General features: G+C 71.8%; 95 protein-coding genes and 1 pseudogene (2 of these 96 only partly in view). 53 read left to right on the top strand and 43 right to left on the bottom strand.

Features of this window, described 5'->3' with window-relative positions; all coding sequences use genetic code 11:
* On the bottom strand, window positions 1–66 hold the 5' portion of the coding sequence (locus F6W97_RS27590) for a hypothetical protein (RefSeq protein ID WP_155373423.1). Its footprint begins 1,101 nt before the window's first position; only the first 66 of its 1,167 coding nucleotides appear in the window; the start codon lies at window positions 64–66; the stop codon falls past the left edge of the window.
* 130 nt (window positions 67–196) lie between these two features.
* On the opposite strand from F6W97_RS27590, the gene F6W97_RS27585 reads away from it, so the two are divergent.
* The 4 genes from F6W97_RS27585 (at window position 197) to F6W97_RS27570 (ending at window position 3,599) form a co-directional block, all read left to right on the top strand.
* The gene (locus tag F6W97_RS27585) at window positions 197–721 is read left to right on the top strand and encodes a GNAT family N-acetyltransferase (protein WP_155373422.1); all 525 of its coding nucleotides are present in this window, start codon (window positions 197–199) and stop codon (window positions 719–721) included.
* A gap of 190 nt (window positions 722–911) precedes the next feature.
* Window positions 912–2,222 carry a histidinol dehydrogenase gene (hisD, locus tag F6W97_RS27580; RefSeq protein WP_155373421.1) on the top strand — a complete coding sequence of 437 codons (1,311 nt, stop codon included), beginning with the start codon at window positions 912–914 and terminating at the stop codon, window positions 2,220–2,222.
* Window positions 2,219–2,998, top strand: a complete 780-nt coding sequence (locus tag F6W97_RS27575) for an SDR family NAD(P)-dependent oxidoreductase (RefSeq protein ID WP_155373420.1) — start codon at window positions 2,219–2,221, stop codon at window positions 2,996–2,998. The genes hisD and F6W97_RS27575 overlap by 4 nt, the downstream gene beginning before the upstream one ends.
* A gap of 76 nt (window positions 2,999–3,074) precedes the next feature.
* Window positions 3,075–3,599: a hypothetical protein gene (locus tag F6W97_RS27570; RefSeq protein ID WP_155373419.1), complete on the top strand. Its 525-nt coding sequence runs from the start codon at window positions 3,075–3,077 to the stop codon at window positions 3,597–3,599.
* Window positions 3,600–3,659: 60 nt separating this feature from the next.
* Here the strand turns inward: F6W97_RS27570 and F6W97_RS27565 are convergent, their stop codons facing one another.
* From F6W97_RS27565 to F6W97_RS27555, 3 genes are all read right to left on the bottom strand, one after another.
* Window positions 3,660–4,430 carry a SigB/SigF/SigG family RNA polymerase sigma factor gene (locus tag F6W97_RS27565; RefSeq protein ID WP_196279353.1) on the bottom strand — a complete coding sequence of 257 codons (771 nt, stop codon included), beginning with the start codon at window positions 4,428–4,430 and terminating at the stop codon, window positions 3,660–3,662.
* Window positions 4,431–4,640: 210 nt separating this feature from the next.
* Window positions 4,641–5,294, bottom strand: a complete 654-nt coding sequence (locus F6W97_RS27560) for a DoxX family protein (RefSeq protein WP_155373537.1) — start codon at window positions 5,292–5,294, stop codon at window positions 4,641–4,643.
* 317 nt (window positions 5,295–5,611) lie between these two features.
* On the bottom strand, window positions 5,612–6,334 hold the full coding sequence (locus F6W97_RS27555; RefSeq protein WP_155373417.1) for a TetR/AcrR family transcriptional regulator C-terminal domain-containing protein: 723 nt from the start codon (window positions 6,332–6,334) through the stop codon (window positions 5,612–5,614).
* Window positions 6,335–6,424: 90 nt separating this feature from the next.
* Here F6W97_RS27555 and F6W97_RS27550 point away from each other — a divergent pair, with 90 nt between their 5' ends.
* Window positions 6,425–7,900 (top strand): MFS transporter, encoded by a 1,476-nt coding sequence (locus tag F6W97_RS27550; protein ID WP_230687023.1) that lies wholly within the window; start codon window positions 6,425–6,427, stop codon window positions 7,898–7,900.
* A gap of 682 nt (window positions 7,901–8,582) precedes the next feature.
* Here the strand turns inward: F6W97_RS27550 and F6W97_RS27545 are convergent.
* Window positions 8,583–9,671: a hypothetical protein gene (locus tag F6W97_RS27545; protein WP_155373416.1), complete on the bottom strand. Its 1,089-nt coding sequence runs from the start codon at window positions 9,669–9,671 to the stop codon at window positions 8,583–8,585.
* A gap of 179 nt (window positions 9,672–9,850) precedes the next feature.
* Here F6W97_RS27545 and F6W97_RS27540 point away from each other — a divergent pair, with 179 nt between their 5' ends.
* Window positions 9,851–11,866, top strand: coding sequence for a cellulose binding domain-containing protein (locus tag F6W97_RS27540; protein WP_155373415.1), 2,016 nt, complete (start codon window positions 9,851–9,853; stop codon window positions 11,864–11,866).
* 235 nt (window positions 11,867–12,101) lie between these two features.
* On the opposite strand, the gene F6W97_RS27535 is transcribed toward F6W97_RS27540, so the two are convergent.
* Window positions 12,102–12,830, bottom strand: coding sequence for a class I SAM-dependent methyltransferase (locus F6W97_RS27535; protein WP_155373414.1), 729 nt, complete (start codon window positions 12,828–12,830; stop codon window positions 12,102–12,104).
* A gap of 153 nt (window positions 12,831–12,983) precedes the next feature.
* Between F6W97_RS27535 and F6W97_RS27530 the strand changes: the two genes are divergently transcribed.
* Window positions 12,984–13,547 (top strand): YdeI/OmpD-associated family protein, encoded by a 564-nt coding sequence (locus F6W97_RS27530; protein WP_155373413.1) that lies wholly within the window; start codon window positions 12,984–12,986, stop codon window positions 13,545–13,547.
* Window positions 13,548–13,737: 190 nt separating this feature from the next.
* On the opposite strand, the gene F6W97_RS27525 is transcribed toward F6W97_RS27530, so the two are convergent.
* Window positions 13,738–14,832, bottom strand: coding sequence for a DUF2855 family protein (locus F6W97_RS27525; RefSeq protein WP_155373412.1), 1,095 nt, complete (start codon window positions 14,830–14,832; stop codon window positions 13,738–13,740).
* A 92-nt stretch (window positions 14,833–14,924) separates the two neighbouring features.
* On the opposite strand from F6W97_RS27525, the gene F6W97_RS27520 reads away from it, so the two are divergent.
* Window positions 14,925–15,431, top strand: coding sequence for a GNAT family N-acetyltransferase (locus F6W97_RS27520; protein WP_155373411.1), 507 nt, complete (start codon window positions 14,925–14,927; stop codon window positions 15,429–15,431).
* Between the two features lie 4 nt (window positions 15,432–15,435).
* Here F6W97_RS27520 and F6W97_RS27515 read toward each other — a convergent pair whose 3' ends face one another.
* A complete protein-coding gene (locus F6W97_RS27515) occupies window positions 15,436–16,464 on the bottom strand; it encodes a LacI family DNA-binding transcriptional regulator (RefSeq protein ID WP_155373410.1) in 1,029 nt (342 codons plus the stop codon).
* A gap of 279 nt (window positions 16,465–16,743) precedes the next feature.
* Here F6W97_RS27515 and F6W97_RS27510 point away from each other — a divergent pair, with 279 nt between their 5' ends.
* Window positions 16,744–19,488 carry a beta-L-arabinofuranosidase domain-containing protein gene (locus tag F6W97_RS27510; protein WP_155373409.1) on the top strand — a complete coding sequence of 915 codons (2,745 nt, stop codon included), beginning with the start codon at window positions 16,744–16,746 and terminating at the stop codon, window positions 19,486–19,488.
* Between the two features lie 102 nt (window positions 19,489–19,590).
* Here the strand turns inward: F6W97_RS27510 and F6W97_RS27505 are convergent.
* The 9 genes and pseudogenes from F6W97_RS27505 to F6W97_RS27465 form a co-directional block, all read right to left on the bottom strand.
* Window positions 19,591–20,517: pseudogene (locus tag F6W97_RS27505) on the bottom strand (LacI family DNA-binding transcriptional regulator); the annotation flags it as partial.
* A gap of 163 nt (window positions 20,518–20,680) precedes the next feature.
* Window positions 20,681–22,183, bottom strand: coding sequence for an L-arabinose isomerase (gene araA, locus F6W97_RS27500; protein ID WP_155373408.1), 1,503 nt, complete (start codon window positions 22,181–22,183; stop codon window positions 20,681–20,683).
* Window positions 22,184–22,211: 28 nt separating this feature from the next.
* Entirely contained in the window at window positions 22,212–23,201 is a 990-nt protein-coding gene (gene yjfF / locus F6W97_RS27495) for a galactofuranose ABC transporter, permease protein YjfF (RefSeq protein WP_155373407.1), read from the bottom strand.
* Window positions 23,198–24,268: an ABC transporter permease gene (locus tag F6W97_RS27490; protein WP_155373406.1), complete on the bottom strand. Its 1,071-nt coding sequence runs from the start codon at window positions 24,266–24,268 to the stop codon at window positions 23,198–23,200. Before F6W97_RS27490 ends, yjfF begins: the two co-directional genes overlap by 4 nt.
* Window positions 24,265–25,806, bottom strand: a complete 1,542-nt coding sequence (locus F6W97_RS27485; RefSeq protein WP_155373405.1) for a sugar ABC transporter ATP-binding protein — start codon at window positions 25,804–25,806, stop codon at window positions 24,265–24,267. The genes F6W97_RS27490 and F6W97_RS27485 overlap by 4 nt, the downstream gene beginning before the upstream one ends.
* A 185-nt stretch (window positions 25,807–25,991) precedes the next feature.
* Window positions 25,992–26,993, bottom strand: a complete 1,002-nt coding sequence (locus F6W97_RS27480) for an ABC transporter substrate-binding protein (RefSeq protein WP_196279352.1) — start codon at window positions 26,991–26,993, stop codon at window positions 25,992–25,994.
* 145 nt (window positions 26,994–27,138) lie between these two features.
* Complete coding sequence (locus F6W97_RS27475; RefSeq protein ID WP_155373404.1) at window positions 27,139–27,804, bottom strand: L-ribulose-5-phosphate 4-epimerase; 666 nt, start codon at window positions 27,802–27,804, stop codon at window positions 27,139–27,141.
* Window positions 27,801–29,468, bottom strand: a complete 1,668-nt coding sequence (araB, locus tag F6W97_RS27470; RefSeq protein WP_155373403.1) for a ribulokinase — start codon at window positions 29,466–29,468, stop codon at window positions 27,801–27,803. Before araB ends, F6W97_RS27475 begins: the two co-directional genes overlap by 4 nt.
* A 425-nt stretch (window positions 29,469–29,893) precedes the next feature.
* Window positions 29,894–31,180, bottom strand: coding sequence for a L,D-transpeptidase (locus tag F6W97_RS27465; RefSeq protein ID WP_155373402.1), 1,287 nt, complete (start codon window positions 31,178–31,180; stop codon window positions 29,894–29,896).
* 289 nt (window positions 31,181–31,469) lie between these two features.
* Between F6W97_RS27465 and F6W97_RS27460 the strand changes: the two genes are divergently transcribed.
* Window positions 31,470–32,024, top strand: coding sequence for an RICIN domain-containing protein (locus F6W97_RS27460; protein ID WP_155373401.1), 555 nt, complete (start codon window positions 31,470–31,472; stop codon window positions 32,022–32,024).
* 27 nt (window positions 32,025–32,051) lie between these two features.
* Here F6W97_RS27460 and F6W97_RS27455 read toward each other — a convergent pair whose 3' ends face one another.
* Together F6W97_RS27455 and F6W97_RS27450 are read right to left on the bottom strand one after the other, a co-directional pair.
* A complete protein-coding gene (locus F6W97_RS27455; RefSeq protein ID WP_155373400.1) occupies window positions 32,052–34,382 on the bottom strand; it encodes an ATP-binding protein in 2,331 nt (776 codons plus the stop codon).
* 199 nt (window positions 34,383–34,581) lie between these two features.
* Entirely contained in the window at window positions 34,582–34,953 is a 372-nt protein-coding gene (locus F6W97_RS27450; RefSeq protein ID WP_155373399.1) for a hypothetical protein, read from the bottom strand.
* Window positions 34,954–35,057: 104 nt separating this feature from the next.
* Here F6W97_RS27450 and F6W97_RS27445 point away from each other — a divergent pair, with 104 nt between their 5' ends.
* Window positions 35,058–36,023 carry a squalene cyclase gene (locus F6W97_RS27445; protein ID WP_155373398.1) on the top strand — a complete coding sequence of 322 codons (966 nt, stop codon included), beginning with the start codon at window positions 35,058–35,060 and terminating at the stop codon, window positions 36,021–36,023.
* Between the two features lie 71 nt (window positions 36,024–36,094).
* On the opposite strand, the gene F6W97_RS27440 is transcribed toward F6W97_RS27445, so the two are convergent.
* Entirely contained in the window at window positions 36,095–38,773 is a 2,679-nt protein-coding gene (locus F6W97_RS27440; protein ID WP_196279351.1) for a choice-of-anchor A family protein, read from the bottom strand.
* Between the two features lie 218 nt (window positions 38,774–38,991).
* Here F6W97_RS27440 and F6W97_RS27435 point away from each other — a divergent pair, with 218 nt between their 5' ends.
* The 10 genes from F6W97_RS27435 (at window position 38,992) to F6W97_RS27385 (ending at window position 54,680) form a co-directional block, all read left to right on the top strand.
* Complete coding sequence (locus tag F6W97_RS27435) at window positions 38,992–39,345, top strand: VOC family protein (protein WP_155373396.1); 354 nt, start codon at window positions 38,992–38,994, stop codon at window positions 39,343–39,345.
* A 218-nt stretch (window positions 39,346–39,563) separates the two neighbouring features.
* The gene (locus F6W97_RS27430) at window positions 39,564–42,221 is read left to right on the top strand and encodes a ricin-type beta-trefoil lectin domain protein (protein WP_155373395.1); all 2,658 of its coding nucleotides are present in this window, start codon (window positions 39,564–39,566) and stop codon (window positions 42,219–42,221) included.
* A gap of 640 nt (window positions 42,222–42,861) precedes the next feature.
* The gene (locus F6W97_RS27420; RefSeq protein ID WP_155373394.1) at window positions 42,862–44,220 is read left to right on the top strand and encodes an ABC transporter substrate-binding protein; all 1,359 of its coding nucleotides are present in this window, start codon (window positions 42,862–42,864) and stop codon (window positions 44,218–44,220) included.
* Window positions 44,221–44,337: 117 nt separating this feature from the next.
* Entirely contained in the window at window positions 44,338–45,300 is a 963-nt protein-coding gene (locus tag F6W97_RS27415) for a carbohydrate ABC transporter permease (RefSeq protein ID WP_155373393.1), read from the top strand.
* Between the two features lie 11 nt (window positions 45,301–45,311).
* Window positions 45,312–46,199 (top strand): carbohydrate ABC transporter permease, encoded by an 888-nt coding sequence (locus F6W97_RS27410; protein ID WP_155373392.1) that lies wholly within the window; start codon window positions 45,312–45,314, stop codon window positions 46,197–46,199.
* Between the two features lie 193 nt (window positions 46,200–46,392).
* Window positions 46,393–49,356 (top strand): CBM35 domain-containing protein, encoded by a 2,964-nt coding sequence (locus tag F6W97_RS27405; RefSeq protein WP_155373391.1) that lies wholly within the window; start codon window positions 46,393–46,395, stop codon window positions 49,354–49,356.
* 35 nt (window positions 49,357–49,391) lie between these two features.
* Window positions 49,392–51,011 carry a glycoside hydrolase family 13 protein gene (locus F6W97_RS27400; RefSeq protein WP_155373390.1) on the top strand — a complete coding sequence of 540 codons (1,620 nt, stop codon included), beginning with the start codon at window positions 49,392–49,394 and terminating at the stop codon, window positions 51,009–51,011.
* A gap of 223 nt (window positions 51,012–51,234) precedes the next feature.
* The gene (locus F6W97_RS27395) at window positions 51,235–52,992 is read left to right on the top strand and encodes a right-handed parallel beta-helix repeat-containing protein (protein WP_155373389.1); all 1,758 of its coding nucleotides are present in this window, start codon (window positions 51,235–51,237) and stop codon (window positions 52,990–52,992) included.
* Window positions 52,993–53,237: 245 nt separating this feature from the next.
* On the top strand, window positions 53,238–54,233 hold the full coding sequence (locus F6W97_RS27390) for a LacI family DNA-binding transcriptional regulator (RefSeq protein ID WP_155373388.1): 996 nt from the start codon (window positions 53,238–53,240) through the stop codon (window positions 54,231–54,233).
* A gap of 99 nt (window positions 54,234–54,332) precedes the next feature.
* A complete protein-coding gene (locus F6W97_RS27385) occupies window positions 54,333–54,680 on the top strand; it encodes an ADP-ribosylation/crystallin J1 (RefSeq protein WP_155373387.1) in 348 nt (115 codons plus the stop codon).
* A gap of 51 nt (window positions 54,681–54,731) precedes the next feature.
* Here the strand turns inward: F6W97_RS27385 and F6W97_RS27380 are convergent, their stop codons facing one another.
* Both F6W97_RS27380 and F6W97_RS27375 read right to left on the bottom strand, forming a co-directional pair.
* Window positions 54,732–55,229, bottom strand: a complete 498-nt coding sequence (locus F6W97_RS27380) for a hypothetical protein (protein ID WP_155373386.1) — start codon at window positions 55,227–55,229, stop codon at window positions 54,732–54,734.
* Window positions 55,230–55,276: 47 nt separating this feature from the next.
* On the bottom strand, window positions 55,277–56,866 hold the full coding sequence (locus F6W97_RS27375; protein ID WP_155373385.1) for an MFS transporter: 1,590 nt from the start codon (window positions 56,864–56,866) through the stop codon (window positions 55,277–55,279).
* A 180-nt stretch (window positions 56,867–57,046) separates the two neighbouring features.
* On the opposite strand from F6W97_RS27375, the gene F6W97_RS27370 reads away from it, so the two are divergent.
* Window positions 57,047–57,571 carry a GrpB family protein gene (locus F6W97_RS27370; RefSeq protein WP_230687022.1) on the top strand — a complete coding sequence of 175 codons (525 nt, stop codon included), beginning with the start codon at window positions 57,047–57,049 and terminating at the stop codon, window positions 57,569–57,571.
* A 51-nt stretch (window positions 57,572–57,622) separates the two neighbouring features.
* Window positions 57,623–58,531, top strand: coding sequence for an ADP-ribosylglycohydrolase family protein (locus F6W97_RS27365; protein ID WP_155373384.1), 909 nt, complete (start codon window positions 57,623–57,625; stop codon window positions 58,529–58,531).
* Between the two features lie 167 nt (window positions 58,532–58,698).
* On the opposite strand, the gene F6W97_RS27360 is transcribed toward F6W97_RS27365, so the two are convergent.
* From F6W97_RS27360 to F6W97_RS27350, 3 genes are read right to left on the bottom strand one after another with little or no spacing between them, the layout of a single operon-like run.
* On the bottom strand, window positions 58,699–59,631 hold the full coding sequence (locus F6W97_RS27360) for an LLM class F420-dependent oxidoreductase (protein WP_155373383.1): 933 nt from the start codon (window positions 59,629–59,631) through the stop codon (window positions 58,699–58,701).
* Window positions 59,632–59,640: 9 nt separating this feature from the next.
* Window positions 59,641–60,870, bottom strand: coding sequence for an MFS transporter (locus F6W97_RS27355; RefSeq protein WP_155373382.1), 1,230 nt, complete (start codon window positions 60,868–60,870; stop codon window positions 59,641–59,643).
* A gap of 1 nt (window position 60,871) precedes the next feature.
* Window positions 60,872–61,801 carry an MBL fold metallo-hydrolase gene (locus tag F6W97_RS27350; protein ID WP_155373381.1) on the bottom strand — a complete coding sequence of 310 codons (930 nt, stop codon included), beginning with the start codon at window positions 61,799–61,801 and terminating at the stop codon, window positions 60,872–60,874.
* Between the two features lie 124 nt (window positions 61,802–61,925).
* Here F6W97_RS27350 and F6W97_RS27345 point away from each other — a divergent pair, with 124 nt between their 5' ends.
* From F6W97_RS27345 to F6W97_RS27335, 3 genes are all read left to right on the top strand, one after another.
* The gene (locus tag F6W97_RS27345; RefSeq protein WP_155373380.1) at window positions 61,926–62,246 is read left to right on the top strand and encodes a hypothetical protein; all 321 of its coding nucleotides are present in this window, start codon (window positions 61,926–61,928) and stop codon (window positions 62,244–62,246) included.
* Between the two features lie 272 nt (window positions 62,247–62,518).
* Window positions 62,519–63,259: a hypothetical protein gene (locus tag F6W97_RS27340; RefSeq protein WP_155373379.1), complete on the top strand. Its 741-nt coding sequence runs from the start codon at window positions 62,519–62,521 to the stop codon at window positions 63,257–63,259.
* A gap of 155 nt (window positions 63,260–63,414) precedes the next feature.
* A complete protein-coding gene (locus F6W97_RS27335; RefSeq protein WP_155373378.1) occupies window positions 63,415–63,900 on the top strand; it encodes a GNAT family N-acetyltransferase in 486 nt (161 codons plus the stop codon).
* 436 nt (window positions 63,901–64,336) lie between these two features.
* On the opposite strand, the gene F6W97_RS27330 is transcribed toward F6W97_RS27335, so the two are convergent.
* Both F6W97_RS27330 and F6W97_RS27325 read right to left on the bottom strand, forming a co-directional pair.
* Complete coding sequence (locus F6W97_RS27330; RefSeq protein WP_155373377.1) at window positions 64,337–64,888, bottom strand: orotate phosphoribosyltransferase; 552 nt, start codon at window positions 64,886–64,888, stop codon at window positions 64,337–64,339.
* Window positions 64,889–64,926: 38 nt separating this feature from the next.
* On the bottom strand, window positions 64,927–65,619 hold the full coding sequence (locus tag F6W97_RS27325; RefSeq protein WP_196279350.1) for an alpha/beta fold hydrolase: 693 nt from the start codon (window positions 65,617–65,619) through the stop codon (window positions 64,927–64,929).
* Between the two features lie 124 nt (window positions 65,620–65,743).
* Between F6W97_RS27325 and F6W97_RS27320 the strand changes: the two genes are divergently transcribed.
* Window positions 65,744–66,202, top strand: a complete 459-nt coding sequence (locus tag F6W97_RS27320) for a T6SS immunity protein Tdi1 domain-containing protein (protein ID WP_196279349.1) — start codon at window positions 65,744–65,746, stop codon at window positions 66,200–66,202.
* Window positions 66,203–66,212: 10 nt separating this feature from the next.
* Here F6W97_RS27320 and F6W97_RS27315 read toward each other — a convergent pair whose 3' ends face one another.
* The gene (locus F6W97_RS27315; protein ID WP_155373374.1) at window positions 66,213–66,707 is read right to left on the bottom strand and encodes a DUF309 domain-containing protein; all 495 of its coding nucleotides are present in this window, start codon (window positions 66,705–66,707) and stop codon (window positions 66,213–66,215) included.
* An 87-nt stretch (window positions 66,708–66,794) separates the two neighbouring features.
* On the opposite strand from F6W97_RS27315, the gene F6W97_RS27310 reads away from it, so the two are divergent.
* Window positions 66,795–67,799 (top strand): peptidylprolyl isomerase, encoded by a 1,005-nt coding sequence (locus F6W97_RS27310; RefSeq protein ID WP_155373373.1) that lies wholly within the window; start codon window positions 66,795–66,797, stop codon window positions 67,797–67,799.
* Window positions 67,800–67,832: 33 nt separating this feature from the next.
* Here the strand turns inward: F6W97_RS27310 and F6W97_RS27305 are convergent, their stop codons facing one another.
* The gene (locus F6W97_RS27305) at window positions 67,833–69,083 is read right to left on the bottom strand and encodes an aminotransferase class I/II-fold pyridoxal phosphate-dependent enzyme (RefSeq protein WP_230687021.1); all 1,251 of its coding nucleotides are present in this window, start codon (window positions 69,081–69,083) and stop codon (window positions 67,833–67,835) included.
* A gap of 22 nt (window positions 69,084–69,105) precedes the next feature.
* Window positions 69,106–72,153: a putative bifunctional diguanylate cyclase/phosphodiesterase gene (locus tag F6W97_RS27300; protein WP_155373372.1), complete on the bottom strand. Its 3,048-nt coding sequence runs from the start codon at window positions 72,151–72,153 to the stop codon at window positions 69,106–69,108.
* A 258-nt stretch (window positions 72,154–72,411) separates the two neighbouring features.
* Between F6W97_RS27300 and F6W97_RS27295 the strand changes: the two genes are divergently transcribed.
* Entirely contained in the window at window positions 72,412–73,167 is a 756-nt protein-coding gene (locus F6W97_RS27295) for a hypothetical protein (protein ID WP_230687020.1), read from the top strand.
* Window positions 73,168–73,502: 335 nt separating this feature from the next.
* Here the strand turns inward: F6W97_RS27295 and F6W97_RS27290 are convergent, their stop codons facing one another.
* Both F6W97_RS27290 and F6W97_RS40940 read right to left on the bottom strand, forming a co-directional pair.
* Window positions 73,503–75,092, bottom strand: coding sequence for a sodium:solute symporter family protein (locus tag F6W97_RS27290; RefSeq protein ID WP_196279365.1), 1,590 nt, complete (start codon window positions 75,090–75,092; stop codon window positions 73,503–73,505).
* Window positions 75,093–75,145: 53 nt separating this feature from the next.
* Complete coding sequence (locus F6W97_RS40940) at window positions 75,146–75,355, bottom strand: DUF3311 domain-containing protein (RefSeq protein WP_230687019.1); 210 nt, start codon at window positions 75,353–75,355, stop codon at window positions 75,146–75,148.
* Between the two features lie 230 nt (window positions 75,356–75,585).
* Between F6W97_RS40940 and F6W97_RS27280 the strand changes: the two genes are divergently transcribed.
* The 7 genes from F6W97_RS27280 to F6W97_RS27250 all read left to right on the top strand — a co-directional run bounded on the left by F6W97_RS27280 (window position 75,586) and on the right by F6W97_RS27250 (window position 83,265).
* Complete coding sequence (locus tag F6W97_RS27280; RefSeq protein ID WP_155373369.1) at window positions 75,586–76,773, top strand: acyl-CoA dehydrogenase family protein; 1,188 nt, start codon at window positions 75,586–75,588, stop codon at window positions 76,771–76,773.
* Complete coding sequence (locus F6W97_RS27275; RefSeq protein WP_155373368.1) at window positions 76,770–77,984, top strand: acyl-CoA dehydrogenase family protein; 1,215 nt, start codon at window positions 76,770–76,772, stop codon at window positions 77,982–77,984. Before F6W97_RS27280 ends, F6W97_RS27275 begins: the two co-directional genes overlap by 4 nt.
* A gap of 327 nt (window positions 77,985–78,311) precedes the next feature.
* Complete coding sequence (locus tag F6W97_RS27270; protein WP_155373367.1) at window positions 78,312–79,148, top strand: ABC transporter ATP-binding protein; 837 nt, start codon at window positions 78,312–78,314, stop codon at window positions 79,146–79,148.
* A complete protein-coding gene (locus F6W97_RS27265; RefSeq protein WP_155373366.1) occupies window positions 79,145–79,870 on the top strand; it encodes an ABC transporter ATP-binding protein in 726 nt (241 codons plus the stop codon). The genes F6W97_RS27270 and F6W97_RS27265 overlap by 4 nt, the downstream gene beginning before the upstream one ends.
* A 34-nt stretch (window positions 79,871–79,904) precedes the next feature.
* Window positions 79,905–80,783, top strand: coding sequence for a branched-chain amino acid ABC transporter permease (locus tag F6W97_RS27260; protein ID WP_155373365.1), 879 nt, complete (start codon window positions 79,905–79,907; stop codon window positions 80,781–80,783).
* On the top strand, window positions 80,780–81,898 hold the full coding sequence (locus F6W97_RS27255) for a branched-chain amino acid ABC transporter permease (protein WP_155373364.1): 1,119 nt from the start codon (window positions 80,780–80,782) through the stop codon (window positions 81,896–81,898). Before F6W97_RS27260 ends, F6W97_RS27255 begins: the two co-directional genes overlap by 4 nt.
* An 89-nt stretch (window positions 81,899–81,987) precedes the next feature.
* On the top strand, window positions 81,988–83,265 hold the full coding sequence (locus tag F6W97_RS27250; RefSeq protein WP_155373363.1) for an ABC transporter substrate-binding protein: 1,278 nt from the start codon (window positions 81,988–81,990) through the stop codon (window positions 83,263–83,265).
* 131 nt (window positions 83,266–83,396) lie between these two features.
* Here F6W97_RS27250 and F6W97_RS27245 read toward each other — a convergent pair whose 3' ends face one another.
* The gene (locus F6W97_RS27245) at window positions 83,397–84,617 is read right to left on the bottom strand and encodes an acetyl-CoA C-acetyltransferase (protein WP_155373362.1); all 1,221 of its coding nucleotides are present in this window, start codon (window positions 84,615–84,617) and stop codon (window positions 83,397–83,399) included.
* A 181-nt stretch (window positions 84,618–84,798) separates the two neighbouring features.
* On the opposite strand from F6W97_RS27245, the gene F6W97_RS27240 reads away from it, so the two are divergent.
* The 3 genes from F6W97_RS27240 to F6W97_RS27230 all read left to right on the top strand — a co-directional run bounded on the left by F6W97_RS27240 (window position 84,799) and on the right by F6W97_RS27230 (window position 89,178).
* Window positions 84,799–85,581 (top strand): SDR family oxidoreductase, encoded by a 783-nt coding sequence (locus tag F6W97_RS27240; RefSeq protein ID WP_155373361.1) that lies wholly within the window; start codon window positions 84,799–84,801, stop codon window positions 85,579–85,581.
* 130 nt (window positions 85,582–85,711) lie between these two features.
* Window positions 85,712–86,332: a TetR/AcrR family transcriptional regulator gene (locus F6W97_RS27235; RefSeq protein ID WP_155373360.1), complete on the top strand. Its 621-nt coding sequence runs from the start codon at window positions 85,712–85,714 to the stop codon at window positions 86,330–86,332.
* Between the two features lie 71 nt (window positions 86,333–86,403).
* The gene (locus F6W97_RS27230; RefSeq protein ID WP_230687018.1) at window positions 86,404–89,178 is read left to right on the top strand and encodes a LuxR C-terminal-related transcriptional regulator; all 2,775 of its coding nucleotides are present in this window, start codon (window positions 86,404–86,406) and stop codon (window positions 89,176–89,178) included.
* A 112-nt stretch (window positions 89,179–89,290) separates the two neighbouring features.
* On the opposite strand, the gene F6W97_RS27225 is transcribed toward F6W97_RS27230, so the two are convergent.
* The 3 genes from F6W97_RS27225 to F6W97_RS27215 all read right to left on the bottom strand — a co-directional run bounded on the left by F6W97_RS27225 (window position 89,291) and on the right by F6W97_RS27215 (window position 92,695).
* Window positions 89,291–90,427 carry a Zn-dependent alcohol dehydrogenase gene (locus F6W97_RS27225; RefSeq protein WP_196279348.1) on the bottom strand — a complete coding sequence of 379 codons (1,137 nt, stop codon included), beginning with the start codon at window positions 90,425–90,427 and terminating at the stop codon, window positions 89,291–89,293.
* Window positions 90,424–91,884, bottom strand: coding sequence for an aldehyde dehydrogenase family protein (locus F6W97_RS27220; protein WP_155373358.1), 1,461 nt, complete (start codon window positions 91,882–91,884; stop codon window positions 90,424–90,426). The genes F6W97_RS27225 and F6W97_RS27220 overlap by 4 nt, the downstream gene beginning before the upstream one ends.
* 124 nt (window positions 91,885–92,008) lie before the next feature.
* A complete protein-coding gene (locus tag F6W97_RS27215) occupies window positions 92,009–92,695 on the bottom strand; it encodes a TetR/AcrR family transcriptional regulator (RefSeq protein ID WP_155373357.1) in 687 nt (228 codons plus the stop codon).
* A gap of 87 nt (window positions 92,696–92,782) precedes the next feature.
* Between F6W97_RS27215 and F6W97_RS27210 the strand changes: the two genes are divergently transcribed.
* From F6W97_RS27210 to F6W97_RS27165, 10 genes are all read left to right on the top strand, one after another.
* A complete protein-coding gene (locus F6W97_RS27210) occupies window positions 92,783–93,931 on the top strand; it encodes an acyl-CoA dehydrogenase family protein (protein WP_155373356.1) in 1,149 nt (382 codons plus the stop codon).
* A gap of 92 nt (window positions 93,932–94,023) precedes the next feature.
* On the top strand, window positions 94,024–94,788 hold the full coding sequence (gene fabG, locus F6W97_RS27205) for a 3-oxoacyl-ACP reductase FabG (RefSeq protein ID WP_155373355.1): 765 nt from the start codon (window positions 94,024–94,026) through the stop codon (window positions 94,786–94,788).
* 32 nt (window positions 94,789–94,820) lie between these two features.
* A complete protein-coding gene (locus tag F6W97_RS27200; RefSeq protein ID WP_155373354.1) occupies window positions 94,821–95,993 on the top strand; it encodes an acyl-CoA dehydrogenase family protein in 1,173 nt (390 codons plus the stop codon).
* Complete coding sequence (locus F6W97_RS27195) at window positions 95,990–96,421, top strand: MaoC family dehydratase (protein WP_155373353.1); 432 nt, start codon at window positions 95,990–95,992, stop codon at window positions 96,419–96,421. The genes F6W97_RS27200 and F6W97_RS27195 overlap by 4 nt, the downstream gene beginning before the upstream one ends.
* A complete protein-coding gene (locus F6W97_RS27190) occupies window positions 96,418–97,953 on the top strand; it encodes a long-chain-fatty-acid--CoA ligase (RefSeq protein WP_155373352.1) in 1,536 nt (511 codons plus the stop codon). Before F6W97_RS27195 ends, F6W97_RS27190 begins: the two co-directional genes overlap by 4 nt.
* Window positions 97,954–98,091: 138 nt before the next feature.
* Complete coding sequence (locus F6W97_RS27185; protein WP_155373351.1) at window positions 98,092–98,619, top strand: SigE family RNA polymerase sigma factor; 528 nt, start codon at window positions 98,092–98,094, stop codon at window positions 98,617–98,619.
* A complete protein-coding gene (locus F6W97_RS27180; protein ID WP_155373350.1) occupies window positions 98,616–99,839 on the top strand; it encodes a hypothetical protein in 1,224 nt (407 codons plus the stop codon). The genes F6W97_RS27185 and F6W97_RS27180 overlap by 4 nt, the downstream gene beginning before the upstream one ends.
* 77 nt (window positions 99,840–99,916) lie before the next feature.
* Window positions 99,917–100,606: an HAD family hydrolase gene (locus tag F6W97_RS27175; protein WP_155373349.1), complete on the top strand. Its 690-nt coding sequence runs from the start codon at window positions 99,917–99,919 to the stop codon at window positions 100,604–100,606.
* Window positions 100,607–100,700: 94 nt separating this feature from the next.
* On the top strand, window positions 100,701–101,207 hold the full coding sequence (locus F6W97_RS27170; RefSeq protein WP_155373348.1) for a DinB family protein: 507 nt from the start codon (window positions 100,701–100,703) through the stop codon (window positions 101,205–101,207).
* A 70-nt stretch (window positions 101,208–101,277) separates the two neighbouring features.
* Window positions 101,278–102,066 (top strand): oxidoreductase, encoded by a 789-nt coding sequence (locus tag F6W97_RS27165; protein WP_155373347.1) that lies wholly within the window; start codon window positions 101,278–101,280, stop codon window positions 102,064–102,066.
* Between the two features lie 181 nt (window positions 102,067–102,247).
* Here the strand turns inward: F6W97_RS27165 and F6W97_RS27160 are convergent, their stop codons facing one another.
* Window positions 102,248–103,642, bottom strand: a complete 1,395-nt coding sequence (locus F6W97_RS27160; protein WP_196279347.1) for an NAD(P)/FAD-dependent oxidoreductase — start codon at window positions 103,640–103,642, stop codon at window positions 102,248–102,250.
* A 391-nt stretch (window positions 103,643–104,033) separates the two neighbouring features.
* Between F6W97_RS27160 and F6W97_RS27155 the strand changes: the two genes are divergently transcribed.
* On the top strand, window positions 104,034–106,241 hold the full coding sequence (locus F6W97_RS27155) for a carbohydrate-binding module family 20 domain-containing protein (protein ID WP_155373346.1): 2,208 nt from the start codon (window positions 104,034–104,036) through the stop codon (window positions 106,239–106,241).
* Window positions 106,242–106,326: 85 nt separating this feature from the next.
* Here F6W97_RS27155 and F6W97_RS27150 read toward each other — a convergent pair whose 3' ends face one another.
* On the bottom strand, window positions 106,327–108,489 hold the full coding sequence (locus tag F6W97_RS27150; protein ID WP_155373345.1) for a HelD family protein: 2,163 nt from the start codon (window positions 108,487–108,489) through the stop codon (window positions 106,327–106,329).
* 117 nt (window positions 108,490–108,606) lie between these two features.
* The gene (locus tag F6W97_RS27145; RefSeq protein ID WP_230687017.1) at window positions 108,607–109,329 is read right to left on the bottom strand and encodes a DedA family protein; all 723 of its coding nucleotides are present in this window, start codon (window positions 109,327–109,329) and stop codon (window positions 108,607–108,609) included.
* A 312-nt stretch (window positions 109,330–109,641) separates the two neighbouring features.
* Here F6W97_RS27145 and F6W97_RS27140 point away from each other — a divergent pair, with 312 nt between their 5' ends.
* The gene (locus F6W97_RS27140) at window positions 109,642–110,235 is read left to right on the top strand and encodes a carbonic anhydrase (protein ID WP_155373344.1); all 594 of its coding nucleotides are present in this window, start codon (window positions 109,642–109,644) and stop codon (window positions 110,233–110,235) included.
* 230 nt (window positions 110,236–110,465) lie between these two features.
* Here the strand turns inward: F6W97_RS27140 and F6W97_RS27135 are convergent, their stop codons facing one another.
* Window positions 110,466–110,792: a hypothetical protein gene (locus F6W97_RS27135; RefSeq protein ID WP_120316310.1), complete on the bottom strand. Its 327-nt coding sequence runs from the start codon at window positions 110,790–110,792 to the stop codon at window positions 110,466–110,468.
* A gap of 235 nt (window positions 110,793–111,027) precedes the next feature.
* Between F6W97_RS27135 and F6W97_RS27130 the strand changes: the two genes are divergently transcribed.
* Both F6W97_RS27130 and F6W97_RS27125 read left to right on the top strand, forming a co-directional pair.
* Complete coding sequence (locus F6W97_RS27130; protein ID WP_155373343.1) at window positions 111,028–111,522, top strand: DUF3145 domain-containing protein; 495 nt, start codon at window positions 111,028–111,030, stop codon at window positions 111,520–111,522.
* An 89-nt stretch (window positions 111,523–111,611) separates the two neighbouring features.
* Window positions 111,612–113,309, top strand: coding sequence for a glycoside hydrolase family 3 protein (locus F6W97_RS27125; RefSeq protein ID WP_230687016.1), 1,698 nt, complete (start codon window positions 111,612–111,614; stop codon window positions 113,307–113,309).
* A 100-nt stretch (window positions 113,310–113,409) separates the two neighbouring features.
* Here F6W97_RS27125 and F6W97_RS27120 read toward each other — a convergent pair whose 3' ends face one another.
* From F6W97_RS27120 to F6W97_RS27110, 3 genes are all read right to left on the bottom strand, one after another.
* A complete protein-coding gene (locus F6W97_RS27120) occupies window positions 113,410–114,651 on the bottom strand; it encodes an RNA polymerase sigma factor (protein WP_155373342.1) in 1,242 nt (413 codons plus the stop codon).
* A complete protein-coding gene (locus F6W97_RS27115) occupies window positions 114,648–114,986 on the bottom strand; it encodes a YciI family protein (RefSeq protein WP_155373341.1) in 339 nt (112 codons plus the stop codon). Before F6W97_RS27115 ends, F6W97_RS27120 begins: the two co-directional genes overlap by 4 nt.
* Before the next feature lie 155 nt (window positions 114,987–115,141).
* Window positions 115,142–115,343, bottom strand: partial view of an XdhC family protein gene (locus F6W97_RS27110; RefSeq protein ID WP_155373340.1) — the final stretch only. It continues 329 nt past the right edge of the window; the window shows 202 of its 531 coding nt (coding positions 330–531); its start codon lies off the right edge, out of view; it ends in the stop codon at window positions 115,142–115,144.

Below are 115,343 nucleotides of genomic sequence, written 5' to 3'. Positions count from 1 at the left end.
CTCCTCGGCCGTGCCGAAGGCGTGCGTCAGCCCGCCCCAGCCGACCGTGTCGAGCTTTTCCAGCATCCTTCGATGATGCCCACTATCCCCGACATCAATCGGCCAGTTTGTGCGACCGAAGGCATCGAGGTGGGCGGCGATCATCCCAACGGGGCCGCGCAGCGCCCCGACGGCCGGCTTTGCGATCATGGAGGGCATGACCGTCAGCACCAGGCTCGTGACCCTCGCCGACGCACCGACCGTCAGCGCCCTCTACCAGGCGAACCTGGATTTCCTCCTGCCGTTCGAGCCGGTCCGGCCCGAGGGCTGGTTCTCGCCGGAGGGCCAGCTCGACGTGCTCGGCAACGCGCTGGAACGGCACGCGCGCGGCGAGTGCGTGCCGCACGTGATCCTGCTCGACGGTCGCGTCGTCGGCCGGATCACCCTCAACGACATCGTGCGCGGCCCGTTCCTGAACAGCCACCTCGGTTACTGGGTGAGCCAGGACGTCAACAGCCGCGGTGTCGCCTCGGCCGCGGTGGCGAGCATGATCCGGGTGGCGTTCGAGGAGCAGGGGCTGCACCGCATCCAGGCGGGCACGTTGGTGGACAACGTCGCCTCGCAGAAGGTGCTGGCCCGCAACGGCTTCGTCCGCTTCGGACTGGCCGAGAAGTACATCCAGATCGCCGGCGTCTGGCAGGACCACATCCTGTTCCAGCTCCTCGCCCACGACCGGCCGTGACGGCACAGAGGTTTCGAAACTGATTGATGTATCGCAGGTCCTGGACGGACGCCGGCCATTATGGAAACACCGTTTCCATAATGGCGTATCTGGGACGGCGAGACAAGCGGGACATCGGCCGATTGACCGTCCCGCGCGGCGGCCACAGACTTCGCACAGCCCACGCCGCCCGCCTGCGCAGGGAGCGCTCATGCCGGTCCATCTCAAACGCGCCGCGAAGAAGTCCGCCGGCGCGGTCGACCCCGAGGTCACCGCGACGGTCGCCGCCGTCGTCACCGACGTGCGCGCCCGCGGCGACCAGGCGGTGCGTGAATACTCCCGCCGCTTCGACGGCTGGGAGCCCGCACGCTTCCGCCTCGACCCCGAGCAGACCGCCGCGATCGTGGCGACGGTGCCCGACCAGGTCCTCGACGACATCCGCACGGTGCAGGGCAACGTGCGCGCGTTCGCGCGGCACCAGCGCGCGTCGCTGCACGACTTCGAGGTGGAGACCTCACCCGGGGTGCTGCTCGGCCAGCGCAGCATCCCGGTGGCGGCGGCCGGGGCCTACATCCCCGGCGGCCGCTACCCGCTGGTCGCGTCCGCGCACATGACGATCGTGACAGCGAAGGTCGCCGGGGTGGGCCGGGTCGCCGCCTGCACGCCCCCGATCCGCGGTCAGGTGCCCGCGGCCACCGTCGCGGCGATGCACCTGGCCGGCGCGGACGAGATCTACCTGCTCGGCGGGGTGCAGGCAGTGGCCGCGATGGCGCTGGGCACCGAGTCGATCGACGCCGTCGACATGCTGACCGGACCGGGCAACGCCTACGTCGCCGAGGCCAAGCGGCAGCTGTTCGGCGAGGTCGGCATCGACCTGCTGGCCGGGCCCACCGAGATCCTGATCGTCGCCGACGACGCCGCCGACCCGTTCATCGTCGCGGTCGACCTGCTCAGCCAGGCCGAACACGGGCCCGACTCGCCCGCCGTGCTCATCACGACGTCCGACACGCTCGCCCGCGAAGTGATCGGGCACGTCGAACACATCCTGGCCGACATGCCGACGCGTGACTTCGCGGCCCCGGCCTGGCGCGACCACGGCCAGGTCATCGTCGTCGACGACCTGGCCGAGGCGTACGCGCTGGCCGACGACTTCGCCAGCGAGCACGTGCAGGTCCTGACCCGGCGGCCGCGGGAGGCGCTGGACCGGATGCGCCACTACGGCGCGCTGTTCCTCGGCGAGGGCACCTGCGTCTCGTACGGCGACAAGGTCATCGGCACCAACCACACGCTGCCCACCCGCGGCGGCGCACGGTTCACGGGCGGGCTGTGGGTCGGCCGCTATCTCAAGACGGTCACCTACCAGGAGGTCGTCGACCCCGCTGCGAGCGCCGAACTCGGCCGGCTGTGCGGTCGGGCGAGCCGGGTGGAGCTGTTCGAGGGGCACGCCCGGTCCGGCGACGTGCGGGCGGCGAAGTACGCCGGGGACCCGCTGCCGTGGTCGCCCGCGCAGGCCGCGGCATGAGCGCGGACGACCGCGTCGCCGGGCGCACCGCGCTGGTGACCGGGGCGGGCAACGGGCTCGGCCGGGCCATCGCGCACGCGCTGTCGGGTGCCGGGGCGCGGGTGGTGCTGACCGGACGCACCCGGGCGACGCTTGACGGCGTCGCGGCCGAGCTGGCCGGGGCCGCCGCGGGGGTGCGGGTCGCGGTGTGCGACACGTCCGATCCGGACTCGGTCGCGGCGCTGCACCGCGAGCTGGCCGACGAGCACGTGTCCGTCCTGGTCAACAACGCGGGGATCGCCGGGCCGGTCGACGCGCTCGTGGACATCGAGCCCGACGACTGGGACGAGGTCTTCGCCGTCAACGTGCGGGGGGTGTACCTGATGTGCCGGGCGTTCCTGCCCGCGATGACCGCCGCCGGGCGGGGCGATGTGATCAACATCGCGTCGGTGAGCGGCAAGCGGCCGCTGGCGCGGCGCACGCCGTACACGGCGTCGAAGATGGCGGTGCTGGGGCTGACCGTGACCCTGGCGCACGAGGTCGGCACGCTGGGCGTGGCCGTCAACAGCCTGTCCCCGGGGCCGGTCGCGGGCCCGCGGATGGCCCGCAACTTCCGGCTGGAGGCGCAGCGCACCGGGGTCACCGAGGCCGAGGCCGAGCACGCGTTCGTCTCCCGGGCCGCGCTGCAGCGCATGGTCACCGAGGAGGAGGTGGGCGCGGCGGTGGTCGCCATGCTGCGGATGCCGGGCATGACCGGCGCGGACGTCGATCTGTCCGCGGGGATGATCGCCCGCTGACAAGGTCGGCGGTTGCCGATACAGTCCCTTCGCCGCCCGACGAGGACCGACCGTCGCGCGGTGAAAGGAGCCGACGATGTCCGACCCGACGACCGAGGGCTACACGGTCACCGCCGCCGAGATCGAGGGCATGGTGCGCAACCTCTGCGCGTACGCGCTGAGCGAGCCCGACCCGATGCAGCGCTACGCCGACCTCACCCACCAGCAGGTCCTGTTCGACGGCATCGTCGCGGCGATCCAGCGTGAGCGCGGCCGCGCCGTGGCCGAGCTGGTGGTCTCCGGCATGCCGCTGCCCGAGGTCGCCGCGAAGACCAACCTCGCGACCGTGCCGCGGGTCCGCAAGCTGATCAGCCTGGCCGGGGAGACCGAGCGGGTGCGCGCCGCGACCACGGCCAAGCCGCCCAAGGCGGCCCCGCCGAAGAAGGCGCAGTACGTGCCCGCGGCGGGGCCGGTGGCGCCGCCTGCGCCGCCACCGGTTCCGACACCCGACAAGCGCATGCTGACGGCGGCGGAGCGGGCCGCGCTGGGACTGCCCGCCGAGGGACCGCTCCCCCGCAGCCGGCCGCCGAAACGCCGACGCGCCGGGATCCGGTCGGCGTAGACGTGCAGCCGCCCCCACCCCGCGTCCGGCCGAAGCCGACGAGGGCGGGGGCGGTCAGGCTCATGCCATCAGCCGCAACTGTGACAGCGTGCGGGACAGCAGGCGCGAGATGTGCATCTGCGACACGCCCAGCCGTGCCGCGATCTGCGACTGGGTCAGCTCCGCGTCGAAACGCATGACGATGATGCTCCGGTCCCGCTCGGACAGGCGGGAGAGCCGGTATCGCAGCACCATCCGGTTCTCGACGGCGGCCAGGGCAGGGTCCCGCACGCCGAGCAGGTCGGCCAGCCGGCCGTCCCCGTCGCCTTCCCAGTCGCCGTCGCTGCGCGGCTGGTCCAGCGACAGCAGCCGGTAGGAGTGGGCGGCCAGACGGGCCAGGCCCACGTCCCGCTCACTGACCCCGAGCCGTTGTGCCACCAGCCCTGTGGTCGGCGAGCGCCGCAGCTCATGGGTCAGTTCCTCGGTCACCACGGCGACCTCCCGGTACAGCTCCTGAATGCGGCGCGGCACCCGGATGTCCCAGGTGGTGTCGCGGAAGTGCCGCCGGATCTCGCCGAGGACAGTGGGGAACGCGAAGCCGACGAAGGGGACGCCGCGCTCGGCGTCGTACCTGTCGATCGCCTTGATCAGCCCGATCACCGCGGCCTGGGTGATGTCGTCGAGGGGTTCGCCGTAGTTCCGGAATCGACGGGCCAGGTAGCCGGCCATGGGCAGGTACCACTCGATGGCCCTGTCGCGGGCGCCGGCCCGGGCCGGGTCCCCGACCGCCATCGCGTGCAGCGACACCAGCAGGGGATCGGTCTCGCCCGGCGTGCCCAGGTCTGCTGCCATGGCGCTGCCGCGGAACCGGGTCCGCGGCTGCCAGTGATCGGCCCTCTCCGGCGGTCGGAGGGGTATGGCGGTGACGTGCACGTTGGTGACCATCTTCGACCTTTCGACCATCGTTGAGGTGGCATGGCAGCGCATGTCGGGTGCCGCCGAGGTGGCGGCGCCCGACATGATCGGTGCGTTGTGCACGTGTTCGCGGGTGCGTCGGGGTGGCTACCGGAGCCAGGCGGCTCGCCGCACCAGTGCCGTCGCCGCCCAGCTCCGGCCGAGGCCGAAGGTGTCTCCGGCGCCGAGGACGGCCAGGACTATCAGGATCGCCGCGTAGACGAGGTGTTCGTCCAGGAGCGGGTTGTTGGCCGGGGGGAGGACCGCGGCCCACATCAGGACGGTCAGGACCGCGCCGGCTACCGCGGCCGCTCGCATGCCGATGCCCAATATCAGGGCACCGCCGATGGCGAGCAGCGCAGCCATGAACAGCAGGTCGGTCACGGGGTTGCCGGCGATCGACTGGAAGAATCCGCTGAACGGGCCCTTGGCCGAGGAGAGGAAGCCCAGGGTGGGGCTGCCGCCGCTGAGCACGGACTTCGCCGACGGGGTGCCGAATCCCCACCCGAACAGCTTGTCCAGGAACGCCCAGAGGAAGATCCAGCCGAGCGCGATCCGGATGGCGGCGAGCAGGTAACGTGCGGCAGCCGAGGGTTCCGGCAGTGCCGGCGCGACAACCGGCAGCGTGTGCCTGCCGACCGGGATCGAGTGCCTGCTGTCGGCAGCCCTGCGGGCGGCGGTGTCCGGCACCGTCGCGACCGGAGCCATGCCCGGCATCGAGGTGCCGTTCGTGCGGTCGTGATTGTCGGCGATGTCGTCCATCGCGCTCACGTTCCCTACCTTGACGGGTGGATCAGGCTCCCGGGGCGTGCGCGCACGAGGGAGGGGCTGCGGTGACGACGACTGCCGTGCCGGGCGTGCCGCCGCAGACGCGGCGTGCGAGGGGATTCCGGCCGAGGGCGGGTCGTGCATGGGCGGCGGCGAAAGACAGCCACCGGGGACCCGGGCGACGTTCCCACCCTACGCTCTTTTACCGGCAGGCGTTAGACGGGCGCGAGTGGACTGCCCGCCACGGGCGCAATGTTGGCATACGGGGTCCGTCCGATGTGCTCGGCAGCATCGTCCGGCGCACGGTGGGCTCAGTCCGCCGCGGGCAGGTAGCGGGCGAGACCGTTGATGATCAGCTCCAGCCCGAACTCGAACCGCTCCTCCCCATCCCCCTGCACCAGCACATCGGCGTATCGGGTCAGGAAGGGGAAGCGCTCCGGCGGCAGGCTGCGGTAATACTCGTGGATCTGGCCGAAGTAGTCGGCGATGAACTCGTCGATCGGCTTGCCGCTGGTCCGCTGCCGGCTCTGGTAGAGCGAGCCCTCGTAGGCGTCGGCGCTGATGTACATCGAGATCCGGTCCACCGCCCAGGCTGCCTGCTGGGGCGGCACGCCGCCGCTGATCAGCACGCCCAGCATGGCCTCGCCCATCTTGACCGCGTTGGGCCCGGTCGGCACGTTGGCGAGGCTGACCCGGGCGATGTCGCCGTGCCTGCCGAGCACCTGGTAGGACGCCCGCGCGATCTCGCGGACCTGCTCGCGCCAGCGGGCCGGGTCCGGCTCGGGCAGCTCGATCTCGCCCAGCACCCGGTCGTACGCCAGCTCCAGCAGCTCGTCCTTGTTCGCCACATGCGCGTACAGCGAGGCGGCTCCGGTGTTCAGCTCCTCGGCGACGCGCCGCATGCTCACCGCGTCCAGGCCTTCGCGGTCGAGCAGGCCCAGCGCGGCGTCCACGATCGCGTCCCGGCTGAGCGGCTTGCGGGCGGGGGCGCTGCGGCGCGGGGCACGCCAGGGCGGGGCCGGGATCTCGGACATGGCGCACATCGTACTTGACGCGAACGGCGTTCGCTGTGTAGAACGGTGTTCGTTAAACGAACACCGTTCGCTCAATCCCGGAGGCACATCGTGACCACCGTCCTGCCCGACACCGCCCCACCCGATACCCGGCCCGCGGCGTACCGCTGGCGCTGGGCAGCCCTGTTCGTCATCCTCGCCGCCGAGGTGATGGACCTGCTCGACGCGCTGGTCACCACCATCGCGGGCCCCTCGATCCAGGCCGAGCTGGGCGGCTCCGAGAGCCTGATCCAGTGGCTCGGCGCCGGCTACACCCTGGCCATGGCGGTCGGCCTGATCACCGGCGGCCGACTCGGCGACCTCTACGGCCGCAAGCGCATGTTCATGATCGGCGCGGCCGGGTTCGTCGCCGCGTCCGCGCTGTGCGCGGCGGCCACCACACCCGAGCTGCTCATCGGCGCGCGTGTGCTGCAGGGCCTGCTCGGCGCCGTGCTGCTCCCGCAGGGCCTCGGCATGATCAAGGAGATGTTCCCGCCCAAGGAGGCCGGCGCCGCCTTCGGCGCGTTCGGGCCGGTCATGGGCCTGTCCGCGGTCGGCGGCCCGATCCTGGCCGGGTGGCTGGTCGACGCCGACCTGCTCGGCACCGGCTGGCGCATGATCTTCCTCATCAACCTGCCGCTCGGCCTGCTCGCCCTGCTGGGCGCGGCCAAGTTCCTGCCGGAGTCCCGCTCCGAGCACGCGTCCCGGCTCGACCTGACCGGGGTCGCGCTGGTCAGCGCGGGCGCGCTGCTGCTGCTGTACCCCCTGGTCCAAGGTCGTGAGCTGGGCTGGCCCGCCTGGACCTTCGTCATGATGGCCGCCAGCCTGCCGGTCTTCTTCCTGTTCGGCCGCCAGCAGATCGCCCGCCGTCGGCGCGGCGGCGACCCGCTCGTCGAGCCGTCCCTGTTCCGCCGCCGTGCCTTCACCGGCGGCCTGGTCGCCGGGCTCGCCTTCTTCGCCGGCATGATCGGTTTCGGCCTGGCCTTCAGCCTGTACGTCCAGCTGGGCCTGGGTTACAGCCCGCTCAAGGCTGGTCTGGCCAGCGTGCCGCAGTCACTGGGCATCGTCGTCGGGTTCGGCATCGCGGGCGGCGCGGGCCTGACCCGCAAGCTCGGCCGCCGCCTGCTGCACCTGGGCCTGGCCGTGATGGCCGCCGCCACGATCGGCTTCGTGATCACCCTCGACCAGGCCGGGGTCGGCGTCACGCCGTGGCAGCTCGCACCCGCGCTCGGCGTCTTCGGCATCGGCATGGGCCTGGTCATGGCCCCGTTCTTCGACATCATCCTGGCCGGGGTGCAGCCGCACGAGACCGGCTCGGCGTCGGGCTCCCTCACCGCCGTGCAGCAGCTCGGCGGCGCGGTCGGCATCGCCCTGCTCGGCACGCTGTTCTTCAACACCGTCAGCTTCGGCCCGCTAGGCCCCGACCCCGCCTCCTTCGGCGACGCGATGCGCCTGGTGCTGTGGGTCGAGGTGGCGCTGCTGGCCGTCACCTTCCTGGCCGCGTTCCTGCTCCCCCGGCAGGCGCGCGAGGAGGAACCCGCCCACTGACGGCCACCTGCGGTGTCGCCGATCATGATCGTCCGACTTGCCTGGCACCTGTGCGTATCGTGGGCCTCCATTCGCCCACCTGCCAGGCAAGTCGGACGATCGAGCGGGCGGGCCCGCCGCGACCGGCGGCACCGACGTCACGCTGGTCGCATCAGGGACCACCAGGCACTGAATCCGGCGCCATCTCGCGACGCCGCCTGTCCGCAGGACCGATCTGGCCCACGATGGAGGCATGACCGATGAGCCCGGCACGACCGCCGACGAGCCTGTCGCACCACGCCCGGTCGCACCACCCCCGGCCAGGCGCGAGCCGTCCGGCAGGTTCGCTCTCGCACTGGTCGGGGCGTTCCTGGCCGGCTCGTGCCTGACCGGATGCGTGGGCGCGGCCCTGGTCGCGGCCGCCCATGGCATACGCCACGAGCGCATGGAGGACCGCTGGCACGATGACCGCGACCGGTGGCACGAGCGCCCCGAGTGGTGGGACCGCGACCGGCAGTACCCACCCGCGCCACCCGCCCCGGTGCCGCCGGCCCCGGTGCCACCCGTGACTCCGCCGCGGCCACCCGCGGTGACGCCCGCGCCACCGGCCCCGCCGGCCCCGTCCCCGTCCAGGCCCTTCCCCCGCCGGCGCTGGTCGTCCTGCCACCGGCCCCCCCGCCCCGCGCCGCACGACCGCTGGGGTTCAGATCCGCGAGCTGTAGCTGATGAAGAACTCCGGGGTCACCGGAGCGCCTGCGGCGCTCCAGCAGATGACGTTGCGGACGATCACGACGCCGCCCGAGAGCAGCCACACGTTCTGCAGGTTGCAGTAGTTCGAGCCGCTCTTGTATCCGCTGACCTGCACGTGCCCCTCCCGGAACCCGACCTTGTGGAACTCGACGTACTGCAGCCCCGGGCCCCCCGGGGTCGAAGTGTTGATCGAGCCGACCGAGTTGTAGCTGGACGGACCGGGGAATCCGGGACTCCACAGGTAGCCGAAGTACTTCGGCGGGTTGAACGCCCCGTAGACCGAGCGGGCGCGGTGGTAGGTCAGGTCGAACCAGCTGTCGGCCGGCGCGCCGGTGTGGTCGTAGCAGCGCACGACGACGTCCAGGCCGGCACCGCCGGGGATCCAGTTGTCGACCTTGCAGCGGCGCGGGCTGTTCGGGTGCTGCGCGGTCACCTGGAGGTTGCCGTCCTGCAGCCCGGTGCTGACGCCGGGGAACCAGACCTTGTAGACACCGGTCCCGATGCCGCCGTGGGTGACCGTGTTGACGCCGCCGACCGGGCTGTAGGACGTCTGGGTGCCGCCGGTGGACTTACCCTGCACGTACGCGTACGTCCCCGGGCCGGCGAGCAGGCCTGAGCTGGTCGAGTACATGACCGTGAACGCCGACCAGTCGGGGGTGATCACGGCGCCGGTGTACTTGTAGCACTGCACGTCGACGTACTGGTCGGCACCGGACGCGAAGTAGTTCCAGACCTGGCACCAGCGCGGATCACCGGCGACGGCGGTGACGTGGGCGACGCCGTTGGTGGAGGCGATGCTCGGGAACTTCACCCGGTAGCGGCCGACCACGAGCGGGCTGACCGTGCTGTTGGGGATGTTGTCGCTCTTCCACTGCCGGGTCGGGTCCATCAGGTAGGCGGCCGGCGGCACGGGGTTGTCCATGAACGCGAACGCCCAGCGATCGGGCGTGGCGGCATGCGCGGCCGGAGCCGACACGACGGCTGCGGCGCCGACCGCGGAGACGGCGGTGAGCAGCGCCACGAGGGCGCGACGGAGTTTCACGGGATACCTCCGACGAGGTGGGATAGGGTGCCGTCAATCTAGGGCACCCATCACCCGATTTCGATGCAGCGACGTTGATCTGCCAGCAGAACCGTCCGGATCGCACGGTTGACATCGATCGATGCGCGTACGACTCTTGGGAGCGCTTCCAATACCCTCTCCCGAAAGGAGGTCCGACGATGAGAAAGAGCCGCACCGCCCTGCTGGCGTTCACGCTGGCAGCGGCAACTCTCGCCGTCCCGACCCCGGCCACCGCCGATCCTGCCGTCACCGTGACCGTCAACGCCCGAGCCGGGCTGGAGACGGTCGGCGACGCCGCGATCGGCGTCAACCATGCCGTCTGGGACTCGCAGCTGGGCACCGCGCCGGTCGCGGACCTGCTGAAGAACGCCGGTGTGCAGACCATGCGCTACCCCGGCGGGTCCTACTCGGACATCTACCACTGGAAGACCAACACCGCGCCCGGCGGCTACGTCGCCCCCGACACCGACTTCGACCACTTCATGGCCGGCGTCAACCGGGCCGGCGCGCAGGCCATGGTCATCGCCAACTACGGCACCGGCACGCCGCAGGAGGCGGCCGACTGGGTGCGCTACGCCAACGTCGAGAAGAACTACGGCGTGAAGTACTGGGAGATCGGCAACGAGCTGTACGGCAACGGCCACTACGGGTCCGCCTGGGAGGCCGACGACCACGCCGACAAGAGCCCGGCCGGCTACGCCACCGTCGCCAAGCAGTACATCGAGGCGATGAAGGCCGTCGACCCCACCATCAAGATCGGCATCGTGCTCACCACACCCGGCAACTGGCCCGACGGCATCGTGGGCGGCGGCGACGCCGGCACGTGGAACCAGGTCGTGCTGTCCATCGCGGGCCCGTCCGCCGACTTCGCCATCCTGCACTGGTATCCGGGCGGCTCCTCCTCAGCCGAGGCGCTGTCCAAGACCGCCCAGGTCACCGATGCGGTCTGGCTCGCCCGCCAGCAGATCAACCGGCACGCGGGCAAGAACCTCGGCATCGCGCTGACCGAGATCAACACCGGCTACGGCCAGAACACCCAGCCCGGCGCGCTGTTCGCCGCCGACTCCTACGCGAGCCTGCTCGCCGCGGGCGTGTTCAACATCGACTGGTGGAACGTGCACAACGGCATCGGCACCGTGTCCACGGTGGGCGGGCACACCGACTACGGCGACTTCGGCCTGCTGTCCAGCGCCTCCTGCAACGCCGACGGCACCGTCTGCGAGCCACCGATGAACACGCCGTTCGCGCCGTACTTCGGCCTGGCCATGGCGTCACGCTTCGTCAAGGCCGGCGACCAGCTGATCCGGGCGGGCGCAGCCGATCCGGCTATCAAGGCGCACGCCGCCCGGCGCGCCAACGGCGATCTCGCGGTGCTGCTCGTCAACACCGACGAGGCCGCGAGCAAGCAGGTCAGCCTCAGCTACGCCGGATACTCCCCCGCCGCGACGGCACAGGTGCACACCTTCGGCAACGGTGACACCGCCATCGCGACCGCATCCGGCAGCGCCACGTCGGTGACGCTGGCCCCGAACTCGCTGACGACGCTGGTCCTGAAGCCGGCGGGCTCGACGGCCCGGCCGGCGACGCCCGCCCGGCCGGTCGCCTCCGCGGTCACGGCCAACGGCGTCACGCTGACCTGGCCCGCCGGGGCCGCCGGGCTCAAGTACGAGATCCACCGGCAGCTCGGCACGATCACCGAGCAGTGGGGCGAGACCACGGGGACGACGTTCACCGTGCACAACCTCAACCCCGGCACCCGGTACACCGCGAACATCGTCGCGCGGGACGGCTCCGGCCGGGTCTCCTGGGCCTCGCCGCCGGTGACCTTCCAGACGGGCACGCCCACCAGCGCACCCTGCGCGGTCACCCTCACCGACGCCAGCAACTGGGGCAACGGGTACGTCGGCAGCGTCGACATCACGAACACCGGCGCCAACCCGGTGGACACGTGGACGCTGGCGTTCAGCTGGCCGACGGCGTGGCAGCAGCTCGGCAGCGGCTGGAACGGCACCTGGACACAGACCGGTTCGGCGGTCACCGTGTCCAATGCCGACTTCAACAAGGTCATCGCACCGGGAGCCACCGTGAACGTCGGCTACGTCGGCAACTACCAGGGACCGAACGTGCTCCCGCCGCTGTTCAAGCTGAACGGCAACCTCTGCACGACGCGCTGATTCCTACCGTCCGGCCGGTCCGACCAGGACCGGCCGGACCATGCGTCCCCCAGCTCCTAGCCCGCACGGCAACGCTCCACACCTCGGGACAACCACACGCGACACATCAGCCCTGCGCCGAGGTGCGCGCATGCAGGACGACCCAGCACACGCCAATCCGCATCTCAGACCCGCTTCGTACGGTAAGTGGGCGCGCGTACGCCGCCGAGCCGCGGGACCGCCGGGCGTCCCGGAGTCAGCCGTCGTGGCGGAACAGGGCGGTCCACAGGAACTGCTCGCCGAACCGGGGCGAGTCGGCGGGCTCGTCGCGCATGCGGCGCAACTCGACCTCGGCCATGTCGGCGAAGATCCAGCGCAGTGCCTCCGGGGTGTAGGCGACGCCGCCCTGCAGCCCGCCCTGCCGGTAGAGCTCGGCGTCGGGCAGTTCGGAGCCCATCGCCCCCGCGGCGAAGCAGCTGAGCCCGAAGTGGCCGCCGGGGGCCAGTGCCCGGGCAAGCATTGCGCGATAGCTGACGCGCCGGTGCGGTGGCAGGTGGTGGAAGCAGCCCGAGTCGTAGATCAGGTCGTATGGCCCGGACGGGGCCGTCTCGGCGAACGCGTCGCCGCAGTGGAACGCGATGTCGAGTCCGGCCGCGGTGGCCCGATCGCGGGCCCAGGAGATCGCGGTGGGGGACAGGTCGACGGCATCGACCTGAAAGCCCGCGGCGGCCAGGTGCAGCGCGTTGCGGCCGGGGCCGCAGCCGAGGTCCAGGGCCCGGCCGGGGGTGACCAACCCTCGGTCGAGGTACGACACCAGGTTCTCATCGGGCTTGTCCGCGAAGAACGGCACGGGCCGGTCCCGGTCGGCGTAGAAGCCGTCCCACCAGTCGGCGCCGCCGCCGGGCGTCCACCGGTCGGCACCCGTCGCGAGCAGCCCGTCCAGCAGCTTCAGCACGTCCTCGATGTCGCGGATATCGCGGTTCATCCGGCCTCCTTCCCGCCGGGTCAGCCTAGCGTTACCAGCCTGGACGCGCCGCCCGCACGGATTGACCCGTGTCCCTGCGTTGCGAAGGTGGAGAGCGGGGTTCCTGACTCCGGTCCCGGCAACTTGTCGGCCACAGCGCCTAGAGTCGCCGGAGTGGAGATCCTGAGCTTCGAGCAGCCCCACCAGTGGGAGGCCTGGCTGGCCGAGCACCACGGGAGCCCCGACGGCGCGTGGCTGAAGGTCCGCAAGAAGAACTCGCGGATGCCCGCGGTCAGCGTGACCGAGGCGGCCGACGTGGCCCTGTGCTACGGCTGGATCGACAGCGTCCGCAAGTCCCTGGACGCCGACCACTTCCTGCAGCGGTATTCCCGCCGCAGGCCGAAGGGCTCCTGGTCGCGGGTGAACGTGGAGCGCATGGAGGCACTCATGGCGCAGGGGCGGGTGCGTGCGCCGGGCCTGGCCGAGGTCGAGGCGGCCAAGGCCGACGGGCGCTGGGACGCCGCGTACGTCAAGCAGAGCGAAGCGACCGTGCCCCCGGACCTGGCCGCAGCCCTGGCGGCGAATGCCGCAGCCGGGGACTTCTTCGCGCAGCTCGGCAAGACCGACCAGTACCTGGTGATGCTGCCGATCCTGAAGGCAGTCGAGGCAGAGACCCGCGCGGCCCGGCTGAGCAGGGCGATCGCCGACCTCGCCGACGGCAGGCGCCCACGCCCCTGAGGCCGTCGAGCTGCCGAGCGCGTGACCCGGCGCTTCACAGAGGAGGGGCTTGACTTCCCCTCCGGCCGCGCGCCTCCTTGGGCATCACGACGGCGAAGTTCACTGCCCTTTATCGGACGTCGGGCTGGGCTCTGGACCGGGTTGGCAGCCTCCGGAAACATGAGCCCTACTACGGCCTCACCCACGATTGTCAAGACTGTGGCCCGAGGTTTCCCACGAACCGCGCGATGATGTGGCCGACCCGTGGCGGGGTCGTGCCCGCGAGCATGCTGAGCCAGGCTTCGCGCAGCCCGTCCGGGCCGTGGCTGACCGTGATGTCGACCCAGCTCTCGGCCACTGCGGCGAAGCGGTGCCAGGACTCGGCGAGCCGCCGGTCCAGCTCTGGGCGGCCCCAGTCGACGGTGCGCTTGCGGATCTGGTCGGGGGCGAAGAACACGTCGGCCGCTTCGGTGGCCCGCTCCTGGTGGGTCAGGCCCACGGCGACGTCGTGCACGAGGCGGTCGCCGAGGTGGGCGCGCAGCGCCGTGCGAACGGCCGGGTTCGCCGACAGGTCGAGGTATGCCGTCGGGGCGGCCGGGTCGAGTTCGCCGATCCCGTCGTACGGCAGCACGGCGTCGTAGCAGCCCAGCTCGCGGGTGAAGGCCACGTTGCCGGGCGAGGTGAGGCCGATCAGGCGCGGGCCCTTGCCCTGCAGCTCGAACGCGGCGGCGTACGCGGTCTTGCTCGACGCCGAGGACAGCACCAGCGTGCCGGCGCCGTAGAAGCCGTTGTCCTGCAACCGGTCGGCGAGCATCGCCGAGGTCACGAACAGCGGACGGAACAGGATCAGCAGGTCTTCCTGATCCGCGTCGTAGGCCGGGTCGCCGGTGGTGGCCGCGTAGGCGTTGTACGGCGACGGCAGTTCCACCCGGTGCGGGCTGGTGTCGCGGAAGCCGCGCTCGTCGACCCGTCCGGGGCGGACCACGAGGTGCCCGGCGGGCGGCAGGTAGCCGTACAGACGCTGTCCGACCTGCACGCCGTCCGCCCGCGAGGCCACGACCTCGCTGAACCCCCACAGCGGTCCGAGGCCCCATCGCTCGTCGAGTCCCGCGGCGGCGGCCGGGAAGAAGTCCCAGTAGCGGTAGGCGTCGCCGAGCACGGCGTAGGTCACGTTGTTCGCGGTCATGCCGACCCGGTCCACCCGCAGCAGGGCTTCGCCGTCGGCGAGTTCGGGCACGGGGTGCCGCACCAGCTCGGTGCGGGACAGGTCGTCACGTGCGATGGCGAGGGTCCACGAATCCGTCACGGCGTCACGGTAACGGATCCGCCGATATTTCTGCACCCCCGGTGCATGAATATGGCCGAGACGACTCACCCGCCGGCGATCCGTACCCTGTGATGGTGATACGCGCTGCCACCGTCGGGGATGCCGCCGCGATAGGCCGGATCAAGGTCCGCTCGTGGAGTTCGGCGTATGCGGAGTTCATGCCCGCCACGCTGCTCGGCGCGCTCGACCCGGTCCAGGAGGCCGCGGACTGGGCCGAGTACATGGCCGCCATGCCGGGCGAGCACCGGCTGTGGGTGGCCGAAGACGACAGTGCCGTCGTCGGCTTCTGCCGCACGGGACCCGCCGACCACGATCCGGATCTCGGCGCGGGTGCCGGTGAGGTGTACGGGCTGTACGTCGATCCCGACCGCGTGGGCACCGGGTTCGGCAGGCGCCTGTTCGGCCACGCCGTGGCCGATCTGCGCGCCCGGGGCCACCGGCCCGTGTGCGTGTACGCCTACCGGCCCAATGAAAGCGCGGTGCGCTTCTATCAGCGCGCCGGGTTCTCCCTCGACGGCAAGACCCGCCTCGACGACGCGATCGCCGAGGCCGAGGTACGGCTGATCGAGCCGCGCTGAGCGGTCAGGACGCCGGCGGTGGGCCACTGCTGGCGCGTACGACCAGCGACGGCGGCACCCGCGGATGGCGCGGCACGCCGGGCGGGCGGTCGACGCCGAGCAGCTCCAGCAGTGCCGCCAGGCATCGGCGGCCGACCTCGTCGAAGTCCTGCCGCACGGTGGTCAGCGGCGGCGACAGGTATGCGGCCTCGGGGATGTCGTCGAACCCGACGATGCTCACGTCCTCGGGCACCCGCACACCGCGCTCGTGCAGCGCCCGCAGCATGCCCAGCGCCTGCTGGTCGTTGGCGCAGAACACGGCTGTCACGTCGCCGCGCTCGGCCAGTTCACGGCCCGCCTCGTAGCCCGACTTCGGGCTCCAGTCCCCGGCGAGCACGGGCGGCACGCGGCGTCCGGCCGCCTCCAGCGCGGCCCGCCAGCCGTCGACCCGGTCCCGCGCCTCCAGCCAGTCCTTGGGCCCGGACAGGTGCCACACCGTCTGGTGGCCCAGGCCGAGCAGATGCTCGACGGCCAGGCGCGCGCCCGCGACCTGGTCGACGGAGACGGTCGGCAGGTCACCGGCCAGGTCCGATTCGACCACGACGGCCGGTACGCCGGTCGGCAGACTGCCCGCCGCCGCGGCCGCCGTCAGCAGCGGCGCGATGATCACGACACCGGCCACGGACTGCTCCGCAAGCCGGTTCACCGCGTCGACGACACCGCTGCGGTCGAGGCGCTCCAGCGCCACGATGCTGATGCCGTATCCGGCATGCCGGGCGGCCCGCTCGATGCCGAGCAGGGTGGCGGCGGGGCCGTGCAGGATGGTGTCGAAGCTGACCACGCCGATGACCCGCGAGCGCCGCCCGGCCAGGCCGCGGGCCAGCGCGTTCGGGCGGTAGTTGAGCTGTTTGACGGCGAGCAGCACCCGTTCGCGGGTCTCGTCGCGCACGCTCGGGTGGTCGTTCAGCACCCGGGACACCGTCTGGTGCGACACACCCGCAAGGCGCGCGACATCCTTGATGACCGCTGCCCGGGCGGCCGGCTGCTGACTCATGGTGACCCCCTGTCGGCGCATCGTACCTCACCTACGATCTTCGCCTTCGTGCCCGAACCCTGCGCCGACCAGCAACCTCACGGAAACCTTTTCGGAACACCTTGACGCCTCGATTGTTATCGGTCACATTCATGGGGCGGGATCGAGGGCACGCGATACCTACCGTGTCAACCAGCTAGGCATGGCCCAGGGCTGCCATTTCAAGGACGCATCCTTCGGCAGTCGTGTGATCGGTAACTTCAGCCCCGTACCGCACTCACCCCCGTCCAAGGAGCTCCTATGTGGTCACCGTCCCTCAGTCGCCGGCGCCTGCTCCAGGCGGCCGGCGTCGCCACCGCGGCCACCGCGGCGCCTGTACTCGCCGCCACCGAGGCCGCCGCCGCGGCGATCCCCCCGGCCCGCGCCGACACCGGGGTCTCGGCGTACGCCTTCGACCTCGGCCAGGTGCGGCTCACCACCGGCCGCTGGCTGGACAACCAGAACCGCACTCTCAGTTATCTGCGTGACGTCAACGTCGACCGGTTGCTCTACGTGTTCCGCGCCAACCACCGGCTGTCCACCAACGGCGCCGCGGCCACCGGCGGCTGGGAGGCTCCCACCTTCCCGTTCCGCAGCCACAGCCAGGGCCACTTCCTCACCGCGTGGGCCCAGGCCTGGGCCGTGCTCGGCGACACCACGTGCCGCGACAAGGCCAACCAGATGGTCGCCGCCCTGGCCGCCTGCCAGGCCAACAACGGCGCCGCCGGGTTCACCGCCGGATACCTGTCGGGCTTCCCCGAGTCCGACTTCACCGCGCTCGAAGCGGGCAGCCTGAGCAACGGCAACGTGCCCTGGTACGCCCTGCACAAGACGCTGGCCGGACTGCTCGACGTGTGGCGTCTGATCGGCAGCACCCAGGCCCGCGACGTGCTGCTGAGCTTCGCCGGCTGGGTCGACTGGCGCACCGGCCGGCTGAGCGGCTCGCAGATGCAGTCGGTGCTGGGCACCGAGTTCGGTGGCATGAACGCCGTGCTGACCGACCTCTACCAGCAGACCGGCGACGCCCGCTGGCTGACCGCGGCCCAGCGCTTCGACCACGCGGCCGTGTTCAACCCGCTGGCGTCCAACTCCGACCAGCTCGCCGGGCTGCACGCCAACACCCAGGTGCCCAAGTGGATCGGCGCGGCCCGCGAGTACAAGGCGACCGGCACCACGCGTTACCGCGACATCGCCAGCAACGCGTGGAACATCTGCGTCAACGCCCACAGCTACGTCATCGGCGGCAACAGCCAGGCCGAGCACTTCCGCGCCCCGAACGCCGTCGCCGCGTACCTCAACACCGACACGGCCGAGGCCTGCAACACGTACAACATGCTCAAGCTGACCCGCGAGCTGTGGCTGACGAACCCCGACAACGCAGCCTACTTCGACTTCTACGAGCGCGCGCTGCTCAACCACCTGATCGGCCAGCAGAACCCGGCCGACGGCCACGGGCACTTCACCTACTTCACGCCGCTCAACCCCGGCGGCCGCCGCGGCGTCGGCCCGGCCTGGGGCGGCGGCACGTGGAGCACCGACTACACCACGTTCTGGTGCTGCCAGGGCACGGGTATCGAGACCAATACGAAGCTGGCCGACTCGATCTACTTCTACAACGGCACCACGCTGACCGTGAACCTGTACGCGCCGTCGGTGCTGACCTGGTCCTCCCGCGGGATCACGGTCACCCAGACCACGACTTACCCGGTCAGCGACACCACCACCCTCCAGGTGGCCGGCAGCGTCAGCGGATCGTGGACGATGCGGCTGCGCATTCCGTCCTGGACCACCGGGGCCACCGTCAGCGTCAACGGCGTCGCCCAGAGCATCACCACGACGCCAGGCGCCTACGCCGTCCTGACCCGGTCCTGGACCTCCGGCGACACGGTGACAGTCAAGCTGCCCATGCGAGTGGTCATGAAGGCGGCCAACGACAACGCCAACGTCTCCGCGGTCACCTACGGTCCGGTCGTGCTCGCCGGCAACTACGGCAACACGGCCCTGTCCGCGCTGCCCAGCCTCACCACGAGCACGGTGACCCGCAGCAGCACCAGCTCGCTGGCGTTCACCGCCACCGCCAACGGCGCGACGGTCAACCTCGGCCCGTTCTACGACGCGCACGGCTACAACTACACGGTCTACTGGAACGCCGCAGGCCAGGGCGGCACCACCGCGGGCGCGGTGTTCCGGCTGGCCAACGCGGCCAGCGGGCTGGTCCTCGGGGTGCAGAACATGTCCACCGCCGACGGCGGGCTCGCGGTGCAGTGGACCGACAGCGGCACCGCCGACCACAACTGGGAGCTGATCGTCGACGGCTCGGCGCTGCGGCTGCGCAACGCCAACAGCGGCAAGGTGCTCGGCGTGGAGAACATGTCCACCGCCGACAACGCCCGGGTCATGCAGTGGGCCGACAACGGCACCGCCGACCACCGCTGGACGGTCGTAGACAACGGCGACGGCTCGCACAAGCTCCGCAACGTGCACACCGGCAAGGTGCTGGCGATCCTCAACGGCTCCACCGCCAACGGCGCGCAGGCCGTGCAGGACCCCGACAACGGCACCGCCGACAACCTCTGGCGGTTCGTACCCGAAGGCGCGCGCCGCATCCAGAACGTCGCGTCCGGGCTGGTCCTCGGCGTGCAGAACATGTCCACCGCCGACGGCGGCCTGGTCCTGCAGTGGGGCGACACCGGCACCGCCGACCACCTCTGGACCGCCGTCGTCGACACCGGCGGCTACCTGCGGCTGCGCAACGGCAACAGCGCCAAGGTGCTCGGCGTGGAGAACATGTCCACCGCGACCGGCGCCCGGATCATGCAGTGGGCCGACAACGGCACCGCCGACCACCGCTGGCGCCTGCGCCACGCCGCCAACGGCGCTTTCCGCATCCAGTGCGCCAACGGCGGCAAGGTCGTCGCCGTCACCGGCGGTTCGACGGCGCAGGGCGCCCAGATCGTCACCGCCGACGACTCCACCGCCTCCGACCGCCTCTGGCGCTTCCTCTAGGCCGGCACCCCTCCGCAAACTTTTAAAGAGTCGGGGGGGGGGGGGGGGGGTGGGTGTGGGGGGGGGGGGGGGGGGTTGGGGGGGGGGGGGGCGGGGGGGGGGGGGGGGGGCGTCGGGGGCGTCGTGGGCATCGAGGAGGTCCAGCAGGGCCGCGAGGCAGCGGCGGCCGACCTCGTCGAAGTCCTGGCGGACGGTGGTCAGCGGCGGGGACAGGTATTCGGCCTCGGGGATGTCGTCGAAGCCGACGACGCTGACGTCCTCCGGCACCCGGATGCCGCGTTCGTGCAGCGCCCGCAGCATGCCCAGGGCCTGCTGGTCGTTGGCGCAGAACACGGCGGTGACGTCGGAGCCGATCCGGTGCCCGGCCTCGTAACCCGAACGCGGGCTCCAGTCGCCGACGATCGCCGCCGGGACCCGGCGGCCCGCGGCTTCGAGGGCCTGCCGCCAGCCGTCGACGCGGTCGCGCGCCTCCAGCCAGTCCCGCGGCCCGGTCAGGTGCCACACGGTCTCGTGTCCCAGCCCGAGCAGGTGCTCGACCGCGAGCCGGGCCCCGGCCACCTGGTCGACGGAGATGCTCGGCAGGTCCCCGGCGATGTCGGACTCCACGACCACGGCGGGCACCCCGGTCGGCAGGCTGTGTGCGGCCGCGGCGGCGGTCAGCAGCGGCGCGATGATGACGACGCCTGCCACGGACTGCTCAGTGAGCCGGTTGACCGCCTCGGTGACACCGGCGCGGTCGAGCTTCTCCAGGGCGACGATGCTGATGCCGTACCCCGCGTGCCGGGCGGCGCGCTCGACGCCGAGCAGGGTGGCCGCGGGGCCGTAGAGGATGGTGTCGAAGCTGACCACGCCGATCACGCGCGAGCGCCGCCCGGCCAGGCCGCGGGCCAGCGCGTTGGGGCGGTAGTTGAGCTGCTTGACGGCCACGAGCACGCGCTCTCGGGTCTCGTCGCGCACGCTCGGGTGGTTGTTGAGCACCCGGGACACCGTCTGGTGCGAGACCCCGGCGAGGCGGGCGACGTCGTTCATCACCGCCGCGCGGGCGGCCGGCTGCTGGCTCATGGTGACTCCCCTGACGGCACATCGTATCGCATGTTGATCATCTTTCGTCGCGGACGGCCGACAGGCCGACGGATGCGTGTGCCCAGGCCCCCTCGGGCACACGCATCCGTCGTCATCGGTGGAGCGGGGGTCAGAATCCGCGGGCCAGCCGGTAGTACGCCTGGTTCCAGCGGATCTCGTCGGCGAACCGGCGGGTGGTGGTGTCCGCGTCGATCACCACCAGCTCGGTGCGCGACATCTCGGCCAGGTCGTGCAGCTCCTCGACGCCCACGGCCTGGGACAGCACGGTGTGGTGCGGGGCCCCGGCGGTGATCCACGCCTCGGCGGAGCCCGCCAGCGACGGCCGGGGACGCCACACCGCGCGGGCGACCGGCAGCTTCGGCAGCGGCTGCGGCGGGGCGACGACGTCGATCTCGTTGGCCACCAGCCGGAACCGCTCGCCCATGTCGGCCAGGCCCATCACCACGGCGGGACCGGGCTGGGCGTCGAACACCAGGCGCACCGGGTCCTCCCGGCCGCCGATGCTCAGCGGGTGGATCTCCACGTTCGGGGTGTCCGCCGCGATGGTCGGGCAGACCTCCAGCATGTGCGCGCCGAGCACCAGTTCCTGGCCGGGGGTCAGGTCGTAGGTGTAGTCCTCCATGAACGAGGTGCCGCCGGTGGTGCCGACCGACATCGCCTTGAGCGTGCGCACCAGCACGGAGGTCTTCCAGTCGCCCTCGCCGCCGAAGCCGTAGCCGTCGGCCATCAGCCGCTGCACCGCGATGCCGGGCAGCTGCCGCAGGCCGCCGAGGTCCTCGAAGTTGGTGGTGAACGCGCGGAAGCCGCCCGCCTCCAGGAAGTTGCGCAGGCCCGCCTCGATGCGGGCGGCGTAGCGCAGCTCCTCGTGGCGGTCGCCGCCGGGACGCAGCTCGGCGGCCACCCGGTAGCTGTCGTCGTACACCTTGACCAGCTCGTCGATCTGCGGGGCGGCGACGGCGTCGACCGCGGCGACCAGGTCGTTGACGCCGTACGTGTTGACCGAGACGCCGAAGCGCAGCTCGGCCTCGACCTTGTCGCCCTCGGTCACCGCCACGTCGCGCATGTTGTCGCCGAAGCGGGCCAGCCGCAGCGAGCGCATCGCCGACCAGCCGATCGACGCGCGGGCCCACGCCCCGACCCGGGCGACGACGCGCGGATCGGAGACGTGGCCGGCGACGGTCTTGCGGGCGACCCCGAGCCGGGTCTGGATGTACCCGAACTCGCGGTCGCCGTGGGCCGCCTGGTTGAGATTCATGAAGTCCATGTCGATCTCGTCCCAGGGCAGCAGCACGTTCGCCTGGGTGTGCAGGTGCAGCAGCGGCGTGGTCAACGCATCCAGCCCGGAGATCCACATCTTCGCCGGGGAGAAGGTGTGCATCCAGGCGATCACCCCGACGGCGCCCTGGGCGGCAGCCTCGCGGCACACCTGCAGGATCTCGCCGCTGGAGGTGAGGACCGGCTTCCAGACCACCCGCGCCGGGATGCCCGGCGACTCGTCGAGGATGCGGGCGATCTCCCGGGACTGGCCGGCGACCTGACGCAGGGTCTCTTCGCCGTACATGCCCTGGCTGCCGGTGAGGAACCAGACCTCGGGCTGGGAATGCGTTGTCATGAGCGTGCCTTCCGCGAAACGGGTGGGGTTACTTCTTGCGGATGCCGATGAGGCGTTGGAGCAGGATGAACGCGAACAGCAACCCACCGATCACGATCTTGGTCCACCACGAGTTGAGGCTGCCGTCGAAGGTGATGAGGGTCCGGATCACGCCGAGGACGAGCACTCCGAGCACGGTGCCGAACACGTAGCCGGAGCCGCCGGTGAGCACCGTGCCGCCGATCACGACGGCCGCGATGACGTCGAGTTCCATGCCGACGGCGATCAGCGGGGCGCCGGACAGGGTGTAGAACGACAGCAGGATGCCGCCGATCGCCGAGCACAGGCCGCTGATGGCGTACACCGCGATCTTCGTCTGGCCGACGGGCAGGCCCATGAGCAGCGCCGACTGCTGGTTGCCGCCGAGCGCGTACACGTTGCGGCCCAGCCGGGTGTACGCGAGCACGAACGCGCCGATCAGCACCACCACGAAGGCGACCAGCACGCTGATCGACACGAAGTTGCCCTTCGGGTCGCCGATGCGCTCCTGGGCCATGGTGGTCCAGAACGGATCGGTGATCGGGATCGACGACTTGCTGATGAACGTGCACATGCCGCGGGCGAAGAACATCCCGGCCAGCGTCACGATGAACGGCTGGATCTCGAAGAAGTGGATGACGCAGCCCATCAGGAAGCCCAGCGTCGGGCCGACGAGCAGCGCGATAACCAGTACCGCTCCGGGATCCATGCCGCCCTGCAGCAGCGAGGCCGACATCATGGCGGTCATCGCGACGACCGAGCCGACCGACAGGTCGATGCCGCCGGTGAGGATCACGAACGTCATGCCGACCGCGACGACGAGCAGGAAGCCGTTGTCGATGAAGACGTTGAAGACGACCTGCACGTTGGAGAAGGCGCGGTACTGCGAGACGCCGACCGCGTACATGACCAGCAGCAGGGTGAGCGTGGCCAGCACCGGCACGTACCGCTGCGGGATGCGCCACCAGTCGCGGGTGGGGGTGAGTGAGGTCGTGGTCATGCCGGCACCTGCTCCTTCGGCTGGTCGGCCGCGAGCGGGGCGGCGGGGGCGGCGGGTGGCCGCCGGGCGAACCTGGCCCGGAACGCCGGCGCCTGGATGAGGCAGACCGCGATGACCACGACCGCCTTGAACAGCAGCGACGTCTGCGGCGAGATGTTCATGGCGTACACGGTGGTGGTCAGGGTCTGGATGAGCAGCGCGCCGAGGATGGTGCCGCCGAGCGAGAACCGCCCGCCGGCCAGCGACGTGCCGCCGATCACGACGGCGAGGATCGCGTCGAGCTCGATCCACAGCCCGGCCGCGTTGCCGTCGGCGCTGGACACGTTCGCCGTGATCATGAAGCCGGCGATGCCCGCGCACACCGCGCTGATGACGTACACCAGGAAGGTGATCCGTCCGGAGCGGATGCCGGCCAGGCGGCTGGCCTCGGCGTTGCCGCCCACCGACTCGATGATCATGCCGAGGGCGGTGCGCCGGGTGACCGCGGCGACCACCAGCGCCACCCCTGCCGCGATGAAGATCGCCAGGGGCAGGGTCAGCAGGTAGCCGACGCCGACGGACTTGTACGGCTCGGAGTTGATGGTGATGATCTGGCCCTCGGTGATCAGCTGGGCCAGGCCGCGGCCCGCCACCATGAGGATCAGCGTGGCGATGATGGGCTGAATGCCGATGATCGAGACCAGGGCCCCGTTCCAGGCGCCGGCCACGAGCGAGAGCCCGACGCCCAGGGCCAGCGCCACCAGCACCCCGCCGAGGGCGTTCTGGTCGGGCTGCTGGCTGATGTGCAGGCAGGCGATCGCGCCGCTGATCGCGCACACCGAGCCGACCGACAGGTCGATGCCGCCGGTCGCGATGACCAGCGTCATGCCGAGGCCGACCAGGATCAGCGGGGCGGCCAGCCGCAGGATGTCGACGAGGCTGCCGTAGAGGTGGCCGTCCTTCATCTCCACCGACAGGAAGCCCGGCCGGTAGATCGTGTTGGCCACCAGCAGCGCGATCAGCGCGACGACGGGCCAGAACAGCGCGTGACCGGTGACGGCGGCCCACCGTGCCTTCGAGGTGCTCATGCTTGAGGCCCTTCGTGGTGCGTGCCGCTGGCGATGGTCTGCATGACGCGGTCGGCGTCCACCGTGTGGTCATTGGCCAGCTCGGTGATCAGCTGCCGGTCCCGCATGACCGCGATCTTGTGGCTGAGCCGCAGCACCTCCTCCAGCTCGGCGGAGATGAACAGCACCGCCATGCCGCCGTCGGACAGCTGCACGACCAGCTTCTGGATCTCGGCTTTCGCGCCGACGTCGATGCCGCGGGTGGGCTCGTCGAGGATCAGCAGCCGCGGTTCGGTGATCAGCCAGCGGGCCAGCAGGACCTTCTGCTGGTTGCCGCCGGACAGGTTGCGCACCGGGATCTCGGGGTCGGCCGGGCGGATGCTCAGCGCCTTGACGTACTTGTCGACCAGCTCGTCCTGGCGGCGGCGCGGAATGGGGCGCAGCCAGCCGCGAGCCGCCTGCATGGCCAGGATGATGTTCTCGCGCACGCTCAGCTCCCCGACCAGGCCCTCGGTGCGCCGGTTCTCGGAGCAGAACGCGATGTCGTGGCCGATGGCGGCGATCGGGTTGCGCAGCGCCGTGGGCTTGCCGTCGACGGCGACCTTGCCGTGGTCGGCGCGGTCCGCGCCGAACAGCAGCCTGGCCACCTCGGTGCGGCCGGAGCCGAGCAGCCCGGCCAGGCCGACGACCTCGCCGGCGTGGATGGTGAGGCTGAACGGCGTCACCGAGCCCTTGCGCCCCAGCTCCTCGGCCTGCAGGAACGGCGTGTTCGCCTCGATCGCGGCCAGGTCGCGCTTGGACTGCTCTTCCAGGCTCTCCAGCACGTCGAGCTCCTTGCCGATCATCTTCTCGACCAGGGCGAGCTGCGGCAGCTCCGCGGTCGGGTACTCCCCCACCAGGCGGCCGTTGCGCAGCACGGTGATCCGGTCGGCGATGCCGTAGACCTGGTCGAGGAAGTGCGTCACGAAGATGATCGCGATGCCCTCGTCGCGCAGCTGGCGCATGATGCGGAACAGCTGCTCGACCTCGGTCGCGTCGAGGCTGGAGGTCGGCTCGTCGAGGATGAGCACCCGGGCCTGGATGTCGATGGCGCGGGCGATGGCGACCATCTGCTGGACGGCTAGGGAGTACGTGCCCAGCAGTTGCGTGACGTCGATGTGCAGGTCGAGTTTGGCCAGCAGGTCACGGGCCCGGCGGCGCATCTCGCCCCAGCGGATCGCGCCGAAGGTGCGCGGCTCGCGGCCGATGAAGATGTTCTCCGCCACCGACAGGTTGGCGCAGAGGTTGACCTCCTGGTAGACGGTGCTGACCCCGGCGGCGGCGGCCTGCATGGGGCCGGTGAACGACACCTGCTGCCCGGCCAGCTCGATGGCTCCCGCGTCGTGCGCGTACACGCCGGTCAGCACCTTGATCAGGGTGGACTTGCCGGCTCCGTTCTCGCCCATCAGGGCGTGCACCTCGCCGGGGAACAGCCGGAAGTCGACGCCGTCGAGCGCGCGTACCCCCGGGAAGGACTTGCTGATTGCGGTCATCGTCAGGACCGGTTGCCTACCCGACATCCCATCCGACCTTTCGCTGAGTTCTGGGCATGGGCCGCCGCGGCCGTCCGGCAGCGGACCAGGCTCGGCTCGGCGGCGAGGACGTCGGCCGGACGCGGCACGGGGCGCCCGCGGGTCCGGCTCCGTCTGGCGGTGAGAAGTGGAGGACGGGGCCGCCGCACGGCGTGCGGCGGCCCCGGGGTGAATCAGTACTTGCGGGTCGGCAGCGCGGCCTTGGCCTGCTCCGGCGTGAAGGTGCCCTCTTCGGTCTCGATGCGCTGGGGGATGGTCTCCCCCTTCGAGACCTTCTTGACCAGGTCCATCAGCTGGGGCCCGAGCAGCGGGCTGCACTCGGCGATGAAGTTGAACTTGCCGTCGGCCAGGGCCTGCATGCCGTCCTTGACCGCGTCGATCGTGATGATCTTGATGTCCTTGCCCGGCACCTTGCCCGCGGCGGTGATCGCCTCGAGCGCGCCCAGACCCATGTCGTCGTTGTGCGCGAACAGCACGTCGATCTTCGGGTTGGCCTTCAGGAACTGCTCCATGACGGCCTTGCCGCCGGCGCGGGTGAAGTCACCGGTCTGCGACGCGATGACCTTCAGGTTCGGGTTGGCCGCGATGGCGTCGGCGAAGCCCTTCTTGCGGTCGTTGGCCGGAGCCGAACCCGTGGTGCCCTGCAGCTCCACGATGTTCACCACGCCGGTGGCCGACTTGGTCTCGTTGACCAGCCACTCCCCGGAGAGCTTGCCCTCCTTGACGAAGTCCGAGCCGATGAACGTCTTGTACAGCGACTTGTCCGCCGAGTCCACCGAGCGGTCGGTCAGGATCACCGGGATGCCGGCGTCCTTGGCCTCCTTGAGCACGGTGTCCCAACCCGACTCCACCACCGGCGAGAAGGCGATGACGTCGACCTTCTGCTGGATGTAGTTGCGGATCGCGGTGATCTGGTTCTCCTGCTTGCCCTGCGCGTCGTCGAACTTCAGCTCGATGCCGGCCGCCGTGGCGGACTCCTTGATCGAGTTGGTGTTCGCGGTGCGCCAGCCGCTCTCGGCGCCGACCTGCGAGAAGCCGAGCGTCAGCTTGCCGTCGTCGGCCGGCGTGTCGCCGGTGTCGCTGTTGCCACACGCGGCCATACCGGTCGCGAGCAGAGTTGCGGTCAGCACCGCGACGGCGCGGCGTCGCGTGATGGCCTTGCCCATGGTGAGCATGCGATCTCCTTGGATGAGGATGGGCCTACCCCCGCGCGCCGTGTGGGACGCCGGCGCGCGGCCTGCATTGTGGTGCTGGTGGAGCGGTGGAGCTGCGGTGAGAGGATCGGGGTGGTGCCACCGCCGGCGCCGAACCGGCGGACATCTAGCGGCCGGTCTGGCCGTACACGTTCTGGTAGCGGTCGTAGAGGGAGTCCACGTCGGCCTGCGCCATCGGCAGCGGCTGCCCGAGCGCCCTGGCCAGGTGGGCGGTGCGGGCCACGTCCTCGCACATCACCGCCGCCTTGACCGCGGCGCGGGCGTCCTTGCCGATGGTGAAGACCCCGTGGTTGCGCATCAGCACCGCCGGCGAGCGGTGCCCGGACAGGGTGGCCACGATGCCCTTGCCGATGTCGTCGCCGCCGATCAGCGCGAAGGGCCCGACCGGGATCTCCCCGCCGAACTCGTCGGCCTGCGCCGTCAGGTGGCACGGGATCGCCTCGCCGCGCGCCGCCCACGCGGTGGCGTACGTGCTGTGCGTGTGCACCACCCCGCCCACCTCGGGCATGGCCCGGTAGACGTAGGCGTGGGCGGCCGTGTCGCTGGACGGCGACAGGTCGCCCTCGACGACCACGCCGTCCAGGTCACAGACGATCATGTTGGCCGGGCTCAGGTCGTCGTAGGACACCCCGCTGGGCTTGATGACCAGCAGCTCCTGCCCCGGCACCCGGGCCGACACGTTGCCCGCCGTCCAGGCCACGAGTCCATATCGCGTCAGCTCCCCGTGCAGCGACGAGACCGTCTCGCGGAGCACGGCGATGACATCGCTCATGCCGCCACCCCCAGTGCCACCGTCGGCTCGTCGACCGAGCGCAGCTGGGCGGCGTTGCGGATGGCGCGCAGGCGCGACATCACGTCGTTGGCGCCGCGTCCGAAGTGGTCGTGCAGGGTGCGGTACTCGGCGTAGAGCGCGTCGTAGGCGCGGGCGCGCGCCGGATCGGGCTGGTAGACGCCCCGCTCCACGCGGCCCATCACGTCCGACGCCTCGTGCACGTCGGCGTACGCCCCGGCGGCGACCGCGGCGTGGATCGCCGAGCCCAGGGCCGGGCCCTGTGCCGAGCCGATGATGCTCAGCGGCCGGTCGGTCACGTCGGCGTAGATCTGCATCAGCAGCCGGTTCGTGGTCAGGCCGCCCGCGACCACGAGCTCCGTGACCGGCACCCCCGCCGCCGCGAACGCCTCCATGATCATGCGGGTGCCGTACGCGGTGGACTCCAGCAGCGCCCGGTAGACGTCGGCCGGGCGGGTCGCCAGGGTCAGGCCTACGATCAGGCCGGACAGGTCATGGTTGACCAGCAGCGAGCGGTTGCCGTTCCACCAGTCCAGGGCGATCAGCCCGTGCCCGCCGACCGGCTGGGCGGCGGCCAGTTCGGACAGCCGCTCGTGCGAGTCGAAGCCCGCCGGGGCGGCGTGGTCCACGAACCAGCCGAAGATGTCGCCGACGCCGCTCTGCCCCGCCTCGTATCCCCAGGCGCCGGGGCTGATGCCGCCGTCGACGACGCCGCACATGCCGGCCACCTCGGCCGGGACCGTGCCGTTGACGACGTGGCAGGTCGAGGTGCCCATGATGGCGACCAGCCGGCCCGGGTCCAGGGCCTGCGCGGCGGCGGCGGTGACGTGCGCGTCGACGTTGCCGACCGCGACCGCGATGCCCTCCGGCAGCCCCGTCCACGCGGCCGCCTCGGCGGTCAGCGAGCCGGCCCGCGCGCCCAGCGGCAGCAGCGGACCGTCCAGCTTGGCGACGAAGCCGGCGAAGCCGGGATTCAGCGCGGCCAGGTAGTCCTTCGACGGGTAGCTGCCGTCCTGGAAGATGCCCTTGTAACCGGCGGTGCAGACGTTGCGGGTCTCGACCCCGCAGAGCTGCCAGATGATCCAGTCAGCCGCCTCGATCCAGCGCTCGGCCCGGTCGTAGACCTCCGGGTCCTCCTCCAGCAGCTGCAATCCCTTGGCGTACTGCCACTCCGCGGAGATCTTGCCGCCGTAACGGCCGATCCACGGCTCGCCGCGCTCGTGGGCCAGGGCGTTGACGCGGTCGGCGTGCGGCTGGGCGGCGTGGTGCTTCCACAGCTTCACCCAGGCGTGCGGGCGGTGCCGCAGCTCCGGCAGCTCGCACAGCGGCGTGCCGTCGGCCAGCGCCGGCAGCACCGTGCACGCGGTGAAGTCGGTGCCGATGCCGATCACGTCGGCCGGGTCGATGCCCGCCGCGGCCAGCGCCGCCGGGACCGCGTTGCGCAGCACGTCGCGGTAGTCGTCGGGGTCCTGCAGCGCCCAGTCCGGCGGCAGCGGCGCGCCGGAGGCGGCGAGCACGCCGTCCATGACGCCGTGGCGGTACTCGTGCACCGCGGTGCCGACCTCGGCGCCGTCGCTGACGCGGACCACCAGGGCCCGGCCGGACAGCGTGCCGTAGTCGACGCCCACGACGTACCGGTCGCTCATGTCTTCCTCCGCTCGGTTGCTGGCACACAGTGTTAGCGCTCACATGGAAGTGCGTCAAGACACGCGTTCGCAACAGATGCGTAACGGCGGCTTGTGCTGAACGACCCGAGAATTTGCGCAACTCTTCACGCAGGCGACGTGCGGCGGGTGCGGTCAGCCATCGGGCGTCCCTTGACGCGAACCGATGTGTGCGTTAACACTATCGCTGCAACTGAGTCCGGAGTTCGACCGGATCGAGTCCGCAGACATGCCGTGCGCCCGGCCGGCGTCGGCAGCTCGACGGCGGGCGGGGGTGGCACTTCATGCGGTGAGAGCGGCACCCCCGCCCGCTCCACGCGGCGTCCGTCCGACGTGGACGGCCGGCGCGCACGCTCGCGCCCGCGGTCCGCGGGTGCGGACCACGGGCGGAGGAGGAACGCGAAAGGTCAGGCGACCGGCGAGGGCGAGGGCGTGGGCTCCGGCGACGCTTCCGCAGCCGGGGTGTAGGGGATCGCGCTGCCCTTGACGTACTCGTCCCAGGGCTTGTCGAAGTCGGTCCAGCCGTTGCCGTACTGCAGCTTGCGCGGGGTGCCCTTGGTGATGACGGGGTCGCCGATCATCGTCAGGTTGAACAGCCACTTGGCATCCGCGGTCGACATGTTCACGCAGCCGTGCGAGACGTTGCGGACGCCCTGGTTCGACACCGACCACGGCGCGGCGTGGATGAACTCGCCACCCCAGGTCAGCCGCTGCGCATACTCGATGTTCGTGCGGTAGCGGTTGCCAGGGTTGGGATCGCTGGTCGTGTCGAACACCGTCTTGGCCAGGCGCTCGATGATGACGGTGGTGCCGCTCGACGACGGCATGCTCGGGCGGCCGAGGCTGACCCGGATCTTGCGCAGCGTGACGCCGTCGCGCACCACGGTCATCACCTTCGGCTTGGCCTTGTCGTCGATCGTCATGATCAGCGAGCGGCCGATGGAACAGGTCAGCGTCGAGTTGCGCGCGCCGAAGTAGCCGTCGCCCACGGGCAGCCCGCCCGCGCGCACGTCGACGAACACCTTCGTGCCCGACTGCCAGAACTCCTTCGGCCGCCAGTGCAGCTCGTCGGCGGTGTACCAGGTCCAGATGCCCTCCTGCGCCGGAGTCGTCCGCACCAGCAGCCGCCGCTGCAACGCCGCCCGCTGCGCCTCAGGGATCTTGCGGCTGAGCCGGAAGATCAGCGGCATGCCGACGCCGACCACCGCGCCGTCGGGCAGGAAGCTGACGACCCGGACGGTCTTGTCCGGCTGGGCCATCGTCGTGAACGTCGACGTGGCCGTGGCGGGCCTGCCGTCGTCGCCGGTCGCGGTGACCGTGACGGTGTGGGCCGTCCCGTACGCCAGCGCCTTGGCGGGCAGCCAGCCCTTGCCGTCGGGGTGCATCTCCCCGGGCAGTTCGGTCCCGGCCGCGTCCTTGAGCACTACCTGCGTGGAGACGGCGTCGGTCGCGGTGAACACGATCTCGGCGGACGCCGGGACCTCTGCCGCGGCGGCAGCCGGCTCGGTGATCAGGACCGTGGCCTTGGGCGGCGGGGCGTCCGGGCTCTGGCCGCCGCCGGGCGAGCCGGTGCCGGACGGGGACTTGCTGCCGGTGCAGGCGGCCAGGCCGATCGCGGCGCCCGTCAGACCCAGGGCGGCCAGGGCGGACCGGCGCGTCAGCGGGCCGAGGTCGGGGCGGGGGAAGGAGGGCATGCGTTCCTCACCAGCTAGTACGGGGCGGACGCCGGTCCGCCGGAGGAGCGGGCCGGGCATCGACGATCCCGGCCAACTGTACGCGGCGGTACGCGAAGGGCGCTCATGACCGCCACCGCGGCGCCCCGCGGGCCGTCCGGTCGTGTCCGGTGACCGGGGACCGGACACCCCCCGATGGCCAGGCCGTCAACCGCGAGTCTCGATCGTCCTGTCCGGACGACGACGCCTCGGCGCGACGCCGGTGACACGGTCATCCCACGACATCCGAGCCGAGCAGAAGGAGTCCCGGATGAACATGCGGCACAGGCTGGTCGCGCTGGTCCTGGCCACCGCCGTCGCGGCGGCGACGGCCTCCGCAGGGCCCGCGAACGCGGCACCGACGGGGCAGGACCACCAGACCATGGGGGTCGGGGTGTTCCAGCAGATACGCAACGAGTTCTCCCGCAAGTGCGTGATCCCGAAGGGCAACTCGAACATTCCCAACGCCCCCATCGTGCAGCGCACCTGCGAGAACCGGACCCAGCACCGCTGGGCGCTGTTCCCCACCAGCGGCGGGTACTACTGGATCGTCAACCAGGGCAGCGGACTCTGCCTCGACCTCGCGGCCAACAGCGAGGACGAGGTGGTCATCGGCACCCGGGCGCAGCAGTTCACCTGCTCGACGGCGTACACCAGCGAGGAGTGGTACCCGATCTCGTACTTCGGCACCGGCATCTACCTGTTCCAGAACAAGGTCAAGGGCCTGTGCATCGACGTGCTGGGGCGCTCGAGCAACAACGACGCCCCGCTGCAGGTCATCGAGTGCAAGCTGTACGAGACCGCGCAGCAGTTCTACTACCAGTGAGTCCGTCCGCGCCCGGCGGGCGTCGCCTCAGGCGGCGTCCAGCCGGGCGCGCACCGCGTGCGCGCTCTCGTGGCCGATGCGGTCCAGGATCTCCCACGCCTCCTGCAGCGCCGCCCGCGCAGCGTCGCGGTCGCCGGCGGCGAGCCGGCTCTCGGCGAGGTTGCGCAGCGTGGCGGCCGCGCCGAACCGGTCGCCGTCGGCGCGGAACATCGCCAGCGCGCGTTCGTAGCACGCCACGGCCGCGGGCAGATCCCCCAGATGGTGGTGCGCGTAGCCGAGGCTGTCCAGGGTGTCCGCGACGCCCTGCGGGTCGGCGAGGCGCTGCAGCCGCTCCAGCGCCCGCCGGCAGTAGGCGACCGCCTGGCGGTGGTCGCCGAGCAGCCCCAGCTGCCAGCCCACCGCATTGAGGGTGTACGCCTCGCCGGCCGTGTTGCCCGACGCGGTGAACAGCTCCAGCGCCCGCCGCGAATGCTCCAGTGCCTCGCGGTGCCGGTGCGCCCGCTCCAGCGTCTGGCCGAGGTTCAGGTGCGTCTGGGCCAGGCCGTCGTTGTCACCGAGGTCGGCGAAGTCGTCCAGCGCCTGCTTGAGCTGCCCGTGTGACTCGTCGTGGCGGCCCAGCCGGGAGCAGACCCGGGCCAGGTCGCGGTGCCCGTGCGCCTGCCCCGGCAGGTCGCCGTCCCGCTCCGCCGCCTGCAGGACGAGCTCCTGGATCTCGTGCCACCGCACCCACATCGCCCGCCGGTCGAGATAACCGGACAGGGTCCACACGAGCTGCCAGGCGTGCCTGCCGAACCCGGTGCCGCAGGCCCGGCCGATCTCCGCCAGCAGCACGGCGTGCTCGGCGTCGAACCAGGCCTGGGCCGCCTGGGCGTCGCCGAGCTCCACGGCCGTCGCGCCGTCGCTGCTCGGCGCCGGGGCGATGTCGCTGAACAGCGGATGCAGCAGGGCCGCGGCGCGGTGGGCGGTGTGCAGGTAGTGGTCGAGCAGCCGCCGCGTGGCCTGCGTGCGGTCGGCCGGACTGTCGACGTCGTGCGCCAGCTCCCGCGCGTACGCCCGCACCAGGTCGTGCATCGCATACCGCCCGGGGCGGTGCTCGCTGAGCAGCCCGGCGTCGCTCAGCTCGGCCAGCACGCGCCGGGCCGTGCCGACCGGCAGTGCCGCGAGACTCGCCGCCGCGGCGGGGGCGAGGTCGCCGCCCGAGGTCAGCCCGAGCAGCCGCAGCGTGCGGGCCGCCGCAGCGTCGAGGGTGCGATACGACCAGGAGAAGACCGCCCGCACGTCGGTGGACCCGTCGCCGGTGCGCAGCGCCTCCAGCTCCCCCGGCTCCTCCCGCAGTTCGCGCACCAGTTCCGCCAGCGACAGCGCGGGCTGCAACGCGACCCGGCACGCGGCGACGCTCAGCGCCAGTGGCAGCCGGGCGCACGCCTGCACGATCGCCTCGGCGGCGGCGCGTTCGGCCTGCACCCGCGGCTCGCCGACACGCGCGGCGAGCAGCTCCGCCGACTCCCCGGCGCTGAGCGGGTCCAGGTGCAGCACCTGCGCGGCCTGCGCCACGACCAGCCCGGCCAGGCGGCTGCGGCTGGTGACCACCGCCTGGCAGCCCGGACCGCTCGGCAGCAGCGAGAGCACCTGCTCCGCGTCGCGGGCGTTGTCGAGCACGACCAGCATCCGCCGGTCCGCGAGCAGGCTGCGGTACAGCGCGAGCTGGGCATCCGGGCTGGCCGGCAGGCGATCCGGGGCGACCCCGAGTGCTTCGAGGAAGCCGCGCGTCGCCTCGGCCGGCGTCAGCACGGCCCCGGACGGCTCGAACCCGCGCAGGTCGACGTACAGCTGGCCGTCCGGGAACCGGTCCGCGGCCCGGTGCGCCCAGTGCACGGCCAGGGACGTCTTGCCGATGCCGGGCGGGCCGGTGACGATCACCGTGCCGTCGGCGGCCGTCAGCGCGGCCAGTTCCGGCCCGCGCCCGACGAAGTGCGGGCCCCGGGGCGGCAGCCCGCGCGGGCGATCCTGCTCGGGCGCGGGCAGGTCCCGGGCGACGGGCGACTCGCTGAGCAGCTGCTCGATGGCCGCGTGACGCCGCCGCCAGTACTCCTCGACGCCGAACCTGGCCGACAGGCTCGCCGACCGGCCGTGCTGCCCTGCGTAGGCGTGGCAGCGGGCCGCCACGGCCCGGACGACACGCCAGTCCGGCAGCCGCTCGACCCGCCCGTTGAGGATCGCGCCGAGCTGGCTCTTGCCGAGCCCGACCTCGGCCGCGAGCACCCGCAGGCTCGGCCCGCCCGCCTCTTCACGCAGCAGGCGCAGGTCGTCGCAGAGCCGGCCCAGCAACTGCTGGGCGGCACCGCCCGCGACAGACATCGCACTCCCCCATATCGATGACCGTCCCAGCCTAGGCAGGCCGCCCCGCCGGGCGTATCCGTTTTCGGACCGTATCGCTATGCCGACATCGCCCACGTCGACCCGCGTCCCCCGCAAACTCGAGCCGCAACTCTTAAAGACTTGGGCCCACCGTGTACGCGGTTGGGCCCGAGTCTTTAAGAGTTGCGGCAGGTGAAGGTCAGCGGAAGCCGTCGCGGAGGCGGCGGAAGAAGCCGCCCTCCATGGGGAGGGGGGCCGCCGGTGGCGGGGCCACGGCGCGCTGGCGGGCGATCGGCTGGTCGTAGTCGGTGCGTGCGATGGCGTCGACGACCTGCTCCTCGGTGAATTCCTCCGAGCCGGTGATGTGCGGGACGAACCCGACGAGCATCCCGTCACGCAGCACCTGCGCCTCCAGGCCCGCGGTGCCGTCGGTGTCCCAGAGCGCCTCGCGGCCGTCGGGCAGGGCGATCCGGACGCCGACCTTCCGGTGTCCGCCACCCAGCGACAGGTGCGCGGGCACCCCGCGGTCCCGCAGGCGGTCCACCACGCGCCGAGCACGGTTCTCATCCATGACCCCACCGTAGCCAGCCACGCTGGGCAGACGCTGGGAACCACGCCGACCCGCCGCGCGATCCCCCCTTGGACGAACGCACCGCAGTTCCTAAGCTGTCCGGCATGACCGACACCGACCCGGTGATCGACTGGCTGCTCGACTCGGATCCCGCGATCCGATGGCAGGTGATGCGCGACCTGCTCGATGCCCCGCAGCCGCAGTGGGCGGCCGAACGCGCGCAGGTCGAGACGAGCGGCTGGGGAGCCAGGCTGCTCAGCCTGGAGGACGACGACGGGCAGTGGGCGGGCGGCGCCTTCATCCCGCGCGCGTTCGACTCACGGGAGTGGCGCGAGGTCGGTCAGCCGTGGACGGCCACCTCGTTCACCCTGTCGCAGCTGCGGGAGTTCGGTCTCGATCCCGGCTCGGCGCGGGCCGCCCGCGCCGTCGCGCTGATCGGCGCCCATGCACGCTGGGAGCACGAGGGCCAGCCCTACTGGGAGGGCGAGGTCGAGGAGTGCATCAACGGCCGGACCGTCGCCGACGGCGCCTACTTCGGCGTCGACGTCTCGCCGCTGGCCGATCGGCTCAGCGGCGAGCGCCTGGCCGACGGCGGCTGGAACTGCGAGCGGGAGCGTGGCTCGGTCCGCTCGTCATTCCACAGCACCATCAACGTGCTGGAGGGGCTCCTGGAGCAGGAGCGGGCCACCGGCGGCACGCCGCAGATCCGCCAGGCGCGCACCTCGGGCGGGGAGTATCTCCTGACGCGCGGCCTCTTCCGCCGCCTGAGCACCGGCGAACCGGCCGACGAGCAGTTCCTGAGCTTCGCGTATCCGAACCGCTGGCACTACGACGTGCTGCGGGCGCTGGACTACTTCCGTGCCGCCGCCGCCCTGACCGGCGCCGCGCCCGACCCGAGGCTGGGCGACGCGGTCGATTACCTGCGTTCCCGGCGCCTGCCGGACGGCACCTGGGCCCTCGACCGCAGACTGCCGGGCCGGGTCTGGTTCGAGATGGAGGACGGGCCGGGCAGGCCCTCGCGCTGGGTGACGCTGCGGGCGATGCGGGTGCTCAGGTGGTGGGAGCGGTAGGAGGACAGTGATGCACGCCGGCGGTGGGCCGGCGTGCATCACTTCACCTGAACGGTGCGTCAGGCTCCCGGTCAGGGCCGGGGCTTGCCGCCGTACGGCCTCTTCTTCTTGATCACGACCCGCTCGGCCGGGTCGCCGCAGCTGGTCTGCACGGCCTGGTTGCCGTCGTCGCCGCTGTAGGAGGCAACCCACTGGTAGGTGCCGGGTTCGCGGGCCCGGAACGGGTCCGAGCGGTAGTCGCCGTTGCCGGAGACGTCGACCGTGGACGTGAACACCGGCGTACGGGAACAGGTCGCGTCGCCCGGTCCGTACAGGCGGAACGTGATCGTGCCGGTCGGCGCGATCCCGCCGGCCAGGGTGGCCCGGTCGTAGATCTCCTTGCCGACGTAGGTGTCACGCGACGCGTCCGTGGTCAGCGTCGGGGTCACCGTGCCCTGGCTGACGACCACGGACTCGTTCGGGTCGTTGCACGGCCTGGTCACACCCGCGTTGACGGCGTCACCACTGTAGGAGGCGATCCACCGGTAGGTGCCTGCCAGCGTCGGCGTGAACTGCTGCGACGGATAGTTTCCGTTGCCCGTCACCGGCACCGTCGAGGTGAACACCGGAGTGCCCGTGCAGGTGGCGTTGTCCGGGCCGTACAGGCTGAAGGTGATCGTGCCGGTCGGGCTCTGGCCGCCGGCGAGCGTGGCGGTGTCGCGGATCTGGCCGCCCAGCGTGATGTCATCCGAGGCGTCCGTCGACAGAGTCGGGGTCACCGTGCCCGCGCTGACGACCACGGACTCGTTCGGGTCGTTGCACGGCCTGGTCACGCCCGCGTTCGCGGCGTCACCGCTGTAGGACGCGATCCACCGGTAGGTGCCTGCCAGCGTCGGGGCGAACGCCTGCGACAGGTAGGTGCTGTTGCCCGACACCGGCACCGTCGAGGTGAACACCGGATCGCCGGTGCACGTCGCGTTGTTCGGGCCGTACAGGCTGAAGGTGATCGTGCCGGTCGGGTTCTGCCCGCCCGCGAGCGTCGCGGTGTCGTTGATCTGGCCGCCCAGCGTGATGTTGTCCGAGGCGTCGGTCGTCAGCGTCGGCGTCACCACCGCCGGCCGGACGACCACCGACTCGTTCGGAGCGTTGCACAGCAGGGTGACTCCCGCATTGGCGGCGTCGCCGCTGTAGCTGGCGATCCATCGGTAGGTGCCGGGCTGGGTCGGCGGGAACGGCAGCGACGGGTAGATGCCGTTGTTCGACACCGGCACCGCGGTGGTGAACACCGGAGTGCCCGTGCACGTCGCGTTGTTCGGGCCGTACAGGCTGAAGGTGATCGTGCCGGTCGGGTTCTGCCCGCCCGCGAGCGTCGCGGTGTCGCTGACCTGGCCGCCGAGCGTGATGTCATCGGACGCGTCCGTCGTCAGCGTCGGCGTCACCACCGCCGGGCCGACGACCACCGACTCGTTCGCGGCGTTGCACGGCTGGGTCACGCCCGCGTTGTCGTCGTCGCCGCTGTAGCTGGCGATCCACCGGTAGACACCCGCCTGGGTCGGGGTGAAGTCGTCCGACATGTACTCCCCGTCCCCGACGACCGTCGCCACCGACGTGTCCACTGCCGTGCCCGTGCACGTCGCGTCGTTGGGGCCGTACAGGGTGAACGTGATCGTGCCCGTCGGGTTCTCGCCGCCCGCGAGGGTCGCCACGTCGTGGATCTGGCCGCCCAACGTGATGTTGCCGGACGCGTCCGTGCTGAGGTCCGGGGTGGGAGTGGCGACGCAGCTCAGCGTGGCGGCGAACGGGAAGTGGTGCATCTCGCCGCCGTTGGCGGCGGCAGTGCCGTGGATGAGGCTGGCCGCGATGACCTGGCCTTCAATGTTGGAGGAGCTCAGATCGGTCAGCGCGGCATTGGGGGCGTAAAGGGTGCCCTCCAGCGTCGCCCCGTTCGTGGCCAGGGTGATCGCAGTCGCCGTCGGGAAGTTCCAGAGCAGGTATGGCGCGTTGGCACCGCTGATGCCGGCCTGGTTGGGCACGGTCCAGTTGAAGACGTTGCCGGGACCGGTGTCGACGTTGATCAGCAGGGGTGCAGCCGCGGACGGCTGGTTCAGGAAGGTGAGGGTGGAGATGTTCGTGAGGTTGGCGGCCGTGAGATTGAGGACGTTGGTGCCGGGAGCCAGGGTGATGAAGGCGTTCGTCCCAGGGGGCAGGTTCGGCGGCAGGAGCCCGCCGTTGGCGTCCCTCAAGATGACGTTGTTGACGCAGGTGGCCAGGTCGCTCGACGAGCTGCGGAAGTCGGCGAAGGCGGTGGCGAAGTTGATGCCGGTGGCGGCCAGCACGGAGACGACCGGCTGCGTGACGCCGAGCTGCACGCGCGGCATCGAGTTGTAGGCGGCGTTCTCGGCGACGATGTGGGTGGGGCCCGGGTTGTTGCTGTCGTCGATGTCGCGGACGTCGGCTCCGGCCGGGTTGCCCAGCTTGGCGTACGCGTTGTTCTGCACCGACAGGATGGAGGCGGTGCTGCCGGGGAAGTTGATGGTGCCGCCGATGACCAGGGCGCTGGGGACGCTGTCGCCGGGGGCGATGAAGGTGCCCGACGAGTTCCCGCCGACCTGGTAGTTGCCGCCGATGGTGAGCGCGCCGCCCAGCGCGACCGGCCCTTCGGACTCGTTGCTGGTGAGGGTGGCATTGCCCGCGACGAAGACGTTGAAGCCGAGCGCCGCGGCGGTCGGCGCGGACGGGCTCACCGCATGGGCTGGATCGGCGGTGATCATGATTAGCATCGCGGCGGCAGTCGCGCTCAACGATGCGGTGGCGGCCACTATGCCGCGCATCCGGGTTAGCTGCATAGCTGAGATATATAGGCTGACAGTACCCTTATGACCGATTATCTCCATTAATGCGTGAAGGTGCTGTTACAGGGCTACTGTCTCTTTTTGATACCCGTCGGCGCGGGCAGGACAGTCGCTCGCAGCGTGTCTAGGCTGAGCCCGTGAGCCTGGAGTGGGAGCAGACCGTCGTGGACGCGCACGACCCTGCGGCACTGGGCCGCTGGTGGCGGGAGGCGCTCGGCTGGGTGGTCGTCGACGACGACCCGCGCTGGTACGAGATCCGCCCCGCCCTCGACCGGCTGCCCGGTCTCATCTTCGTGCCGGTGCCCGAAGCCAAGACCGGCAAGAACCGGTTGCACCTCGACTTCCGCCCCGACGACCGCGACGCCGAGGTGGACCGGCTGCTCGCGCTCGGCGCGACGCGCGCCGACATCGGACAGGGCGAGCAGCACTGGGTCGTGCTGGCCGACCCGGAGGGCAACGAGTTCTGCGTGCTGTCCTCGCGCCGCTCCTGATCGCAGCCGCGAGCCGCACCGCGGCTCGTTTCCGGACGATGTCCAGACCTTGACAGTCATGTATTTATACGAGTATCAATTAGCTGCAAATAACGTTATAGAGCCGTGAGCTCTGGGACGGTGATGATCCACTACGGACTGTCGCCGCCGCCTTCCCCGACCACGATGAGGCTTTCGGCGACGCCTCATCAGGCCCGGTAACGACCCTGGGAGACCCCATGCACCCAGCACGTCACCGACGGCGCCTGCTGACCGCCGTCCTGCACGGCGCCCTCGGCATCCTCACCGTCATCGGCGGCCTCGCCGCCGCCGCGGCTCCGGCCGCGGCCGCCCCCGCGCAGCCCTCCCCGCTGACCACCCCGTGGACCGGCCAGGCGCTCAACGGCACCCCGCTGCCGGAGTACCCGCGCCCGCAGATGACCCGACCCGACTGGCTCAATCTCAACGGCGAGTGGCAGCTGAGCCAGTCCACCACCAACGGCGCGCCCGTGTTCGGCCAGACTCTGCCCGAGCGGGTCAACGTGCCCTTCCCGGTCGAGTCGGCGCTGTCGGGCATCAAGCGCCCCGCCAACGACAACCGCTACTACCTGACCTACCGGCGCACCTTCACCGTCCCGGCCGGTTGGGCCGGCCGCCGCGTGCAGCTGCACTTCGGCGCGGTCGACTGGCGCACCACGGTATGGGTCAACGGCGTGCAGGTCGGCACCCACACCGGCGGCTACGACCGGTTCGAGTTCGACGTCACGGCGCAGCTCAACGGGGGCGCCAACGAGCTGATCGTGCGGGTCTTCGACCCCACCGACTCCGGCGCCGAAGGCGCCAACCCGGCCCGCGGCAAGCAGGTCCGCAACCCCGGCGGGATCTTCTACATCCCCACCTCGGGCATCTGGCAGACGGTCTGGATGGAGCCCACCCCGACCTCGTCGATCTACAGCGCCGACCTCTACGCCAACCTGAGCAACAACACCCTGCGGATCCGGGTGTTCACCCGCGGCGACGTCACCGGGCACACCGTGTACGCCGAAGCGCTCAACGGCGCCACCGTCGTCGGCGCCGCGACCGGCGGCTTCACCGAGTTCACCGTCCCGGTGCCCAGCGCCCGCCGCTGGTCGCCCGACGACCCGTTCCTCTACAACCTGCGGCTGTCCCTGCGTAACAGCTCGGGTGCGACCGTCGACCAGACCATGCACTACTTCGGCATGCGCGAGGTCGGCAAGGCCGTGCTCAACGGCAAGCTGATACCGACCCTCAACGGCCAGTTCGTCATGCACAACGGCACCCTCGACCAGGGCTTCTGGCCCGACGGCCTGTACACCGCGCCGACCGACGCGGCACTGGCCGGCGACCTCCAGAAGATCAAGGACCTCGGCTTCAACATGGTCCGCAAGCACATCAAGGTCGAGCCGCAGCGCTGGTTCTACCACGCCGACCGCCTAGGCCTGCTGGTCTGGCAGGACATGCCGAGCAAGGGCGACCCCGGCACCGCGGCCCAGCAGACGCAGTGGGAGACCGAACTGCGCGAGGTCGTCGACGAGCACCGCTCCTCCCCCGCCGTCGTCGTGTACGTGCCGTTCAACGAGGGCTGGGGCGAGTGGAACCTCGCCGACACGTCCCGGGTCGCCACGAACGTCAAGAACCAGGATCCGACCAGGCTCGTCAACCCGCACAGCGGCTACAACTGCTGCGCGTCCAAGGGCGACCCCGGCAACGGCGACATCATGGACTGGCACATGTACGTCGGCCCCGACTCCCCGACCCCGACCGCGACCCGCGTCGCGATGCTCGGCGAGTACGGCGGCATGGGCCTGCGCTCGCCCGGTCACGAGTACAGCCCGAACGGCCAGTTCGGGGCGTACGAGATGCACACCAGCACCCAGTCCATCACCGACCGCTTCGTGGGCCTGATCAACTCGTCGACCAACCTGATGTACACCCGGGGCCTGTCCGGCCTGGTCTACACGCAGCCCTTCGACGTCGAGGGCGAGGTCAACGGCTTCTGGACGTACGACCGGCAGATCCTGAAGTTCGACGCCGCCCGGGTGCGGGCCGCCAACCAGGGCATCATCGCCGCGTCCAAGGCGCTCAACACCGGCCCGCCGCCCGGCCAGCGCATCATCGGCCCCGGCGGCAAGTGCGTGGACGTTGCCGCCGACGACACCGGCGGCAACGGCTCGGCCGTCCAGCTGTGGGATTGCCAGGCGACCTCCGGTGACCAGCGCTGGACCTGGGACGGCAGCTCGCTGCGCACCCTCGGCCGCTGCATGGACGCCACCGGCAACGGCACCGCCAACGGCACCCTCATCCAGCTGTGGGACTGCAACGGCGGCGGCGCCCAGCAGTGGGTGCAGCAGGCCAACGGCTCGCTGCGCAACCCGCAGTCGAACCGCTGCCTCGACTCGCCGAGCGGCTCCACCGCCAACGGGGCCCGGCTGCAGCTCTACGACTGCAACGGCAGCGTGGCGCAGGTGTTCCGGGTCGGCGGCGGGTCCACCGCCGCCACCAACATCATCGGGCCGGGCGGCAAGTGCGTCGACGTGGCCGCCGACGACACCGGGGTCAACGGGGCGGCCGTCCAGCTGTGGGACTGCCAGTCCGCGGCCGTGGACCAGAAGTGGGCGTGGGACACCACCACCCTGCGTACCCTCGGCCGCTGCATGGACGCCACCGGCAACGGCACCGCCAACGGCACCCTCATCCAGCTGTGGGACTGCAACGCCGGTGGCGCCCAGCAGTGGATACCGCAGGCCAACGGCTCGCTGCGCAACCCGCAGTCCGGCCGCTGCCTCGACTCGCCCAACGGCTCCACCGCCAACGGCTCGCGCCTGCGGCTGTGGGACTGCAACGGCAGCGCCGCCCAGCAGTTCCTGAAGCAGTAGCGAACACGGTGGTGGGGGGGCGGGCCCCCCCGGCCACACCCCCCCCCCCCCCCCCGCCCCGGGCGGGGCCCCCCCCCCCCGCCGCCCCCCCCCCCCCCCCCCCCCCCCCCCCCCCCCCCCCCCCCCCCCCCCCCGACTCTTTAAGAGTTGCGCCTGGGGTGGGGCGCGGGCGCGGTCGCGGCCGGGGCGGGCCGCCGGGCCGCCGGGCCGCGTGTGGTCGGGCCGTGGGTCGTCGGGGTGCGGGGTGGGTGATCGCTCGACTTGCCTGGCAAGTGGGGGTATGGGCGTGCAAGATACGCACACCTGCCAGGCAAGTCGGACGATCAAGGGGTCGTGCGGGGGTGTGGGGGCGGTGGCGATCTAGGGATTGCGCTGGTCGCGCCCTTCATCGCGCGTCATATCGATGAGTCACGAACTTGCGGGACTGTGCAAGTGGATGGCAAACGAGTCATCACGTTTTTGCGTCATCCTCTGGACTTCCGGGCGCGAGCGCGCCTATCCTTCTGCTCACGCCACGGCGCTGTAACCCCCGAGCGACGCGGCCGCAATGCGCAATTAACAACCCGGAGCGCTCGCCGCTGCCGGAGCAGCCGGGCCGGCTGAGGTCCGGGGTGTGCATACAGAAGGGATCGGAGAACCGATGAACCGACGTTTGCTCGGCAAGTCGCTGGCGCTCGCGCTGGTGGCCGGCACGACGATGCTCGGCGCGGCCTGCGCCAGCGAGGAGCCGGAGACCCCCAGCGGTCCGGTGACCATCACCGTCAACGGGATGCCCCCGGCGACGGACGCGGTCAACCACCAGAACTTCAAGGACGACGTCAAGGCGTTCGAGGCCAAGTACCCGAACATCAAGATTGACGCCAAAGAGGGGTTCATGGACCCCCAGACGTTCGCCACCAAGCTGGCCGGCGGTCAGCTGGAGGACGTCTTCTACGTCTACCTGACCGACCCGGCGGCTCTGATCGCCAAGCGCCAGGTGCAGGACATCTCGGCGCAGCTGGCGGACTTCCCGTCGATCAAGGACGTCAAGCCGGACCTGATGAAGGTCTTCACCGGCTCCGACGGCAAGATCTTCGGCGTGCCGGTGGCGAACTACTCGCTGGGCCTGGTCTACAACCGGACACTGTTCACCAAGGCCGGTCTCGACCCGGCCAGCCCGCCGAAGACCTGGGAAGAGGTCCGTGAGGCGGCCAAGAAGATCGCGGCGCTGGGCAACGGCACCGTCGGCTACGGCGACTACAGCAAGAACAACACCGGCGGCTGGCACTTCACCGCGGAAATGTACTCCGTCGGCGGTGACGTCGCGGTCAAGGAAGGCGACACCTGGAGGGCCGCCTTCAACAACGACAAGGGCAAGCAGGTCCTGCAGCAGCTGAAGGACATGCGCTGGACGGACAACACGATGGGCCAGCGTCAGCTGCTCGAGTGGGCCGACCTGCTGCAGATGATGGCGTCGGGCAAGCTCGGCATGTACATCGGCTCCGCTGACAACTTCCCCGTCATCGTGAACCAGTACAAGGCCAAGTACGAGGACTTCGGTCTCGGCGGCATCCCCGGCGGCCAGGGCACCCTGGGCGGCGGCGACGGCTACATGTTCAAGGCCGGCCTCAGTCCGGAGAAGATCAAGGCCGGTCTGACCTGGCTGTCCTTCAAGGGCGGCGCGCTCGACCCGGACCGCATCGCGGCCGACAACGAGAAGGCGGCCGCCAAGGGCCAGCCCGTGGGTCTCCCGCAGCCGAACATCTGGACCGGCGCCTCGCTGGCCAAGTGGGAGGAGGCGACCAAGAAGCACGCCAACATCCCGTCGGAGAACTTCGGGCCGTTCCTCGCCACCGCCACCACCATCCCGCTGAAGCTGGAGCCGCCGCTGGCGCAGCAGATCTATGCGGTGCTGGACACGGCCATGCAGAAGGTGCTGACGGACCAGAACGCCGACATCGCCAAGCTGCTGGCGGACGCCGAGAAGCAGGTCAACCAGATCCTGTCGACCGTCAAGTGACGCGGTAGGGTCCCGGGCCGCGGGGGCGCCGGTGGCACGTCTGGAAGGACGGTCCGCCGGCGCGGGTCCGGGACCCACCTGCCCCAGGTTCAGCACAGCAGGGAAGGAAGCAAGACGATGACGGTGATCGCGCCGCAGAGCTCGGCAGCGGTGACACGGGGGACGGGGCGCGCCGATGCGCCCGGTGGGCCGGGTTCGGCCCGCGCGGCGCGGTTGCGCCGCAGAATCGGGGACAACCTCCAGGCGTACGCGTTCCTCGCGACCGGCCTGCTCTGCTTCGCCCTGTTCTCCTGGTGGCCGCTGGTCAAGGGCATCATCCTCAGCTTCCAGCAGGACAACTTCGTCACCGACCCGATCTGGGTCGGCATGGACAACTACACGGCCGTGCTCGACGATCCGCTGTTCGCCACCGCGTGGCTGAACACGCTGGAGTTCACCGGCCTGGCGCTGCTGTTCGGGTTCGCGGTGCCGTTCGTGCTGGCGCTGGTCATCAACGAGTTCCGGCACGCCAAGGGCTTCTTCCGGTTCGCGGTGTACCTGCCGGTGATGCTGCCGCCGATCGTCAGCGTGCTGCTCTGGCAGTACTTCTATGACCCCGGCAACGGCCTGTTCAACGCTGTGCTGTCCGGCGTCGGCCTGCCGACCTCCGACTGGAACCAGTCGCCGAAGATGGCGATGATCTCGCTGGTGCTGGTCTCGACCTGGTCGAACATGGGCGGCGCGACCATCATGTACCTGGCCGGCCTGGCCGGCATCCCGGGCGAGCTGTACGAGGCCGCCGAGCTCGACGGCGCGACCGTCTGGCAGCGCATCCGGCACGTGACCATCCCGCAGATGCGCTTCATCATGCTGGTCCTGCTGCTGCTGCAGATCGTCGCCACGATGCAGGTCTTCATCGAGCCGTTCCAGCTCACCGGCACCACCAACCCCGAGACGATCACGGTGATGGTGCTGATCTACCGGTACGCCTTCACCATCAACCACGACTTCGGCATGGCCGCCGCGATGAGCGTGCTCCTGTTCATCGTGCTCGGCGCGTTCTCGGCCCTCTACCTGCGGCTCACCCGCAAGGCCGACTGAGAGGATCCCCGATGAGTTCCCTGACGCGATCCCTGATCTCCGACGCCGACCTGCGCCGCGGCAACGGCCGACTGATCTACCGCCTGGTGCTGGGCACGCTGGCGGTGGCCTTCGTGCTGGCCTTCATCTTCCCGCTGTACTGGATGGTCACCGGCGCGATGAAGACGCCGATCGAGCTGGCGCAGCCGTCGCCGACGCTGTGGCCGACCGAGTGGCACCCCGAGACCTATCTTGAGGCGTGGCGGCGGCTGGAGATCGGCCGCTACCTGGCCAACACGGCGTTCTACGCGCTCGGCGGCTGGCTCATCCAGCTGATCGTCGACGTCGCGGCTGCGTACGCCCTGTCGAAGTTGCGGCCGATCCTCGGCAATGTGGTGCTGGGCGGCATGCTGGCCAGCCTGATGCTGCCCGCCGCGGCACTGCTGGTGCCCGCCTACCTGACCGTCGCCGAGGTGCCGATCTTCGGGGTCAACCTGCTCAACACCCCGTGGGCGCTGTGGCTGCCGGGCGCGGCGAACGCGTTCAACATCTACGTGCTCAAGCGCTTCTTCGACCAGATCCCGAACGACCTGCTGGACTCGGCGGGCATCGACGGCGCGGGGCGGCTGCGGCTGCTGTGGCACATCATCCTGCCGCTGTCGCGCCCGGTGCTGGCGGTCGTCTCCATCTTCGCGATCATCGGGTCCTGGAAGGACTTCCTCTGGCCGCTGCTGGTCCTGCAGGAGGCGGAGGGCCAGACCATCAGCGTGGCGCTGAGCCGCCTGGCCAGCACCGGCCGGGTCACCAACAACGAGATGTTCGCGGGCCTGGCCATCGCCAGCATCCCGATGGTCGTCATCTTCATGGTCTTCCAGCGCAGCATTCTCAACGGCCTGTCCGCGGGAGCCCTCAAGGGGTAACCCATCAAGTTTCCGGCCGCCCCGCCCGGTGGCGGCCGGATCGTAGATCCGCTCACGCACCGCCGCCCGGCTCCGCCATGCCCGGGGGCCGGTCGGTGCTGCCCGGAACACGGTCTGCTGTCGCCGCCCGGCGACGGACGGCCGGGTTCCACCGCCACGGGGGACACACCGACGCAAGTGAAGGGAGTACGCAATGACGCTGCACCATCGCACCGCTCCACGCATCCCCGCTCGCACCCTGCTGGCCGCTCTCGCCGCGGCCGTGCTCACCCTGGCCGCGGGCCTGCTCACGGCCCTGCCCGCGTCCGCCGCGACGACGACCTACCAGGCCGAGTCGGCCGCGCGGGCCGGCGGGACCGTGGTCGCCACCGACCACACCGGTTACACCGGTTCCGGGTTCGTGGGCGGCTACACCGACACGAACAAGGGCAACGCCAACCTGACGTTCACCGTGAACGTGTCCGGGACGGCCAGCCGCACGCTGACCCTGCGCTACGCCAACGGCACCACGGCGACCAAGACCCTGTCGCTGTACGTCAACGGCACGAAGCTCAAGCAGATCAGCCTCAACGCCACCGCGAACTGGGACACCTGGGGCAACCAGGTCGAGACGGTGTCGCTGCCCGGCGGCAGCAGCACCGTGTCCTACAAGTTCGACACGGCCGACTCGGGCAACGTCAACCTGGACAGCCTGACCGTCGCCGACATCGCGGCCCCGCCCGCGGGCCAGTACGAGGCCGAGTCGGCTTCGCTGTCCGGCGGCGCGACCGTGGCCACCGACCACCCGGGCTTCACCGGCTCCGGTTTCGTGGGCGGTTACACCGATGGCAACAAGGGCAATGCGAACACGTCGTTCACCGTGAGCACCGCGAGCGCGGGCACGGCCACGGTCACGGTGCGCTACGCCAACGGCACCGGCGCGAACATGACCCTGTCGCTGTACGTCAACGGCGCCAAGCTGCGCCAGATCAACCTCCCGGCGACCGCCAACTGGGACACCTGGGGCACCACGGCCGAGGGCGTCACGCTCAACGCCGGGAACAACACGGTCGCGATGAAGTTCGACAGCACCGACTCGGGCAACATCAACCTGGACAACATCAGCGTGTCCGGGACGACCCCGCCGAGCAGCCCGTCGCCGACCCCGAGCACCAGCCCGACCCCGCCGGTCACCGGTGTGGCGTACGAGCTGGAGACCGGTTTCCTCTCCGGTGGCACGTCCACCGCGACCGGCACCGGCGGTTACACCGGTAGCGGTTACGTGACCGGCCTGACCACGGCCGGCGCGCGGGTCATCCGCACCGTCAACGCCACCACGGCGGGGGCGACCACGGTGACGCTGCGCTACACCAACAGCAACGGCGCGGCCCGCACGGTGTCGGTGTACGTCAACGGCCTCAAGACCGGCCAGTTGGCGCTGCCCGCCGGTTCGGGCTGGCTCAACGCCGCGCAGAGCCTCACCCTGCGCGCCGGGCTGAACATCATCGGGTACCAGTACGACTCGGGCGACTCCGGCAACGTGCTGCTGGACAACGTCACCGTCGGCAGCGGCACGGCCCTGGCCACCCGCGGCGCGACCCTGCCGTACACCGTCTACGAGGCGGAGTCGGGCAGCAACAACGCCTCCGTCATCGGGCCGAACCGGGCCTACCTGACCGAGGCGTCGGAGGCGTCCGGCCGCCGGGCCGTGAAGCTGTCCTCGACCGGGCAGTACGTGCAGGTCACGCTGACCAAGCCGGCGAACGCGTTCGTGATCCGCTACTCGATCCCGGACAACGCGGCGGGCACCGGCAACACCAACCCGCTGGCGCTGTACGCGGGCTCGACGAAGATCCAGGACGTCAGCCTCAGCTCGGTCTACAGCTGGGTGTACGGGGCCTACCCGTACAACAACAACCCGGCGGGCGGCGAGCCGCACCGGTTCTTCGACGACGTGCGGGTGCTGCTGGGCACCACGTACCCGGCGGGCACGGTCATCAAGCTGCAGAAGGACGCGTCCTCGTCGGCGGCGTACTACACGATCGACCTGATCGAGGCCGAGGTCGCCCCGGCGGCGCTGTCCGCCCCGGCCGACTTCCTGAACCTGACCTCCTACGGGGCCGTCGCCAACGACAGCGGTGACGACACCAACGCGTTCAACAGCGCGATCTCTGCGGCGCAGAGCCAGGGCAAGGGGCTGTGGGTGCCGGCCGGCACGTTCATCGTGAACGCGCGGGTCAACATCGCCAACGTCTCCCTGCGCGGCGCGGGCGTATGGCACACCGTCATCAGGGGCACCAACGGCAAGGGCGGCTTCTTCGCGACCGGGTCGAACGTGCGGCTGGCCGACTTCACCCTGGCCGGCGACGTGCGCTACCGCGACGACAGCGCGTTCGACGCCGGCATCGAGGGCAACTTCGGCACCGGCTCGCTGGTCAGCAACGTCTGGCTGGAGCACACCAAGGTCGGCATGTGGCCGTCCACCGGCACCAACGGCCTGTACGTCGTCGGCACCCGGATGCGCAACATCTTCGCCGACGGCGTGAACGTCAACGGCGGCGCGACCAACGTGCGCGTCGACCAGAGCACGCTGCGCAACACCGGTGACGACGCGCTGGCCATGTGGTCCAACTCGGCACCGGTCACCAACGGCGCGTTCACCTTCAACACGGTGGCGCTGCCGATGCTGGCCAATGGCGCGGCGATCTACGGCGGCAACGGCAACCGCATCGAGGACAACCTGATCAGCGACTCGGTGTACGCCGGGTCCGGCATCGCCATCAGCACCTGGCACGGGGCGCTGCCGTTCAGCAACACGACCTCGGTGCAGCGCAACACGCTGACCCGCACGTCGAGCTTCGAGCGCAACTGGAACTCCTCGCTCGGCGGGCTGTGGATCTACGCGGAGGCCACCGACATCACGGCCCCGGTCCAGGTCTTGGACGTCGACATCATCGACTCCACCTACCAGGGCATCCTGCTCAGCTTCCAGCGCAACATCACCAACCTCACGCTCGACCACGTCACCGTCAACGGCGCCGGGACGTACGGGATCGAGCTCAACGCCGCGGGCAGCGCGTACGTCACGTACGTCGCCGTCTCCGGCGCCGCGAGCGGCGGATTGATCAACCGGCTGGGTTACACGCTCAACCGCGGCCCCGGCAACAGCGGTTTCTGACCGAACCCACCGCTAGACACTGAAGGCAGGTACCCGTGTTCCACAACGACACCCGCGACTGGTGGCACCACGCCGCCATCTACCAGGTCTACCCGCGCTCCTTCGCCGACGCGAACGGCGACGGCGTGGGCGACCTGGCGGGTATCCGCGCCAAGCTCGGGTACCTGCACTCCCTCGGCATCAACGCGATCTGGTTCAGCCCCTGGTACCCATCGCCGATGGCGGACGCCGGCTACGACGTGGCCGACTACCGCGACATCGACCCGTCCTTCGGCACCCTCGAAGAGGCGGAGCTGCTGATCGCGGAGGCGCACGAGCGCGACATCCGCATCATCATCGACATCGTGCCCAACCACTGCTCCGACGCCCACGCGTGGTTCCAGCGCGCGCTAGCCGAGGGGCCGGGCTCACCGGCCCGGGACCTGTTCTGGTTCCGGGCCGGTCGGGGGGAGCACGGCGAGCTGCCGCCCAACGACTGGAACTCCATCTTCAACGGACCGGCCTGGACCCGGGTCGCCGACGGCGAGTGGTACCTGCACCTGTTCGCCCCCGAGCAGCCCGACCTGAACTGGGAGAACCCCCTGGTCCGGGCCGAGTTCGAGGACATCCTGCGGTTCTGGTTCGACCGCGGCATCGACGGCATCCGCATCGACTCCGCCGCCCTGTGCGTGAAGGACCCGACGCTGGCCGACTTCGACCCGGCCGCCCCGCCCTCGCCGCACCCGTTCGAGGACCGCGACGCCATCCACGACATCTACCGGTCGTGGCGCGTCATCGCCGACTCGTACGAGCAGCCGCGGGCGCTCATCGGCGAGGTCCTGCTCGCCGACATCGACCGGTTCGCGCTGTACCTGCGGCCCGACGAGATGCACGCCGCGTTCAACTTCCACTTCCTCGGCTGCCCGTGGGACGCCAAGTCGCTGCGCCACTGCGTCGACGCGACCCTGGCCTCGCACGCCCCGGTCGGCGCACCGAGCAGCTGGGTGCTGGCCAACCACGACGTCACCCGTACGGTGACCCGCTACGGCCGCACCGACACCGGCTTCGAGCACGCCCTGCGCCAGGCCCGCCACCTCATGCCCACCGACGAGGCGCTCGGCCTGCGCCGGGCCCGCGCGGCGGCGCTGCTGACCCTGGCGCTGCCCGGCTCGGTGTACGTGTACCAGGGCGAGGAGCTGGGCCTGCCCGACGTCGAGCGGCTGCCCGACGACACCCGCCAGGACCCGATCTACCACCGCTCCGGCGGCACCGACCCGGGCCGCGACGGCTGCCGGGTGCCGCTGCCCTGGTCGTCGACCGGTTCCTCGCACGGTTTCAGCCCTTCCGGCGCCGAGCCAGCCTGGCTGCCGCAGCCGGACTGGGCGCACCTGACCGTCGAAGCGCAGCAGGCCGACCCCGGCTCGATGCTGCGCCTCTACCAGGCCGCCCTGGCCATCCGGGGCGGCGAGGCCGGGCTCGGCGACGGGCCGATGACCTGGCTGGACACCCCCGAGCAGGTCGTCGCGTTCACCCGGCCCGGCGGCTTCACCTGCGTGGTGAACCTGTCCACCGAACCGGTCGACCTGCCCGCGCACACGGCAGTGCTGCTGACCAGCATCGAGCTGACCGACGGGCGACTGCCCGCCGACGCCTCGGCCTGGCTGCGCACGGCCTGACAGACCGCCCGCGGCGGTGGTTGAGCGGACCACCGCCGCGGGTTCCTCCCCGCACCCGCCCACCCGCCACCGCGACCCGCCTTCCCTCGCGGGCCGCGTCGCTCGTCATGATCGCCGGACTTGCCTGGCAACCGGGCGAAAGCGCCTTCAAGATACGCACAGGTGCCAGGCAAGTCCGGCGATCTTGGGCCACGGCGAGCACACCTACTCCCAGGAGTCGCTGATGTCTCGCAAGGTGTTGATCCCGCTGGTCGTGGGTGTGGTCGTGGCGGCCGTCGCGCTCGCGTGGCCGGGGGAGGACGAGCCTGCGAGCGCGCCGCCGCGCCTGACCGCCGTCGGCGACATCGCCGGGCGTGGGGCGTCGCTGCCTTGGCAGGCGTACGAGGCGGAGCACGTGAGCACCGACGGGACCGTGATCGGGCCGGACCGCCGCCACGGGACGCTCGCGGGGGAGGCCTCCGGCCGGATGGCGGTGACACTCCAGCCCGGACAGCGGCTGACGGTCACCCTGGCCGCCCCGGCGAACGCGGTCAACGTCCGCTTCTCGATCCCGGACAGTGCCGACGGGAGAGGCCAGGACTCCTCGCTCGTGCTGGAGGCGGCCGGGGCGACCCTGCCGCCGCTGGCGCTGACCTCGCGCTACAGCTGGTTCTACGGCGGCTTCCCGTTCACGAACAACCCCGCCCAGGGCGGGGAGCGGCACCTGTACGACAGCGCCCGTACCCTGCTCGGCACCGACCTGCCCGCGGGCGCGACGGTCACCCTGCGCGCGGGCAGGGTGACCACCCTCGACCTGGTGGAGTTCGAACAGGTCGAAGCCCCGTTGCCGCGACCAGCCGGTGCGCTGTCGGTCGCCGATTTCGGGGCCGACCCGGGCGGCGCGAAGCCTGCGGGGGAGGCCTTCACCAAGGCGATCGAGGCGGCCCGCGCCCAGCGCAAGGTGCTCTTCGTACCGGAGGGCCGTTACGCGGTGGGGCAGCACCTGCTGCTCGACGGCGTCACCGTGCAGGGCGCGGGCCTGTGGCACACCGAACTGCGTGGCAAGGGCGTCGGCGTCTACGGCAACCCCGCCCCGAAGCCCTCCCGGCAGGTGCGGGTAACCGACCTGGCGATCATCGGCGAGGTGGACGAGCGCGACGACCACGCGGCGCTGGCCGGGGTCGGCGGCGCGCTCGGCGGCGGCTCGGTGCTCGAACGCCTGTGGATCCAGCACGTCAAGGTCGGCATGTGGCTGGACGGCCCGTTCGACGGGCTGCGCATCACCGGCTGCCGCATCCTGGACGTCACCGCCGACGGCATCAACCTGCACCAGGGCGTCAGCAACACCGTCATCAGCGGCAACCTGGTGCGCAACACCGGCGACGACGGCATCGCCCTGTGGTCGGAGGCCGGAGCGGACGGCTTCGACGGCGAGTTCGGCGCGGACCGCGACGTCACCATCGAACGCAACACCGTGCAACTGCCCATGCTGGCCAACGGCATCGCGATGTACGGCGGCCACGACAACACGGTCCGCGAGAACGTCGTCGCCGACATCCAGGTCGAGGGCGGCGGCATCCACGTCGGCAACCGCTTCTCGGCGACCTTGCTGCGCGGCACCACCCGGATCGAGCGCAACACCACCCTGCGCGCCGGAGCCGACCACCCGTTCCTGGCCACCCCGATCGGCGCGCTCTGGTTCTACGCCAAGGACGCCCCGCTCACCGGCGACGTGCGCGTCACCGACAACGACCTGCTCGACAGCACGTACGCCGCGCTCCAGGTCTTCGGCTCCTCCGTCACCGACGTGACCGTCACCGGCCTGCGCGTCCACCGCACCGGCACCCACCTCCTCCAGATCCAGTCCGCCGGCTCGCTCACCCTCACCGGCCTCACCGCCGACGGCGTCGCTGCGTCACCCCTCTTCCACTGCCCCGACGCCGTCACCTTCACCCTCACTGGCACTTCCCTGACCCCCGCCTATTGCGGCCCCTTCCTGTGAAAGGAAGGGCACCTTCACCTCGCTATGCGTTGTAGAAGGTGCCCTTCTTAACCGTTGACCGGGCTGGGCGGCTGGGTTGCGTGCGCGCTGGGGGGGCGATGATCGCGGTCCACGGTCGGAAAGTGCGGTTCGACCGCAGGTTCTGACCGCAAACAGCGATCATCGCCCCGTGGCGGTGCGCGGATCTCAGTGAATCGGTTCGGTTTCTGCAAGTGGCTTGCACCCGGGTGTTCTACACTTGCGCGATGGCGCGGAGGCTGGCCGAAGTGGCCCAACATGTCGGTGTCAGCGAAGCCACCGTGTCCCGGGTGCTGAACAACAAGCCCGGCATCTCCGAGGCCACCCGGGCGGCCGTGCTGTCGGCGCTCGACGTGCTCGGCTACGAGCGCCCCACCAAGCTGCGCGGCGAGCGCGCCCGGCTGGTCGGCATCGTGCTCCCGGAGATGCAGAACCCGATCTTCCCCGGGTTCGCCGAGGTCATGGCGGGCGCGCTGGCCAAGAAGGGGTTCACCCCGGTGCTGTGCGCGCGGACCGTCGACGGGGTCGCCGAGTCGGAGTACATCACCATCCTGCTGGAGCAGAACGTCTCCGGCGTGATCTTCGCCAGCGGCCTCTACCAGCAGACCCGGGCGGCCCACGAGCACTACGCGCGGCTGAGCGAGCGCGGCCTGCCCACGGTGCTGATCAACGCCAGCGCGGACGGGCTGGCCTTCCCCCGGGTGTGCACGGACGAGGAGCACGCGGTGGAGCAGGCGTACGCCCACCTGACGGCGCTCGGCCACGAACGGATCGGGCTGGTGCTCGGCCCGCCGGACCACGTGCCCTCGGCCCGCAAGCTGGCCGCCTACCGGGCCGCCCGCAAGGGCGCGCCCGAGCTGGTCGCGCACGGCGCGCTCACCATGGAGGAGGGCCACGCCGCCGCAGCCCGCCTGGTCGCCGAGGGCGCGACGGGTCTGATCTGCGCCAGCGACGTGCTGGCCATCGGCGCGATGCGGGCGGTACGCCGGGCCGGCAAGCAGGTGCCCGCCGACGTGTCCGTGGTCGGCTTCGACGACTCGGGGCTGATGGCGTTCACCGACCCGCCGCTGACCACGGTGCGCCAGCCGATCGTCGCCATGGGGCAGGCCGCCGTCGCGCTGCTGCTCAGCCAGATCGACGCCGAGCAGGTGCCCGACGACGAGCTGCTGTTCGAGCCGGAACTGGTGGTGCGCGCCTCGACCGGCCCCGCCCCGGCCGCCTGACGCCGGGCGGCTGCTCGGCGTGACCCGCCGATCCGGGCAAACCGCTGGCCGGGCCGCCGCGCCGGACGGTAACGTGCGCCGCTGCGAGAGGAGCGCGCGATGACCGAGACCTTGACCCTGTGGCGGCCCACCGGCCCGAAAGAGCTGAACCTGGTACGCGAGTCCGGCTGGCGGGCTTGGCCGCCGCGCCTGCCGGACCAGCCGATCTTCTACCCGGTGCTCAACGAGCAGTACGCCATCATGATCGCCCGGGACTGGAACGTGCCCGCGAGCGGCTCGGGCTACGTCACGCGGTTCGCGGTGGAGCGGGCGTTCGCCGAGCGTTACCCGGTGCGGCAGGTCGGAGGGCGGGACATCCTCGAACTGTGGGTGCCCGCCGAGGAGTTGGACGAGTTCAACCGGCACCTCGTGGGCCTGATCGAGGTCGTGCACGAGTTCCACGCCTGAACGTGGCGGCGCGCGGCCGTGCGCTCGCCGCGCGCGGCCGCACGTCGGGCTTTACGAGCAGCGGGTCTCGAGAACCTGCGTCTTCTGGTCTATCGAGGCGGCGAACTTCTCGATCGACGCCATCGCCGCGGCCGGGTCGGTGCCGGAGCGCAGGGACTGCTGCAGCGCGGCGGCCTCGTCCCGGACCGAGCGGGCGAGCGCCGTCAGGTCCGCGTCGGTGGTCTTCGCGAGCGCCTCGTCGAGCGTGGTCAGCGGCAGGTCGAGCTTCTCCGCGGCCTGGTCCAACCCCTCGCGGGGAGTCTTCGTCCCCTGCTCGGCCAAGGTGACGGAGACCGACATGCCGGCTGTCCGCATCGACACGAGCAGCAGCGCGGTCGCGACCGCGGGGCAGTCGCCGGAAGGGCCGGCTGCGGTGCCGGGAGTGGCGAGGGCCGTCGCACCCGCCGACGCCGCGGGTGCGACGGGCGCGGCGGAACCGCCGTCGGCACACGCGGTGAGGGAAGCAGTGGCCAGGAGCAGTGCAGTGAGCAGTACACGGTTCGGGGTCACCGCGGGAGGCTAACAACATCGACCGCGGCGCGCTGTCCCCGCACGCCTCACACGGCCGCCCCGTCGGCAACGGACTCGGCCTGATAGGAGGCGAGCAGCCGGTTCTCCTCGGCATGGCGGGGGTAGCAGCGGTACACCAGTGCCATGCCGAGCAGGATGGCTACGATCGCGGCCGAGTAGGCCCAGCGGTCGCCGGCCAGGAACGCGTTGCGGGCGCCCTCGATGATCTCCGCGGCGTGCTTCGGGTACCGCTGGGCGGTGTCGGCAGCGCTCGCGAACGACTTCTGCAGCTCGGACACAACTGCCTGGGCGATCTCCGGTGACTGCGGCGCCTCGTGCACCTGCTTGGCGATCGACCTCGTGTAACCGAGGGTGAGCAGTGCCCCGAGCAGCGACTGCATGATCGCGCCGCCGAGGTCACGCTGCAGGTCGGCGGTGCCCGAGGCCATGCCGACCCGGCGTACCGGCACCGAGCCGGTCAGCGAGCGCGACGCCGGGGTGCCGGCGAACCCGATCCCGACCCCGATCAGCGCGTACGCCAGCCCGATCCGCCAGTAGGCGACGTCCTCGTGCCACAGCAGCAGCATGGTGAGGAATGCCAGCAGGCAGAACAGGTAGCCGAGCAGCAGGGTGAACCGCGAGCCGTGACGCTCCACCAGCTTCGCCGAGTACGGGGCGGCCAGGGTCATCGCCACCGGCGACGGCAGGATCGCCGCCCCGCCCTGCAGCGCGGTGTAGCCGAGCACGTTCTGCATGAACTGCTGCCCGATGAACAGCGACCCCATCAGCGAGCCGAACACGATGACCCCGGCCAGGCCCGCCACCCAGAACGTGCGCCGCGACGCGATGTTCAGGTCGTACAGCGGATTGGCGGCCCGGCGCTGGCGCAGCACGAACGCGATCGTCGCCGCGACGGCGACCACCGCCAGCCCGGCCGCGGCCGCTCCCGCTCCGGGGGAGGGCGCGAAGTTGACGGCCAGTACCAGTGAGCCCACCAGCACCACGGACAGCACGCCGCCGAGGTGGTCGACCGGTTCGGTGGACTCGTTGACGTGCGCCGGGACGCACCGGACCGCCAGGATCAGCGCGACCACCGCGAGCGGCAGGGTGAGCAGGAAGACCGAGCCCCACCAGTAGCGCTGCAGGGCCGCACCGGCCAGCAGCGGGCCCATCGCCGAGATCGCGCCGCCGATGCCCGACCAGAGCGCGATCGCGTGGATGCGGGGCGCGCCGCGCCACAGCGCGGCGATCAGGGCGAGCGTGGTCGGGTAGGCCATGCCCGCGGCGATCCCGCCCAGCACCCGGGCGCAGACCAGCATCACGTCCGAGGTGGAGTGGGCTGCCAGCAGGCAGGCCGGCACGGACAGGCTGACGCCGAGTATCAGCAGCAGCTTGCGGCCGTACCGGTCGCCGAACGCGCCGAGGTAGAGCACGGAGGCGGCCAGGCCGAGCGAGTAGCCGACCGCGACCAGGTTGAGCATGGTCTGCGACGAGTCGAACGCGCGCCCGATCTCGGGCAGCGCCACATTGGCCACGCTCAGGTTGAGGTTCGCCACCGCGGCGACCAGGATCAGCGCGCCCAGCACCAGCGCCGGGCGCGGGGGAGCCGCATCGGCCACCGCCCTGCTCGGCGCCATCGCTCGCCTTTCGCGCTGTTCGCCTGGCGGACGACCAGGGTGTATCTCCACGTTATGCGGCGGCTCGGCTGGTGGGCGCGGATTCTGTGGACCGGACCCTGGTTCGTACGCGGGGAGCTCGCGTTGTGCCGGGTGCTCGCGGGGCTTCCGTTTCGCGGACCGGTGAGGCACCGTGGGCAGGTGCAGTCACCTGACGTCCGACGGGACGAGATCGTGATCGTGCCGTACGACCCGCGCTGGCCGGAGCTGTTCGAGGCGCAGCGGTCGCGGGTGGTGGAAGTGCTGGCACCGGTACTGGTCGGCCCGGTCGAGCACATCGGCAGCACCGCGGTGCCGGGGCTGCCGGCCAAGCCGATCATCGACATGCTGGCCCGGGTGAGCGATCACGAGGCGGCCGGTCCGGTGGCGGCCCGGCTGGTGGAGATCGGCTGGGTGGCCGCGCCGGAGCCGTCGGACGGGGCGCTACGGCGGTGGTCGTACTGCTATCCCGACGTCGCCCGGCGCAGCCACCACCTGCACGTGGTCGAGCACGCCTCGGACGGGTGGCCGACCTGGCTGGCGTTCCGGGACCGGCTGCGCGCCGCCCCCGCCGCCGCGGCGCGTTATGCGGCGCTGAAGACCGAGCTCGCCGGACGCAACCGGCGCGACCGGGTCGCGTACCGGGCGGGCAAGGCTCCTTTCATCGAAGCCGTGCTGGACTCCTGACCCGTTACCCGATTGCCGGGGTGGACGTGGTGGGCCATGATCGGCGGCACGATGAGGTTCGTCCTACACGAGAACACGCGGCGCGGATACGCCGCCGAGAGCCTGGCGGGTCTGTCCGTCGGCGATGCGCTGGGAGCGCAGTACTTCATGGTCGGGCGCAGGGTCGCCGACCTCGTGGCGGGCATCGTCCCGCCGCCGGTCTGGGAATGGACCGACGACACCGAGATGGCGTGTTCCATCACCTGGATGCTGAACGAGGCGGGCCGGATCGACCCGGACCGGCTCGTCGAGGCGTTCGCCGAACGCATCGAGCCCAACCGGGGGTACGGCGTCGGCGCGTTCATCATCCTGCGGCGGGTGCGCGGCGGCGCGCCCTGGCAGCAGGCCGCCACCGAGGCGTTCGACGGGCAGGGCTCGTGCGGCAACGGGGCCGCGATGCGGGTCGCGCCGCTGGGGGCGTACTTCCCCGACGATCCGGGGCGGGCCGCAGAGGAGGCCGTCGCTTCGGCGATGGTCACCCACGCCCACCCGGAGGGGGTGGCCGGCGCGGTGGCGATCGCGGTCGCGGCCAGCCTCGCCTGCGCGGGACGGCTGTCGGGCACCCGCCCTAAGCCGGGGCCGTTCGTGGACGCGGTCCGGGCGCTGACGCCGCCCGGCCGGGTGCACCGCGGGCTGGGCAGGGCCCGTCGGATGCTGCACCTGCCGGCTGCCGAGGCGGCGTACGAGCTGGGCAACGGCGCCGCGATCACGGCGCAGGACACGGTGCCGTTCACGGTCTGGGTCGCGGCGCGGATGCTGCACGACTATCCGGCCGCGATCCGCACCTGCGTCCAGGCGGGCGGGGACGTCGACACGACTGCCGCGATCGTCGGCGGCATCGTGGCCGCGTACACGGGAGTCGCGGGCATCCCGCCGGAGTGGCTGGCCTCGCGCGAGCCGCTGCCGGACTGGGCGGGCTGACCTACCGGCAGGCCGGGGCCGTGCCGACAGGCCGAGCCCCGGCGCTGCCGGGCGGCGGGTGGGTCGAACCCGAGCCCCGCCGGGCTGTCTGCACGGCGGGCCGGGTCGCGTGCGGCGGCGGCGGCTGCGGCTGCGGGTGCGGCTGCGCGGAGCGGTGGGCGTGGAGGTCAGCGGACCTGGGGGGCGACCTCGGCGGCGACCAGCTCCAGGTGGTCCAGGTCGGACAGGTCGAGGACCTGTAGGTAGACGCGCTGCGCGCCGATCTCGGCATACCGGCCGATCTTCTCGGTGATCTCGGCCGGGGAACCGGCCAGACCGTTGGCCCGCAGCTCGTCGACCTGCCGCCCGATCGCCCCGGCGCGCCGGGCCACCTCGGCGTCGGTGCGCCCGCAGCACAGCACCAAAGCGTTCGACAGGCGCAGCGCGTCCGGGTCACGGCCGGTGCGCACGCAGGCGTCGCGCACCCGGCCGAACTGCGCCGCCGAGTCCTCGACGCTCGCGAACGGCAGGTTGAACTCGTCGGCGAACCGGGCCGCGAGCACCGGCGTGCGCCGCTTGCCGCCGCCGCCGATCAGGATCGGGGGGTACGGCTGCTGCACCGGCTTGGGCAGCGCCGGTGACCGGGTCAGCGTGTAGTGCGTGCCGTGGAAGTCGAACGCGCCGCCGACCGGGGTGGACCACAGCCCGGTGATGATGTGCAGCTGCTCGCCGAGCCGGTCGAAGCGCTCGCCGACGGGCGGGAACGGCAGGCCGTACGCTTCGTGCTCCTCGGCGTACCAGCCGGTGCCGATGCCCAGCTCGACCCGGCCGCCGCTCATCGCGTCGACCTGCGCCACGCTGATCGCCAGCGGCCCCGGGTGGCGGAACGTCGCCGCGGTCATCAGCGTGCCCAGCCGGATCCGGCTGGTGTCGCGGGCCAGCCCGGCCAGGGTGGTCCAGGCGTCGGTCGGCCCCGGCAGCCCGGTCACGTCGCCCATCTTCAGGTAGTGGTCGGAGCGGAAGAACGCGGCGTACCCGGCGTCCTCCGCGGCTCGCGCCACCGCGAGCAGCTGCTCGTACGTGGCACCCTGCTGGGGCTCGGTGAACACGCGCAGTTCCACAGCCCGAGCCTAGAAGCGCAGCTCAGGCCCGCGCGGTTGTTTCGCGATGCCCGCTGCGGCCCACCGGGTCAGCGGCGGCACGGCGAGCCCGCACCCGGTCAGCAGGACGATGGGCACCAGCCAGCCGGCCGGCGATCCGGAGTCGACGATCACGACGGTGAGCAGGGCCGGGCCGGCGGCTAGGGCCAGGCCGTTGAGCAGCACGGTGACGCCCTGGTACTGCCCGATGGCGTGTTCGGGCGCGAGCGCGTAGGACAGCCCGGTCGCGCCGTTCACGTGCCACAGCTCGCCCACGGAGTAGACGACGGTGGAGGCGAGCAGCAGGGTGACCGTGGCGGCGGTGGACAGCGTGGTCGCGGCGGCGAACCCGAGCATCGCGACGGCCAGCACCAGCGCGCCGCGGCGGACCATACGGGCGGCGGGTTCGGGTTGCTCGGCCCGCCGGCCGGAGCGGGCCGACAGCACCACGGTCAGCACCGTGTACGTCACGAGCACGGCCGAGACGACGACCGTGGGCACGTCGGCCCGGGTGGCGATCCACAGCGGCAGCACCAGCGTCAGCACGACCCGGCGCAGGTACATCGCCGAAGTGGCCGCGGTGACGGCGAGGAAGCGGCCGTCGCGCCACACCTCCCAGGTGCGCGGCCGCTGCTCGGCGTCGGCGGCGGGGTAGCGGGGCAGCCGCATCAGCAGCGCCGCCGAGATCAGGTAGGTGGCCGCGTCGGCGACGACGAGCAGGCGGTACGCGGCCGGGCTGTCGACGGCCAGCGCCAGCCCGGCCAGTCCAGCGCCGATGGCCGTGCCCGCGTTCGCGGCGGTGCGCAGCGTCGCGAAGACGTGCACCCGCCCGACCGCGCGGCCGAGCGCGCCGACCAGCGCGGCCCGCATGGTCAGGTTGCCGGTGAACAGCAGCGCGTCGACGGCGGCGACCGCCAGGAAGCTCGCCGCCGAGCCGACGAGCAGGTACGTCAGCGCGGCGGCGGCCTGCAGCACCTGCAGCGCGGCACGCAGCGAGCGCGGATCGCCGCGGTCGGCCAGCCGGCCCGCGGGCACGCTCGCGGCCAGGCCGACCAGCGCGGCGGCGGACAGCCCCGCGCCGACCGTGGTCGGGGTCAGGCCGGCGACTTTGATCAGGTACAGCGCGCTGCCCGCGGTCCACAGCCCGCCGCCGACGGTGTTGGCGAAGGTGGCGTAGGCGGCGTCGCGCAGCTCGCCCGGTGGCGGGAACCAGCCCGCCACGTCAGGCGAAGCAGGTCGGGATCCGGCCGCCGTTGAACGCGGCCACGTCGGCGAGGATCGCGTAGTTGTCGAGTTCGGCGCCCCGCTGCGCGCCCTGCGCCTCGGCGTACGCCCGGTGCAGGTTGGCGACCAGCCGCTCGGCGTCGAGCCACGTCTTGAACCGGCCCAGGTCAGCGCGGCGGGCGGCCTCCAGCGGGGTGAGCCCGGCGGCAAGGCCGTCCGCGGCCAGCTCCTGCACGAGGCGCAGGTAATCGGCGTTGTCCTCGAACACCTCCGGACCGGCGAGCGGCCCGTGCCCGCTGACCACGACCGCGGGGTCGAGTTCGGCCAGCCGCGACAGCACCTCCAGCGAGCCCTCGATCGAGCCCATCAGGCACAGCGGGGTGACCTCGGAGAACGTGACGTCCCCCGTGAACAGCACCCGGTGCTCGGGGATCCACACCACGGTGTCGCCGGTGGTGTGCGCCGGACCGGGGTGCCACAGTTCCACCCGCAGCGCCCCGGCATACAGGGTGAGCCGGTCGGTGTAGGTGAGCGTGGGCACCGCCGGGGCGACCTCGCCCCAGGCCACGTCGGGCCAGATGCCGGGCAGGTTCAGGCCGTCGCCGATGATGTCGGCGCGCGCGTTGGCGTGCGCGACGACGACCGCGTCCGGCGCGACCGTGCGCGCGCCGTAGTGGTGGTCGCCGTGCCGGTGGGTGACCACCAGGGTGCGCACCGGCGCCCAGGTCAGCGTGGCGATGTGTTCGGCGAGCAGGCGGGCGCGGCGTTCGGTGGCGGTCGCGTCGACCAGGGTCACCGCGTCCTCGCCGAGCAGCACGCCGGCATTGCTGACGCACCAGCCGCCGTCGGGCTGCAGGTATGCGTACACGTCAGGGGCGAGGCGGGTCAGGGACGGCGTGGGTGCCACGGGCGATGCCGTGCTGCTCATGTGATCCCCCGGGGTTCGTCGGGCAGCGACGGTCGCCAGTCTGTCAGAGAACCCGCCCGCCCGCGTGCTGTGGTGTCGATCACTCCGGATGCGACGTTCGCCCGAACGGGGTAGTTTTCGTTTCGTGACATTCAGCGCGCTCACCGGTCCAATCCGGTGGGTCGTGCGCCTTTCGGCGCGGATGCTGACCGCGCTGGCCCTGATGAGCCTGCTGCTCGCCCCCTCGGCAGCGCAGGCGGCGCAACCGGCCCCGCGGCCGCAGGCCGGGCAGGTCGCGGCGAGCACCGCCGTCGCCGAGCACGAGGCACAACCCGCCCCGGCGGCCACGCCCGTCCGGATCGGAATCATCGAGCCGGCTGTGGTGCTCCGCGCCGCCGTGGACACCGCCCGGCTGCCGGGCTCGGCCCACCCGCGGGCCCAGGGCAGTCGCGCCCCGCCTGCGTAACCTCCCGTCGCGTCGCCGCCCCTTTTCTGCGGCGTGGAAGCCGTCCGCGTGCCCTTGACGCCGTCGCGTCCCGGTCCGCCGGAACGGATCGCGCGACGGTGCCGTGGTGCGTCGTCACCGCCCGGCCGGGGCCAGGTTTCGACACCACGGCGTCCGGCACGGACCTGAGGCCGCTGCGCGAACGTCCGCGCGGACCTCGTCACCGCAACACCCCCACCTCGCGACGAACCCTGGTGTCGCGTCCACCCCTCCACCACCCCGAGGTGTCGATCATGAATGTCGTCCTGGACCTGTTCCTCCGTGACCTGCCGAACGCCGCGCTCGTCTGGTCGCTGCTCGCCGTGCTCGCCGTCGTGGCCATCGGCGCGCTGACCCTGTACACCCGCCAGCCGGAGCCGCAGCCGGTGACGCCGGCGCCGGAGGAGCTGGAGCAGCAGGCGCTGCTGGCCGCGCACGCGCAGGCGCTGGTCCGCAAGGCCCGCGAGGCGACCGCCGCCGCGGAGCGCGCCGCGACGACCGCCCGCCGGCGGCGTGAGGAGTGGCTGGCCGCGCAGGACGTGGCCGAGACCGCCTGGCAGCGCTACGACGAGGCCGACTCCGACGCGCGCCGCAAGCTGGTGGCCGCCGCACTGCCGCTGCCGCGCACCCCGCAGACCCCCGCCGAGTACGCCTTCCGCGAGCGCCACCTGCACCGCTCGGCGATGTCGGCCTGCTCGCACCAGCAGCTGTCCGCACTGGAGCTCAGCGACGCGCTGGCCCACCGCGCCGGCTGGGACCCGCGCCGGCACCCGATCGAGCAGGAGACGATGCTGTCGCAGTTCGCCCGGGCTTCGCTGCGCACCGCGTACCGCCGGGCGGCCGACACCGAGAAGCAGGCCTGGCTGGCCACCGAGGCCGCGACGGCCGCGGCGGCGTCCCTGCGCGCCGCCGCCCACGCCGCCCACGTGCGCGCCCGCCGTGTCACCCGCCGGGTCACCCCGTCCACCGACGCGACCCTCGCCGACCTGATCTAGCCCACGTCCCCGCCCCACGCGCCTCATGATCACTCGACTTGCCTGGCAACCGGGCGAAACGCCGCTCAAGATACGCACAGGTGCCAGGCAAGTCGGGTGGTCTCGGGCGGGAAAGGCGGTCGAGGGGCGCGCGGGCGGGGCGGTAGGGTCCGGGCGTGATCATTCGAGAGGCGACCGGCCAGGACTGGCCGAAGATCTACCCGTTCTTCACCGAGATCGTCGCGGCGGGCCAGACCTACGCCTTTCCGGAGGGCATGGATCTGGAGCAGGCGCGCCCGTGGTGGATGGAGCAGGCCCCGGGCCGGACCGTGGTGGCGGTGGACGCCGACACCGTGCTCGGCTCGGCCAAGATGGGCCCGAACCGGCCCGGACGGGGCGCGCACATCGCGACCGCGAGCTTCATGGTCGACCCGGCCCACCGGGGCCGCGGCGTGGGCCGGGCGCTGGGCGGGCATGTGCTGGACTGGGCGCGGGCGCAGGGGTACCACGGCATGCAGTTCAACGCGGTGGTGGAGACCAACACCGCGGCCGTGCGCCTCTGGCAGGCGATCGGCTTCGAGATCCTCGCCACGGTGCCGGAGGCGTTCGAGCACCCGGCGCACGGCCGGGTCGGCCTGCACGTGATGTACCAGCGGCTGTAGCCGAACCGCCCATCGGGGCGTGATCCGGTGGTGCGTGGCTCGCAAAACGGTCGAATCGTGCGTGCCCGAGCGGTGGTCGCGTACGGAATCCGTTCTCAGTGGCGAACGCGGAGAGTGGAGTGCCGATTACTTTCAGTGAAAAAATCTTGAGTTTGCCCTGGACGACCCCAGGTCAGGCGACGTAGCGTGATCCCCAGTGGCGCGACGCTCGATGAAGGCCCCAGGGGTCCCAGCGGGCCGGCCCGGCCGGAGAACTCGTTTTCTGGTCGACGGCGCCGAGCGAAGTGCACAGGGGGATGGGTGGACAGATGCCGTTGGGGGACGGCGTTCACCCGGACAGTGAAAGGCCGGCGGTCGCTAACGGGGGTGAGCGACCGCCGGCCGCACTGTCGACCAGGGCCGGCACGGTTGCGGCCCGGACCCGACACCCCAGGACCTAGTCTCGACGTCGGCTATGCCCGTCAGCCCGTGCCCGGTCGAGGTCGGCGCGGGTCAGCAGGGCGCTCAGCCTGATGCCGTCGGCGGCCAGCGCGCCCGCGCCGCCCTCGTCCCGGTCGATGACACACAACGCGGCGTCGACGGTCGCGCCCAGCTCGCGCAGCTGCTGTGTGGAGATCGCGATCTGGCCGCCGGATGTCACCACGTCCTCGACGACCAGCACCTGCCGCCCGGAGACGTCCGCGCCCTCGGCGAGCCGGGCGGTGCCGTACGCCTTGGCGGTCTTGCGCACGAACGCGCACGGCAGGCCGGTGTGCCGGCCCAGCGCGGTGACCACGGCGATGCCGCCCATCTCCAGCCCGGCCAGCACCTCGGTGCCCGCCGGGACGAGCGCGGCCATCCGCCCGGCGAGCGCGTCGAGCAGCACGGGATCGGCCTCGAAGCGGTACTTGTCGAAGTACTCGGTGGCGGTGCGCCCGGAGCGGAGCAGGAATTCGCCGCGCAGGCGGCAGGCGGTGTCGACCTCAGCGGCCAGCTCGGCAAGGTTCACGGAAGACGATCCTGTCATCCGGCGGCCGCCGTGTCAGGTCAGGACGGCGGCGCCAGGAAGGCCCGCAACGCGGCGAGGAACTCCTCCGGCCGCTCGCGGTGCACCTGATGCCCGGCCTCGACGGTGACCGCGCGGGCGTCAGGGATACGCGCGACGGCCGCCGCGGCTCTGTCCGCCGGGATCGGGCTGGCCGTGCCGCCGTGGATCAGCAGGGTCGGCACGGCGATCCGGTCCAGGCGCTCCCACCAGGCCGGATCCGGGTCGTTGACCTGTGCCATCAGGCTCGCGACCACGGCCCAGTCGTAATCCAGCTCGCCGTCCGGCCGGGTGGGGATCGCAAAGCGCGGGCCGCCCGGCCACGGCGGCGGGGAGTCCTCCAGCACCAGCCGCGCCAGCCAGTCCGGCTGCTCCTGGGCGACCAGGCAGGCCACGGTCGCCCCGGCGGAGTGCCCGACCAGCGTCACGTCGCGCAGACCCAGCGCCGCCACGAAGCCGAGCACATCGTCGCGCATCAGCTCGAACGAGTACGCCCCCGGGTGCGCGCTGCGACCCTGCCCGCGCTGGTCCAGCGCGTAGAGATGATGCGTCGCGGCCAGCCCTGCCATCGCGTGCGTCCAGGTCCCCGCCTCATTGGGCAGCCCGTGCAGCAACACCACCACAGGCGTCCCCGCCGTCCCCTCCTCCAGAAAGGACAGCCGCACCCCGCCAACCGTGATCTCACCCCGTGTCACGGCCGAGACGGTACTGCAGTTTCGCCGAAGCCGCCGCACCGCAGGCCCCGGAAGCCGCAGTTCCCCCCGAAACCGCAGGCCGGGCCGTGGGCCGGGCTGCCGATGGCTCGGGCATACTGCGGGGATGCGGTTCACCAAGACGTTCAGCGAGCAGCAGTACGCCCAGGCCCTCGACTCCTGGGCGTGGCTCGGGCTCGAGGGCAGGAAGCCGCTGTTCACCTCGCTGTTCGGCGACGTGTTCCTGGCCGGCAAGGACGGCTGCTGGTATCTCGACACCATCGAGGGCGCCCTGACCCGGGTCTGGGCCTCGGCCGACGAGCTGGCCCTCGACCTGTCCGCCGAGCAGGGGCAGGATCGCTACCTGCTGGGCGGGCTGGCGGCGCAGGCGCAGGCCCGGGGTCTGGAACTCGGGCCGGATCAGGTGTACACGTTCATGCCGCCGCCGGTCATCGGCGGAGGCGTGACCGTCGAGTCCGTCGTCGTGGAGAGTTTCGTCGTCGCGGTGAACATCGCCGGCCAGATCCACGAACAGGTCCGCGACCTGCCACCGGGCGCCTCGGTCACCGGTATCACGCTCGGCTGACCCGCCCGGGTCACCGCCCGTCGCGCAGGCGGGGGACCAGCGCGCCCGGTTCGAGGCGGGCCAGGCCGTCCTGCTGAATGCGGGTGGCCAGCGCCCGGGACCAGGCCACCAGGCCGGTGACCGCGACGCCGTGCGGCGGTGCTGCCGCGTACTCCTCGATGCGGTCGGCGGCGCGTCCCAGCAGCCTGGCCGCGCCGGTCGCGTTGCCGCGGCGGGCGTGGGTGAGACCGACCGCCAGCTGGGCGAGACCGCGCCACAGTTCGCGCTCCGGTTCGGGCGCGGCCTTCCACGCGCCTTCCAGCACCTCGTGCGCGTGGAACGCGCGGCCCTCGGCGAGCAGTCGCTGCGCCTGTGCGAGCGCCTCGTCCGGCGGCAGCCGCAGTTCGTCCGGAGTGGTCGGCACGCCTGCCGCGCCTCGGGGCAGCGGTCGGCCCAGCTCGTCGCGGGGTCGGGCGTTGCGCGCCCGGCCCGAGCCGTCACGGTCACGATCGGGGGCAACGCTCATCCGTCCATCCTGCCCCGGGCCGCCGGGTCTCGGCACATCGGTTCGCGGGACCGCGCGCCTTGCGTTGATCCTCTACGCTCGCCGCTCATGGACACCGACGCCGTGCCGAATCCGGTCGAACCCGCACGGCGTCGTTCGACGCGTCTGCTGCTCATCACGATGGCGGTGCTGCTCGCGGTGGCAGCGGCCGTCCTGGTCTGGCAGCTGCGGCACCCCGGGCAGCCGGCGCAGCCCGCGGTGCTCCCGTCGACGCCCCCGACGGTCGGCTGCCAGTCCCGGCCGGTGCCCACCCCGCCACCCGCGCGGCTGGTCGGCGCCAGGCCGACGGGCGCCCCGAGCGCGGGCGCGGTCCTCATGGTCGTGACCACGGATCTCGGCGTGATCGAGGTCGAGGTCGACCGCGGGCGTACGCCCTGCACGGTCGAGTTCCTCGCCTTCCTGGCGGGGGAGCGCTACTACGACGGCACCGCCTGCCACCGCCTCGTCACCAAGGGGATCCACGTCCTGCAGTGCGGTGATCCGGCAGGAACCGGGGCGGGCGGGCCGGGCTTCTTCTACGGCGAGGAGAACCTGCGGTCGGCGTCGGCGTCGGCGTCGGCGTCGGCGTCGGCGGCCCCGTCGGCGTCACCGTCCTGCAATGGCAAGATCGTCATCGGTGACCTGCCCGAAGGCCTGCGAGAACTCATGCCGACCAGCATTCCGGCCCCGGTCGACCCGGGCGGCATCGTCGTCGACCCGAGTGGTGGCATCAAGCTCGACCCGAGTGGTGGCTTCAAGATCTTCTCGAAGGCCAAGGTGAAGATCGACTTGAACAGCTGTCTGCTGGACAAGCTGCCCAACCTGGAGATCAGGACCTACCCGCGGGGCGAGGTGGCCATGGCGAACATGGGACCGCCCGGCACGAGCTCCGCCCAGTTCTTCTTCGTCTACGGGGACAGCACCTTGACGTCCACCTACACGCCGTTCGGGCGGGTCGTCACCGGGATGGAGATCATCGACAGGGTGGCCGCCGAGGGCGTGTCCGGCGCCGGCGGCGACGGCAGGCCGCGCACCGGCCTGTCCATCCTGTCGGTCGCCTTCCGGCCGCTCTGATCCGCAGCCCGGCGGTGGTGCCGGCGAGGCTGCTCAGGCGAGGGCGCGGCGGAGCGCGCCGTGTCCGTTCAGCTCGGTCAGCACGCTGTTGAGCTGGTCGACGTGCTCGTCGGTGTGCGCCGAGGTGAGCTGGATCCGGAAGCCGACCTGCCCCCGGGGCACCAGCGGGTACGCGGCCAGCGTCACGTAGACGCCGCGCCGCCACAGCAGCTTCGCCACCGCGGCCAGGTCGTAGCCGGGCGACAGCGGCAGCTCGATCACCGGCGTCTGGTGCCGGTTCGGGGTGTGCACGCCCAGCGACCGGATGTGCGCCAGCACCCGGGCCGTCAGCCGGTGCAGTGTGAAACGCAGCTGCTCGCCGCGGGTCTCGTTGACGTCGAACCCGGCCAGCACCGCCGCCAGCGAGTGCACCGGCGACGGTCCGGAGTAGAGGTAGGGCGGCGCGGCCAGCTTCAGGTGCTCCTTCACCCGCGTCGGCACGGCGACGAACGCCAGCAGCGCCGAGTACGCCTTGGAGAACCCGCCGACGAGCACCACGTTGTCGTAGCTCTGCCCGCAGTGGCGCACCACCGCGTTGCCGCGCGACCCGTACGGCGTGGGGGCTTCGCCGTCGCGTTCGCCGATCACGCCGAAGCCGTGCGCGTCGTCGACGTAGAGCAGGGCGCCCCACTCGCGGCAGATCTCCGCCAGCGCGGGCAGGTCGGGGATGTTGCCGGTCATGCTGTTCACGCCGTCGAGGCAGACCACGCGGGGACGGCCGGCGTCGGCCGAGCGCAGCAGCCGCACCAGCTCGTCGGGGTCGTCGGCGTGCCAGCGGTACAGCTGCGCGCCGAGCCCGCGGGCGTACGAGCCGCCGTCGTAGATCGTCTTGTGGGCGCTGGCCTCGACGAACACAGCCCCGCCGTCGACCAGCGCGGGCAGCACCGACATGTGGATGTGTGTGATCGTCGGTAGTACCAGGGTGTCGGGCGCGCCGAGCAGCTCGGTGAGCCGCTCCTCGATCTGCGGGTAGAGCCGGGGGTTGCCCAGCAGGCGTGACCAGCCCGGATGGGTGCCCCAGCGGCGTACCGCCCGCTCGCCGGCGGTGATGATCTCCTCGTCCAGATCGAAGCCGAGGTAGTTGCAGGAGGCGAAGTCGGTCAGCCAGGTGTCGCCGACGCGGATGCGCCGGCCGTCGACCTCCTCGATGACGGCGTCGTACATCGGGGTCTGCTCGCGCAGCCGGTCGAGCTGGTCGGTCGACGGAATCTTGTGCGCATCCGGCAGGTGCGGGGAAACCTTCATACCGGCTCCTCGCTGCGCTCGCTCATGCGGCCACCTTCTGCTCGGTGATGAAGCTGATGGCCTGCTCACTGGTGAGCGGGCGGGCGAACAGGAAGCCCTGGCCGTAGCGGCAGCCGATGCGGGAGAGCAGGTCGCGTTCGACGGTGCGCTCGATGCCCTCGGCGATCACCTGCAGGCCCAGCGTGTGGGCCAGCCGGACGATGCCGTCGACGAGCGCGGCCTGCTGCGCCGACGAGGCGATGGTGCTGGTGAACAGCCGGTCGATCTTCACGACGTCCAGCGGCACGTGGCGCAGGTAGCTCAGCGAGGAGTACCCGGTGCCGAAGTCGTCGATGGCCACCCGGATGCCGGTGGTGCGCAGCTCGGTGAGGTCCTCCCAGACCCCGTCGTCGTCGCGCAGCAGCAGGCTCTCGGTGATCTCCAGCATGAGCTGTTGCGGCGGCAGGCCCTCCTCGGCCAGCGTCTCGTGCAGGCTGGCCACGAAACCGGGAGTGCGGAACTGGCGCGCGGAGACGTTGATGCTGACGTACGGCACCGTGGTCGGCCCGGCCTTGCGCTGCCACTGCGCCGCGGCGGCCACGGCGCCCCGCAGCACCTGGTCGCCGATCGCCACGATCTGCCCGGACTCCTCGGCGACCTCGATGAACTCGCCGGGCAGCAGCCGGCCGCGGGTGGGGTGGTTCCACCGCACCAGCGCCTCGTAGCCGGCCGTGACGCCGGTGCGCAGCTCGACGATGGGCTGGAACTCGACCGTGAACTCCTTGCCGGCGATGGCCTGGTCCAGCTCGGCGCGCAGTTCCAGCCGCTCCACGATCGCGGTGTGCAGGTCGGGCTGGTAGCGGCGCCACTGGCCCTTGCCCTCGCCCTTGGCGACGTACAGCGCCAGGTCGGCCTGGCGGAGCAACTCCGGGGCGCTGCGGGCGTCGGCGCTGGTGGCGATGCCGATGCTGGCGATGCCGGAGACGAGCCGGTCGTCGATGGTGAACGGCTCGGCCAGCGCCTCCACGATGCGGTCGGCGACGTCGTCGATGGTGGCCGCGTCGGGCGCGCCCTCGATCAGCGCGGCGAACTCGTCACCGCCGAGCCGCGCCGCCACGTCGTCGGCGCGCAGCACGGCCGCCAGCCGCTGGCCGACCGCGCGCAGCAGCCGGTCCCCGTGCTCGTGGCCGAGGGTGTCGTTGACCACCTTGAAGTCGTCGAGGTCGATGAAGAGCACCCCGACGATGGAACCGTCGGCGTCGGCGCGGGCGATGGCCTGGCCGATGCGCTCGGCGAAGCGCACCCGGTTGGCCAGGCCGGTGAGCGAGTCGTGATACGCCAGGTGGGTCAGCTCGGACTCCATCCGCCGCTGGTCGGTGACGTCGCGCAGGGTCACCACCAGGCCGTTGACGGTCGGCTCGTCGCGCAGGTCCCGGCAGGAGACCTCGGTCTGCACGGCGGTGCCGTCGGGGCGCAGCACGGTCCAGTCCGCGGTGTCGACCGCGTCGTCCTCGGCCGCGGCCAGCCGGAACAGGTCTGCCACCAGGGTGTGGTGCGGGCTGTCGACCAGCTGGGAGAGGTTCTTGCCGGGAAGTTCCGCGGTGCCGAAGACGGTTGGCGCCGACGGGCTGGCGTACCGGATGCGCCCGCCGTCCGGTTCGAGGATCAGGATCACGTCCGAGGTGTTGTGCACCAGGGTGCGGAAGTACTGCTCACTGTTGTGCCGGGTGATCTCGTTGCTGAGCATGATCCGCTCGATGGCCAGTGCCGCCTGCGAGGCGACCAGCTCCATGGGCAGCTGCAGGTAGCTGAGCGCGTTCTCGTCCGAGGAGATCAGCAGCATGCCGATGTGCGGGTCGCCGGTGGGGCGGTCCTCCAGCGCGAGCGGGCAGATCATGGTGATCTCGAAATCGCCCATCTGGGCCGCGATGTCCGGGGGCAGCGACTTGGTGAAGCGCAGCCGGGAGCCCATCGTGGTCGGCGCGGGGTGGAACAGGTCGGGTGCGGTGCCGTCGTTCATCACCATGGCGACGCGGTAGTCGGAGCCGGGCGGCAGCAGCCGTTCGGCGGTGCGTTTGAGGGCCCAGGTGACGCCCTCGACCGTGGTCGCGGACATCAGCGCGGCGTTGCTGGCGCGGATGCCGCTGGTGCGCATGGTGTTGCCGCGATAGCTGTTGATCACGCCGAACAGGCGGACCAGCACCAGCAGGACCGTGCAGACCACGAAGGCGACGATGACCATCGGGTACTTCAGCCGCCCCTGGCCCACGCCGACCACCAGCACCCCGAGCGGGATGAGCACGAACAGGGTGAGCAGCGCCTGGTGCAGCGCGCGCATCTCGCGGGGTCTGACCACCCGCGGGGTGGTGAGGTCGGCCATCGAAGGGTGCAGCGCGGCAGCCCCCCAGCAGGCGTAGAAGACGATCCAGCCCAGGTCGACGGGGCCCCCGACGGTCCAGTAGCCGTGCAGCTGGACCAGGCCGTACATGACGTCGGCGGCCAGCAGGCCGACCGCGCCCACGGTCAGCAGCGCGACGGTGGGGCTGAACGGCACCACGGAGATCAGCCGGCCCACCGTGGCCAGGATGAGGATGTCGCCCAGCGGATAGGCGACGGAGACCAGGCGCTGACTCATGGTCAGGTCCTGGTTGAGGATCTGCGGGCTGATCAGGAAGATCCACGAGAGCAGGCCCAGCCCGGCCGTGACGATCAGCGCGTCCAGCGGCACGGTGCGGTCCCGGCTGGCCGCGCCCGCCTTCGACAGGCCGAGCAGGCCGATCGTGACCGCGGGGTACATCGCCAGGTAGAGCATGTCCGCCGGGGACGGGAACGGGTTCACCCGGCCGAGCACGTCGGTCATGACGTTGTAGAGCGTGTCGCCCGAGGAGAGCAGCAGCAGGCCGGCGATGATCCAGACCCAGGGAGCGCAGCGGCGCGGGCGGTAGCGGTACATGCCGTACCCGATCGCGCCGGCGCTGCTCAGGCCGATCGCACTCCACAGCGGGATGTGCCAGCTCGGCAGTGCGTAGAACAGCGCCGCCAGGACGGCCATCCAGACGCCGTACCAGGCCATCACTTTGCGGGCTGACACGCTCCTCCTTCCGGCGGGGCGGCAAGCGGCCCGAATTAGCCAATTATGACAGCTTTTCGCCTATCTTATCGTCGCGCAGTGTACTGACGGCGAGAGATATGGCCAGGTCAGGGGCTACCTGCGTAGTTCGTCCCGGCTACCGGAGGGTCGGCGACCGGGAACGCGAGACCTGGACCACAAAGGGTACAAGTCCGGAACACCGGAAATGCTCCCTCGGTTGAATCCCCTCGTACGCAATCCCAACGAAGGGACCTACTCGTGGTCAACGTCGACCTGATGGCACGGCACCTGCCCGCACTCAAGCGCGTGTCCTTCCGGGCAGTACTCGCCGCCACCGGCATGGCAGTGCTCACCGGCATCGCCGGAGCACCGGCCAGCGCCAGCCCCGCCACCGCCACCGCCCCTGAGGCGAAGGCAGTGGCACGGGCCGCAGCGGCACCCGCCACCGCCACCAAGACCGAGTCGGCCGCGGCAGTCGCCGCAGCGCCGGTCGCCAAGCCGGCGACCAAGGCGCCCGCCGCAGCCAAGAAGGCCGAGCAGGCCGCCAAGGCACCGAGCCGCCAACAGCTGATGCCGGCTCCCGTAGCGGAATACCAGGAGACTTTCAAGCCCACCGCGGAGCAGAAGCGCAACGCGGAGGTCATCATCGAGACCGGCCAGAAGATGGGCCTGCCCCCGCGCGCGTGGGTGATCGCGGTCGCGACCGCCGCGCAGGAGTCGACCCTGAACAACCTGGGTCACCTCGGTGACATGAACGACCACGACTCGCTGGGCCTGTTCCAGCAGCGTCCGTCGGCCGGCTGGGGCACCCCGGCCGAGATCACGGACCCGGTGTACTCCTCGAAGGCCTTCTACAACGGCCTGAAGAACGTCGAGGGGTACGACAAGATGGCGCTGACCGACGCGGCGCAGACCGTGCAGGTCTCGGCCTTCCCGAACCACTACGCCAAGTGGGAGAAGCTGGCCGCGGACCTGGTCCTGGCCAAGTACGGCCAGGGTCCGTACGCCGCCTGACATATTGCAGTGACCGCAGTACGCAGCTCCGGCCGCGCCCGTCCTCGGACAGGTGCGGCCGGAGTTGTTCGCGCTTGCACTCCCTCGTCGATCATGAACTTATGGCACGGCTCGACGGCGTGTCGCTGCCCTAACCTCATGATCGACTAGCAGGGCGGCCCGTGGCGCCGCATAGATCGCTGTTTCTGGTCATGATCTGCGGTCTGGCCACAGGTTTTGACCTCAAACGGCGATCATCGCCCCGGACCGACGCCGCCGGCGTTGGTGATCATGAAGTTGTGGCGGGGACACGCCGGTGAACCGTGCCATAAGTTCATGATCGACCAGGCGGGGGGTCATCTGGCGGCGTGGGCGCCTACGCGGGGGCGGGTGGGGCCGTCTAGGAGGGCGTCGGAGTGGCGGGGGGCGGTGGTGGTGGCGTCGGCGTAGTAGTCGGTGGGGTGCGTGGCGTCGGGGCCGGCGGGGACGCGCAGGGCGCGCAGGAGCAGGGTGGCGGCGACCGTGATGATCAGGTTGACGGCCAGGGCGACCAGGCCGGTGTAGACGGCCGAGCGGCTGTCGAAGCCGAGCTGGGACAGCGGGAGGTTGGAGCCGCCGAAGTGGGCTTTGAGGATGCGGCCGTCGGGGGCGCGCTGGGGGACCAGGTAGAGCAGGAGCAGGCCGGTGCCGAGGCCGCCGAGCAGGCCCGCGGCCAGCGCCCAGCGGTGGAACCAGGCGGTCCACAGGCCGAGCACGACGGCGGGCACGGTCTGCAGCACGATGACGCCGCCGATCAGCTGGAACTCGATGGAGAACTGCGGGTCCAGCACCAGGATGAAGACCAGCGCGCCGAACTTGGCCAGCAGTGACACCCAGCGGCTGACCCTGGCCTCCTCGCGCGGTGACGCGCCGGGGCGCAGGTACTCGCGGTAGATGGAGCGGGTGAACAGGTTCGCGGCGGCGATGGACATGACCGCGGCCGGGATGAGGGCGGCGACACCGACGGCGGCGTACGCGATGCCGGCGCACCAGGCCGGGAACACCTCGTGGAACAGCTGCGGCACGACCGTGTTCAGGTCCCCGCCGACCGGGCGCACGCCCTGGCCGATCGCGAAGAAGCCGAGCATCGCGACCAGCCCCAGCGCCAGGCAGTAGACCGGCAGCGCGGCGGCGTTGCGCTGCACCGTGGCCCGGTCGCGGGCGGCCAGGATCCCGGTCAGCGCGTGCGGGTACGCGAAGATGGCCAGCGCGGAGCCGAGCACCAGGGTGAGGTAGCCGACCCAGCCGCCCTCGGGCAGCAGCAGCCCGCTGGCGGGGGAGACGTCGTTGGTGAAGCGCTCGCCGGCCCCGCGGAACGCCGCCGACCAGCCGCCGGACATGGCGACCAGCAGCACGATCGCCAGCACCAGCCACAGCAGCAGCACGTCCTTGGCGATGGACAGCAGGGCCGGCGCGCGCAGCCCGGACCGGAAGGTGCAGATCGACGCGAGGATGACGGCCACGGTCAGCGGCCATTCGCCGGTGACGCCGAGCGTCTTCATCATCGCCTGCAGCGCGATCAGCTGCACCGCGATGTACGGCATGGTGGCCACGATCCCGGTGACCGCGACCAGGGCCGCCAGCCCGCGCGAGCCGAACCGGGCCCGGGTGAACTCTGCCGAGGTGACGAAGCCGTGCGCGTGCGAGACCGACCAGGTACGGGTGCTGATCAGGTACGCCAGCGGGGCGGTGATGATGGCGAACGGCACCGCGAAGAACCCGGCCGCGCCGACGCCGTACACCAGGGCGGGCACCGCGATGTAGGTGTACGCGGTGTACATGCTGCCGCCGAGCAGGAACCAGGTGACCCAGTTGCCGAACGCGCGCCCGCCGACGCCCCACTCCTCCAGCGAGTGCAGGCTGTGCGGCCGGCGCCAGCGGGCGGCGGAGAAGCCGAGCACCAGCATGGCGCCCAGCAGCGCGGCGAATACGCCGATCTCGACCTGACGTGCGGTCACGGTCACCGCCCCGGCCTGGTCAGCCGGTGTACGAGCGTGGTGACGGCCATCGCCAGCACCGCGCAGCCCACCTGGTACCAGTAGAAGAACGGGACGCCCCACAGCTGCGGCTCCAGCCGGTTGTAGAGGCCGACCGGCAGCGGGGCGAGGATCGGGATCAGCAGCAGCCACCGCCATCCCTGCCGTGCCGGACGTGCGCCGAGTTCGGGCACCTGACGTCTCCTCTCGTCCTGTCCCGGCGACGATCGGACGCACCGATATGCACGCTGGGTGATCAGGACACTGTCCGGTCGTAACGCGCCGGAGACATCGGCGAAATCACCGGTCTTGCGGCTCGCGATCATCGCCGGTGCCCGCCCTCTTCCGTCGTGGCCGTCCCGCGCTTATATTGCACTCGCAGTGCATCAAGTTTGCTCAACGGGGACCGAGGGTGGGAGGGCACGTGGCGGAGCCGGTTACGGCCGAGGACCTGCAGGAGCGGGTCGACGGCTTCCTGGCCGGGCACGATGTGGCGGGCGACCGGCTGGAGTTCCTGCGGGCACGGTTCGACGCCGGGCTGGCGTGGGTGCACTACCCGGTCGGTCTCGGCGGACTCGGTGCACCGAGGGTGCTGCAACCGGTGGTGGACCAGCGCTTCGCCGCGGCGGGCGCGCCGGACAACAGCCCGCGCCGCATCGGCATCGGCCTGGGTATGGCCGCCCCGACGATCCTGCGCCACGGCACGGCCGAGCAGCGCGCGCGCTTCCTGCGTCCGCTGTGGACGGCGCAGGAGGTCTGGTGCCAGCTGTTCAGCGAGCCCGGCGCCGGGTCCGACCTGGCCGGCGTCGCCACCCGCGCGGTACGCGACGGCGACGGCTGGCTCGTCGACGGGCAGAAGGTGTGGACGTCGATGGCGCACCAGGCGCGCTGGGGCATCCTGCTCGCCCGCACCGACCCGGCCGCGCCGAAACACGCCGGGTTGACCTATTTCCTGTGCGACATGCACGCCCCCGGCGTCGAGGTGCGGCCGCTGCGGCAGGCCACCGGCGAGGCCGAGTTCAACGAGGTCTTCCTGTCCGGCGTACGGCTGGGCGACGAGCTCCGGCTCGGCGCGGTCGGCGAGGGCTGGGCGGTGGCGCGCACCACGCTGATGAACGAGCGGGTGGCCATCGGCGGGGCTGCACTGCCCCGCGAGGGCGGGATGATCGGCGTGCTCACCCGCACCTGGCGTACGCGGCCCGAGCTGCGCACCCCCGCCCTGCACGACGAGGTGCTGCGGCTGTGGGTGCGTGCCGAGGCGCTGCGGCTGACCGGCATCCGGCTGCGCCAGCAACTGGCCGCGGGCGAGCCCGGCCCCGAGGGCTCGGCGATGAAGCTCGCCTTCGCCGCGCTCACCCAGCAGATCTCCGGCGCCGAGGTGGAGCTGCTCGGCGCGGAGGGCCTGCGCCACGACCACTGGCGGGCCGACCGGCCCGAGGAACTCGACCTGCTCGGCCGCGGTCCCACGTATCGCTGGCTGCGGGCCAAGGGCAACTCCATCGAGGGCGGCACCTCCGAGGTGCTGCGCAACATCGTCGCCGAGCGGGTGCTCGGCCTGCCCGCCGAGCCCCGACAGGACACCGGCGTCGCCTGGAAGGACCTGCCCCGATGACCCTCGACCTGCGCTACACCGACGAGCAGGAGCAGCTGCGCGACTCGGTGCGGGCCATGCTCGCCGACCACGCCCCGTGGGCGCGCGTGCTCAAGGTCGCCGAGAGCCCGGAACCCGACGACGCCGACCTGTGGCGGCTGCTGTCCGTGGAGACCGGGCTGGCCGCCCTCGCCGTGCCCGAGCACCTCGGCGGCGCGGGCGCGACCCTCGCCGAGACCGCGGTGGTGCTGGAGGAACTCGGCCGCGCCGCCGCACCCGTGCCGTACCTGGGCACCGCCGTCGCCGCGCAGCTCCTGCTGCACCTCGGCGAGAGCGAGCTGCTGCGGGAACTGGCGGGTGGCGAGGTCATCGCGTTGGCCCTGCCGTTCGACGTCGGCCCGGCCGGGTCCGTGCCGCCGACAGGATCGTCGGCGGTGTCTGCCAGGGGAGCGACGGCCGGAGCCCGGTCGGCGGTGTTCGGGTCGGCCCCGGGTTCCGGATCGTCGCCGGAGTCGCGGCTGCGGCTGCCGAGCGTCGAGGTTTCGACGGCGGCGGACGGCAGTCCACTGCTCAACGGCACGGTGAGCAGCATCGCCGACGCGCTGCGAGCGCGGGTGCTGCTGGTGCCGGCGGGCGGGGCGCTGTTCGCGGTCGAAGCGGACGCGGCCGGGCTGACCCGGACGCCGGTGGTGTCTCTGGACGAGACGCGGCCACTCTGCGACATCTCGATGTGGAACGCGCCCGCTCGGCTGCTGGCCGCCGGTGATCGGGCCGCCTCGACGCTCGACGCCGCACTGGTCGCGGGCGCCGCGCTGCTGGCCTCCGAGCAGCTCGGGCTGGCCCAGTGGTGTCTGGACACGACGGTCGCGCACCTGAAGACCCGCTACCAGTTCGGTCGGCCGGTGGGCTCGTTCCAGGCGCTCAAGCACCGGCTCGCCGATCTGTGGGTGGAGCTGGTGCAGGCGAGGGCGGTGGCCCGCCATGCCGCGGCCTGCGCCGCGCAGGGTGATCCCGACGCGCGGCTGGCGGCGGCCCTGGCCCAGGCGCACTGCGGCCCGGTGGCGCTGCGGGCGGCGGAGGAGTGCGTGCAGATGCACGGCGGCATCGGCTTCACCTGGGAACACCCGGCCCACCTCTACCTGAAGCGAGCCAAGAGCACTGCCGTCGCCTACGGCACCGCCGCCCACCACCGCGCCACCCTCGCCACCCTCACCGACCTCACCCCCGCCTGACCCGACACCCCACGCGCCCGCCCCCCGGCCTGCAGTTTCGGGGAAAGTGCGCGAATGCACGACGCGGTAGCCGCAGTTGCCCCGAAACTGCAGGCCGGGTCACGGAAGTTGCTTCACCGAGTGTGCATATAGAGATCGACTTGGCGGTGTCCGGAAAGGATGCCGGGGCAGTCGCGGTTGCGGATACAGATGATTTGAACGAGTTCGTGCGGTGAGGTCACGGGGTCGTAACAAGGGTATTGACGAGCCGTTTCTCAAACCTACACTCCTAGTGTAATAACTTAGCCCTCCCTCACATCGACCACATCCCGACCTGTAGAGGTGACGATGAAACCGCCGTCCGGCGAGACACACGCGGCAGGCCACAGCCTGTTCCTGCGGGGCATCGGGGTGCGCTTCGGCGGGCTGACCGCCCTGGACGACGTGTCCCTCGAGGTGGCCCCCGGCCAGGTGGTCGGCGTCATCGGCCCGAACGGGGCCGGCAAGACCACGCTGTTCAACGTGGTCTGCGGGCTGGTCCGGCCGACCTCGGGCATGCTGGAGCTCAACGGCACGCGGTTGTCGCCGGCGCCGCACCGGCTGGCCGGCCTCGGCATCGCCCGCACCCTGCAGGGCGTCGGGCTGTTCCGCGGGCTGACCGTGCTGGAGAACGTGATGGCGGGCGCGACCTGCACCGCCCGCGCCGGCTTCTTCTCCGGGCTGCTCGGCCTGCCCCGCAGCGACCGCGACGAGCGGCGGCTGCGCGAGCAGGCGATGACGCTGCTCGAACGCTTCGACGTCGCGGCGTATGCGGGAGCGCTGCCCGGCACGCTGCCCTATGCCGTCGGCAAGCGGGTCGCGCTGGCCCGCGCGCTGGCCGCCCGCCCGCGCCTGCTGCTGCTGGACGAGCCCGCGGGCGGGCTGGGCGCGCAGGACATCGAGGAGCTGGGGGCGCTGATCACGACCCTGCCGGCCGAGGCGGGCTGCTCGGTGATGCTGGTCGAGCACCACATGGACCTGGTGATGGCTGTCTGCGACCGGATCGCCGTGCTCGACTTCGGACGGCTCATCGCCACCGGCACCCCGCAGGAGGTGCGCGACGACCCCGCCGTGGCCGAGGCCTACCTCGGCGCCGAGGTCGACGCGGCCACCCCGTCCCTCAGCCGCCAGGAGGCATCGGCATGACCGCTGACGACGTGATCCTGCAGGTGAAGGGCCTGACCGCCGGGTACGGCGCAGCCCCCGTACTGCAGGAGGTGGACCTCACCGTGCGGGCCGGGACCATCGCGGCGGTGCTCGGGGCCAACGGCGCGGGCAAGACCACGCTGCTGCGCACCCTGTCCGGGCTGGTCCGGCCGAGTGGTGGCGAGATCGTCTACGGCGGGCAGCCGCTGCGCGACGTGCCGGTGGAGCAGCTGGTGCGCCGGGGCATGGCGCACGTGCCGGAGGGCCGCGGCGTGGTCGCCGAGCTGACCGTCGACGAGAACCTGCGGCTCGGCGGCCTGTGGCGGCGCGACCGCGAGGACGCGGCGAAGGCGCTGACCGAGGTGTACGAGCTGTTCGAGCCGCTCGCGCAGCGCCGCCGCAGCGCCGGGCACCAGCTTTCCGGCGGCGAGCGGCAGATGCTGGCGCTGGGCCGCGCCCTGGTGGCCCGCCCCAAGCTGCTGCTGCTGGACGAGCCGTCGCTCGGCCTCGCACCGCGCGTGATCGCGCAGATCATGGCGCTGCTGCGGCAGCTGCGCGACAGCACCGGGCTGACCGTGCTGCTGGTGGAGCAGAACGTGCGCAGCGCGCTGTCGGTGGCCGACGAGGCGGTGGTCATGTCGCTGGGCCGGATCGTCACGGCGACCAGCGCCGACCGGCTGCGCGACGACGAGGAACTGCGCCACGCCTACCTGGGCTTCTGAGCCCGCCCCTACGACTGCTAGAAGGAGGTTTCCGTTGGACCGCTTCGTCTTCCTCACCTTCGACGGCCTGTCCAAGGGGGCGGTGCTGGCCGCGTTCGCGCTGGCCCTGGTGCTGATCTGGCGGGCCGCGCGCATCGTCAACTTCGCCCAGGGGGCGATGGCGGTGGCCGCGGCGTACGCCGGCTACAGCGTCACCTCGGCGACCGGCTCGTACTGGCTGGGCTTCGCCGCGGCGCTGGTCGGCGGGCTGCTGATCGGCGTGGTCGTCGAGCGGGCGGTGATGCGGTTCGTGGACCACAGCTCGCCGCTGTCCGAGGTGATCGTGGCACTGGGCCTGGTCCTGGTCGTGCAGGCGGTGCTGGGCATGGTGTACGGCAACGAGTTCCTGCCCGCGGGCACCCCGTTCAGCCGCAACGCGCTGAGCGTGGGCGACGTGCCGCTGCTGTCGCGTTACGACCTGTTCGTCTTCGGGGCCGTGCTGCTGGTGCTGCTGGGGCTCGCGCTGCTGTTCACGCGTACCTCCGTCGGCCTGCGCATGCGCGCCTCGGCCTTCGCCCCCGAGGTGTCAAGGCTGCTCGGCGTGAACGTCGGCGGCATGCTGACACTGGGCTGGGCGCTGGCGTCGGCGGTCGGCGCGCTCGCCGCGCTGCTGGTCATCCCCACCGAGCTGGGCCTGCACCCGCACGCCATGGACCTGGTGTTCGTGTCCGCGTTCACCGCGGCCGTGGTCGGCGGGCTGGACAGCCCACCGGGCGCGGTGGTCGGCGGCCTGACCGTCGGCCTGATCCTCTCGTACGTCAGCGGCTACCTGGGCAGCGACGTCACCCCGATGGCAGTGCTCGTGCTGCTGCTCGCGGTGCTGCTGGTCCGTCCGGGCGGCCTCTTCTCCAGCACCGTGGCGAGGCAGGCATGAGCGAGCAGACCATCACTCCGGCCGCACCTGCGGCGGCGCCCGCTCCTGCGCCGAAGCGCTCCGTGGCGCTGCCGGGCTTCCTGAGCGGGTCGACGCTGCTGCGTCACCTGGTGCTCGCGGTGCTCGCCGGGGTGCTGCTGTTCCTGCTCACCCAGCAGCTCGACCCGTTCCGCAACTTCCAGCTGGCCACGGTCGCCGCCTACCTGTGCGCGACGGCCGGGCTGACCCTGCTGGTCGGCATGAACGGGCAGCTGTCGCTGGGGCACGGCGCGCTGATGGCCGTCGGCGCGTACACCGTGGCGCTGGCGCAGAACGCGTTCGCCGACAAGGGGATCACCGGCAACCAAGTGCTGCCGCTGTCGTTGGCGCTGGGGGTGCTGGTCACCATGGCCGCGGGCGCGGTCATCGGGCTGGCCGCCGCCCGGCTGCGCGGGCCGTACCTGGCCGGCGTGACGCTGGCCGTGGCGGTCGCGGTGCCCGCGGCGACGGTCACCTTCGACGAGACCTTCAACAGCGAGCAGGGGCTGTCGGTGGCTGTCGAGCCGCCGCCGCTGTCGCTCGGGCTGTACTTCCCGAACGAGCGCTGGCAGGCCTGGGTGGCCCTGACCGGGGCGCTGCTGACCATGCTGCTGCTGGCCAACCTGGTGCGCAGCCGGGTCGGGCGCAACCTGCGCGCGGTACGCGACGACGAGGTGGCCGCCCGGCTGGCCGGCATCCACGTCGGACGTACCCAGGTGCTGGCCTTCGTGGTGAGCGCGGCCAGCGCCGGGCTCGGCGGCGGCCTGATGGCGCTGCTGGCACAGAGTGTCTCGCCGGGCGCGTTCTCGCTGACCCTGTCGCTGTTCCTGCTGATGGCCGTCGTGATCGGCGGCCTGGGCAGTCTGTCGGGCGCGGTGTGGGGAGCGGTCCTGCTCGTCGCGCTGCCCGACCTCACCCACGACAGCGCGCAGCTGGTGTCCCTGTCGCCCGCGGTGGCGCAGCGGCTGGAGGGCAACCTCCCGCTGGCCGTGTTCGGGCTGACCCTGATCGTCGTGATGATCGCCGCCCCGGGCGGTGTACAGGGCCTGCTGCGCCGGATCGGCGCGAGGGTCCGGCGGCGGGCGCCTGCCCGCTGACCTCACGGCCGCACCACCGTACCAACCGCTCCACCCTTGTTATATCGATAATCATCAATGTAATCGTGACGGAAGGATCGGTGTTTCCCATGAACGCCCTGACCCGACGCGGGCTCTCGCTCGCCACGGCCGCCGTGCTGCTCGCGGCTGTCGCGGCCTGCAGTGAGGACGCGAACACCCCGCCGGCCGAGGTGCCCGGCGTGACCGCCGGCGAGATCGTGGTCGGCACGCACATGCCGCTGACCGGTCCCGCCGCGGCCGGCTACTCCGAGATCGCCCCGGCGAGCAAGGCGTACTTCGACTACGTCAACGCCAACGGCGGCGTGAACGGCCGCAAGATCACGTACAAGTTCCTGGACGACGGCTACAACCCGGCCAACACCCAGACCGTGGTGCGCAAGCTGGTGCTGGAGGACAAGGTCTTCGCCGTCCTCAACGGCCTGGGCACCCCCACCCACACCGGCGTGCTGGACTTCCTGAAGACCAACCGGGTGCCGGACCTGTTCGTCGCCTCCGGCAGCCGCAGCTGGAACCAGCCGGACAAGTACCCGGGCACGTTCGGGTTCAACACCGACTACACGGTCGAGGGCAAGATCCTGGCCACCCACATCAAGGCCACCCACCCGGGCAAGAAGACCTGCTTCTTCGGCCAGGACGACGACTTCGGCCGGGACAGCCTGGTCGGCGTCGAGCAGGTGCTCGGCGCGGGCGCCGTGGTCGCCAAGGAGAAGTACGTCACCAGCAACCAGAACGTCGCCCCGCAGATCGGCGCCCTGAAGGCGGCCGGGTGCGAGGTCGTCGTGCTGGCCACCGTGCCGGGCTTCACCGCGCTGTCCGTGGGCACCGCCGCCCGCCTCGGCTTCAAGCCGTCGTGGGTCGTGTCCAACGTCGGCTCGGACTACCTGACCCTGTCCAAGGTGCTCGGTGAGGGCAAGGTCCTGCTGGAGGGCATGGTCGGCATCTCCAACCTGCCGTCGCCGGTGGACCTGAACGACCCGTGGACCGCGGCGTTCAAGAAGATCCACGACCAGTACAACGGCAGCGCCCCGTTCAACGGCAACACCGTGTACGGCATGTCGGTGGCGTACCTGTTCGTGCAGTCGCTGCTGGCGGCCGGCAAGGACCTCACCCGTGAGGGCCTGATCGCGGCCGTGGAGAAGGGCGGCTTCAAGGGCCCCGGCTTCGCCCCGTTCCGCTACAGCAAGGAGAACCACTCCGGCATGGGCGGCGGCAAGCTGACCAAGGTCACCGCCGGCAACCAGGAGTTCTTCGGCCCCGTCTACGAGACCGACTCCGCCGCCGGCCCCGTCAACGAGTTCAAGGACGAGCGCCCCGCCCCCGCCGCCAACACCATCCCGGCAGCCTGACCCCTTTCCGCGTCGATCATGAACTTATGGCACGGCTCGACGGTGTGTCCCTGCCATAACCTCATGATCAACGCCCGGTGAGCATCGGCCCGGCACGCGAGCTGCGTGCCGGGCCGATGGGGTGGGCGGGGTCAGGAGAGGCGTTCGAGGACCATGGCCATGCCCTGGCCGCCGCCGACGCACATGGTCTCCAGGCCGATGGACTTGTCGTGCCAGCTCAGTGAGTTGAGCAGGGTGGTGGTGATGCGGGCGCCGGTCATACCGAAGGGGTGGCCGACGGCGATCGCGCCGCCGTTGACGTTGAGCTTGTCCCAGTCGAGGCCCAGTTCGGCGGCGCTGGCGACGACCTGGACGGCGAACGCCTCGTTGATCTCGACGAGGTCGACGTCGTTGATGGACATCCCGGCGCGGGCGAGGGCCTGCTTCGAGGCCTCCACCGGGCCCAGGCCCATGATCTCGGGGGAGAGCGCGGACAGGCCGGTCGAGACGATCCGGGCCAGCGGGGTGATGCCCAGCTCGGCGGCGCGGGTGTCGGACATGATGACCAGCGCCGCCGCGCCGTCGTTGAGCGGGCAGCAGTTGCCCGCGGTGACGGTGCCGTCGGGCCGGAACACCGGGGCCAGCCCGGCCAGCGCGGACATGGTGACCCCGGCGCGCGGGCCGTCGTCGGCGCTGACCACCGTGCCGTCGGGCAGGGTGACAGGGGTGATCTCGCGCGCCCAGAACCCGTCCTTGATCGCCTGCTCGGCCAGGTTCTGCGAGCGGCAGGCGAACTCGTCCTGCAGCTGCCGGGACACGCCCCTGAGCTGGGCGACGTTCTCGGCGGTCTGGCCCATCGCGATGTAGACGTCGGGCAGTTCGCCGTCCTCACGCGGGTCGTGCCAGGTGGGCGCGGCGAGCCCGGCCCGCCGTTCGGTGCGCGCGAGCGCGTCGTCGTACACCGGATTGCGGGTGCCGGGCATGCCGTCGCTGCGGCCGTTGCCGTAGTGCGACACCGACTCGACGCCGACCGACAGGAACACGTCGCCCTCGCCGGCCCGGATCGCGTGCAGGGCCATCCGGGTGGTCTGCAGCGACGACGAGCAGTATCGGTTGACGGTGGTGCCCGGCAGGTGATCGAACCCCAGCATGGTGGCGACCACCCGGCCGAGGTTGTGGCCCTGCTCGCCGGCGGGCTGGCCGCAGCCGAGCACCAGGTCGCCGATCTCGCGCGGGTCCAGGGCGGGCACCTGGCCCAGTGCCGCGCGCACGATGTCGGCGGCGAGGTCGTCGGGGCGTTTCGTGGCCAGCGAGCCCTTGTTGGCGCGGCCGATGGGGGAGCGGGCCGCGGCGACCACCACAGCTTCAGGCACGGTCGGATCCTTTCGCGAGTACGGCTAACTTTGTGCACTCAAGCTGCATCTTCCGACAAGGCCCTGTCAATGCCGCGCCAGGTGGGGCATGTCACGATGACCGTGCTCCGTTGACCGCCTGCTCGGCGGTCCCTAATATCGGCACTGCCAGTGCAACTAAGCTCGTTAATGGAGGAGCCACGTGACCGCCCTCAACCTCGACGGCGCCGCGGTCGTCATCACCGGCGCCGGCTCCGGCATCGGCGCCGCCCTGGCCCGCCGCTTCACCGCGGCCGGCGCCCGGGTGGTCGTCAACGACCGCGACCCCGTCGCGGCGCAGCGCGTCGCCGCGGAGACCGGCGGGCTGGCCTTCCCCGCCGACGTGGCCGACGAGGCACAGGTGGCCGCCCTGGTGGACTACGCCTGGGAGTCGTTCGGGGCGCTGGACCTGTTCTGCGCCAACGCCGGTGTCGCGCCGGCCGCCGAGGGGGCCGGCGCATGGGACCTGGCCTGGCGGGTCAACGTGCAGTCGCACGTGCTGGCCGCGCAGGCGCTGCTGCCGCGCTGGCTGGCCGCCGGGCAGGGCCGCCTGCTGGTGACCGCGTCCGCGGCGGGACTGCTCACCATGCTCGGCAACGCGCCGTACGCGGTCACCAAGCACGCTGCCGTGGCCCACGCGGAATGGCTGCGGGCCACCTACGCCCACCGCGGCGTCGTCGTGCAGGCGCTGTGCCCGCAGGGCGTGCGCACCCCGATGCTGGAGTCGTCCGGCCCCGGCGGCAGCGTGCTGCTGGACCCGGGCGCGATCAGCGCCGAGGAGTGCGCCGAGGCCGTGGTCACCGCGCTGCGCGGCGACACCTTCCTGGTGCTGCCGCACGCCGAGGTGGCCGCCTACTACGAGCGGCGGGCCGCCGACCCGGACCGGTGGCTGCGCGGCATGAACCGGTTGCAGCAGGACCTGGAGCAACGGCTGTCGGACTCGTGAGGTCCGCGCCCGTCGGGGCAGTGGGACGGCGACGATCGGCCGGATCGCGCCGTGGGCGGCCCGACTACACTCTGCGTGCACGTTCGGTCAGCGCGGTCGGTGGGACCGTGCCGAGGTCGGTAGGAGCGGTATGAGCAGGACCGGCACCGAGGGCAGGGTCGACGGGCGCACCGCCCGTGCCGAGCGCACCCGGGCCGCGATCGTCGACGCGCACCTGGCCCTGATCACTGAGGGTGACCTGCGGCCGACCGGTGAGCGCATCGCCGAGCGGGCCGGGGTCTCGCTGCGCGCCCTGTGGACCAACTTCTCCGACATGGAGACCCTGTTCGAGGCCAGCGGCGCGCGCGTGCTCGCCGGCCAGGACGCCGCCCACCAGCCGGTGGACCCGTCGCTGCCGCTGCACCGGCGGGTGGAGGAGTACTGCCGCCAGCGCGCCGAGCTGCTGCAGCTGATCGCGCCGATGGCGCGCGCCGCGGCGATGCGCGAGCCGGTCTCGGCCCAGCTGCGCCGCAACCGGCTCAAGCACATCGACCGCGTACGCGACGAGGTGTCCGTGCTGTTCGCGGCCGAGCTGGAGATGGCCGGGCCGGGACGGGACCAGCTGCTGGCCGCGCTGATCGCCTCCACCATGTGGCCGGCCTGGTCGATGCTGCTCGACGGGCTGGACCTGGACGTCGACGCCGCCCGTGGCGTCATGGTGCGCACCGTGACCGCGCTGCTGCTCAACGCGATGGCTTCGGGAATGGCATAAGCGGCACGGTCTGCGTCTTTCCAAAGTCGTTACTTATAGGTAACACTGTCGGCATGGTAAATGCATCGACAGTGCACATACCAAGGCTGCGCGGTCGTGACCGCGAGCAGCAGACGATCGCCGAGCTCCAGGCGGGCGCGGCCGGCGGCGTCGGCGGAGCGCTGCTCCTGCACGGCGACCTGGGCGGCGGCAAGACCGCCCTGCTGCGCCACGCGGCGGCCGGCACCCCGGACGGGACCGTGCACCTGTGGGCCACCGGCCTGGAGGAGGAGTCCGACCTGCCGTACGCCGGGCTGCAGAGCCTGCTGCAGCCCGTCGTCGAGCGGATCGCGGACCTGCCCGACCACCAGGCGCGGGCGCTGACCCGCGCCCTGTCCGGCGAGGGCTGCGCCGCCGACGACCGGCTCGCCCTGTCCATGGCGGTGCTGACGCTGCTGGCCACGCTGGGCCGGGAACAGCCCGTGCTGTGCTGCGTCGACGACGCCGACGCGCTGGACCGGCCGTCGCTGGACGCCATCGCCTTCACCGCCCGCCGGGTGCGTGCCCACCGGGTGACGCTGCTGCTCACCTCCACCGGCGAGCTGCCGCTCAACGGCGTGCCCCGGCTCCCGCTGCGCCCCTTGGACCCGCAGTCCGGCCGCGCCCTGCTGGCCGACCTGCTGCACCACCCCGGGGCGGACGAGGAACCGCGGATGTGGGGCGTCCGGGGCGTGCGCCCGGGCGACGAGGTGCTCACCGCGCTGGCCGCGCTCGGCGGCGGCAACCCGCGCGCGCTCACCGACCTCGCCGCGTCGCTCAGCGACAGCCAGCTCGCCGGGGAGGCTCCGCTGCCCACCCGGCTGCCCGCCGACAGCGAGCTGCTGCGCACGTACCGGGCCCGGCTCGACCGGCTGGGGCCGGACACCCGCTGGCTGCTGCTGCTGGCCGCGGCCGACGAGGAGACCGACGCCGCGGGCCTGATGCGGGCCGCGCACAGCTCCGGAGTGGACATCGCCGCCCTCGCCCCCGCCGAACGCGGCGGGCTGGTCCGGGTCAGCCGCGGCGGCATCGTGTTCCCGCAGCCCATCGCCCGCGCCCTGGCGTACGAGGAAGCGCCCCTGGCCCAGCGCCGGGCCGCACACCTGCACCTGGCGCAGGTCCTCGACGGTGACACCGAGCGGCTGCGCCGCGCCGTGCACCTGGCCGCGGCCGCGCACGGCCCCGACGCGGAGCTGGCCGAGGAGCTGGAGGAGGCCGCCACCGGCGGCGGCTACTCGCGCGCCTCCGCGGCGCTGGAGCACGCCGCACAGCTCACCACCGAACCCGGGGGAGCGGCCAGCCGGCTGGTCACCGCCGCCCGGTACGCCTGGCAGTCCGGCAGCGCGGGCCGGGCCCGCAGCCTGCTGCGCCGGGCCCGGCCCACGGTCCGGGACCGGGTCGTGTCCGCCGAGAGCGAGGTGCTGTCCGGCGAGATCGAGCTGCGCGCCGGAGCCACCGCCAACGCCGCGGAGTCGCTGCTGACCATCGTCGACCGGCTCGCGGGCACCGAACGCGAGCTGGCCGTGCTGGCGCTGATGCGGGCCGGGGAGGCCGTCTGCTTCTCCGGCGACTACCCTCGCTACGCCGATGTGGCGAGCCGGGCCGCGGCGCTGCGCCGCCCCGACGACCCGCCCGAGCTGGAGGTGGTGTTCGAGCACATCGCCGGGTTCGCGTACACCTTCGGCGGCCGTCACCACCGCGCGATCCGCCCGCTGCGACGCGTCGTCGAACTCGGTGCCGTACTGGACACCGCCGCCCCGCTGACCTGCGCCAGCGCTGCCGCGCTGCTGCTGGCCGACGACGTCGGCGCGCACCGGCTGGCCGCCCGCGCGGTCGAGGTCGCCCGGGAGAGCGGCGACGTGTCCGCGCTGCCGCTGGCCCTGGAGATGACCGCGTACGCGGAGTACTGGCTCGGCCGCTACGACGCCGCGGCCGCCACCAGCCTGCACGGGCTTCGTGCCGCGCGGGCCTGCGGGCAGGGCAACTACGCCGGGGACCACCAGGCGATGCTGGCCGTGCTGTGCGCCATCCGCGGCGACCGCGAGCAGGCCCTGCGGCACATCCGCGAGATCGAGGTCGCGCCCGGCACGGGGCAGACCAACCGTCCCAAGGCGCTGAGCCAGTGGGCCCTGGCGGTGCTCGACCTGATCGCGGGCCGTCCCGCCGACACGGTGGCCCGGATCGCGGGCATCGCCTGTCCCGTCACCGGCCGGGGCCACATCGTGGTGCAGGCCATGGCCACGCCGTGGCTGGTCGAGGCGGCGGTCCGGGCCGACGACCGGGAGCAGGCGGTGGCCGCGCTGGCCGGGTTCGACCTGTGGGCGGCGTCCACCGGCGACCCGGTGCGCCGGGCGCTGTCGGCCCGCTGCCACGCGCTGCTCGCCCCGCGCGGCAGCGCCGAGGCCGAGCAGCACTTCCAGCAGGCCCTGGCGCTGCACCTGGCCGGGGAGGCCGACTTCGAGCAGGCCCGCACCGAGCTGCTCTACGGCCAGGAGCTGCGCCGCGCCCGCCGCCCGCGCGACGCCCGCGAGCACCTGCACCGCGCACTGGAGACCTTCCTCCAGCTCGACGCCCCGGCCTGGGCCGACCAGGCCCGCGCCGAACTGCGCGCGGCCGGCGAGGCCGTCGACACCCCCGCGGTACGCGCCGCCGACGTGCTCACCGCCCAGCAACTCCAGATCGTCCGCCTGGTCTGCGAGGGCGCCACCAACCGCGAGGTCGCCGCGCAGCTCTTCCTCAGCCCGCGCACCGTCGACCACCACATGCGCAACATCTTCGCCCGCCTGAACATCCGCTCCCGCATCGAGCTGGCCAAAGCCCTGGCCTGACCTCGCTTGCCGCAACTCTTGAAGAGTCGCGTCTTCCGGCCCAGCCGAAGGACGCGACTCTTCAAGAGTTGCGATCGCCCCGCGCCCCGAGGTGGGCGCGGGGCGGGCAGGGTCAGGGGAGGAGGATGACCGAGCGGGCGCCCTCGCCCCGGGACATGCGGGCGAAGGCCTCGGGGGACTCGTCCAGAGTGATCTGGTCGGTGATGAGCGCGGCCGGATCGAGATCGCCGTCCAGGACCTGGCGGGCCAGGGCGGGGACGTCGCGGTCGGGGTCGGAGTTGCCGTACACCGACGAGCGCAGCGTGCGGGCGGAGTGGAATATGTCCAGCGCGGCGAGGCTGACCATGTCGTCCTTCGCGCCCATGCCCACCACGGTCACCTGACCGCCACGGCGGGTGGCCCGCCACGCGGCCCGGATGGTGGCCGAGCGGCCCACGCATTCGAAGGAGTGGTCGGCCCCCCGGCGCTCGGTCAGCCCACGGACCTGGGCGCTCAGGTCGTCGCCGGAGACCAGGAAGTGGGTCGCCCCGGCGGCCAGCGCCAGCTCGCGCTTGGCGTCGGAGACGTCCACGGCGATCAGCGGGTCGGCCCCGGCGGCACGGGCCGCCATCACGGTGGACAGCCCGACCCCGCCGAGTCCGATCACGACCGCGGATTCGCCGGCCCGCACCGCGGCGGTGCGGTCGACCGCGCCGACCCCCGTGAGCACGGCGCAGCCGAGCAGGGCGGCGGTGGCGAACGGCAGCTCAGCGGGCACCGGGATGACGGCGTGGTCGCCGACGACGACCTCCTCGGCGAGCGCGCCGAGGCCCAGCGTGACGTGCAGCGGCTCGCCGTCGGCGGTCGCCCCCCGGGCGGCGGTCGGCGCGCCGGCCGTCTCGCACAGCCAGGGCTGCCCGTTGCCGCAGAACCAGCACTTCCGGCACGGCGGGGCCCAGTTCAGCACCACATGTGTGCCGACGACGACGCTCGCCTCCGGCCCGGCGGCGGTCACCACGCCTGCCGCCTCATGACCCAACACCAGGGGGTACGCGGGCGCGAGCGTCCCGTTCACCATGGACAGATCGGAGTGGCACACCCCGGCGGCGCGGATGTGCACCCGCACCTCCCGGGGGCCCGGCGCGGGCAGCAGGATCGGCTCGATCTCCAGCGACGATCCGGGGCCGCGCCACAGCAGCGCGCGCACCGGGCGGTCGACAGCAGGACCGGTGCCGTCTGTCGCGCCGTTCGAGGCAGTCGCGGCGCTCATCGCTGGATCGCCTTCGTCTCGAGGAACTCGTCCAGGCCGTGGCGGCCGAGCTCGCGGCCGATGCCGGACTGCTTGAACCCGCCGAACGGGGCGAGCGGGTTGAACGCCCCGCCGTTGACGTCGACGGCCCCGGTGCGCATCCGCCGCGCGACGGCCAGCGCTCGGTCCTCGTCACCGGACCAGACGGCCCCGGCCAGGCCGTACCGGGAGTTGTTGGCGATGGCGACGGCCTCGTCGTCGGAGTCGAACGGGATCACCACCAGCACCGGCCCGAAGATCTCCTCCTGGGCGACGATGCTGTCGGGGTCCACATCGGCCAGCACGGTCGCCGCGACAAAGTGGCCCCGGTCCGGCACCGGCGCGTCGAGCCCGCCCGCGATCAGGCGTGCCCCGTCGGCTAGGCCCTGCTCGATGTACCCGCGTACCGTCTCGCGCTGCGCGGCCGAGGCCAGCGGGCCGAGGCGGGTGCCGTCGTCGAACGGGTCGCCGAGCGTCTGCCCGGCGGCGGCCTCCGCGGCGATAGCCAGGGCTTCTTCGTACCGGGAGCGGTGCACCAGCATCCGGGTCCACGCGGTGCAGGTCTGGCCCGAGTTGAGGAACGCGTTGCCGACGCCGACCTTCACCGCGCGGCGCAGGTCGGCGTCCTCCAGGATCACGTTGGCGGACTTGCCGCCCAGCTCCAGCGCGACCCGGGCGATGCGGTCCGCGGCCAGGTGCGAGATGCGCGCGCCGACGGCGGTGGAGCCGGTGAACGACACCATGTCCACGTCGGGGTGCGCCGCGATGGCGGAGCCGACGACGGAGCCGGGGCCGGTGACGAGGTTGGCCACACCCGGCGGCAGCCCGGCCTCGTCGATCGCGTCGAACAGCAGGTATGCCACCAGCGGCGTCAGGTCGGCGGGCTTGAGCACCACCGTGCAGCCGGCGGCCAGGGCCCCGGCGACCTTGGCCATGATCTGGTGCAGCGGGTAGTTCCACGGCGTGATCGCGCCGACCACGCCGACGGGCTCGCCGACGACCAGCGAGTTGCCGACGGTGTGCGTGCTCTCCGGCTGCCCGGCCAGCTCGACGTAGCTCTTCAGCACGGTCAGCGGCAGTCCGGCCTGGACCTTCGTGGCGATCTTCATCGGGGTGCCCAGCTCGCGGGCGACGGTGGCGGCGATGTCGCCGGCGCGGGCCGACAGCGCCGCGTGCAGCCGGTCGAGGTGGGCGGCGCGTTCCGCCGGGGCCAGTGCCGACCAGGGGCCGAACGCGGCCTTCGCGGCGGCGACGGCGCGGTCCACGTCGACGGCGTCACCGGCGGGCACGTGGGCGATGACCTGCTCGGTGGTGGGGTCCTCGACGGCGATGACGCCGGTGCCGTGCGGGGCGGTCCAGCTCCCGCCGATGAAGAGCTGGGTGCGGTCCGCGATCGGGGCGGTGCGTCCCGGGTGCGTCGCCGCGGCTGCCAGGTCCATGCTGTCCCTTCCCATCAGGCGGCGTCGCCCGCGATGCGGCACCGGACGCCGTCCGCACTGGGCGGGGTGACGGCGTCGTCGTGGGCCGCGTGGCGAGCAGCCGGCACTGGGCCGGGCCGCAAAACTAGCGCTGCAAGTTTCGACTGTAGTACGAGTCGGCCCGCGGCTCCAGAGGCGGGAGTGGGCCGACCGTGGCCTCGTACTCCCGCGCCAGCCCGTCGACCAGCGCGTCCAGGCCGAGCGCGAACGCGCCCTCGTCCACGCTGTGCTGGTGCTCGGCCAGGCGGTGGGCCTGGGACAGGTGCGGGTAGTGGGCGGCGTACAGCTCGGGGTCCTCGACGAAGCCGCGCGCGAACGAGCCCAGCGACGAGCCCGCGACCAGGTAGCGCATCACCGCGCCGATGTGCGTGGCGCGTGCCGGCGGCCAGCCCGCCTTGACCAGTCCGCCGTACACCGCGTCGGCCATGTGCAGCGCGGCCGGCCGCCGTCCGGGGCCCTGGGCCAGGTACGGGACGATGTTCGGGTGGGCGGTCAGCGCGTCGCGGTACGAGTGCCCCCACAGCCGCAGCGCGTCGCGCCAGTCGTGGGTGGTGAAGAACGACACGTCCACGCCCGCGATCACCGCGTCGGCGACCGCGTCCAGGATCGCGTCCTTGGTGGCGAAGTGGTTGTACAGCGACGGCCCGCGTACGCCCAGCTCGGCGGCCAGGCGCCGGGTGGAGAAGGCGGCCAGCCCGTCGGCGTCGATCATCGCGGCGGCGGTCTCCACGATGCGCTGCCGGCTCAACAGGGCCTGGCTGGGCCGGGGCATGGTCGGGTCTCCTTCGGTCGGGGCTGCCGGAAACTCTGCCACAGCGAGGTATGGACGAGATAAAACTTTCACCGCTAGTTTAATGCGGTGGACATGACACTGTCGCCGGAACACGCCGCGGTCCGCCGCCTCGCCGCCGAATTCGTCGATCGCGAGGTCGTGCCGCATGCGGCGGAGTGGGACCGGCGCGAGAGCGTCGAGCGCACCGTGGTCAAACAGCTCGGCGAGCTGGGCTTCCTCGGCCTGACCATCGCCGAGGAGCACGGCGGCAGCAGCGGCGACCATCTGGCGTACTGCCTGGTGCTGGAGGAACTGGGCCGCGGCGACTCGTCGGTGCGCGGGCTGGTCTCGGTGTCGCTGGGCCTGGTCGCCAAGAGCGTCGCCCGCTACGGCACGCCCGCGCAGCGGGAGCGGTGGCTGCCCGGACTGTGCGGTGGCGACCTGCTCGGCTGCTTCGCGCTGACCGAGCCGGGCACCGGCTCCGACGCGGCCTCGCTGACCACCCGGGCGGTCCGGGACGGCGGGGACTGGGTCATCACCGGTTCGAAGATCTTCATCACGAACGGGACCTGGGCCGATGTCGCCCTGGTCTTCGCCCGTACGGGCGGGGACGGGCCGCGGGGGATCAGCGCGTTCCTGGTGCCGACCGACACGGCCGGGCTGACCCGGCGGGAGATCCACGGCAAGCTCGGGCTGCGCGGGCAACCCACCGCGGAGCTGGTCTTCGACGGGGTGCGGGTGCCGGCCGACGCGCTGCTCGGCGAGGAGGGGCGCGGCTTCCACCTCGCCATGTCCACGCTGGACAAGGGGCGCATGTCGGTCGCGGCGGGCTGCGTGGGCATCGCGCAGGGCTGCCTGGACGCGGCGGTCGGCTACGCGAAGGAGCGCACCCAGTTCGGCAAGCCGATCGCGGCGTACCAGCTGGTCCAGCAGCTGATCTCGGATGTCGCGGTGGACACCGCGGCGGCCCGGCTGCTGGTGTGGCGCGTCGCCGACCTGATCGACCGCGGGCAGCCGTTCGCGACCGAGGCGTCGATGGCGAAGCTGTTCGCCAGCGAGGCGGCCGTACGCGCGGCGAACAAGGCGCTGCAGGTGTTCGGCGGGTACGGCTACGTCGACGAGTACCCGGTCGGCAAGTACCTGCGCGACGCCCGCGTCACCACCCTCTACGAGGGCACCAGCCAGATCCAGCAGTTGTTGATCGGCCGCGCCCTCACCGGCGTGAACGCGTTCTGAAAGTCCAGCTCAGACAGGCATAGGCGTTAAGAAGGGCACCTTCTACTACGTATAGCGATGTGAAGGTGCCCTTCCTTTCAAAGGAGAAGAGCATGAGCAGCAGCAGGTTTGCCGGGCGGGTTGCGATTGTGACCGGTGGGGCGCAGGGGATCGGGGCGGCTACCGCGAGGCGGCTGGCGTCGGAGGGCGCGACGGTCGCGGTCGTGGATCTGAGCGTCGAGAAGAGTGCGGCGCTCGCGAAGGAGATCACGGCGGAGGGGGGTGCGGCCGCCGGATACGGGTGCGACGTCACCGACGAGGCGGCGGTGCACGCGATGGTCGAGCAGGTCGTGGCGGATCACGGGCGGCTGGACATCCTGATCAACAATGCCGGGATCACCCGGGACGATCTGCTGTTCAAGATGAGCGCGGCGGACTGGCACTCGGTGCTGAACACGAACCTGACCAGCATGTTCTATTGCTGCCAGGCGGCGCAGAAGCACATGGTGGCGGGGAAGTACGGCAAGATCGTCAACTTGAGCAGCCGGTCGGCGCTGGGGAACCGGGGGCAGGTCAACTATGCCGCCGCGAAGGCCGGGGTGCAGGGGCTGACGGCGACGCTGTCGATCGAGCTGGGGCCGTTCGACATCTGCGTCAACGCGGTCGCGCCCGGGTATGTGGCCACCGCGATGACCGCCGCCACCGCCGAGCGGGTCGGCTCGTCCGCCGAGGCGCACCAGAAGTGGGCGAGCGAGCACACACCGCTGCGCCGGGTCGCCCAGCCCGAGGAGATCGCGTCCGTGGTCGCGTTCCTGGCCAGCGACGACGCCTCGTTCGTGACCGGGCAGACCCTGTACGTCAACGGCGGCGCGCGCTAAGCGAAGCAGCACCTGAACCGAAGGGAACCACAGTGGACTTCTCGCTCGACGACGAGCAGCAGGCGATCCGGGAGACCGCCCGCGCGTTCATCCGCAAGGAGGTCGTCCCCCTCGAACACGAGCTGCTGCGCCGCGAGCGCGCCGGGCAGCCCGGCATCGAACGCGCCGAGCTGCGCGAGCTCCAGCTCAAGGCCCGCAAGTTCGGCTTCTGGGGGCTGGCCACGCCGGCCGAGCACGGCGGCATGGACCTGCCCGCGGTGATGCAGTCGCTGATCTGGACCGAGATCGGGCACACCCTGGTGCCGTTCCGGTTCGGCGGCGAGGCCGACAACATCCTGTTCTACGCCAACGCGGAGCAGCAGGAGGAGTACCTGCGGCCCACCATCGAGGGCGACCGGATCTCCTGCTTCGCCATCACCGAGCCGGGCGCGGGCTCCGACGCCGCGAACATCAAGCTCAGTGCCCGCAAAGACGGCGACGACTGGGTCCTGAACGGCGAGAAGACCTTCATCACCAACGGCAACGACGCGGACTTCGCCATCGTGGTCGCGGTCACCGACAAGGACAAGGGGGTACGCGGCGGCGGCACCACGGCGTTCCTGGTCGACCGGGCGATGGGCTGGCGGTCGGAGTTCATCGCCACCATGGGGCCCGGCGGGCCCGCCTCGCTGATCTTCGACAACGTTCGGGTCCCCGCCCGCAACATCCTCGGCGAGATCGGCCAGGGCTTCGAGCTGGGCATGAAGTGGATCGGCAAAGGCCGCTACATCATCCCGTCGCACGCGCTGGGCATCGGTGCGCGGGCCCTGCAGATGGCCGTCGACTACGCCAACACCCGGGTCACCTTCGGCAAGCCGATCGGCGACAACCAGGCCATCCAGTGGATGATCGCGGACTCGGAGACCGAGCTGGAGGCGGCCCGCTGGCTGGTGCTGCGCGCCGCGTGGACGGTCGACCAGGGACAGGACCCGCGCCACTCGTCGTCGATGGCGAAGCTCTACGGCGCCGGGATGATCAACCGGCTGGTGGACCGGGTCATGCAGATCCACGGCGGCATGGGCTACACCCGCGAGCTGCCCATCGAGCGCTGGTACCGCCAGGTCCGGCTGCTGCGCATCTACGAGGGCACCGACGAGATGCAGCGCCTGATCATCTCGCGGGACCTGCTGCGCGGGTACACGAAGATCGGGGGCCACCTGGCATGAGAGTGTTCGCGTCCGCCCAGGAGCTGGCCGCCGCGGTCGGCCAGTGCATCGGCCCGGGGCCCTGGCAGCGCGTCGACCGGTCGCGGGTGGACGCGTACACCGACGCCACCGGCGGCGTCGACTGCATCGGCATCGGGGCGGCCACACCCGGCTGGCTGACCCTGTCGATGCTGCCGTTGCTGGTCCGCGACGTGTACCGGTTCGACAACGTGCGCCTGGGCGTCAACTACGGGGTGAACCGGGTCCGCTTCCCGGCCCCGATCCCGGTCGGCGCCCAGGTGCGCCTCACCGCCCGCATCGCCGAGGTCGAGCCCGTCGACGGCGGCGTGCAACTGGTCGCGCAGCTCACCGTCCGCGCCGACGGCGAGGACAAACCGTGCTGCGTGGCCGAGACCGTCAGCCGTATCTACTTCGAGGAGGAGCTGTGAGCACGCTTTCCCTGGCCGCCGTCCTGGCCGAGGCCGCGCGCCGCCATCCCGGCAAGACCGCCGTGGTCGACGCGTTCGGCCGCGAGACCTACGCCGACCTGTGGCGGCAGGCGCTCGCGTACGCCGCGGGCCTGCGCGAACTCGGCATCCAGCCGGGCGACGCCGTCGCGCTCGTCGCGCCGAACGTGACCGACTTCCCGCGCGCCTACTACGGCATCCTCGCCGCGGGCGGCGTCGTCGTCCCGGTACACCTGCTGCTCACCCCGACCGAGGCGGCGTACGTGCTGCGCGACAGCGGGGCGAAGCTGGTCGTCTGCCACAGCGGCCTGCTCGCGCTCGGCGCGCCCGCCGCGGCCGAGGCAGGCGTCCCGATCGTCAGCGTCGGCCCGCGCCCCGACGAGGGCGGACCGGAGCGGCTGGAGCAGATCAGCTCCCGGGTGCCGGCGCTGCGCTCGTACGAGAGCCGACGCCCCGACGACCCGGCCGTGATCTTCTACACCAGCGGGACCACCGGCAAGCCCAAGGGCGCCGTGCTCACCCATTTCAACCTGGTGATGAACGCGACCGTCAACGTGTTCGACGCCAACGACGCCCGGCAGTCCGACGTCGTCCTGGGCTGCCTGCCGCTGTTCCACACGTTCGGGCAGACCGTCGGCATGAACGGCGCCTTCCGCGTCGGCGCGACCCTGGTCCTGCTCGCCCGGTTCACCGGCGAGGCCGCGCTCGACCTGATGCTGAAAGAGAAGGTCGACGTCTTCCACGGCGTGCCCACCATGTACATCGGACTGCTGGAGGCCGCCGCCGGCCGTGCCACCCTGCCCGCGCTGCGGATCTGCATCTCCGGTGGGGCGTCGCTGCCCGTCGCGGTGCTGGAACGCTTCAACGCCGCGTTCCGGACCACGGTCTTCGAGGGCTACGGCCTGTCGGAGACCTCGCCCAGCGCGACCACCAACCAGCCGCACTTCGGGGTGCGCGCCGGCACCGTCGGCCACGCCCTGTGGGGCGTCGAGGTCGAGATCGCCCGCGCCGAGGTCGACGACCGCGTCGAGCTGCTCGGCACCGGCGAACTCGGCGAGATCGTCATCCGGGGCCACAACGTGTTCGCCGGTTACCTCGGCAACCCCGCCGCGACCGAGCAGGCCCTCGTCGACGGCTGGTTCCGCACCGGGGACTTGGGCACCAAGGACGCCGAAGGTTTCGTGTCCATCGTGGACCGCAAGAAGGACATCGTCATCCGCGGCGGCTTCAACGTGTACCCTCGCGAGGTCGAGGAGGTCCTGGCCCGCCACCCGTCCATCGAACTGGTCTCGGTCATCGGCGTCCCCGACGACGTGCACGGCGAGGAGATCTGCGCCGTCGTCGTGCTGCGCCCCGACACCGACCCGGTCACCGAGGAAGCCCTCATCACCTGGTCCCGCGACCAGCTCGGCAAGCACAAGTACCCCCGGCAGGTGCGCTTCCTTCCCGAGCTGCCGATGGGCCCCAGCCACAAGATCCTCAAACGCGAGCTCCGCCGCCTCCTCGCCGACTGAAAGGAAGGGCACCTTCACATCGGATTCCGTCGTGGAAGGTGCCCTTCTCAACTTCCCCGGTAGGTTTTCCAACCCGTGCGCAGCCTGCCGCCGTGTAGGTGGGGCGGAAGGTCGGCAAGACGAACGGGGAGGTGTCATGTGGCGGACGACGACGGGTTCCGCGAGTTCGTGCACGCGCGGCTGAGCAGGCTGTCGCGGATCGCGTACCTGCTCACCGGCGACCATCACGCGGCCGAGGACCTGCTGCAGAATGCGCTGGTCAAGCTCGCGTCGCGGTGGCCGAAGGTGTCGGCTGAGGGCGCGCCTGACGCGTACCTGCGCAAGATTCTCTACCACGAGCACGTGTCCGCCTGGCGGCGCAACCGCCATCTCCGTGCCGAGTGGACCACGGCAGAGCTTCCCGAGGGCGGCGGCGGCCGGGACATGGCTGCCGACACGGTCCGCCGCGTGCTGCTGGAGCAGGCCCTCAGCAAGCTCACCCGCAAGCAGCGCGCGGTCATCGTGCTGCGCTTCTTCGAGGACCTGTCCGAGGCCGACGCCGCATCGGCGCTCGGCGTCTCCGTGGGCACGGTCAAGAGCCAGACGTCGTACGCCCTCAAGCGGCTGCGCGAACTGGCCCCCGAACTTCACGTGCTCGTCAGGGAGCCAAAGGAGGCCCGAGCATGAGCGACCTGAACGAGCTGCTGGCCGACATCGGCGACCGTGCCCGGATCTACGACGTCACCGAACAGGCCCTGGTGCGGGGCCGACGGCGGCGCACCAGGCACCGCGCGGCGTTCGCCGTGACGACCGGGGCCGTGGCGGTCACGGCCCTGCTGGTGGCGGTGAACCTGCCCTTCGCCGGGCCCGCGCCCGAACCGGCGATCACGCCGTCGCCGTCCCCCTCGGCAGTCGCGCTGTCGGCGTGCACGGTCGCGGAGCTGCCGACACCCGACGGGGTTCGGCCGGGCGAGTTCCAGGGCGCGGCCGGCGACCCCACCGGGCGCATCCTGGCCTCGCGCGGCCGGGGGCCCGTGGGCCCCGTCGTGGTGATCTGGACCGACGGTCGGCCCAGCGGGGTGGTCGCGGTGCCGGAGACGGTCGACGGGGTCACCGCGGTGAGCACGACCGGTGCCCTGGTGCTGTCCGGCCGTCAGGCGAAGGACGGGCGGGGCGAGGTGCGCTACACGTCGCTGGCCTGGGTGTACCGGAACGGCGTGTTGACCCGGCTCAAGGGGACGGACGCCCACGGCTCCGGGATCAACGCGGCCGGCGCGATCGTGGGCCTGGTCGGCAAGGACCCGGTGGTCTGGCAGGACGCGACCGCCGAGCCGGTCCGGCTGCCCAAACCGGCGGGTTCGACCGGCGAGGGGACGATGGCGATCGCCGACGACGGATCGGTCGTCGCGCCGCTCAACCAGGGCGGCCACACCCGGCTGCAGCTGTGGCCACCGGGTGCCCCGCCCCGCCCGCTCGAACTGCCTGCCACGATCGACGGCATCGCGGTGCTCGATTCCTACGGCGGTCGGATCGCGGACGGCTGGATCTCCGGCACGATCGAAGCGCGCACCGAAACGACGGTGCACCGGTACGCGGCACGCTGGAGGCTGGACACCGGCAAGATCGAGTGGTCTGCCGGCCCTGGCGACGCGACGACGACCAACCCGCAGGCGAGCAACCCGCAGGGCTGGGCCGTCTACCGGGGCACGACCGGGTTGATCCTGGCGCGCGGGCAGACGTCCGTCGCGGTGCCCGCACCGCCCGGCTTCACGTCCACGGCCGAGAATTTCCTGGACTGGCCGCGGGTATCCGTGATCAGCTCGGACGGCCGCACCCTGGCCGGGAACCAGATGACCGTGGCGCAGGGCGTCCCGGCACGTCGGGTGCTGAGCTGGACCTGCCGGTGACCCTCGCAGGCCGGGCGTGGAACACACGCCCGGCCTGCGGCTTGACACCGGTCGCGGCCGCGTGATGCGGTCGGGGGATGCAACGGCTGGTGCTCTGGGACATCGACCGCACGCTGATCGACGGCGGCAAGGTCGGCCGGGACGTGTTCATCGCCGCGTACCTGGCGGTGGTGGGCAGTGAGCCGCCGCGCCTGCCGGACTTCGGCGGGCGTACCGACCACTGGCTGTTCACGACGGCGCTGGAGTGGCACGGCCGCGAGGCGAACGCGGACATCCTGGCCGAGTTCTTCGCGCACCTGGCCGAGCACACCCGGGCGCACCGGCCGCAGCTGGTGGCCCGCGGCGCGGCGCTGACCGGGGCGGCCCAGGCACTGTCGGCCCTGGCAGGTGAGACCGGGGTGGTGCAGTCGGTGGTCACCGGCAACATCCGGGCGGCCGCGTACGAGAAGCTGGCCGCGTTCGACCTGCTCGGGCCGATCGACCTGGAGGTCGGCGGGTACGGCTGCGACGACGGGGTGCGCTCGGTGCTGGTGCGGCTGGCGCACGAGCGAGCGCAGGCCAAATACGCCGCGGCGGTGCCTGCCCGGCAGGTCGTCGTCATCGGCGACACCACGCACGACATCGAGGCGGCGCGCGCGAACGGCGCGTTCGCCGTCGGCGTGGCGACGGGCTCGTGCACCGCCGAAGAGCTGGCCGAGGCGGGCGCGGGCGTGGTGCTGCCGTCGCTCGCCGACACGGCTGCGGTGCTCCGGGCGGCGCTGGCCTGACCTGTCCGGCGCACGGCCGCCGCGCCCGTCACGGGTGGGCGGCGCGCTCCTTATCGGTTCGACACGACCTCGGCGGGCCAGCATGATCGCAGGCATGACGCGAACCGACGTGCCCGCCACCTGGGACGAACGAGCCACCCTGACCACCTTCCTCGACTACACCCGGGCCACCGTGCGGGCCAAGTGCGAGGGCGTCTCGGACGAGGACGCACGCCGGGCGCCGCTGCCGGACTCGCCGCTGATGACCATGAAGGGCCTGGTCAGTCACGTGCGCTGGGTGGAGTACTCCTGGTTCCAGGTGGTGCTGCTGGGCGAGGAGGACGCCGGGCCGTGGACGAAGGAGGAGCCGGACCGCGAGTTCACCTACGCCCTGGACACCCCGATCGAGCAGTTGCTCGACGAGTACGACGCGCAGAGCGCCCGCTACCGCGAGCTGGTCGCCTCGCTCGACCTGGACACCCTCGCCCAGCGCAACCTGGGCCGGGCCGGGCGGCCCGCGACGCTGCGCTGGATCCTGTTCCACCTCGTCGAGGAGATCGCCCGTCACAACGGCCACCTCGACGTGGTGCGCGAACTCGTCGACGGCACCAAGGGCGACTGAGCTGCCCGTTCCCCGGATGGAGCAGGCCCGGCGCGCGTAGCCTGAACCGGAGCGCGTCGGGGGAGGCGTCATGGATCTGCACCTGGGCGGCAAGGTCGCGGTGGTCACCGGGGCGAGCAAGGGTATCGGCCTGGCGGTGGTGAAGTCGCTGGTCGCCGAGGGCGCGAGCGTCGTCGCCGCGGCCCGCGACACCGCCGGTGAGCTCGCCGAGATCGCGGCGAGCGGCCCGGTGCGCACCGTCGCCGTCGACCTGGCCGACCCGGCCGGTCCGCAGCACCTGATCGACGAGGCGGTGGCCGCCCACGGCGGGCTGGACGTCCTGGTCAACAACGTGGGTGGGGTGAAACCCCGGCTGGGCGGGTTCGTCTCGGTCACCGACGAGGACTGGCTGTGGTCGCTGAACGTCAACCTGCTCTCCGCGATACGCGCCACCCGCGCCGCGCTGCCGCACCTGCTGGCCCGGGGCCGGGGCAGCATCGTGACGGTGAGCTCGATCAACGCGTTCCTGCCCGACCCGGCGATCATCGACTACACCGCGTCGAAGGCCGCGCTGACGAACTTCTCCAAGGCGCTGTCCAAGGAGGTCGGGCCGAAGGGCATCCGGGTCAACACGGTCAGCCCCGGCCCGGTCCGCACCCCGCTGTGGGTGGGCGTCGACGGCGTCGCGAAGTCGTTCGGCATGGCGAGCGGGGTGTCGGCGGAGGAGGTGGCCAAGCAGGTCGCCGCGCAGGCGGTGACCGGCCGGTTCACCGAGGCCGAGGAGGTCGCCGACCTGGTGGTGCTGCTGGCGAGTGCGCGCGCGGGCAACGTGACCGGCGCCGACTTCGTCATCGACGGCGGGCTCATCGCCACGTTGTGAGCCCGACCGGGTGACCGAGGTTTGAAGCGCGGGCTTTCGGGGAAACCGCGTCCGCCGCGCGGCCGCTCCCCTGAGGGCGGGCGCCTCCCGGACGAGAGGCTGCGGACGGCCGTCACCCGCCGGCGGCTCGGTCGATTCGGTCGCACCCCGGATCGACCGTCCGCCGGCGGGCTGACGAAGGTCAGCCGGCCGGTTCGGCCAGTGTGACCTGGGCGGCCTGCGCGATCGGCGCGGTGCGGGCCCTGCCTGCCCGGCCGGACCACAGCACGCGGGCCAGCACGCCCGGCGAGAAGAGCCGCTGCGGCGGGGCCATCAGGTTCGCCACGGCCAGGAACGCGTGACCGACCTCGGGGTGCCGGGCGGCGGCGCGGTGCAGGCGGCCGACGTACCCGTTGAGGAAGTTGACCTTGCCGGTGCGGGCCCCGTCGACCTCGGGGTAGCGCAGGTCCGCGCCGACCGCGATGTCCCACGGCACGTCGATGACCTTCGAGGCGGCGGCGTAGAAGCGCTTGGGCAGGCCGTCGCGGCCCGCACGCAGGCTGTCCCGCAGCACGATCGACTCGACCGCGGCGACCGTCATGCCCTGGCCGTACGCCGGGTTGAAGCTGCACATCGCGTCGGCGACGGCGACGAAGCCCTCGGGCAGCCGGGTCATCCGCTCGTAGCGGCGGCGCACGCTGACCGGCAGCCGCAGGCGCAGCGCCGGACCGGCCGGCTCGCACTTGCTGAGGAGCTGGAACAGCTCGTCACCGGGCAGCTGGCTCGCGAACCCGGCGTAGGCGTCCGGATCGGTCGGCGGGGTGCCCGCCTTGCCGACCCCGACCAGGGTGACCATCCAGCGGTCGCCCTCGACCGGCACCGCGATGCCGCCGAACGGTGTCTGCGGCGACGGGCTGATCACGGCCGCGCTGAAATTCAGCTGGCCGGGCGTACGGCGGTAGGCGCGCGAGACGTAGACCGTGTGCGGGTCCACGTGCTCCTCGGCCGGCTTGTCGAAGCCCAGCTCGGCGAGCCAGGTCGGGCCGCGGTTGCCCCGGCCGGTGGCGTCGACGACCAGGTCGGCGTCGAGCCGCTGCTCGGTGTCGCCGCCGACGGGCAGCACCCGTGCGCCGACGACCCGGCTGCCGTCCGCGGACGCGATCAGGCCGACGGCCTCGTGGCGCGGGTGCAGCGTGATGCCGGGCAGTTCGGCCAGGCGGCGGCGCACGTACGCCTCCAGGGCGACCCGGGTGACGCCCAGGCCCTGCAGGCCGGTGGCCTTCGGAGCGAGCCGGTGGCCGTCGTTGATCCAGACGACGTCGTGCTGCACGTCAAGGGGCACGGCTCCGGCCGCGGCCATGTCGGCGGCGAACCCGGGGAACAGCTCCTCCAGCACCTGGCGGCCGCGGGCGAGCAGGCCGTGCGTGTGATCGCCCTGCGGCACCCCCTTGCGGCCGGTGACGCCGTCGGTGGGCAGCGCGTCGCGGTCGAAGATGGTGACCTTCGCGTACGACTCGCTCAGCACGCGGGCAGCCAGCAGGCCGCCGATGCTGGCGCCGAGCACGATCGCGTGCCCGGACTTTTCCTTGGCAGACAAGGTTTTCTCCGTCTCGGTGTGAGGTGTGCACACACCGTAAGAAGGGACGACACAATCATGAAACCGAATATGCGGTCCAGTAGATGACACTGTGTGCCCGCTCACGCGCATAGCGTGGGAGCTGTCAGGAGATTGACGGTGCGCGGCTGGAAGAATCTTTGAAAGATATTTCAAGGCGATGTGCGCGGCCGCCGGTCCCGGCGTGCGCCGATGTGGTTCAGGGGTGACCGACTGCCGGTCGTCGGTGCAAATGGAACCCCCACCAGCTCTGATTTGTACGGTAAATCCGGCGCATAGACGCTCTTCACGCCGTGTCAACGCGGGGCTAACATCCTTGAAACTTGCGCAAGAGTTTCCATCCCCCGCCCCTCCCTGACCCAGGAGGAGACTCGTGTCCACCCGCACCCGCCCCCTAGCCGCAGCCCTCGCCTCGGTGCTGCTGGCCGCCGCGCTCTCCGCGGTCGTGCTCCTGCGACCCGCCGCCCCCGACCTCGTCCCGGCCAAGGCAGACGCCAACCCGGGCAACCGCGACGTCATCGTGCACCTGTTCCAGTGGCCCTGGGCCTCGGTCGCCAACGAGTGCACGAACGTGCTCGGCCCGAAGGGCTTCGGCGCCGTGCAGGTCTCCCCGCCGCAGGAGCACGTGGTGCTCAGCGGCCAGGCCTACCCCTGGTGGCAGGACTACCAGCCGGTCAGCTACCAGCTCGTCAGCCGCCGCGGCGACCGCGCCGCCTTCGCGAACATGGTCACCGCCTGCCACAACGCGGGCGTGAAGATCTATGTGGACGCGGTGGTCAACCACATGGCCGGCGGCGCGTCCAGCGGCACCGGCTCGGCCGGCTCGACGTACTCGCACTACAGCTACCCCGGCGTCTACCAGAACCAGGACTTCCACCACTGCGGCCGCAACGGCAACGACGACATCGTGGCCTGGGGCGACCGGTGGGAGGTGCAGAACTGCGAGCTGGTCGACCTGTCCGACCTGGCCACCGAGTCCGCCTACGTGCGCGGCAAGGTCACCGCCTACCTCAACGACCTGGTCACGCTGGGCGTGGACGGGTTCCGGGTCGACGCGGCCAAGCACATGCCCGTCGCCGACCTGCAGGCGATCCTGGGCGGCGTCAGCGGCTCGCCGTACGTCTTCCATGAGGTGATCGAGGACAGCGCGTTCCCGCCGGGGGAGTACGCCGGGATCGGCGACGTCACCGAGTTCCGCTACGGCGACGTCGTCGGCAACGCGTTCCGCGACGCGAACCTGTCGAATCTGAACAACCTCACCTCGCAGATGGCTTTGTCCAGCGGCGACGCGGTCAACTTCATCGACAACCACGACACGCAGCGCAACGGCCGCGCCCGGCTCACCTACAAGAACGGGCAGACCCACGCGCTCGCCGCGGCGTTCAGCCTGGTCTACCCGTACGGCACGCCGCAGCTGATGAGCAGCTTCACGTTCAGCAACAACGAGGCCGGGCCGCCCGCGAGCAACGGCGTCACCAGCCAGGTCAGCTGCGGCTCGGGCTGGGAGTGCGAGCACCGCAAGACCGTGGTCGCCAACCTCGTCGGCTTCCACAACGCGGTCAACGGCACCGGCGTCACCAACTGGACCTCGCCGTCGGCGTCGCGGATCGCTTTCGGCCGCGGCAGCGTCGGCTTCGCCGCGTTCAACCGCGACGGCGCGGCCTGGAGCACCACGTTCAGCACCGGGCTGCCCGCGGGTGTGTACTGCAACGTGGCCACCGGCGACTTCGCCGCGGGGGTCTGCACCGGCAGCACCGTCACCGTGAACGGCTCCGGCCAGGCCACCGTCACCGTCGCGGCCAACGCCGCACTGGCGATCTACACCGGCGCGCTGGTCGGCAACCCGCCGTCCCCGACGGGCACCCCGTCGCCGACGCCCAGCGGCACCGCCTGTACCACCGTCGCGGTCACCCTGGCGTCCAACACCACCACGACCAGCGGCCAGAACGTCTTCGTCGCCGGCAGCGTCACCCAGCTCGGCTCCTGGAACACGGCCAACGCGGTGGCCATGTCCGGCACGGCGTACCCGGTCTGGCGGGTGACCGTGAACCTGCCGGCGGGCACGGCGTTCGAGTACAAGTACATCAAGAAGGACGCCGCCGGCGCGGTCACCTGGGAGAGCATCGCCAACCGCAGCCGTACCGTGCCGACCGGCGTCTGCGCCGTGACCTACGCCGAGACCTGGAACGTGCCCGGCGGCACGACCCCGTCGCCCAGCGCCTCCCCGACGACCTCCCCGTCGCCGTCGCCCTCGCCGAGCCCGTCGCCCACCGGCTCGACCTGCGCCTCCATCGCGGCGGCATTCTCGGTCAACGCGACCACGACCTGGGGCCAGAACGTCTACGTGATCGGCTCGCTGCCCGCCCTCGGCAGCTGGAACACCGCGAACGCCGTGCCCCTGTCCAGCGCGACCTACCCGGTCTGGACCGCCACCATCACCCTGCCCACCAACACGACCTTCACCTACAAGTACATAAAGAAGGACGCCTCCGGCACCATCACCTGGGAAAGCGACCCCAACCGCACCCGCACCACCCCCACCACCCCCTGCACCGCCACCTACCCCGACACCTGGCGCTAGCCGGCCTGCGGCAACTCTTAAAGACTCGCGCCCTCAGGAACCTCCTGAGGGCGCGAGTCTTCAAGAGTTGCGGAAAGAGAGGGGGTCAGCGCCAGGGGCGGGTGGTGAGGGTGGTGAGGCGTTGGGTGGCGCGGGAGAGGGCCACGTAGAGGGTGCGGCGGCCGGCGTCGGTGCCGCCGTCGATGAGGCCGGGTTCGACGAGGACCACGGCGTCGTACTCCATGCCCTTGGCGGCGAGGGCGGTGACGACGCGCAGGCGCTCGGTGTCCCACTCGGACAGGCGGGCGGTGATGCGGTCGCGGATGCGGGCGTCGGGGGTGATGACGCCTACAGTGCCCTCGACCTCGCCGAGCAGCGCCGCGACGGCGTCGCGGACCGCGTCGTCCAGGTCGGCCCGGTCCACGATCCGGTGCACCGGGTTGACGCCGGTGGTGCGTACCGCCGTGGGCAGGGGCAGGTCCGGGGACACCTTCCGGATCACCTCGGCGGCGACCTCGAAGATCTCCGTCGAGTTGCGGTAGTTCGTGGTGAGCTGGTGCGGGTAGCGCTTGCGGCCGCCGAGGGCCTCGTCGCGGGCGCGGGCCACCTCGCCCGCGCTGCCGATCCACGCCGACTGCGCCGGGTCGCCGACCACGGTCCAGCTGGCCGCGTGCCCGCGCCGCCCGATCATGCGCCACTGCATGGGCGTGACGTCCTGCGCCTCGTCCACCACCACGTGGGCGTAGTCGCGGTAGTCGTTCTCCCGCGGGGCGGCCGCCTGGGCTGCTCGCGAACGCTCGTACGAGGTCGCCACCTCGCGCACCCCGCCCACCGTGTACGCCTCGCGCCGGCGTACCCGGGGCTTGGGCTTGTCGCCGAGCAGTTCCTGCAGCTCGTCGAGCAGCGGCACGTCGTCGATGCTGGGGCCCTGCTCGCGCAGCGGCGCCAGGGCCCGGACCAGGGTGCGCTGCTCCTCGTTCGACAGCGTGCCCTCGGCGTGGCGGCGCAGCCGCTGCGGGTCCGCCAGCCAGCCCAGCACCTGCACCGGGCGCACCAGCGGCCACCAGGCCTTGAGGAAGTCGCGGAAACCCTCGTGCTCGGTCAGCTCCTCGTCGAAGCGGGCCTGCTCCAGCTGCGGCTGCTTGGCCTTCATCTGCTCCCAGAGCAGGTCCAGCACCGCGCCGAACGCCTTGGCGCGGATCTCATTGCGCCGGTTGCCGCGCCCGATCCGCCGCCGGATCTCCTCGCCTTGGCGCCAGCTCAGCTCCAGCCACTCGCCGCGGTAGCGCAGCCGCAGGCCGTCGGGGCAGCCGGGCGGGGCGTCCTCGGACGCTCGGCGCAGCACCCGCCGCATCCGGGTCGAGCCCTTGACCGCCCGGACCACGGCCGTCTCCTCGCGGGTGGCGCTGAACCCGGGCACGAGCTGGCCGAGCGACTTCAGCGTCGCGGTGTCCTCGCCGAGCGAGGGCAGCACCGTCTCGATGTACTCGACGAACACCGGGGACGGGCCGACGATCAGCACGCCGCCGCCGGCGAACCGGGACCGGTCGGAGTACAGCAGGTACGCCGCCCGGTGCAGGGCCACCGCGGTCTTGCCGGTGCCGGGGCCGCCCTCGACCACGGTCACCCCGGACGCGGGCGAGCGGATCGCCAGGTCCTGCTCGTGCTGGATGGTCGCCACGATGTCGCGCATGCCGGTGCCCTTGGCCCGGCTCAGCGCCGCCAGCAGCGCGCCGTCACCGACCACGCGCATGCCCTCGGGTGCGGCCGACGGGTCGAGCAGGTCGTCCTCCAGGCCGGTGACCTTCTCGCCGAACGAGGAGATCATGCGGCGGCGGATCACCCCCAGCGGCTGCGCTGCGGTGGCCCGGTAGAAGGCCGCCGCGGCCGGCGCGCGCCAGTCGATGAGCAGCGGCTCCGCTGTCTCGGTACGCACCCCCAGGCGGCCGATGTAGCGGGGGCGCTCGTCCCAGCCCGCCGCCTCCGGGTCGGCCGCGGCCTCGTCCGGCTCGATACGGCTGGGGTGCATGTCCAGGCGGCCGAAGACCAGGCCCTCATGCTCGCTGTCGAAGGCCTGCCGGCGCCGCGCGGCGTGGAACACCATCGCGTCGCGCTCGACCAGGGACCCGTACGTGCCGACCCGGGCGAGTTGATAGCCGTCGGCCTCGGCCTTCGCGGCGTCGGCGCGCAGTCGGGCCAGCCGCACGTAGACACGGTCCACGTGCTGCTGCTCGATGGCGATCTCGTCGTGCAGGGTGTTGTCAGACATGCGTCTCCCGGGCCGGGTATGGCGGCGATGGTGCCCCGATAGGGTACGGGCTGCCCCCGACCGGAAGATCGTTCACCGGGCCGATGTGACGCGCGGCCCCACCGGATAGGCTGGAACTCAGCCGACCCGCTCCTCGACCGAAGGCTTCGCGGCGCCCGTCGCCGCACTGTCGGTGGGGTGGTCGATCTCGTCGGCGCCGAGCACGGCGACCGTCTCGTCCGCGGCGGCTGCGGCCAGCGACTTCTTCGCCCGGTGCTTGAACCACCAGGTGGTGCCCAGGCCGAAGACAACGGCCAGGGCCAGCGCCGCCCAGGAGAAGCGCTTCAGCCAGGCCTCGGCCACCGCGCCCAGGGCGTAGATGGCGAACGTGGTGCCGAACGCCCACACCAGCCCGCCACCCGCGTTGGCCAGCAGGAACTTGCGGTACGGCACCTTCAGCGCGCCGGCCATCGGCCCGGCCAGGATGCGCAGCAGGGCGATGAAGCGGCCGAAGAAGACCGCCCAGGTGCCCCAGCGCCCGAACATCGCCTCGGCCCGCACGATCTGCTCCGGGCCCAGGTGCTTCGGGAACCGGCGGCCCAGGCGCTCCAGCAGCGGGCGTCCGCCGCGCTTGCCGACCGCGTATCCAATGGAGTCGCCGACGATCGCGCCGATCGCGGCGGCGGCGGCCACGCCCCACGGGGAGATGTGATCCGTGGTGGCGGCCAGCAGGGATGCGCTGACCAGCACGATCTCGCCGGGCAGCGGGATGCCCATGCTCTCGGTCCCGATGACCAGGCCGACGAGGAGGTAGATGGCGAACGCGGGGAGCGTCTCCAGCCATGTTCCGACGAACTCCACCGGCCACCCCTTTCGCGAGCACCATCGCCCGCAGTGACCGCACGGGACGCTCGAAAGATACCCGACGCCGCACCCCGCTGCACCCGGCTGAAGCCCCTAAGGGACCACCGGAGTTGTCGGATCACGGCCTCACCCGGCGGCGTGGCGCGGATCCCGCGAGGCCGGGTCGACCGGGCGGCTCGGCGGGTCCGCCCGCTCCGGTCGTGAGAAGGGTCGCACTACTTCCGAGTAACCTTCCCGTGGCGGCCTATCACCAGCGATTCTGAACCCATGACGCAGTCGAGGACCGCGCCGTCGGATTCTGATGTGACCATGACCGGCAACCGTCGAGGGCCCGCAGAGGCGCTGGCCGACCTGATGGCGGGCAACCGCCGCTTCGCAGCCGGACGTCCCCGATACGGCCACCATGTCGGCGAGGCGGCCGCCCAGTCCAGCAGCCAGGAGCCGTACGCCGTCGTGCTGGGCTGCATCGACTCGCGGGTGCCGCTGGAGGCCGTGTTCGACCAGAACTTCGGCGACATGTGCGTGGTCCGCTCCGGCGCCCACGTGCTGGACCGTTCGGTGGTGGGCTCGGTCGAGTTCGCCGTCTCGGAGCTGCACGCCTCGCTGGTGATGGTGCTCGGGCACGAGCGCTGCGGGGCCGTCGCCGCGACCGTCGACGGGCTGCGCACCGGCAGCCGCCCCGACGGGTTCATGGGATACCTGGTGGACCAGATCGCACCCGCGGTGACCGAGGTCGGCCTGCAGGACCCGCAGGTCAACGCGAAGGCGCTGCGCCGCCACGTCGAGCGCACCGTCGAGCAGCTCCGCCTGGCCGACCGGCTCGCCGCCGCCGCCGCGGCCGGCCGCGTCCAGATCGTCGGCGCCGTCTACGACCTCGACACCGGCGTCGTCGACCTCCTCTGACCCCACCCCACCCCGCCCGACCCGGGCCCGGCGCGGCCCGCGCGGCCACCGCCCTTCACCCACCTGGCACAACTCTTAAAGACTTGCGGCCTCAGAGCATCTCTGAGGCCGCAAGTCTTTAAGAGTTGCCGCACGTTGGCCGGCACGCCGGGCGTGGCGCGTCAGGGTGGGGGGCATGGCTGAGGCCCCGGCCGCGGAGCGGACGGGGCCTCAGTGCGAGACAGAGGGGCTCAGCCCTCGAAGATGCCGGCCTCGGCCAGGCGCTTCTCGGTGGCGTCCCACCCGTGACCGGGGTGGGTGCTGTTGAGAGCGACCAGCTCGGCACGGATCTTGGCGGCGTGGCCGGCGCCCGCGAGCACGCGGATCTCCTCGACGAAAGCGTCCGAGGTGGTGCTCAGGTGCACGGTCTTGCCGTTGGTGAGGTTCCGCACGTAGGCGTGCTTGCCGTTGTTCAGCGGAATGATGTACTTGAACTCACCGAGCACGCTCAGCGCGCCACCCTTGGCCTCACCGGCCCGGACAGACGCGCGCGCGGTCTTGGAGGTGTTGCTCGCCACGACGTACTCCTTGAAAGTCTGGTTGACTTAGGAACTCTACACGACCCCTGAGCAGACCCTGATCGGCGTCGCCTTCCGGTGTGACGGACACGTCGTCGCGGGCCGGTCGGACAATTCATCCGGCGAGTTTCGCGATTCTCTGGCGCCACATCCGCCCCAGACGTCATCATGGGTGAGATCGTCCGCGTCGCCAGGCCGTAGGGGAAGACGAGCCTGTCCGTCTCGGGAGGTCACCGTGCCCACGCGTGGCGTCGTACACGTCCACTCGAGCCCGCTTGCCGTGTGTCCTCACGTCGAGTGGGCAATTTCGCGCGCCCTGAAAAGCGGCGCGGCAAACCTGCACTGGACGGTGCAGCCGCTCGAACCGAGCGCCCGCCGCGCCGAGTGCGACTGGTCCGGCCGGCCCGGCACCGCGGCGGAGATCGCGGCTGAGCTGCGCCAGTGGCCGATGCTGCGCTTCGAGATCACCGAGGAGCCCAGCCCCGGTGTCGACGGTGAGCGGTTCATGCATGTGCCCGGCCGGGGCCTGTTCCGGGCCGCGATGGGCGCGGCCGGCGACATCCAGCTCGGTGAGGACCGGCTGCGCGCGCTGATCACGGGCAGCCGCAGCCCGGAGGCGCTGGCGCATGCCCTCGACATGGCGATGGGCACCCCCTGGGACGCCGAGCTCGAGCCGTATCGCTACGCCGCCGAAGGTGCGCCGGTGACCCTGCTGACCAGGGCCGGGTAGCCCGAGCGTGGGTGGCCTGATCGGCCGTAAGGAGGAGGCGGGCGCGTGTAACGGTTGACCCCGCCCCGTACGGCTGGTGGGATACCCGCGTGACCTCGTCAACGCAGAAGTGGTTCCGCGGGCTCGGCTCTGTCGTGTCCGGGCTGTGCACGGTGGCGGTCGTGGCAAGTGCGTGCGGCACGGCGCCCGACAACGGGGGAACACTGCCGATGCAGGATCCGGCCGACGCCTCCGCCAAGGTCGCCGGGATCATCAAGAAGATGTCCGACGCGGACCTCGCCGGCCAGGTGCTGATGCCGTTCGCCTACGGGCGTTCGGCCACCGACGTCTCCGCCGGCACCGCGGCGGGCAACAAGGCGCTGGCGGGTGTGGACACCCCCGCGCAGATGGTCGAGAAGTACCGGCTCGGCGGCATGATCCTGATCGGGTTCGGCGGCAACGACCCGACCGCGGCCAACCAGCCGGTGAACAACGTGCAGTCCCCGGAGCAGGTGCGGGCGCTGACCGGCGGTCTGCAGGCCGCCGCCGCCCGGCTGCCCGCCGACGTGCCGCTGCTGATCGGCATGGACCAGGAGTTCGGCGTGGTCACCCGGCTCACCACCGGGGTGACGGTGCTGCCCAGCGCGATGACGTTCGGGGCGGCCGCCGACCCGAAGCTGACCGAGGTGGCCTGGCGCGCGGCCGGCCTGGAACTGGCCGCGGTGGGCGTGAACGTGAACTTCGCGCCGGTCGCCGACGTGCTCGGCCCGGCGGGCAGCAACGTGATCGGCTCCCGGTCGTACGGGTCGGACCCGCGCGCGGCCGGTGAGCAGGTCGTCGCCGCGGTCAAGGGCATGCGGGCGGGCGGCGTCGCCGCGACGCTCAAGCACTTCCCGGGACACGGTCACACCGCCGCGGACAGCCACACCGAGCTGCCGGTCGTGAACCAGTCCCGGCAGCTGCTCGACACCGACGACCTGGCCACCTTCAAGGCCGGCATCAAGGCCGGGGCGCCGCTCATCATGTCCGGGCACCTGGACGTGCAGGCCGTCGACCCGGGCGTGGCGGCGACGTTCTCCAAGAAGGTGCTCACCGACCTGCTCCGCACCGAGCTGGGCTTCCAGGGTGTCGTGGTGACCGACGGCATGAACATGGCGCCGGCGATGAAGGCGCCGCCGGGCGAGGCGGCCGTGAAGGCACTGCTGGCCGGCAACGACCTGATCCTCATGCCGCCGAACGTGGGCCAGGCGCACGCCGGCATCGTCGACGCGGTGAAGGCAGGCACCCTGCCGCGGGCACGGCTGGTCGAGGCCGTCAGCCGGATCCTGTCCCTCAAGCTGGGCTTCGGCCAGGCGGCGGCGCCCGCGCTGTCCACCGTGGGCACCCACCAGTCCGACGTCGCCCCGCTCGCCGCGGCCGCGGTCACGCTGCTGCGCGGCACGTGCGGCAAGCCGCTGGTGACCGGGCCGGTGCGGGTGACCACCTCGGCGGGCCGCGACAAGGCCCGCACCCGGCTGACCGAGGCGCTCCAGAAGGCCGGGGCGACGGTCGTCGAGACCGGCGGCAGCGTCGTGCACCTCGTCGGGTACGGCGACACCGCCGACGACCTGGCCGCGGGCGCGGCGGTCACCGTCCACATGGACGTGCCCACGCTGCTGGCCAAGTCGACGTCGAAGGTGCTGGTGGCGACGTACTCCTCCAGTGACCTGTCCATGGACGGGCTGGCCGCGGTGCTGACCGGCAAGGCCAAGCCGAGCGGGCGCTCGCCGGTCGAGGTCACCGGCCTGCCGCGTACCACCTGCGCCTGATCCGCCGAGACGCCCGCTGCGCCCCCCGTGGCCGCAGCGGGCGTCTCGCTGTGCGGCAATCGCGCCACCAGGCACGAGCCGCGGCCGGCCGCGTCCTCGGCTAGCCGGCCTGGACTTCGTCGGCGCGGTCGAGCAGCGCGCGCCGCTCGGACGCGCCATGGGCGCGCTCGGCCGCCGTGCGGAACAGGGCGGCGGCGTGTACCCGGTCGCCGGCCCGGGCCGTGAGGTCCGCCTCCGCGGCGGTGGCCAGCGGATAGTCGTCGAGCGCGCCGCTCGCGCGGGCTTTGGCGAGCAGGTCGAGTCCGGCCGCGGGTCCGTAGGCGTAGCCGTGCGCGACCGCCCGGTTGAGTTCGATGACGGGACTCGGCTGCAGCTCGGCGAGCCGGTCGTAGCAGTCCGCGATCCGGGGCCAGTCGGTGTCCTCGACGGACGGGGCGGTGGCGTGGCAGGCCGCGATCTGCGCCTGCAGCGCGTACGGCCCGGCCTGCGGCAGCTCGGACTCCGGCAGTTCGGAGAGGATGCCGACGGCTTCGCCGATCGCGGCGTGGTCCCAGCGTGATCGGTCCTGCCGGTCCAGCGGGACCAGATCGCCGGCCGCGTCGCGACGGGTGTGCCGCCGCGAGTGCTGCAGCAGGAACAACGCGAGCAGGGCAGCGGCCTCGGCCTGGTCCGGCATGAGCCGGGCGAGCAGCCGGGTCAGCCGGATCGCCTCGTCGGCGAACGCGGGCTCCCCGTCGGCGTTGTAGCCGTGCGTGAACAGCAGGTACAGCACGGCCAGCACGCCGGGCAGCCGCTGCGCCAGGGCCGGGCCGGTCGGCACCCGATACGGGATGCGGGCTTCGGTGATCTTGGTTTTGGCCCTGGTCAGCCGCCGGGTCATGGTGGACTCGCTGACCAGGAACGCCCGCGCGATGTCGGCGGTCGCGACCGCGCAGATGGTGCGCAGCGTCAGCGCCACCCGGGCCTCCAGCGGCAGCGCCGGATGGCAGCAGGTGAAGATCAGCCGCAGCCGGTCGTCCACGATCTCCTCCGGCTCCGGTTCGGCGGTGGCCGCGGTCAGCGCCAGCACGGCCAGGTCACGCAGCTTGCGGCGTTCGACGGTGCCGCGCCGGAGCACGTCGAGGGCACGGTTGCGGGCCACCGTCATCAGCCAGCCGCCCGGGTTGTCCGGCACGCCGTCGGCCGGCCAGCGGTCGAGCGCCAGCGCCAGCGCCTCCTGGGCGCAGTCCTCGGCCAGCGTCCAGTCGCCGGTGATCCGGATCAGGGCGGCCACGATGCGCTGGTACGCCTCGGTGGCCGCGGCCGCGGCGGCCTGCGCCGCCGCGGCCCGTGCGTCGGTCAAGACCGATCCCAGTCGGCCTGCGGCCGGATCTCGATGCGGCCGTTGCGGGCCATCGGGTGCGCGCGGGCGACCTCGATCGCCTCGTCGAGATCGGCGCACTCCAGCAGGTCGAAGCCCACGATCAGCTCCTTGGTCTCGGCGAACGGCCCGTCCGAGATCATGGTCTGCCCGTTGCGCACGCGCACGGTCGTCGCCGTCGACTTCGGCGCGAGTCCCATACCCATCAGCCGCTGCCCGCTGGCGTCGTGCTTGTCCACCCAGCCGTCGACGTCGGGTTCGGGCGTGGGGTCGGTGTCCGGCTCGGTGTCGGTGCAGACGAACATCAGATACTTCATCGCGTTGCTCTCCTTGTTCGAGGTTCACCGCAGTGACGAACGGCAGACCACGTTCCGGACAGCCCCCGCAAGAAAAGTTCGAAGGAAGGGCACCTTCCCATCGCTATGCGTAGAGGAAGGTGCCCTTCTTAACATCGTGCGAGCTTTTCCGCAGGTCAGAAGGCGAAGCCGCCGGGGCGGTCGTTGCGGTCGGCGATCAGCCCGGCCAGCGTCGCGACGGCGATCTCCGCGGGCGTACGCGAGCCGATGTTCAACCCGATCGGCCGGTGCACCCGCGCCACCGCCGCCTCGTCCACCCCGCGCTCGCGCAGCGCCGCCACATGCGGGGCGGTGTGCCGGAGGCTGCCCATCACGCCG

The sequence above is a fragment of the Catellatospora vulcania genome (genome assembly GCF_009720385.1).
In the GTDB taxonomy this organism is placed as follows: Bacteria; Actinomycetota; Actinomycetes; order Mycobacteriales; family Micromonosporaceae; genus Catellatospora; species Catellatospora vulcania.
This window is presented reverse-complemented; position numbering and strand designations above follow the sequence as displayed.

Bases quoted from the DNA above. Each gene is read 5' to 3' on its own strand.
- F6W97_RS27585 (WP_155373422.1), top strand. From the start codon at position 197: ATGACCGTCAGCACCAGGCTCGTGACCCTCGCCGACGCACCGACCGTC.
- hisD (WP_155373421.1), top strand. From the start codon at position 912: ATGCCGGTCCATCTCAAACGCGCCGCGAAGAAGTCCGCCGGCGCGGTC.
- F6W97_RS27575 (WP_155373420.1), top strand. From the start codon at position 2,219: ATGAGCGCGGACGACCGCGTCGCCGGGCGCACCGCGCTGGTGACCGGG.
- F6W97_RS27570 (WP_155373419.1), top strand. From the start codon at position 3,075: ATGTCCGACCCGACGACCGAGGGCTACACGGTCACCGCCGCCGAGATC.
- F6W97_RS27565 (WP_196279353.1), bottom strand. From the start codon at position 4,430: ATGGCAGCAGACCTGGGCACGCCGGGCGAGACCGATCCCCTGCTGGTG.
- F6W97_RS27560 (WP_155373537.1), bottom strand. From the start codon at position 5,294: ATGGACGACATCGCCGACAATCACGACCGCACGAACGGCACCTCGATG.
- F6W97_RS27555 (WP_155373417.1), bottom strand. From the start codon at position 6,334: ATGTCCGAGATCCCGGCCCCGCCCTGGCGTGCCCCGCGCCGCAGCGCC.
- F6W97_RS27540 (WP_155373415.1), top strand. From the start codon at position 9,851: ATGAGAAAGAGCCGCACCGCCCTGCTGGCGTTCACGCTGGCAGCGGCA.
- F6W97_RS27535 (WP_155373414.1), bottom strand. From the start codon at position 12,830: ATGAACCGCGATATCCGCGACATCGAGGACGTGCTGAAGCTGCTGGAC.
- F6W97_RS27520 (WP_155373411.1), top strand. From the start codon at position 14,925: ATGGTGATACGCGCTGCCACCGTCGGGGATGCCGCCGCGATAGGCCGG.
- F6W97_RS27515 (WP_155373410.1), bottom strand. From the start codon at position 16,464: ATGAGTCAGCAGCCGGCCGCCCGGGCAGCGGTCATCAAGGATGTCGCG.
- F6W97_RS27510 (WP_155373409.1), top strand. From the start codon at position 16,744: ATGTGGTCACCGTCCCTCAGTCGCCGGCGCCTGCTCCAGGCGGCCGGC.
- araA (WP_155373408.1), bottom strand. From the start codon at position 22,183: ATGACAACGCATTCCCAGCCCGAGGTCTGGTTCCTCACCGGCAGCCAG.
- yjfF (WP_155373407.1), bottom strand. From the start codon at position 23,201: ATGACCACGACCTCACTCACCCCCACCCGCGACTGGTGGCGCATCCCG.
- F6W97_RS27490 (WP_155373406.1), bottom strand. From the start codon at position 24,268: ATGAGCACCTCGAAGGCACGGTGGGCCGCCGTCACCGGTCACGCGCTG.
- F6W97_RS27485 (WP_155373405.1), bottom strand. From the start codon at position 25,806: ATGTCGGGTAGGCAACCGGTCCTGACGATGACCGCAATCAGCAAGTCC.
- F6W97_RS27480 (WP_196279352.1), bottom strand. From the start codon at position 26,993: ATGCTCACCATGGGCAAGGCCATCACGCGACGCCGCGCCGTCGCGGTG.
- F6W97_RS27475 (WP_155373404.1), bottom strand. From the start codon at position 27,804: ATGAGCGATGTCATCGCCGTGCTCCGCGAGACGGTCTCGTCGCTGCAC.
- araB (WP_155373403.1), bottom strand. From the start codon at position 29,468: ATGAGCGACCGGTACGTCGTGGGCGTCGACTACGGCACGCTGTCCGGC.
- F6W97_RS27465 (WP_155373402.1), bottom strand. From the start codon at position 31,180: ATGCCCTCCTTCCCCCGCCCCGACCTCGGCCCGCTGACGCGCCGGTCC.
- F6W97_RS27460 (WP_155373401.1), top strand. From the start codon at position 31,470: ATGAACATGCGGCACAGGCTGGTCGCGCTGGTCCTGGCCACCGCCGTC.
- F6W97_RS27455 (WP_155373400.1), bottom strand. From the start codon at position 34,382: ATGTCTGTCGCGGGCGGTGCCGCCCAGCAGTTGCTGGGCCGGCTCTGC.
- F6W97_RS27450 (WP_155373399.1), bottom strand. From the start codon at position 34,953: ATGGATGAGAACCGTGCTCGGCGCGTGGTGGACCGCCTGCGGGACCGC.
- F6W97_RS27445 (WP_155373398.1), top strand. From the start codon at position 35,058: ATGACCGACACCGACCCGGTGATCGACTGGCTGCTCGACTCGGATCCC.
- F6W97_RS27440 (WP_196279351.1), bottom strand. From the start codon at position 38,773: ATGATCACCGCCGATCCAGCCCATGCGGTGAGCCCGTCCGCGCCGACC.
- F6W97_RS27430 (WP_155373395.1), top strand. From the start codon at position 39,564: ATGCACCCAGCACGTCACCGACGGCGCCTGCTGACCGCCGTCCTGCAC.
- F6W97_RS27420 (WP_155373394.1), top strand. From the start codon at position 42,862: ATGAACCGACGTTTGCTCGGCAAGTCGCTGGCGCTCGCGCTGGTGGCC.
- F6W97_RS27415 (WP_155373393.1), top strand. From the start codon at position 44,338: ATGACGGTGATCGCGCCGCAGAGCTCGGCAGCGGTGACACGGGGGACG.
- F6W97_RS27410 (WP_155373392.1), top strand. From the start codon at position 45,312: ATGAGTTCCCTGACGCGATCCCTGATCTCCGACGCCGACCTGCGCCGC.
- F6W97_RS27405 (WP_155373391.1), top strand. From the start codon at position 46,393: ATGACGCTGCACCATCGCACCGCTCCACGCATCCCCGCTCGCACCCTG.
- F6W97_RS27395 (WP_155373389.1), top strand. From the start codon at position 51,235: ATGTCTCGCAAGGTGTTGATCCCGCTGGTCGTGGGTGTGGTCGTGGCG.
- F6W97_RS27390 (WP_155373388.1), top strand. From the start codon at position 53,238: ATGGCGCGGAGGCTGGCCGAAGTGGCCCAACATGTCGGTGTCAGCGAA.
- F6W97_RS27385 (WP_155373387.1), top strand. From the start codon at position 54,333: ATGACCGAGACCTTGACCCTGTGGCGGCCCACCGGCCCGAAAGAGCTG.
- F6W97_RS27375 (WP_155373385.1), bottom strand. From the start codon at position 56,866: ATGGCGCCGAGCAGGGCGGTGGCCGATGCGGCTCCCCCGCGCCCGGCG.
- F6W97_RS27365 (WP_155373384.1), top strand. From the start codon at position 57,623: ATGAGGTTCGTCCTACACGAGAACACGCGGCGCGGATACGCCGCCGAG.
- F6W97_RS27350 (WP_155373381.1), bottom strand. From the start codon at position 61,801: ATGAGCAGCACGGCATCGCCCGTGGCACCCACGCCGTCCCTGACCCGC.
- F6W97_RS27340 (WP_155373379.1), top strand. From the start codon at position 62,519: ATGAATGTCGTCCTGGACCTGTTCCTCCGTGACCTGCCGAACGCCGCG.
- F6W97_RS27320 (WP_196279349.1), top strand. From the start codon at position 65,744: ATGCGGTTCACCAAGACGTTCAGCGAGCAGCAGTACGCCCAGGCCCTC.
- F6W97_RS27315 (WP_155373374.1), bottom strand. From the start codon at position 66,707: ATGAGCGTTGCCCCCGATCGTGACCGTGACGGCTCGGGCCGGGCGCGC.
- F6W97_RS27310 (WP_155373373.1), top strand. From the start codon at position 66,795: ATGGACACCGACGCCGTGCCGAATCCGGTCGAACCCGCACGGCGTCGT.
- F6W97_RS27305 (WP_230687021.1), bottom strand. From the start codon at position 69,083: ATGAAGGTTTCCCCGCACCTGCCGGATGCGCACAAGATTCCGTCGACC.
- F6W97_RS27290 (WP_196279365.1), bottom strand. From the start codon at position 75,092: ATGCTGGTGCTCGGCTTCTCCGCCGCCCGCTGGCGCCGGCCGCACAGC.
- F6W97_RS27275 (WP_155373368.1), top strand. From the start codon at position 76,770: ATGACCCTCGACCTGCGCTACACCGACGAGCAGGAGCAGCTGCGCGAC.
- F6W97_RS27270 (WP_155373367.1), top strand. From the start codon at position 78,312: ATGAAACCGCCGTCCGGCGAGACACACGCGGCAGGCCACAGCCTGTTC.
- F6W97_RS27265 (WP_155373366.1), top strand. From the start codon at position 79,145: ATGACCGCTGACGACGTGATCCTGCAGGTGAAGGGCCTGACCGCCGGG.
- F6W97_RS27255 (WP_155373364.1), top strand. From the start codon at position 80,780: ATGAGCGAGCAGACCATCACTCCGGCCGCACCTGCGGCGGCGCCCGCT.
- F6W97_RS27250 (WP_155373363.1), top strand. From the start codon at position 81,988: ATGAACGCCCTGACCCGACGCGGGCTCTCGCTCGCCACGGCCGCCGTG.
- F6W97_RS27235 (WP_155373360.1), top strand. From the start codon at position 85,712: ATGAGCAGGACCGGCACCGAGGGCAGGGTCGACGGGCGCACCGCCCGT.
- F6W97_RS27225 (WP_196279348.1), bottom strand. From the start codon at position 90,427: ATGAGCGCCGCGACTGCCTCGAACGGCGCGACAGACGGCACCGGTCCT.
- F6W97_RS27220 (WP_155373358.1), bottom strand. From the start codon at position 91,884: ATGGACCTGGCAGCCGCGGCGACGCACCCGGGACGCACCGCCCCGATC.
- F6W97_RS27215 (WP_155373357.1), bottom strand. From the start codon at position 92,695: ATGCCCCGGCCCAGCCAGGCCCTGTTGAGCCGGCAGCGCATCGTGGAG.
- fabG (WP_155373355.1), top strand. From the start codon at position 94,024: ATGAGCAGCAGCAGGTTTGCCGGGCGGGTTGCGATTGTGACCGGTGGG.
- F6W97_RS27195 (WP_155373353.1), top strand. From the start codon at position 95,990: ATGAGAGTGTTCGCGTCCGCCCAGGAGCTGGCCGCCGCGGTCGGCCAG.
- F6W97_RS27180 (WP_155373350.1), top strand. From the start codon at position 98,616: ATGAGCGACCTGAACGAGCTGCTGGCCGACATCGGCGACCGTGCCCGG.
- F6W97_RS27175 (WP_155373349.1), top strand. From the start codon at position 99,917: ATGCAACGGCTGGTGCTCTGGGACATCGACCGCACGCTGATCGACGGC.
- F6W97_RS27170 (WP_155373348.1), top strand. From the start codon at position 100,701: ATGACGCGAACCGACGTGCCCGCCACCTGGGACGAACGAGCCACCCTG.
- F6W97_RS27165 (WP_155373347.1), top strand. From the start codon at position 101,278: ATGGATCTGCACCTGGGCGGCAAGGTCGCGGTGGTCACCGGGGCGAGC.
- F6W97_RS27150 (WP_155373345.1), bottom strand. From the start codon at position 108,489: ATGTCTGACAACACCCTGCACGACGAGATCGCCATCGAGCAGCAGCAC.
- F6W97_RS27140 (WP_155373344.1), top strand. From the start codon at position 109,642: ATGACCGGCAACCGTCGAGGGCCCGCAGAGGCGCTGGCCGACCTGATG.
- F6W97_RS27115 (WP_155373341.1), bottom strand. From the start codon at position 114,986: ATGAAGTATCTGATGTTCGTCTGCACCGACACCGAGCCGGACACCGAC.